Genomic DNA, 112,996 nt, shown 5'->3' with positions numbered 1-112,996 from the left:
ATGCGGGGCTGTCGATCCTCAAGATCCGAACCTTTCTCGAACATCAGGCGCATGAGCGCGCCCGCGGCCGCACCGTCATCATCGAGGATCGCGGGCCGCTGGCCTTCCTGTTTCTCAACAACAACCTGCATGTGGTCCATCACATGCACCCCAAACTGCCGTGGTACCGCCTGCCGCGCATCTACTGGAACAACCGCGAGGCCTATCTGGGCCGAAACGCGGGCTACAGCTATCCGGGCTATGGCGCGATCTTCCGCCAGCACCTCCTGCGCGCGAAAGACCCGGTGCCCCATCCCCTTTACCCTGAGAATTAGATTGCAGGCCGGGGGTTTGCGGCGCATGTGAGACGTCATGCCCGTCTGGATCACCGCCACAATCCTTGCCGCCTTCTTCCAGAACCTGCGGTTCTTGCTGCAGCGGCATCTGAAAGTGACGACCCTGTCCACCATGGGCGCGACATGGGCGCGCTTTGCCTTTTCCATGCCGCTGGTGGTGGTGGCATTGGGCCTCTGGCTATGGATCAGCGGGCAAAGCCTGCCCGCCGTAACGCCCGCCTTCTGGACCTATGCCTGTATCGGCGCGATGGGCCAGATGCTGGCGACGGCCTGTGTCGTGACCTTGTTCGGTCGGCGCAATTTCGCGGTCGGCGTGACATTGGCCAAGACCGATGTGGTGCTGAGCGCGGGGCTGGGCCTGATCGTGCTGGGCGAGGCGGTGTCGGTGCCTGTCATGGTTGCCATCTTCGTGGGCTTCGCCGGTGTCATGCTCCTGTCCGACCCGCCAAAGGGCGAGGTCGCGCTGACGATCTGGGCGCGGCTGTTCAATCCCGCCTCCGGCTATGGCCTGCTGTCCGGCTTGCTCTTCGGTCTGTCGGCGGTCTGCTATCGGGGCGCGACGCTGAACCTGACGGGCGGCGACGAGCTTTTGCGCGCCGCCGTCGCGCTTTTGGTGGCGACCGTGGTGCAGACCGCAACGCTGGGACTGTGGCTGGCCTGGCGCGAGGCGGGGCAGATCGGGCGTGTGCTGGCGTCTTGGCGGGTGTCGGGGCTGATGGGGCTGACCTCGATGCTGGGGTCACTGGCGTGGTTCACGGCCTTTGCGCTGCAGACGGCGGCCTATGTCAAGGCGCTGGGGCAGATCGAACTGGTCTTCACCTTTCTCGTCTCGGCGCTCTGGCTCAAGGAACGCTCCTCAAGCAAGGAGATCGCGGGGGCGGTCCTGCTGGTCGTCTCGGTCCTCATCATCTTTCTGGGCGCACTGGCCTGAAGGCAATGGTGGCGGTCTTGCAGGTCGCAGAGCAGCGCTGCGTCTGACGGCGCGGCCTATAGGCGCGAGAAGCGGCTGATGTCGGTCCGGTTGTCGAAGAAGGGCACGCCGGGGGCGGCGCGTCCGTCCAGCCGGGCGGCCAATTCCGCCAACACCACCTCGGTGATGAACGGCATGTCATAGCCCCGCACCTCGTCCAGCGGCACCCAGTGCAGATGCCCCAGTTCTTCCTCGGCACGGCTGAAATCGTCGGGGTCGTTCCTCAGCGCGCCGGCCTCGACCAGAAAGAACCGCGCATCAAAGCGGCGCGGGCGACCCGGCGGCGTGATCGCGCGAAACAAGAAGGTCAGGTCCGTACCGTCGGGCAGATGGCCGGTGCCAAGATAGCCGCGCCAGCCCTGCGGCTTGTCCATCGTGCCTGCGCGGACATCCGGCGCGCCGATCAAGAGACCGGTTTCCTCCCACAACTCGCGCGTGGCCGCTGCGACCAGCAGGGCCGGGGCAAGATCGCTGTCGCGCGCCAGCGCCGCAGCGCAGACAGGCGCGGGCTGCGTGGCCAGCGGGATGGCGGCATCGACCGCATCCACGGCCCCGCCCGGAAAGACGAATTTCGACGGCATGAAGGCCGCATCCTTGCCGCGCTGCCCCATCAGCACCCGCGGGCGGGTCGTGGCGTCGCGCAGCACGATCACCGTGGCGGCGTTCCGGAGGGCGGTCTTGTCCACTAGAAGCCGTGCATCCGCTTCGCCCACTGGATCCCCACGATCATGCCCTTGAACCGGGGCAGAAGGTAAAGGGCCATGGCGATGACGCCAACCGAAAACGTGCCCGCCATCACCCAAGGGCTCGGCTGGAACATCTCGTAGGTGAAAAGCTGCAAGGTTCCCATCACCTTGGCCGTCAAAAGGATCGACAGATAGGCTGGCCCGTCATCGGCGCGCGCGGGGCTCAGATCCTCGCCGCAGACGGTGCAGGCAGGTTGCAGCTTGAGGTATCCGTCGAACAGACCCGGCTCGCCGCAACAGGGGCAGCGGCGGCGCAGCCCGCGCAACACGGCGGGGCCGGTGGGCCGTTCGGGTGGGCCGGGCAGAAACTCGGGGCGCAGGCTGGCATCTTCGTGGGTCATGGGCCTCTAGATGCGCCGCCGCGCGCCCTGCGTCCAGAGACGTCTCGCCGCGCCCCCCTGAAAATAGATGCGACGGAACCGGGGCGCGGCTGCGTGGAACAGGTCAGACACAGCAAGCAACAGGAGATGTGCTCATGTCGATGTTCAAGGCAGGCGTTCTGGCCGCGATGATCCCCCTGGCTCTCGCAGCCCCCGCGGTGGCCCAGCAAGGTCCGGGCCGCGGAATGGCCCCCGAGATGCTGTTTTCCGAGATGGATCTGGACGGCGATGGCGCGGTGACGCTGGAAGAAATGCAATCCGCCCGCGAGGGCCGTTTCGCGCGGGCCGATGCCGATGGCGACGGGCTGGTGACGCGTGACGAGCTGCTCGCGCAGGCCATGACGCGGGCCGAGGTCGGGGTCGACCGTCTGCTCGAGGCGGCTGATGCCGATGGCGACGGCGCGCTCAGCGCAGCCGAGATCGAGGAGATGCGCGAGGCCCGCCGTACCGCCCGCATGGCCCGGATGTTCGAGCGGATGGATGCGGATGGCGATGGCGTTCTCTCGCAGGCCGAGTTCGACGCGATGGTCGACCGCATGGGCGAGCGCCGGGGCGACCGGGGCGAGCGTCGTGGCCATGGCCACGGCCATGGTTTCAGGCGCGGCTGAGACCTGCCGCCGGGATGCGCGCGAGATGTTCGGCGCGCATCTTGCTTTCACGGACCCGAGGGGAACGGTAGTCATACGGCATGTCGCAGCATCAGCCCGCGGATTCCCGGCTCTCCGATGGGGCGCTGATGGTTCTCTTCGCCAATGGCGATCCGGGGGCGGCGCGCGTCTTGACCGAACGGCTTTTGCCGCGCGCGCTCGGCCATGCCGCCCGGGTTCTGGGCGACCGCGCCGAGGCCGAGGATGTGGCGCAAGAGGCGATGATGCGCCTCTGGCGTGCGGCCCGCGATTGGCGGCAGGACGGCGAGGCAGCACCCGCGACATGGCTCTACCGCGTGGTGGCGAACCTGTGCGTCGACCGGCTGCGGCGCAGGGGTCGGACCGACCCGCTCGACGATCCCGATCTGGCTGCCGATGGCGCGCCGGGGGTGGTGTCGCAGATGGTGGAGGCCGACCGGATTGCGGCGCTGGATGCCGCGCTCGCCAGCCTGCCCGAACGGCAGCGTCAGGCGGTGGTGCTGCGCCATATCGAGGGGCTGTCGAACCCCGAGATCGCGGCGATACTGGATATTGGGGTGGAGGCCGTGGAAAGCCTGACCGCCCGGGGCAAGCGCGCGCTGGGTGCAGCACTTGCCGGCAGGAAGGAGGCCCTTGGCTATGACGATTGAGCGTGACGATGCCGCACTGGAGGCGGCCTTGGCGGCGGCGCGGGGTCGGACGATCCCGCCCGACGACCTTGTGGCGCGCGTGCTGGCCGATGCCGCCCGCGTGCAGGCCGAGCAGATGGCTGCAGCCCCGGCACCGCGCCGCGCGGGCTGGGTGCAGGGGCTGGTCGCGGGCATGGGCGGCTGGCGGGCGGTTTCGGGCGTGTCGCTGGCGGGCGTCGCCGGTCTGGCGATGGGCTTTGCCGCGCCCGACCTTGTGGATGCATGGTCGGGCGGGCAGATCTGGGCGCTGTCTGGCGGCGCGGGCACGATGCCCGAGATCGGCGCGCTTTGGGATGGTGCATGGGAGGAGTTTGGCGATGTCTGATCCGACCGAAGGGCAGGGGCGGCCCCGCACACCGGGGCGCGGCGTCAAGATCGCGCTGGGCCTGTCGCTGGCGGTGAACCTGTTGATCCTCGGGCTGGTCGGCGGTGCGCTGCTGGCAGTGGGGCCGGGGCGGTCGGGCGGGGATGATCCGCGTCTGCGCACGCTGGGCCTTGGACCTTTCGCCATCGCCCTGTCGCGCGAGGACCGCGCCGCCGTCACCGACCGGATCGACCGCGACGCGCTGCGCGCCGAGCGGCGCGCGCTGGGGCGCAGCCTTGTTCAGTTGCGCGACGCGATCGTGGCCGAGCCTTTCGACCGCGCGGCGGCCGAGGCGGCGCTGGAGGGGTCGCGGAGTGCGGCGGCGGGTTTGCAGGGTCTGGGCCATGCGGCGCTGCTCGATCAGGTCGAGACCATGAGCGCGGCGGAGCGGGCGGATCTGGCCGGGCGTCTGAGCCGGGCGTTGCGCCGGATGGGCGGGCGCGACCGCTAGGCGGCGGGAAGGGTCGAGAGGGTGACCTGATCGCGGCCATGTGCCTTGGCCCCGTAAAGGGCGGCATCGGCCCGGTCGATCAGGCTTTGGGCGGTTTCATCCGTATCCGTTCCCGCCAGCGCGATCCCGACGCTCAGCGTGACAGACAAGGGCGGGACACCCCCACCGATGGCAAAGGGCTGATCCGCGACCGCGGCGCGCAACCGTTCGGCGCAGTCAAGCGCCGTGGCGCGATCGCACTCGGGCAAGGCCACGAGGAATTCCTCGCCACCGATACGGGCCAGCAGGTCGCCACCACGCAACTGCGCGCGCAACCGTCGCGCGACAAGGTTCAAAACCTTGTCGCCAACCGAATGGCCATGGGTGTCGTTGACCTGCTTGAAATGGTCGATGTCGAGCAGCATGACCCCGACCCGCTGTCCTTGGCGCGCCAGCATCCGGTCAAGCTCGAACAGGCCGTAGCGGCGGTTGTGCAGCCCCGTCAGGCTGTCGGTCACCGCCATCTCCAGCCCTACCTGAAGCGAGGCGCGCAGCCGGTCGGCCTGCCTTTTGTGGCCAAGCTGGGCGCGGATGCGGATGGCCAGTTCCTGCGGGTCGAACGGGTCGTACAATATGTCATGCGCCCCCAGATCCAGCGCGATGGCGGCGCGTTCGCTGTCGCCGCCGGGCAGGATCATCACCGTTGCCGCATGGCGCGTGGCGGGGCGCGAGCGCAGGTCCGACAGCAGGCGCAACCCCTCGTTGCGGTGGCTGAGGTCGGCGGCGATGACGAAGACATCGGGCGCGTCCGCGTCATCGACGCCAAAGGAACTGAGCGCCGCGTCGCGCGGAAGGATCGACACCTCGCCCCCCACCCTGTCGTCAAGCGCCGTTTTCCACAGCACGGCCCCCTTGGGTCCCGGCGCGATCAGGGCGATCCGGCCAGGTTTTTCCTTGGCGCTGAACCCGGCGGCGGCCTCGGCAAATCCCAGCGCGGGGTCACCCCGATGCTTGAGCTCGCGCGCGGTCTCGCGTGCCCGCAATAGTGAGCGCACACGCGCCAGCAGCGTCACCTCGTCCACCGGCTTGGTCAGGAAATCATCGGCCCCGGCCTCCAGCCCGGCCATCTTCGACTCGCGGTCGGCGAGCGCGGTGATCAAGATCACCGGGATGTCGGCGGTTTCCGGATCGGCCTTGAGCTTGCGACACACCTCAAGGCCCGACATGTCGGGCATCACCACGTCGAGCAAGATCAGGTCGGGGGGATTGGCGCGTGCGGCGATCAGGGCGGCGGTGCCGCAATCGGCCTGGTCGACGGCATAGCAGGCGGCTGCCAGCTTGACCTTCATGACAATGCGGTTCGTCGCCACATCATCGACAACCAGAATTCGCCCTGTCATGCGCGCCTCTTGCCAACTACTCGCCTGTCCGTTGTCGACACCGGGTGCCACGGACTGTAGAATGGTTTTGGCCTTGAATGGTTAACAAAGTCTTTAGTCGGCGGGTGCTTCTTGGGGATGAATGAAGATTTGGCGGAAACCCGCGCACTTGGCGTGCTGGGCTGGATCGCGGCGGAGGAACGCCTTCTGCCGGTCTTTCTCGGGGCGACGGGCACCACCGAGTCCGATTTGCGCGCCCGCGCGGCCGAGCCTGTTTTCCTCGCCGCGGTCATGGATTTTCTCATGCTGGATGACGCTTGGGTGGTCGATTGCGCCGCAGCCCTCGGCTTCCGACCCGAGGAGGTCTTGCAGATCCGCGCTGCCCTGCCCGGTGGGGATCTTCCGCACTGGACCTGACCGGCCCAAGCAAAGCTCAGGGCAGTTCGTCCGCCGCCAGCTTGGCCAAGAGCGCCTTGAGCGTTTCCAGCTCGGCCTGCGTCAGCTTGTGGTGGAAATAGACCGATGCAGCGCGGCAAAACGGCAAGGCCGCCTCGAATTGCGTCTGTCCCAGCTCGGTCAGGCGCACCTCGGTGGTACGCCGGTCGTCGCGGCCCATCTCGCGCATGATCAGGCCGTCGGTTTCCAGCTGCCGCAGCGCGCGGGACGTTGCGGTCCGGTCGATGCCGACGAAATTGGCGATGTCGGAGGGGTTCTTCTTGCCCTCTTCGGCGACCGCGACCAGCACGCACCAGCCCACCCGCGTCAGGCCGAAGCGGCGCAAATCGTCCTCGACCCGCCGCTCCAGTATCCGGGCCGTGCGGGTGATCTGATGGCCCACACTGTCTTGCAGGCTGTATTTTTTACCGGTGCCGTCCATGCTGGCATTGGGCTATAGAGCGTCACACGCATCCTGTCACGCGTTATGAAAGACAGGTGAAATTTTGCCGCCAAAAACAACCTGGAGTTGTGAAATTGTCATCACAGACCGCGGGCCTGCTGTTCGACAAGGATGGCACCCTTTTCGATTTCCACCAAAGCTGGTCGGCATGGGTTCTCGAGCTGATCGACACCTTGTCGAAGGGGGATCCGGGGCATCGTGACCTGATCGCCGAATGTCTGGAATATGACTATCAAAACAAGGCATTCCACCCCGGTGCCCTGTCGATCGCAGGCACGGTCAAGGAACAGGCGACCGTCTTGGCGCCCGCGCTGCCCGACTGGTCGACGGTCGAGATCGAGGCCTATCTTGTGCGCGCGGCCGCCCATGCGCGGATGGTTCCCGCCACCCCTCTGGCGCCCTTGCTGGGCGGTTTGCGCGACGCCGGGTTGCGGCTTGGAGTGGCCACGAACGACGCCGAATCCTCGGCGCGACGTCACCTTGAAGTTGCTGAAATAATTGACAAATTCGACTATATTGCCGGATATGATTCGGGTCATGGCGCCAAACCTGCTCCGGGCATGTGCACGGGTTTCGCCGTGGCCATGGATCTCGATCCGGCAACTTGCGTGATGATCGGCGACAGCCATCACGATCTTGTGGCCGGCCGCGCGGCTGGCATGGTCACGGTTGCGGTGCTGACCGGAATGGCGGGTCATGACGATCTCGCACCGCTGGCCGATGCGGTCCTGCCCGACATAGGGGCCTTGCCCGCGTGGTTGGCCGCGCGCGACTGACGCGACGGGGCTGGCCAGGCAGGGTCGAGGGACCAGGGCGCGGAAATGCGACCTTTCGCGTCGGAGACGGGCATTCCGAGCCTCCGGCGATGGGGGAGGTTGAACCCCGACCCGCGCGCACGGACCCGTCCGCCGCCGCCCCCCACAAGGCCCATCCCATGACCGACGCTGCCGACCTCACCGCCCCCCGCCGCCGCCGCACCGGTGGACGGGCGGGCCATTCCGCCCGCGCCGGTCACGAGGTCATCGACCAGATGCCGTGGCGGGTGCCTCTCAACACCGATCGCCCCACCGAACCCCTGCCGCCCGAAGGCGTGCAGGCCATCCATGACGGCGCGATGCGGGTGCTCTCCGAGATCGGGATCGAGTTCCTCAACGACGAGGCGCTGGGCCACCTGCGCGACGCAGGCTGCAAGATCGAAGGGCAGACCGCACGCTTCGACCGCCAGTTCGTCGAGGAGATGGTGGCCAAGGCCCCACCCTCCTTCACGTTGACCCCCCGCAATCTTGCCCGCCAGATCACCATCGGCGAGGGGCATATCGTCTTTGGCAACGTCTCCTCGCCGCCCAACGCCTGGGACCTGGTGCGCGGCAAGCGCCCCGGCGACATGGAAACCTACCGCGAGTTCATCAAGCTGACGCAATATTTCAACTGCATGCATTTCGCGGGCGGCTATCCCGTTGAGCCCATCGACGTCCATGCCAGCGTCCGCCACCTCGATTGCCTGTATGACAAGCTCACGCTGACCGACAAGGTGGTGCACGCCTATTCGCTGGGCCCCGAACGGGTTGAGGATGTGATGGAGATGGTGCGCATCGCGGGTGGTCTCAGCCACGCCGAATTCGACGCGACGCCCCGGATGTACACCAACATAAATTCGGTCAGCCCGCTGAAACACGACTGGCCGATGCTCGATGGCGCGATGCGGCTGGCGCGGCGGGGCCAACCCGTGGTCGTCACCCCCTTCACGCTGGCGGGCGCGATGGCGCCGGTCACGCTGTCGGGCGCGGTCATGCTGTCGGTCGCCGAGGCGCTGGCGGCCATCGCGCTATTGCAATGGATCGCGCCGGGTTGCCCGGTGGCCATCGGCACCTTCACTTCCAATGTCGACATGAAATCCGGCGCGCCCGCCTTTGGCACGCCCGAATACATCCGCGCGACCCAGATGACCGGACAGATGGCGCGGTTCTATCGCTTGCCGCTCAGGTCCTCGGGCGTCTGTGCTGCCAATGTGCCCGATGCTCAGGCGATGTGGGAGACGATGAATTCGCTCTGGGCGGCCGTCCAGTCGGGCACCAACATGGTCTATCACGCGGCCGGCTGGCTGGAGGGCGGGCTGATCGCGTCCCCTGAGAAATTCGTGATGGATTGCGAGGTCTTGCAGCAGTTCCAGCGCTATTTCGAGCCGCAGATCCTTGGCACGTCCGAGGTTGATCTGGCCATCGACACCATCGCCGAGGTAGGCCCCGGCGGCCATTTCTTTGGCTGCCAGCATACCCAAGACCGCTATCAAGACGCCTTCTATGGTCCCTTCTTGTCGGATTGGCGCAATTACGAGGCGTGGCAGTTGGCGGGCAGCGTCGGGACCACCGAGCGCGCGCACGGCATCTACAAGCGCATCATTGCCGAGTTCGAGCCGCCGCCGATGGATGCGGGCACCCAAGATGAACTCACCGATTTCGTCGCGCGCCGCAAACGCGAGGGTGGCGCACCGACGGATTTCTGAGGCGCCCTCAGGCCCTGCAAATGCCTTGATATCGCCCCGGTTGCGAAAGGCTTCGTTTACGCTTGCACCGGTATCTCTGGCCCTGCGGGTGGCGTCATATGCCCGCGGTCAGCGATGAGGTTTTTGACATGCATGGCATGGTGAACCGCGCCTTGCAGGGGTTCTTGGTGGCGACATATGGCGCGGATGTCTGGGCCGAGGTGCGCGGTCAGGCGGGCCTGCCCTTTGCCGATTTCGAGGCGATGCTGGATTATCCCGACGAGATGACGCTGGCCTGTTTCGGGGCGGCCTGCCACGTGCTGCACAAGCACCCCAATGTCTTGCTGGAAGATTTGGGGACATGGCTGGTGACCGACACCCATCTGGAACCCCTGCGCCGACTGATGCGCTTTTCCGGCGCGAGTTTTCTCGATTTTCTCCACTCCCTCGAAGAGCTTGGGGATCGTGGCCGTCTGGCCGTGCCCGATCTGGACATGCCCCAGATCGAGCTGGACCAGATTGACCCCGCCAGTTTCCGCATCCGCGCGCGCTGGTCCCTTCCGGGTATCGCGCCGATCCTGATGGGCTGCCTGCGCGCCTTGGCCGATGACTACGGCGCGCTGGCCTTCTTGCGGCTGGACGGGATCGACCGGGGGGTGGAATGCCTGCATGTCCAACTGCTTGATACCGCGTTTTCCGAGGGGCGCAGTTTCGATCTGGGGCGGGTGGCGTCATGACAGGGCTTCCCCCCAGCCTTAGCCGGGTGATCGGCCTGTCGGGCGGCGCGCTCGACGTGCTGATGCCGATGCATGTCTGGGCCGATCCCGATGGGCGCGTGGTGCAGGCCGGGCCGACGCTCACCAAGATGGCGCGGCGGGGCGACCTGACGGGCCTGCCGCTGTTTCGCATTCTGGAATTTCGACGCCCTGCCCGGGTTGACGGGGTGCAGGCGCTGATGGCGCTGGCGGGACAACGGCTCGGCCTTGCGCTGCGCGATGCGCCCGATCTGCCGCTGAGGGGCGCGCTTACCACCCTGCCCGAGGGGACGGGGCTGATCCTCGACATTTCGCTGGGCCTGTCCTTTGCCCGCGCTGTCGCCGAATTCGGGCTTACCCTCAACGATTTCTCGCCTTGCGACCAGACTGTCGAACTTCTGTATCTACACGAGGCCAATACCTCGACCATGGCGCTGTCGCGGCATCTGTCCCGTCGGCTGGAGGCCGCACGCGCCGAGGCGGAGGCGCAGGCGCTCAGCGATCCCCTGACGGGTCTGGCCAACCGCCGCGCCATGGACGCAGAGATTGCGCGCTGCCTTGACGATCCGGGGCAGGATTTCGGTCTGCTCCACATCGACCTCGACCGGTTCAAGCAAGTCAATGACACGCTTGGCCATGCTGCGGGCGATGCGGTGCTGGCACGCGTGGGCGCGATCTTGCGCCACCAGTTGCGCCACACCGATGTGGCGGGCCGTGTGGGCGGGGATGAATTTTTGGTCTTGCTGCGCGACTGCCCCGACCGTGCGGAAATGGCCGCTGTTGCCGCCCGCCTGATTGCCGCAATCGAGGAACCTGTGCCCTTCGAGGGGCATCTGTGCCGCATCTCGGCCTCCATCGGCTTGGCGGCGAGTATCGATTACAACCAGCGGCCCGGCCTCGACCGGGTGTTGGCCGACACCGATGCAGCCCTTTATGCCGCGAAACGGGGCGGGCGCGGGCGCTATGCGGCCCATGGTGAGCCCGAGCCCGCGCCGCGCCGTCGGGCGGGGGACGCGGCCCCGGGCGGTTTCACGCGCCGCTGCCTCGATCCGCTGGTGTCGACGCCGAACACCGGCGGGGATTGAGGCTGGGCGCGGCGGCGCTACCTCTGTCGCCTTGACGCGACAAGGACACGCCCGGCATGGCCGATATCCCCGATCCCCGATCCTATCCCGTGCCCTCTGGCCGCTTTGCCCGCGCGCGCCGCATGGGCGGGCTTGCCACCGGCCTTGCGGGCGGGGTGGCGCTGGGTGGCGCGCAGGCGCTGTTGCGCGGCCAGCGTCCGCGCCTGTCCGATCTGGTGATGACGCCCGGCAACATCACCCGGCTTGCCGACCGGCTGTCCCAAATGCGCGGCGCGGCGATGAAGCTGGGCCAGCTTCTGTCGATGGAGGCGGGCGACATGCTGCCCCCCGAGATGGAGGCGATCTTGTCGCGCCTGCGCGCCGAGGCGCATGTGATGCCGCCCGCGCAGTTGAAACAGGTGCTTGCCGATGCCTATGGTGCCGATTTCCGCAAGCTTTTCCGCAGCTTCGACACAAGGCCCTTGGCCGCTGCCTCGATCGGGCAGGTGCACCGCGCGCTGACGCCCGAGGGGCAGGCGCTGGCCATCAAGCTGCAATACCCCGGCGTCAAGGATGCCATCGACAGCGATCTCGACAATGCCGCCGCGCTGATCCGCTGGTCGGGTCTGTGGCCCGCTGAGCTGGACATCCGCCCCCTGATGGCCGAGGCGCGCGCGCAATTGCATGAAGAGGCCGATTACGCCCGCGAAGGCGCGGCGCTGGCGCGCTTCGGCGCGCTTCTGGCGGGGGACGACCGTTTCGTCGTGCCGCGTCTGGATGAGGCCCGGACCCGTCCTTCGGCCTTGGCGATGAGTTTCGAGCCCGCCGAGCCGATCGAGCGGCTGGCCGACGCCCCGCCCGATATCCGCGACCGTGCCGTGAGCGCGCTGCTCGATCTGTGCTTGCGCGAGTTGTTCGAGTTTCGCCTGATGCAGACCGACCCGAATTTCGCCAATTACCGCTGGCGTCCCGACACGGGCCAAATCGTGCTGCTGGATTTCGGGGCCACGCGTGAGATTTCGCACACGATGTCCGAGGCCTACCGCGCCCTTTTGCGTGCGGGCCTCGAGCGCGATCAGCAAGGTGTCCTGACCGCGCTGGAAAGCATCGGCTTCATCAAGCCCGGCCTGTCCCTGGCCCACCGTCAGACGATCCTAGAGATGTCCGAGATGGGCTTTGCCCTGCTGCGTGGCCCCGAAGCCTTCGATTTCCGCGGCAATGATTTCGCCGACCGCATGCGGCAGCGCGGCGCGCAGATCGGCGGCGAGCGGGAGTTGTGGCATATCCCGCCCGCCGAAACCCTGTTTCTGCAGCGCAAGATCGGCGGGCTGTACCTGCTGGCCACCCGGCTGGGCGCCAAGGTGGATGTCGCGGCCATGGTCCGGTGCTACGTCTAGGCCAGTGCCGCGACGATGGCATCCAGCCCGTCGGTCAGCGCGGCGGGTCCCGGTTGCAAGATCAGGGGCGACTTGATCTCGGTGATGCGCCCGTCGCGCACGGCCGGGATGGCGTCCCAGCCGGGGCGGGCCGCGATCCGCTCGGGCCGCACCTTTTTCCCGCACCATGACGCCAAGATCACGTCGGGCGCGCGCGCCAACACGGCGTCCGGCGTCACGATCCGGTCCTTGGCGCCTTGGGCGCGGGACAATTCGGGAAAGGCATCTTGCCCGCCCGCGATGCCCACCAGTTCCGACACCCAGGCCAGCCCCGAGATCATCGGGTCGTCCCATTCCTCGAAATAGACAACAGGGCGTTTGCCCCCGCGCGCCTCGGCCCGTGCCGCGACCGTCGCAAGGCGGTGCGCATAGTCATCGGCCAGCCGCGCTGCGCGATCGGCAAGACCCACCGTCGCGCCCAGATGCCGGATCATCGCCAGAATCCCCGCGATGTCGCGTTGGTTGTAGGCCATCACCGTGATGCCCGCCCGGATCAGCCCTGCCGCGATCTCGGCCTGAAGGTCCGAGAAGGTCAGCACCAGATCGGGCTCCAGCGCGATGATCTTGGGCAGGTCGGCCGAGGTGAAGGCGCTGACCCGCGGTTTCTCGCGCCTGACGCGGGGCGGGCGCACGGCATAGCCCGAGACGCCCACGATCCGGTCCTCGGCGCCCAGCAGGTAAAGCGTTTCGACCGTCTCCTCGGTCAGGCAAACGATGCGCTCGGGCGGAAAGCGCCGCATCAGAGCGACAGCCGCCGCATCCGGGTCCCGCCGCGTCGTTTCGGGCGCGGCAGGGCGAGGTCGAGCGGGGACAGCGGCGTCATGAGCGAGGCGCGCAAGAGCCGGCAGAACTCCGCCACGGCGGGGCTTGCCACCTCGAAAGGTTGCGCCAGCGCCAGCGCGCGCGCCGCCTCGCGGCCATATGGCACCGCGGGCGGCAGGGCACCCAGCCATTGCATGTAGCCCAACTGCCCCAGTTCAACCGCGCGGGCGGGTGCGCTGCGGGGCGCCGGGTGGCTCAAAAGCTGGATCAGGGTCTTTTCGGTCTGCATTGCGCCCTCCGCGCAAAGGGGCGGGGGCCATGGCCGGCAGGTCCGAGGGGTCGCGGCGCGTCTTTGGTCGCATGTCTCGCACTCCGGCCCGGACGCCCCGCCCGGGTTTGGGGTTGATCTGCGATGGCAGGTCTCCTGACTTGCGGGTCTGGGCTTGCCCGATCCTTCCCGGGCTGCTCTTGCCCAGTGGGTTCATCGGGGTCGCTCGCCGCTCACAGTTGCGGGGGCAGTCGCGGGGTTGCACCGCGTTCCCTTTTCAGACCGGCGGGGGTGCCGCCGATCACCATCCCGAACATGAGACGCGCTTTGCCGCCGCCGGTCAAGGCCAGGTAGCGCAACATTTGCGAAGACGAAAGAAAAGGGGGCGGCCCATTGCGGTGCCGCCCCCCGCTTCCGGATGGCTTGCGATCATTCCGCCGGGCGGCGGCGCAGCACAAGGCGTTCGATCACATAAACAAGGATGGCACTTCCCACGGCCCCCATGGCGGCGATGCCGAGGAAGATGATCACATCGACCGGACCACCGATATCGGACAGGTGCGAGTTGGTGACGGCCATCACGAACCAGATCGCCAGCACGGCGCCGACCGGCATGAAGAGTTGCGCGACAAGGAACTGCCGCATCCCCAATGTGCGGTCACGGATCAGCACATAGATCCAACCCAGCGTGACCACCACGGCCGCCGCGACCAGTGCCCAGAACAGGCCTGCGCCAAACATTTCCTCGAAGACCGCGATCATGGTCTCAAGTGTAAGCTCTTCCATTTCTTTCTCCTCCGATCCGTCTCAGGCCTGGCCGCGCAGCATGGCATTGTAGGTCGCTTTCAGCGCGACCTCCTTCATCAGCCAGCTGATCCACAGCTCTTCCAGCGGCGCGATCAGGCCGGGGAAGGAGGGCACGAGGTTGTTGTGGTAATCGAACTCGATCAGCATCGCGCGACCGATCCGGGTGATCATCGGGCAGGAGGTGTAGCCGTCATAGGTGGCGGTCCCCTCGCGGCCTTCGATGGCGGCGATCAGGTGATCTTCGACCACCGGAACCTGCCATTTCACCGATGCCGCCGTCTTGCCCTTGGGCACGCCCGCCACATCGCCCAAGGCCCAGATATTGGCGTAGCGGTTGTGGCGCAGCGTGGCCATGTCGCAATCGACCCAGCCCTGATCGGTCCAGCGGTCGGCCCAGGCCAGCCCCGATTGCACCACGAATTCCGGCGCGCGCTGCGGCGGGATCAGGTGGAGGTAATCATAGGGTTCCTCATGGCTCAGGCCATCGGCATCGGTGAAGGTGGCGATCTTGCGGTCGGCATCCACCGCGCGCAGCGTGCGCTGGTATGTGTGGGCAATGCCCCGGTCGCCAAACAGCATCCGCACCCGTTCGGCCACGATCGGCACCCCGAAAAGCGCGGTCTGCGGCGCGAAATAGGCGATTTCCGCGTTGCCGCGATTGCCCGCGCGGCGCAGGCGGTCGTCGATCAGGAAGGCGTGTTTCAGCGGCGCGCCCGCGCATTTCATCTCGGTCTCGGGGCGGGTGAAGACGCCGCGCCCGCCTTCCTCGGCGAAACGCGCGGCGGCGGTCCAGGTGCGGGCGGCATATTCGGGCCCGGCATAGAGCGCGCCGATGCCGTTTTGCCCCACCATGTCGAGGCTGAACCCCTCGATCGCATCATGGTCGAGGATCAGGCCCGGCGCCACGATCAGGTAATCATACTCCAGCGTCTGGCCGCCTTCGGTCGATACGGTCTGCACCTCGGGATCGACGGCGGCGACGCGCTCAGTGATTAGCGTCACATCGCGCGGCAGCCAGTCGGTGGTTTGGCTCACGACATAGCTGGCGGGCTTCAGGCCGGCAGCCACCAGCGACAGGCCGGGCTGATAAAGGTGTTCGGCGCGCGGGTCGATGATTGTGATCTGTGCGCCTTCAAGCCGCCGGACCATCCGGTTGGCAAAGGCTGTGCCTGCCGCGCCCGCGCCGATGATGACGATGCGCGCATTGGTCGGCACCATCTGCGCCCGCGCCTCGGTGGCGGGCAAGGCGGCGGCGGCGCCCCCCGCCGCGGCCAGCGCCAGAAAGGCGCGGCGGCTGGTGGAAAAATCTTCGGTCATTCCGTGTGTCTCCCGTGACGGTCTGTTCGCTTGACCGCCGCTTTTATGATCGGGGTCAATCAACCTGTTTGATCTGGATCAAACTGGACCTGCGGCATGATTGCATGCCGCGGTGCACCAAACCGGGGACGTCACGCGCGGCTGTCGAGCAGCCGGGTCAGCCAATCGGGGTCCATTTCGGGCACCGAGGACAAAAGCAATTCGGTGTAGGGCTGGTGCGGCGGGGTGAAGATCTCTGTCTTGTGGCCCGCGTCCACCACACGGCCCCTTTGCATGACCACCACTTCGTCGGCGATGGCGCGCACGGTGGCGATGTCATGGGTGATGAACATGTAGGCCAGCCCGAATTCATCTTGCAGCCGGGTCAGCAGTTGCAAGATCCCTTCCTGCACGATCTGGTCGAGCGCCGATGTCACCTCGTCGCAGATGATCACCCTTGGCTCGGCCGCCAGCGCGCGCGCGATGCCGATGCGCTGTTTCTGGCCACCCGACAATTCGCCCGGCAGGCGGTCGATATAGGTGTCGGGGTCCAGTTCGATCAGATGCAGCAGGTCGCGCACGCGGGCGTCCAGCGCGCGGCCGTGCAGGCCCAGATACATCTGCGCCGGTCGTCCGATCAACTCACGCAGGCGCTGCTTGGGATTCAGGGCCGTGTCGGCCATCTGGTAGATCATCTGCACCTGCCGCAACTGGTTGCGGGTGCGCGCCTTGAGCGCCGGTGGCAAGGCGGCGCCGTCGAACACGATCTCGCCCGAGGTGGGCGGCAAGAGCCCGGTGATGACGCGCGCCGTCGTCGATTTTCCCGACCCGCTTTCGCCCACCACGGCGACAGTGCGCCCGGCATGTATGTCGAAACTCACATCCTCCAGCACCACGGTCTTGCCATAGGCCGCCGTCACGCCCCGCACCGACAAGACCGGCGCTGCGGTGGCGGGCGGCTGCACGGGACGGGCAAAGCTGCGCACGGCCCAGAGGCTTTTGGTATACTCCTCCCGCGGGGCATCGAGCATCTGGCGCGTAGGGGCCTCTTCCACCTCTTCCCCGCGCAAGAGAACCTTGATGCGGTCTGCGGCCTGCGCGACCACGGCAAGGTCATGGGTGATGTAGATCGCGGCCGTGTCGAATTGCCTGACGATGTCGCGGATCGCGGCCAGAACCTCGATCTGCGTGGTTACATCCAGCGCGGTCGTGGGCTCGTCAAAGATGATGAGGTCGGGCCGACAGGCCATCGCCATCGCCGTCATCGCGCGCTGCAATTGCCCGCCCGACACCTGATGGGGGTAGCGAAATCCGATCCCCTCGGGGTCGGGCAGCTGCATCTTGCGGTACAGGTCGACGGCGTCCTTCTCGGCCTTGTCGCGGGCCATTACGCCGTGGATCACCGGCGCCTCGGCGTATTGCTCGATCAGCCGGTGCGCGGGGTTGAAACTGGCCGCTGCCGATTGCGCCACATAGGCGATGCGCTTGCCCCGGAGCGCCCGGCGCTGCGCTTCGGTGGCCCGGCGCAGGTCGATCCCGTCGAACATTATGCTGCCGCCGGTGATCTTGCAGCCGTCACGGGCAAAGCCCATCGCGGCCAGACCCACGGTGGATTTCCCCGCGCCCGATTCCCCGATCAGACCCAGAACCTCGCCCTTGTGCAAGGTCAGGTCCACGCCCTTGACGATCTCGGACCATGTGTCGCCCGACCGCCCCTCGATCCGCAGCCCCTCGATCCTGAGCAGCACTTCGCGGGTCATTGCGTGGCCTCCCGCAGGCCCGAGGCGCGGTAGAGCTGCCAGTCGACCACGAAATTCACCGCCACCGTCAGCAGCGCGATGCAGCCCGCCGGCAACAGCGGCGTGACATCGCCAAAGGTGATGAGCGTGGCGTTGTCGCGCACCATGCTGCCCCAGTCGGCTGTCGGTGGCTTGATCCCCAGCCCCAGAAAGCTGAGCGAGGAAATCGACAAAAAGACAAAGCAAAAGCGCAGGCCGAACTCGGCCACCAGCGGCGCCATGGCATTGGGCAAGATCTCGCGCCGGATCAAGAACCACGCGCCTTCACCGCGCAGGCGCGCGGCCTCGATGTAATCCATCACCACGATGCCTTGGGCCACCGACCGGGCCAGACGAAAGACCCGCGTGGCGTCGACGGCGGCGATGACAAGGATCAGCGACAAGACGGACGTCCCGAAGATCGTGAGCAGCAAGAGCGAGAAGATCAGCGCCGGAATCGCCATCAGCGCATCGACGAAGCGCGACAGGATCTGGTCGAGCCAGCCGCCCGTCAGCGCCGCCCAGAGCCCCAGAAGCGAGCCCACCACAAAGGCCAGCGCGGTGGTGGCAAAGGCGATGCCCACGGTGTTGCGCGCACCGTAGATGAGGCGCGAGAGCATGTCGCGCCCGATCCGGTCGGTGCCAAGGGGATGGTCCGCCGACCACGCTTGGAACTGCGTGCCCACGATGTCGCGTTCGGGAAAGGGGGCGAGCAGGGGCGCGGCAATGGCGACGAAGGCATAGATCACGATCACCAGCAGGCCAAAGGCGGCGGTCAGCGGCATGTCACTGGCGATGCTGCGGGAGTGGCCGGTCAGCAGGGCCCGCGCGCCCGCACGCAACACCCACGCAAGGGCGAACAGGCCCGCGAGGCCCAGCGTCACGGAGGCGGCGAAACCCATCGCGCTACCTCCGGTGCATCAGGCGCGGGTTGGTGATGGTCGACAGCACATCCGCGATGAGGTTCAGGCCGATATAGGCGGCGGCAAAGATCAGCGCGATGGCCTGCACCACCGCGATGTCGCGGTTCGACACCGCATCCACCATCAATTGCCCAAGGCCGGGATAGACAAAGACCACCTCGACCACCACGACGCCGGTGATGAGGTAGGCCAGGTTGAGGGCCACCACGTTGATGATGGGCGCCAGCGCATTGGGCAGCGCGTGGCGCAGCACGATCCTGAGCGGCGACAGCCCCTTGAGGCGCGCCATCTCGATATAGGGGCTGGCCATCAGGTTGATGATCGCAGCCCGCGTCATCCGCATCATGTGGGCGGTCACCACCAGCGTCAGCGTCAGCGCGGGCAGAAAGGTCATGTAGAGCCTGTCCCCGAAGGTGGTCGTCGGATTGATCCGCACCATGGACGGGAAAAACCCCGTCTGCGCCAGCCACAGCACAAGGATATAGGCGATGAAGAACTCGGGCAGGGATATCGCCCCCAGTGCCCCTGCATTGGCCATCCGGTCGAAGATCGAATTGCGCCACAGCGCACTCAGGATGCCCAGCGTCAGCGCGATGGGCACGGAAAGCGCGGCGGCATAAAGCGCAAGGAACACGGTATTGCCCAGCCGCGCCCCGATCAGGTCGGCGATGGGGCGGTTGTTGGCCAGCGAGACGCCGAAATCGCCGGTCAAGGCACCGGTCAGCCAGGCCCAGTAGCGCACGGGTGCAGGGTCGTTCAGGCCCAGTTGCGCGCGCAACGCTGCCACCGTCTCGGGCGTGGCCGATTGGCCCAGAAGCTGCGTGGCAAGGTCGCCGGGCAATAGCTCGGTCGCCCAGAAGATCACCAGCGACACGACGAACAAAAGCCCGACGCCCAGCGCGATGCGCGTCAGGATCATCGTGATCAGATTGGCCAGAACCCCGCCCTCCGCCTTGTCGTCAGGGGAAATCCCGCCCGGCCCTTTTCAGGGGCCGGGCGGCGCGGATGGGTCAGGCCATCCACCAGCGTTCGACGCAGCGGAACCCGTCGAGGTTCCAGTTCGATCCGATCTGCTCGGGCGTGCCCACGCCATTGGCGACCGCCATGACGAAGTTGTTGTACATCGGGATGACGACCGAACCCTCATAGGACACGATCTGCTGCATCTCGTGATACATCTCACGGCGCAGGGACTCGTCCACCTCGGACCTTGCGGCGACCAACAATTCGTCGAAGCGTTCGTTCGACCAGAAACTGTCGTTCCAGTCCGCGCCCGAGGCATAGGCGGTGGTGAACATGTGGTCCTCCACCGCGCGGCCACCCCAGTAGCTGGCCACAAACGGTTCCTTCATCCACACATTGTCCCAGTAGCCATCGTTCGGCACCCGGTCGACGGTGATGTTGATGCCCGCCGCCCGCGCGTTCTCCGAGAACATGGAGGCCGCATCGACCGCGCCCGAGAACGCCGCATCCGCCGCCTTGAGCGTCACATCGAGGCTCTCGAGCCCAGCTTGCTGCAGGTGGTAGCGCGCGCGGTCGGGGTCGTAGCCCTTGGGCTCCATCTCGGCGAAGAAATAGCGGTTCGCCGGCCCGATCGGGTTGTCGTTCGACACCGCGCCATGGCCGCCAAGGATCGTGTCGACCATCGCCTGCCGGTCAAGCGCGTATTTCAGCGCCAGCCGCACGTTGTTGTCGTTGAACGGGGCCGCGCGCGCATCCATCGGGAAAACGTAATGCGCGTTGGCCGGGATCGACAAGATGCGCGCCACGTTGCGGCCTTCGAGCATGCCGATGGTCGCCGGATCGACCTGGTCGATCAGATGCACCTCGCCGGTGATCAGCGCGTTCAGGCGCGCGGCCGGGTCGAGGATCGACAGGATTTCCACCCGGTCGAACCACGCGCGGTTTTCCTTCCAGTAGTTGGAGTTTCGCGTGAGCGAGGCCTGCACGCCCGGCTCGTAGCTTTCGACGATGTAGGGGCCGACCCCGTCGGTCGAGGCCGGGTCGATCCGCCCATCCACCGCCGGCATGATCGGGATGTGATAGTCGGTCATCAGGTAGGGCAGGTCGGCGTTGGCCGCCTCCAGCGTGATGACGACATTCTGCCCGTCAGCGCGCACATCGGTGATGGCCGACAGCAGCGTCTTGATCGCGCTGGTCGCATCATCGCCCCGGTGATGGTTGATCGAGGCGACCACGTCATCGACCGTCACATCGCGCCCGGAATGAAAGCTCACGCCCTGCCGGATCGCAAAGACCCAGGTCACGCCATCGGCACTTTCCCAGCTTGTCGCCATTTCCGGCACAAGCTGGCCATCGGCGCCGACTTCGATCAGCTGGTTGTGGCGCGAGGCGGCAAAGACCTGAACATAGAGGTTGTCCCACAGGCCCGGATCGAGGCTGTCGGTGGTGGACCCATGGCCAAGGCCGATGCGGAAGGTGCCGCCGCGGGTCTGGGCCCGGGCGGCTTTCGCGCCATAGGGCAGGATCAGGCCCGCGGCGCCAAGCGCTGCGGCACCTTGCAAGATGCCACGGCGGGAAACGCCGCCGCGTGCGGGTGCGGAAAGAATGCGTGATGTCATGGTCTGTTCTCCCTGGTGCGTTGCGCGCAGATTGCACGTCGCCGGTCGCCGGGGACGACCCCCTGTGCGCCAGCTTCCGCGCGGATCATACATGGACCACCCTATAGGGGAACCCATGAAGTGGCCGTGACAGTGCGCGCCGGCTGTCAGAACCGGATCGCCACCTTTGCCCGCACCGCCCGGTCGATCTCGGGCGGGACCTGTAGGGGCGCCATCTGCAAGATGGTCTCCTTGCGGCGGCGGGCGCCGGTCAGAAGATCCGGCCGCCCCGCGCCATCCCAATCCTTGGGCGTCATGCGGTTGGCGATCTGTGGATAGAGGTATTCGGTCTGCATCAAGGCCAGCGTCTGGTCCGAGCCCAGATAATGGCCCGGCCCGCCATCAAGGCACACGGCCTTCATCACGTCGAGCGAGACCGCATCCTCGGTCACGTCGATGCCGCGCACGCAGCGCTGCGCCTGCCCGATCAGATCGTCGCCCAGCACCATCCCCTCGGGGCAGAACCCCATGAGCGAGGCATACATGCCGACCGATTCGTAGACGAGGTTCAGCCCCGAGAGCCCCGCCATCACATTGGTGATGCCCTGTTCCCAACCCGCCTGCATGTCGGGCAGCTTGGCATCCGTCATCCCCGCCGCAGCGCCCCCCGGCAGACCGTAGAACCGGTGCATCTGCGCGCAGCCCGCCGTCAGCAGACCCTGTTCCGCCGAGCCTCCCGACATCGCGCCCGACCGCAGGTCCGAGACGAAGGGCCACGTGCCGAAGACCGCCGGATGCCCCGGCGCGATGGCATTGACGTAGACGACGCCCGCGAGGCATTCCGCCACCGCCTGCACGATGGCCGCCGCGATGGGGGCGGGGGCTGTCGCGCCGGCTTGCCCCGCCGACAACAGCAGGATCGGCATGCCCGCGCGGATGCAGGCCTCCATCGTCTCGCAGCTTTCGGTGGCGAATTTCATCGGCGGAACGACGAAACAGTTGGACAGCGAGACGAAAGGCATCTCGCGCCATGCGGCCTCACCGCCCGCGACAAGGTGGATCAGCTCCATCCCCGGCGCCACGGCGGCGGGGTCCGAGAATGACGTGCCAACATGCTTGGTGGTGCCCGCAAGACAGGCGTAAAGCGTGTTGAGGTCCATTTCGATCAGGTCGGGCACATCGCAGCAGACCATCGTGCGTTGAAAGAAATGGATGTTGTCGAGGTGATGGGCCAGCCGCGCCGCGTCATAGAGATCGCGCGCGGTCGAGGGGCGGTAATCGCCCGTGACCGGATCGACATGGTTCACGGCCGCGCCCGCCGTGCCGTAATGCACCCGCGTGCCCGACAGGTCGAGGTGATGGCGCGGGTCGCGGCCAAAAAGCGTGATGCCGCGCGCGGCCTTGGCGAGCATGTCCTCGACCAGCGCGCGGGGAAAGCGCAGGCGGCCATCGTCGCCCTGCACCGCGCCCGCCGCGACCATGGCGGCGACGCCGGTCGCGGGCGCTTGGCTCAGCCCCACCTGTTCCAGCGCGTCGAGCGCCGCTTCGTGGATGCGCAGAACGCCGGCTTCCGTCAGCGGATTGTATTGCCCGCCCGATAGCCCCGCCCGCACCGGGCGCAAATCGTCGGCCAAGGGCGCCATGCGGGTTGCCACACGCGCCGCACGGCCCCCGCCGCGACGGTTTCCACGCTTGTCTTCGATCTCGACGCTCATTGGCGTACCCTTTGCGATTGCGGGTCATACATAGGCGCAAGGCTTGCCCGCGCCGCGTGCCGGACCCCGGCCACTTCGATCTCGTAGGTTGAGGAGAGCACGGCCTCGGGCGTCTCATCTGGGCAGGGGACATAGCCAAGCCCCACGGCCCCGCCGAGCGCATGGCCGTAATTGCCCGAGGTCAGGATCGACACGATCTTGCCCTCGCGCACCACGGCCTCGTTGTGAAACAGCATCGGCTCCGGGTTCTCCAGCCGGAACTGGACAAGGCGGCGCGAAAGCCCCGTCTCGCGCTTGCGCAACACCGCGTCGCGGCCCATGAAATCGGGCTTTTGCATGCGCACGGCAAAGCCCAACCCCGCCTCCAGCACATGATCCTCGTCGGTGATGTCATGGCCGAAATGGCGGTAGGCCTTTTCGATCCGGCACGAATCCAGCGCATGCAGCCCGCAGAGCCTCAGCCCTTGATCCGCACCCGCCTGCGTCAGCGTCTCGAAGACATGGGCGGCCATGTCGGTCGATACATAGAGTTCCCACCCCAATTCGCCGACGTAGGAGATGCGGTGCGCACGGGCGAGGCCGAGGCCGATCTCGATTTCCCGCGCGGTGGCAAAGGGGAAACCGGCGTTCGTCAGGTCATCGGGGCTGACCGCCTGCATCAGGTCTCGGGCTTTCGGTCCCATGACGCAAAACACCGCCTCGCCCGCCGTCATGTCGGTGATGGTGACGAAGCTTTCGCCTGCGTGTTTGCGTAGCCATGCCAGATCGCGCCTGAGCGTCGCGCCCGGCACGACCAGCAGAAAAGCGGTTTCCGACAGGCGCGTGACGGTCAGATCGCTTTCGATGCCGCCCCGGTCGTTCAGCATCTGGGTATACACGACGCGGCCCGCCTCCACATCCAACTCGTTCGCGCAAAGGTGGTTGAGAAAGGCGCAGGCATCCCGCCCCTCGACCCGGATCTTGCCAAAGGATGTCATGTCAAACAGGCCAACGCCCTGCCGCACCGCCAGATGCTCGGCGCGCTGGTTGTCCAACCAGTTTTGCCGGTGCCAGTCGTAGCGGTATGCGCGGCTCTGGCCGGGCAGGGCGAACCAGTTCGCGCGTTCCCATCCCGCGACCTCACCAAAGACCGCGCCCGCGGCTTTAAGGTGCTCATGCACGGGCGAGCGCCGCACCCCGCGCGCGGTTTCGACCTGCCGATAGGGCCAGTGATCGGCGTAGAGCAGGCCAAGTGTCTCGGTCACGCGCTCCTTCAGGTAACGCCGGTTGCGCTGGAAGGGCTGCGCGCGGCGGATATCGACCTCCCACAGGTCGAAGGGGGGCGCGCCTTCCGCGATCCAATGCGCCAGCGCCATGCCAGCCCCGCCCGAGGACACGATGCCGATGGAATTGTAGCCCGCCGCGACCCAGTAGCCGCCCAGTTCCGGCGCCTCGCCCAGATAGTAGCGGTCATCGGGGGTGAAGCTTTCGGGCCCGTTGAAGAAGGTGTGGATGCCCGCCGTCTGGAACAGCGGCATTCGTTGGGTCGCTTGTTCGAGGATGGGCGCGAAATGGTCGAAATCCTCGGGCAGCGCGTCGAAACAGAAATCCTCCGGAATGCCGCCCATGCCCCAGGGTTTGGCGCGGGGTTCAAACGCGCCCAGCATCATCTTGCCTGCGTCCGATTTGTAATAGGCGCATTCGTCGGGCACCCGCAACACAGGCAGATGCCCAAGCCCGTCAATGGGTTCCGTGACGAGGTAGAAGTGCTCGCAAGCATGCAGCGGCAGCGTGACGCCGGATTTTGCGGCCAGATCGCGACCCCACATGCCGCCGCAGTTGATGACGACATCGGCGGCGATATGGCCGGTATCGCTCTCGCTCTCCCAATCCACACCGGTGACGCGGCGGCCATCGTCGGTAACACGCGTCACCTTCACCCCTTCGACGATCCTTGCGCCCGCCATCCGCGCGCCCTTGGCCAGCGCCATGGCGATATTGGCCGGGTCGCATTGACCGTCGCCGGGCAGGTGGACCGCGCAGGTGACATCGCCCACCTCCACATGCGGATACATCGCGCGCACCTCGGCGGTGGTGATCTCGTGCACCTCGACCCCGAAGGCGCGCGCCAGCGTCGCCTGCCGCAGCAGTTCCTCGCGCCGGTCGGCGGTCAGCCCGAGTGAGATGGAGCCGACCTGCCGCATGCCGGTCGCAATGCCGGTTTCCGCTTCGAGCCGCAGGTAGAGGTCGGCGGAATATTTGGCCAGCCGCGTCATGTTCTGCGACCCGCGCAACTGCCCGACCAGCCCCGCCGCATGCCATGTGGTGCCGCAGGTAAGCTGCTTGCGTTCCAGCAGCACGATGTCGGTCCAGCCCAGCTTCGCCAGATGATAGGCGACCGAACAGCCCGAGACGCCGCCGCCGATGATCACCGCGCGGGCATGTGTTGGAAGGGTCATGCTCACGCCCTCAGCCGCGCGTTGGCGGGGTCCCAGAGGGGCGCGTCAGGCAGCACCACCGCGCGGTGACGCTGCCCGAAGATATCGACCTCCACCTCGGTCCCCGGCGCGGTCAGATCGGCGCGCAGCATCCCCAGCGCGATGGATGTTCCGACGCGGTAGCCCCAGGCGCCGCTGGTCGTCTCGCCGACCACCTGCCCCCCGTGCCAAAGCGTCGACATGTAGGGCGCGTCCGCCACGCCGGCATCGACCACCAGTGTGACGAAGCGTTTGGTCACGCCGGCCTGTTTCTCGGCCATAAGCGCCTGCTTGCCGGGGAAATCCTGTGGCTTGCCCCAGCGGATGAAGCGGTCAAGCCCGCCCTGCAACAGGCTGTAATCGGTCGACAGGTCACCCTTCCATGCGCGGTAGCCCTTTTCGATCCGCAAGCTGTTCAGTGCGAACATGCCGAAGGGTTTGGCGCCTGCTTTCAGGATCGCCTCGTAAACATCCGGGATCGCAGCGTTTTCGGCGTGTATTTCCCACCCCAGTTCGCCCGCGAAGGATACCCGCGCAAGCCAGCAGCGCCGCCCTGCCACGATGGCGTCTTGATGGCTGAGCCATGGCAGATGCAGGTCGCCCTCGGTGCCCACGGTCTCCATCAACCGCCGCGCCTCGGGGCCAGTGACGATCAGCGTCGAGATTTCGCGGCTCTGGTCGGTCAGCGACAGCCCCGGCGCAAGGTCGCGCCTCAGCCATTCCAGGTCATGCCATTGCGCCACGGCCGCCGTGATCAGCGTGAACTCGTCCGGCCCGTGGCAGGCGACCGACATCTCTGTCACGATCCGGCCCCTCGCGTCGGGGAAATAGGCCAGCGTCAATCGCCCCGGCGCGGGCAACCCGCCCGCGATCTTGCCCAAGAGCCAGTCGCCCGCACCTTTGCCCGTCAGCCTGAACCGGGAAAAGCCCGGCAGGTCCAGCACGCCGACACCATCCCGCACCGCCTCGCATTCCTCACGGATGCGCGCTTCCCATGGGCCCGCGCGGTTCCATGTCTGCGTCGCGGCCTCGGACACATCATCGCCAGCTTTTGCGAACCAGTTCGCCCGCTCCCACCCCGCATAGGCGCCCATCTGGCCGCCGAGTGCCTTCACCCGGTCATGGACCGGCGAGACCTTGCGATCGGGCGCGGCAGGCCAGCGCGCCCAAGGGAAATGCATCGCATATTCATGGCCGTAAACTTCCATCCCCTTGGCCACGCAATAGTCATGGTCGGTGTAATCCGTGAAGCGGCGCGGGTCGCATGACCACATGTCCCATTCGGTGGCCCCTTGCGTCACCCATTCGGCCAAAACCTTGCCCGCGCCGCCGCCCTGCGCGATGCCAAAGGTAAAGACGCAGGCCTCGAACGCGTTGGGCACGCCCGGCATTGGCCCGATCAGCGGGTTGCCGTCGGGCGTGTAGGGGATGGGGCCGTTGATGACGCGTGCCAGCCCCGCTTCGGCCAGTACGGGCACGCGGGCCATCGCATCCTCGATCTGGAAGGACAGCCGGTCGAGGTCGTCGGGATAGAGCTGAAAGCTGAAATCCTCAGGCAACGGATCGTCGGGCGTGGTCCAATGCGCCCGGCAGTTCCGCTCGTAGGGGCCAAGGTTGAAGCCGTTCTTCTCCTGCCGGAGGTAGTAGGAGGTATCGACATCGCGCAAAAGCGGCAGCTTGTGGCCCGCGGCCTTGGCCCAGTCGCGCACGGCGGGCACCTCGTCGAAGATCAGATATTGGTGGCTCATCACCATCATCGGCACCGTGCGCCCGCCGAAAGGCTTGAACCATTCTCCCACGCGCTGCGCATAATAGCCCGCCGCGTTCACCACGATTTCGCAGCGGATGTCGCCCTGATCGGTGTGCACGATCCAAAGGCCATTCTCGCGGCTGACGCCCGTGGCCGGGCAAAAGCGCACGATCTTGGCCCCCAGATCGCGCGCGCCCTTGGCCAGCGCCTGCGTCACCTGTGCCGGGTCGATATCGCCGTCGGCGGGATCGTAGAGCGCGCCTTTCAGGTCATGGGTCTCGATGAAAGGATGTTTCGCCTTGATCTCGGAGGGGCCGAGGATGTCGAGGGTCATGCCCTGATGCAGGCCCATGCCCCGCGCGCGCGCGAACTCCTGCATCCGCTCGTCGCTATGCGCCAGCCGGATCGAGCCCGTCACATGGTAGTTCAGCGGATAGTCCACCGCCGCGCCGAGGCCGCGATAGAGTTCCGTCGAATAGCGCTGCATGTTCATGATCGACCACGAGGTCGAGAAGGTCGGCACATTGCCTGCGGCATGCCATGTGGAGCCCGCCGTCAGCTCGTTCTTTTCCAAAAGCACGCAATCGGTCCAGCCCGCGCGCGAGAGGTGGTAGAGCGCCGAGACACCCACGACGCCGCCGCCGATGATGACCACGCGCGCCTGTGTCGGCAGTTCCGCCATGTGCTTGTCCCGGCCTGTGATGCCCCGAGTATTCGCCGCCCCAGACAACAGTTCAATTCGATTGCGGGATATGTTTTGATCAGGTTTACCGATCAGGGGCCACACATGACCTTCGACCAGCTGGAGACCTTCCTGGACCTGTGCGACACGCGCAGCTTCAACCGCACGGCGGTGCGGCTGGGGGTGACGCAATCGACCGTCTCGGGGCGGATCGGCGCGCTGGAACAGGCGCTGGGCTGCCGCTTGCTGGATCGCAGCCGGTCGGGCACCGCGCTGACCACCGAAGGGCTGCGGTTCGAACCCCATGCCCGCAGCCTGCGCCGCGGCTGGATGGCCGCGCGCCAATCGGTGCAAGCGGCGGGAAGTTCTGCGATGACCATGCGCATCGGCATTCAGCACGATCTGCTGGGCGACCGCGTCGCGGCCATGGTGGCCGCCCTGCAAGACGCGCTGCCCGGCACGGCCCTTTATGTCGAGGCGGATTATTCCGCGCAGATGTGCACGGACGTGATGGCGGGCGCTCTGGATGTGGCGGTGCATTACACGCCCAAACCCCACCCCGACCTGCATTTCGAGACGCTGGGCGCGGTCGCCTATGTCATGGTCTCGACCGAGGCCACGACGCTGGCCCAAGTCCGGTCCGATACCTACGTCTTGCCCAACTACGCCCCGGCCTTTTCCGCAACCCATGCCGAACGTCTGCCGATGCTGTCGGTGGGCGCGGTGTCGAGCGGGCAGAACGCCGTGATCCGTGGCCTTCTGACAGGCTTGGGCGGCAGCACCTATGTCACCCGCGACACCGCGCGGGAGCTTGCGGCCGCAGGGCAGGCCCAGCGCGTGGCGGATGCTCCGCAGATCGACCAGCCGGTTTATGGCGCGGTCCATCTGCGCAACCGTCATCGCGGCGCCTATCGCCGGGTGCTGTCCTTGATGCGGGGTCATCTGGATGCGCGCGTGGCCTGAGCGGGGATGGCGCGCGCCCCAAGGGCTTGGCGCGCGGCCTCTTGTTCATTAGAACAGCCGGACAACAAACCTTTCAGGGAGGTAAAAACCATGTCGTTCTTCAAGGCTCTCGCGGCCAGCACGCTTGTCGCCACGGCCGTTCCCGCCTTTGCGCAGGAACAGCTTTCGATCGCCACGGGCGGCACCGGCGGCGTCTATTATCCGATCGGCGGCGGTCTGGCCGAGATCATCAACGCACAGGTCGAGGGCTATTCGGCCACCGCCGAAGTCACCGGCGCCTCGGTCGAGAACATGGGCCTGATCGCCACGGGCGACGCCGACATGGCTCTGGCGCTCGCCGACACGGTCGCGCAGGCCTATAACGGCACGGGCCGGTTCGAGGGCCAGCAACTGCCTATGGTGCGTGGTCTGGCCTCGGTCTACGCCAACATGGTGCAGATCGTGGCGCTCGAAAGCAGCGGCATCACCTCGCTTGAGGATCTGCGCGGCAAGCGCGTGTCCGTCGGCGCACCAGGCTCGGGCACCGAGGTCAACGCGGATGCGATCTTGCAGGCCAACGGCATCACCTATGACGACATTGACGAACAGCGCCTCAACTTCAACGAGACCGCCGACGCGCTGGCCAATGGCGACATCGACGCGGGCTTCTGGTCTGTCGGCGCGCCCACCTCGTCGATCCTGAACCTTGCGACCACCCAGAGCATCGTCATGATCGAGTTGACCGAGGCCGAGCTGACCGCCGCGCGCGAGGCCGATGCCACCTTTGCCGTCACCACATTGCCCGGCGGCAGCTACACCGGGATCGACGGCGACACCACGGTTCTGGGCATCCCGAACGTTCTGGTCGTGTCCTCGGAGATGTCCGATGATCTGGCCTATGCGATCACCCGCGCCATGTTCGAGAACATCGCCGATCTGCAGGCGGTCCACCCGGCGGCCAACGAGACCACCGTCGAGTTCACGATGACAGCGACCCCCGTGCCGTTGCATCCCGGTGCCATCCGCTACTACGAGGAAATCGGCGCCGACATCCCGGACGCGCTGCGTCCGTGAGACCGGGGATCGGAGGGGGGCTTCTTGCCCTCCTCCTTCTCGCCGGCCCGAACGCCGCCACCGCGGGCGAGTTGGTCGCCACGCGGTCCGACGGCACCGAGATTGCGCGCCTGCCCGTCCCCGTCGGGGCGGGCTGGTGTGTGCTCTGGCATCATTCCGTGCAGGGGTTCGAAGTGTCGGACTGCTATGAGAACCGCGATGGCCGGATGGTGCTGGTCCGCACGCATCTGCCCGATTTCGCCGCGGGTCTCGACCATATCCCCGGTCGCGGGCGGCAGGTGTCGGACGGGCAGGGCGGATACTTCATTCTTGATATCGACGAACCCGTGCCCGGTGACGCCTATGTGCTGCGCCCCGGCGGGCCGGAGGTCGATCACCGTTTACAGGTCGGCGACACGGTCGTGTCGCTGTCTGCGCTGGCCCCCCGCGACCGGGTGCGGATCGCCCTGACAGGAGATGAGAACTGATGGTCACCGAGCCCGACGTCGACATGCGCCCCTATGAGGCCCCGCAGCCCGCCATCGTGCTGCGCGTCATCACCATCGTGGGCATCGCGCTGTCGCTGTTCCAGCTTTATGCGGCGGGCCTCCAACCGCTGGGCCTGTTCTTTCAGCGGCCCATCCATCTGGGCTTCATTCTTGTCCTGTGTTTCCTGATCTACCCGGTCTTTGGCCGCCACCGCCCGCGGGGCGCACTTGGCTGGGCCATCGACGCGGTGCTGATCGTGTGCGGCGTGGTGGTGGGGGCATGGGTGCCGCTCAACATCGACATCATCGCCAATCAGGTCTTTCCGCGCGACATCGATGTCTGGATGGGCGTGTTGACCATGATCGTGGTGCTGGAGGGCGCGCGGCGGGCCGTGGGCCTTGGCATGACGATCATCGGGGCGTGTTTCATCGCCTATGCTTTTGCGGGCAGCCGGGGCGAGTTGCCCTTCCTCGCCGACTGGATGCCCGGCATCCTCAACCACCGCGGATATTCGCTGGAACGCCTCGCCAGCCAGATGACGCTCGGGGCCGAAGGGATCTACGGCATCCCGCTGGGCGTGGCCGCGACCTTCATCTTCGTCTTCGTCCTCTTTGGCGCCTTTCTGGAAGTCACCGGTGCGGGCAAGTTCTTCATCGATCTCGCCTATGCCGCAACGGGCCGTCAGCGCGGCGGCCCGGCCAAGGCCGCCGTTATCGCCAGCGCCGGCATGGGCTCCATCTCGGGCTCGGCCATCGCCAATGTGGTCACCACCGGTGCCTTCACCATCCCGCTGATGAAGCGGCTTGGCTACCGTCCCGCGCAGGCGGGCGGGATCGAGGCTGCGGCCTCGACCGGCGGGCAGATCATGCCACCGCTGATGGGGGCGGGGGCCTTCCTGATGTCGGAATTCACCCGCGTGCCTTACGTCGACATCGTGCTTGTCTCGATCTTTCCCGCCATCCTCTATTTCGGGGCGGTCTATCTGCTCGTGCATATCGCCGCCGTGAAACAGGGCATGACCGGCATGTCCGCAGATGAATTGCCCAGCGTCCGCAAGGTCTTGGCTGAGGGCTGGCATTTCCTCTTGCCGCTGGTGGCGCTGGTGGCGCTGCTGGTCGCGGGCTATTCGCCCATGCGCGTGGGTTTTTACGCGATCCTGTCCATTCTTGCGGCGGCGGCAGCCAAGGCGCTGTGGACCTACGCCGCCAACGGACCCACGGCAGCGGGCTTTGTCGCCATGTGCCAGCGGGGCGTGGCGCTGACGCTTCAGGCGTTGGAACTGGGTGCGCGCAACGCTGTCGCCGTCTCCATGGCCTGCGCCGTGGCGGGCATCATCGTGGGCGTCGTCGGCCTGACGGGGCTCGGGCTCAAGTTCTCGTCGATGATGATCGCCTTTTCGGGCGGCAACCTGCTGCTGGCGCTGCTCTTGGTGCTGATCGCCAGCCTGATCCTTGGCATGGGGCTGCCGGTGACGGCGGCCTATATCGTGCTGATCATCCTTGTCGGTCCGGCGCTGACGCAGGAATTCGGCATCCCGATCCTGATCGCCCATCTGGTGGTGTTCTGGTATTCGCAAGACAGCAACGTCACGCCGCCCGTGGCGCTTGCGGGTTTTGCGGGCGCGGCCATCGCCGGGTCGAAACCGATGGAGACCAGCCTTCAGGCGTGGAAATACGCCAAGGGCCTCTATCTCATCCCGCTCTTCATGGTGTTCAACGAAGAGATCATTCTGGGCGGCCCCCTGCCGCTGGTGATCTGGAGCGGGGCGATCGCCATCATCGCGCTGGTCGCCTTCGCCGCCACGCTCGAGGGGTTCTTGTGGCGTTCCATGGCGCTGTGGCAGCGCGCGGCGCTTGTGCCCGGCGTGATCGCGGTGTTCTGGCCCGACCTGCGGGTCGAGGTTGCGGGGGTCGCGCTGATCCTCGTCATCCTTGGCCTGAACTGGTGGGGCAGCCGGGGGATGGCGCGCGCGCCCGCCTGAGCCGCTGTTCACGCGAAAGATTTCCTCTCATCGCTTAAACAAGTTGACGAACTATCGTTTTGAATCTTACCTACGGGTAAGGCGATCTCCGGCTGTGTAAAAAGTGCTATTTTGAAGGCATTTAGTTGAGAATCCGGCGATATAGATTCAATCTGAATATTCAAAACGGGGGAATCATGGCGGAGCCATTCATCGGCCAGATCTATCTGGTCGGCTTCAATTATGCGGCGCGGGGGTTCGCACTGTGCGACGGGGCGCTCACATCGATCGCGGCGAACAATGCGTTGTTCGCGCTGCTTGGGACGACTTATGGCGGCGATGGCGTGACGACGTTCGCGCGTCCCGACCTGCGCGGGCGGGTGCCGGTGGGCCAGGGCAACGCGCCCGGCGGCAGCGGATACACCTTGGGCGAGCGAGCGGGCAGCGAGACGACGACCCTGACCCCGCCCAATATGCCCGCCCACACGCATCCTGCATCGCTCATGGTTGAAAACGGTCCTCCCGCGGGCACCGACCCTGTCGGCAACATGTTCGCTCAGGCGAATATCTACGTCCCGCCCGGCCGGGCGCCCGATGTGGTGATGGCGGCCTCTTCGGTGCAGATTGGCGCTGTGGGCGGCAACATGCCCTTCAACAACATGCAGCCGTTCCTGGTATTGAATTACCAGATCGCGCTGGTGGGCATTTTCCCGACTCGGGATTGATCATGGGAATGCCGGTGACGCAGCAACAGGCGCCAAAGCCGGACAGTCGGCAGATCGCGTTCCGCGTGATCCATGCCACTGACACCGATTTCCTCTTCCGCGTCTATGCCAGCACGCGGGAGTGGGAGTTTCGCCTGACCCTCTGGAGCGAGGCGGAAAAGCAGGCTTTTCTGCGCCGCCAGTTCGACCTGCAAGATCGCCACTATCAGGTGACATTTCCCGACGCGATACGCCGGATCATCACGCAGGGCGCAGTGGATATCGGGCGGCTTTATGTCCAGCGGCAAGATGCTTGCCTGCGCATCATCGATTTCTCGCTGCTGCCCGAGGCGCGGGGGCGCGGCATTGGCACCGATATCTTGCGCAGCTTGATGAACGAGGCGCATGGCGGAAAAGTGCCCGTAAGGCTGAACGTGGAACGCGCCAGTCCGGCGCTGCGGCTCTACCTCAGGCACGGTTTCACACCAACCGGCCAAACGGGCCATCATGTCGCGCTGGAATGGCGGCCTGCCACCGGCCCGCGCGAGATCTGAGTAAGCTTAGTTGAATACCGCTTCGTACAAGGTGCAATCATGATCTTGCCGGAAGGGCGACACGAACAGCGTCAGCGGCCCGATATGCGGATAGCTCAGCGCCATCAGGCCCGGCCGCAGCACCGGCTCGCGCGGGCCGATCAGCGTCAGGGCAAACGCCTTTCGCGGCGGGTAAACCACGCCTCCGATCTCGAGATGATTGTCGCGCACCGTGGAGCCTTCGAAGATCTTGATGTTGTCCAGCCGCAAGACCAAGGGCCCCGCCACGCTGTTGACGGTGAAATCCTGCCCGATATGGGGGCGAAAACTGTCGGCGGTGGCGGTAACAAGGTCGATGGTCATGGCGGCGTCCTTTTTCGCGGTTTCATGCTTGTGGCGCGCCTGTGGTCCGCGATGCAAGGGCCCGAAGCCATGCGTTTCGTCTGTGTGAATTGGCACAGACAGCCCCGGGTGACGGCGCAGATGATCGCATCCAAGGCCGCGCGCAAGAGCGTGTCACGATGCGGCTGTTCCGGCGTTGGGACTTTTCTCCCAATTCTGATTGTCTTTTTTAGGAGGGCGCAATGCCTGTAACGACGAATGTCCTGGGTGGCGGTATTGCCTTCAACGAATGGCACGCGATCAGCTTCACCAGAGATTTTAATGGAGACGGCATCGGATCTGGTTCCCGCGATGGCTACTTTGAATTCATCAACGTTTCCGCAAACCCGATCGACATAGGTGGATACGAGCTTTGGGTCGCCAACTCGAGCGCGACCGCGATGGTGCTTGCCCATACCGTTCCTGTCGGCACCATCCTGGCACCGTCGGCCACCTATACCATCGTGTCCGCGCAACCTGGCGGTGGCGGGTCGCTCACAAATGTCGTGGGCCAAGGTGCTATAGCGGACGTGGAATTCCTTCAGCTTACATCGGTCAATACGTTTCTGGTCGATCCGGCCAATAATTTCATCGTCCTCACCGAAAGCGGTGGTGAGGCGTTCTTGACCGACGACATTCTCTCGGCCAGTCTCAATCCGGCCAATCTGCAGGGACAAGACATCGTCGATCTACCCGCCGCGGAATCATCCGTCGGTCGCTTCCCCGATGGCGAAGCGGATTCTTGGCAGAATACTCAAGGCCCCACACCCGGAGAGCCCAATTGCTTCCTTGCAGGCACGCGGATCGCAACACCTGACGGCCACGTCGCGGTCGAGGATCTGCGCGTCGGCGACACCATCCTGTCCGCCGATGGCGCGTCGGTCGCGGTCTTGTGGGTCGGGCGTCAGACCGTCGCCACCCGCTTTGCTCCCGCCGACCGCCTGATGCCCGTCTGCATCAGCGCCGGGGCGCTGGGCGATGGCCTGCCGCTGCGTGATCTGCGCCTGACCGCCGATCATGCGCTTATGATCGATGGTGTGCTGGTGAATGCCGGTGCTCTGGTCAACGGCACCACGATCCGCCCTGTGCCCCTGGACGAACTGGGCGGCAGCTACACCGTCTACCACATCGAGACCGAGGCCCATCAGGTCATTCTGGCCGAAGCTGTGCCCGCCGAGACCTATATCGACTATGTCGGGCGGCAGGCTTTCGATAATTACGGCGAATACCTCGCGCTCTACGGCGCGGATCGCGCCATCGCCGAGATGGGCGTGCCGCGCATCACCTCGGCCCGCCAGCTTCCGCCCGCGCTGCGCGCCCGGCTTGCCCGGGATATCGCTGCCTGAGACCGACAGACCTCGACCGGCACTTTGCCGCGCCGGTCGGGCCTGCCAAGACAGGGTCCACCACGCCCAGTGCGTGGTGGATCACTCAGCAATTGTTGTCCGCACCCTCGGGCCGAAGGACAGGGCAGCTTTCGTCCGCTGCCCAATCGGCGAAGCCAAGGTAGTAGACCCGGACATCCTTCTGCCCTGCGACCACGGCCGCAAGGGCCGCCAGCGCCCCGCGTCCGCCGCCATTGCAATGGGTGACGACGGGCTTGCCGGCCTCGATCCCGGCGCGCGCCATCAACTCGGTGATCTGGTCTGCTGGCTTCATCAAGCTGCCGTCCAGCAGGTCGGCATGGGCCAGCAGCGCCGCCCCCGGCAGATGGCCGCCCCGGGCATTGCCCCTCAGATCCTCGCCCCAATGTTCCGCTTGCGTGCGCGCATCCAGCACCTGCACGCCTGCCAGATCCCCCGCCAGCCCGCGCCGCTCGGCCAGACCCACAGGGCCGCTGCCTGCCTCCAGCCTGAGCGGTCCCTCGTGCCGCGCCTCCTGTGCCGGGGGATGGGTCAGGGCTGCGATCCCGCCATTCAGCACCACCGCCGGAAGGCCGAAATACTGCAAGATGAACCAAACCCGGGCGGCCTCGGTCATCCGCCCGTCATCCATCACCACACTGACGGCATCGTGCCCTACGCCAAGCGCCTCAATCGCGGCTTGCCAATGGCCAAGATCGTCGAACCCCGATGCGCTGCGCCGCGCGGCGGCGATCCAGTCCTCGATCGGCACATGGATCATGCTCTGGGGACCATCCTCTTTGGCCGCGACATGGACAAGCCTGATCGCCCCGAGCGTGGCAATCTCATCGGCGGTGACAAGAGGGGTGGTGGGCATGGCGGCTCCGAGGGGCTGAGGCACCCCCTTATCCCGCACCGCCGCGCCTTGGCCAAGCCCCGATCGGTCCGATGCCATCCCGCCGCGCCCAGTGGTTTTGGGCCTGCGGTCTTGCGGCGCGCGCCGAACCGCGATCAAGATGCGGTCGAGCGCCGTCGCCGGGTGCGGGGCGCCTGTCACAAAGGGTTCACATCATCGCGCCAAACGGGCGCAATGGTCAGGCAATGCTGCGCGCCGACCGGCACGATCCCATCCACAAGGGCAGAGGCACAATGATCGACAGCACCGACAGGGCTGACCCCACCCGCACGACCGGCACCCCGGCCGAGGTCTTCGTGACCTTCCTCAAGCTCGGCCTCACCTCTTTTGGCGGGCCCATCGCGCATCTGGGCTATTTCCGCGACGAGCTGGTGATGCGGCAGAAATGGCTGAGCGATGCGGCCTATGCCGATCTGGTGGCCCTGTGCCAGTTCCTGCCCGGTCCGGCCTCAAGCCAAGTGGGGTTTGCGTTGGGGCTGATGCGGGCTGGTTGGCTGGGGGCGCTGGCCGCCTTCACCGCCTTCACGCTGCCCTCGGCGCTGGTGTTGGTGATCTTTGCGCTGACGGCGACTGCCATTTCGGGGCCGATCGGCACCGGGGCGCTCGACGGTCTCAAGATCGTCGCGGTGGCCATCGTGGCGCAGGCGGTCTGGGGCATGGCGAAAAACCTCTGCCCCGACAAGGAACGGGCCGCCATTGCGGTGGGTGCGGTGGTCCTGTTGGCCTTTTTGCCGACCGCATGGGGCATGGTCGGTGCGATCGGACTGGGGGCGCTCGCTGGCCTTGCGCTGGGGCGCGGGGCGGGCACGCCGGGGGGCGGGCCCATCGCCATGCCGGTGTCGCGCGGGGTCGCGGTCGGCGCGCTGGCGGCCTTCTTCGGCTTGCTGGTGCTGTTGCCGCTGATGGCGGGTCTGGGGCAGGGCTGGGCCCTGATCGACAGTTTCTATCGGGCAGGCGCTCTGGTGTTCGGCGGCGGCCATGTCGTTTTGCCGCTGTTGCAGGCCGAGGTCGTGGCGCCGGGCTGGGTCACCCCCGAGGCGTTTTTGGCCGGCTATGGCGCGACGCAGGCGGTGCCGGGGCCGCTGTTCACCTTCGCGGCCTATCTGGGCGCGGTGCTGGGGCCTGACCCCAACGGGGTGGCGGGGGCCCTCCTCGCGCTGCTGGCCGTGTTCCTGCCCGGTTTCTTGATCTTGATCGGCGTGTTGCCCTTCTGGGACCGCTTCCGCACCATGGCCCCGGCGCAATCGCTGATGCAGGGTGCAAATGCCGCCGTCGTGGGGATATTGGGGGCCGCGCTCTATGCCCCCGTCTTCACCGGCGCCATCGGCGATCTGCGGGACTTTGCGCTGGCGCTCGCCTGTTTCGTCTTGCTGATGACATGGAAGCTGCCGCCTTGGGTCGTGGTCATCGTGGCGGCCGTGGGCGGCATCGGGCTGGCGCTGATCGCCTGAGCCGTGGTCAGCGTGTGGGTGCCGGTGCCGCGCAATGCGCGACGCCTGCGGCCTGACCCGATCCCAGCGCCAGCAGGGGCGGCGCGCGGAACGGGTTGGGTTGGGCACTGACCGACAGGTCGAACACGATCAGCCCGCCGATCAGGCTGGCCACGGCCAGCATGGTGACCCGCCGCGTCATCGGCCCGCCTCCAGCCCGAGGGCAGGGCGCAACCGGATGCCCACCCATGATCCGGCGAAGGCGCAGACAAACCACACCCAGCCATGCAGACTACCGGTCGAGACCCCGCTGAAAAACGCGCCCACATTGCAGCCGAAGGCCAGCCGCGAGGAATAGCCGAGCACGAGGCCCGCGACCACGACCGCCACCCAGGCCCGCAGCGGCAGGCGCGGCAGGGGTTGCGTGAAGCCGTGCCGCCATGCCGCCACCACAAACGCCCCGCCGATCAGACCCAGATTGGTCAGCGACGTGGTGTCGGTCAGCAGCGTCTGGCGCACCCGCTCCGCATTGCCCTCTGCCGCCCAAAAGGCCGAAGCCGCAAGATCGACGCCCACCGCCTGCGCTCCCTTGGCCGCCCAAAGCCCAAGGCCGTAGACCACCCCCCATGGCTGGCCCGACACGACCAGATTGCCCAAGGCAAGTGCCGCGACCAGCCCGGCCGCGATCCACAGGCGGCGCGGCACACGCCGCTGACCTGGTGCTGCCAGAACCAGAAGCAGTGCTGCCACGGCGGCAAGGCCGGCAAGGGTCGTCACAAGGCCGCCCGTGCCCTCCAGCACGATGACCGGCAAGCTTCCCAGCCCTGTCCACCAATCGAGGTGAAAGGCCCCTGCAAAGCTGCCGATGGCGAAAAAGGGCAGGGCGAGAAGACCGACGGGATTGCCGCTGCCCGCGTTCACAAGCGTGCCCGATCCGCAGCCCAGAACGACCTGCATGGCGATGCCGAAGGTGAAGGCCCCGCCGATCATGGCAAGGCCCACGGGGGCATGGGCGCCGATCAGCTCCGCGCTGTTGGCGGTGATCAGCGGGATCGCCACGACGGCCACGAGACCGATGGCGAACAACTGCGCCAAAATCCCAGCCGGATCGCGGTTCACGATCATCTGCCGCCACGGCCCGGCAAAGCCGAAGCGCAACGCTTCCAGCGTCACGCCAAGGCCGAGGCCGATCAGGAAGATGAGGCCAAAGCGCGCCCCGGTCGCCGCCGATATTGCAAAGGCGGCGACAAGGGCAAAGGCGATCAGAACCGCCCGCTCGGGCCAGCGGCCAAGACCCTGATCCGGGGCGGCCGCTGTCGGGTCAGAAGACATCGACGATCTGCATCCACACGCGGCGCAGCGGGCCGGGGACATTGTCCATCGGATGGCCCGCGTTCGACCAGCCCACCATCGACTCCGGGTAAAGGCGCACGTTCTCGATGCCTGCCAATTCGCTCAGTGCGAACCAGTTGGTCGCGGCCCAATGGCCAGTGTTGCAAAACGAGATCAGGGCGGGTTCATCGGAATAGCCCGCCTGTTCTGCCAACGCCCGGGCCGAGGCTGCATCGACGATCGCGGGGCCACGGTCGAACCAGTTGGAATGGGTGAAGAACTGCGATTGCGGCAAGGTGCCGGGGCGGGCGGCGGCGTCATGGAACTGGCGGCCCTGCCAGAACGCCTCGGGGCGGGCGTCGATCAAGGTGGCCTCCGTATCCCCCTCGACCACGGCCAGCACATCGGCCTCCGTGGCCAGCCAGCGGTCGGAGAAGCTGACCTCGATCGTGCTGGGCACGGGGGTCACGGGGGTGGTGTCGAGCGGCTGGTTCGCCGCCGACCACGCCACGATCCCGCCGTTGAGGATGGCGAGATTGCCAACGCCGCTCGAGTGCAGGGTCCAGTAGACGCGGGCGGCGGCGCCGAAATCGGTCTCGTCGCGGCCCTGATGCACGATGACGGTGGGCCGGTCGGCGGTGACGCCCAGCGATTGCAAAACGCGCGTCAGCTCCGCCTCGGGGGGAACCTGTCCGGGGTTCACGTCGGGGCCGCGGAACAGCGCGTAGGGCGCGCTGATGGCGCCCGCGATATGGCCTGCGGCATAGGTGCCGACCTCGCCCGGCGCACCGGGCGCGCGGATGTCGAGGATGAGCGGCGCCTGCGCTTCGATCACGGTGACAAGCTCGGCGGGCGCAAGAAGGGGGGGCAGCTCGACCTCGGCCCGGGCGAGGCCTGCGGCAAGGACGGCGGCGGCAAGGACGGGGACAAGGCGAGCGGTGGCGCGGAGGGTCATGGTCATCATCCGATCGGGGCTTTGTGGTTGTCCCTCGGATATGGAGCGCCGAAGCCGGGAGCAAGACGCGCTGCCGCTCCGCGTGGCCGAGGCCCGGAAACGGCCGTCTTGCAGGCGCGAACCGGGGCAGGCGCGGGTCTTGTCGGAGCTGGCCACGCCGAACAGGTGTTCGCGGCGGGTGTCACGGGGGCGATCCGGCGTTCTTTTCTTGCTTGCAAAAGGGCGGCCCACTGCAGGGTCACTGCGCCATCGCCGCGGCGGCGATGGCGGCAAAGCGGCGGTCCAGCTCGGCCGCGATCTCGGCCAGCTCCGCGCCGCCCTCATCCATGTAAGGGGCAAGGACAAAGCCCGGCTCCTTCCAACTCAGCGTGGCGGTGCCGTCGGCATCCTCCGTCACGTAGAAACGGATCGGCGCCTCGATCATCGCGGCAGTGCTGAGCGCGAGGATGCGAACCGCGAAATCGTTGTTGAACACACCGACCACCCGGTTTTCCGGGATCTCGATGCCGCGGGCCTGCGCCGCGGCGGTGGGACCGGCCTGCGTGACCACGGCCATGCCTTCCCCGGGCACGGCGGCAAGCAGACGGTCGAGCAAGACCGCATGGGTCATCTCGGTCTCGATCACCTGCCAGCCTTCGCGCGGGGCCATGTCGGCGAGGGCCGGGGCCCCGGCAAGGCCCGCAAGCAGGGTCAGGAAAATGGCGGGCAGCTGTCTCATGATCGATGACCTGCGGATGTTGCGCTTTTGACGCCGCCACGCCTAGCACAGGTGCGGCGTGGATCACCCCACATGGTCGTGATATCGCGGGACCGTGATGAGGCTGGCGCCAGCAGACCTCGCCGCATATCACGAATGCGAGACCTGCCGACCAGCGCCGTAACAAGCCCTGACACGCGCCCGAACCGGAATGTGCATGGCCGGCCCAAGCGCCGGCATCCCTCAACAAGGAAAGTCCACCGCATGTTCCGCAAGACCGCCTTCGCCCTCGCCCTTGCCGCGCTTACGGCCACCACCAGCCTTGCCATCGCGGGCGACCAGTATGTCGATGCCACGGGCTTTGCCGTCTCGGGTTATGATGTCGTGTCCTATTTCGACCTGCCGCAATCCCAGATCGGGCAACCGCAGCAAAGCCCGATCCCGGGCCTGTCCTCGATCACGGCGGACTACAACGGTGCGCAATTCGCCTTCTCCTCCGAAGCGAACCGCGACTGGTTCCTGTCCGATCCGGCCCGCTATGCGCCGCAGTATGACGGGCATTGCGCCTATGGCGTCGCGCAGGGCGGCAAGGTGCCGGGCAACCCGACGCTCTGGCGGATCGTCGATGACCGGCTTTACCTCAACATCACGCAAAACGTCGTGGGTTTCTGGGAGGCCGATATCCCCGGCAATCTCCAGACCTCCGAAGCGAACTGGGTGACACTGGAACCGCAGGAGGCATCAAGCATGGCGATCCCGCAATTCACCTCGGCAGCGCCGGTTTCGAACTGACACCGTGACCGCCGGTTCCTCCCCCACCACCATCCCCGCGCAGGCCCTTTGGGGTCTGCGCGTCGTCGATCTGTCGCGCATCCTTGCAGGGCCGACGGCGACGCAGCTTCTGGCCGATCTGGGCGCCGAGGTGATCAAGATCGAACGCCCCGGCAAGGGTGACGACACCCGCGGCTGGGGCCCCCCCTTCGTCACCGATGACGCGGGCACCGAGACCCGCGAAAGCGCCTATTACCTTTCGGCCAACCGCGGCAAGCATTCGGTGGCGGTAAACATCGCCGATCCGCGTGGGCAAGATATCGTCAAGGCGCTGGTGGCACGGGCCGACGTGCTGGTCGAGAATTTCAAACCCGGTGATCTGGCGCGCTACGGCCTTGATTACAAGACGCTGCACAAGATCAACCCGCGGCTCGTCTATTGCTCGATCACCGGCTTCGGTCAGACCGGTCCCAATCCCGAGCGCGCGGGCTATGATTTCCTCGTGCAGGGCGAGGGCGGCTTGATGAGCCTGACGGGTGAGGCGGGTGGACCGCCGATGAAGGCGGGCGTGGGCATCGCCGATCTGATATGCGGGATGTATGCCGCCGTGGGAATATTGGCTGCGATCCAGTCGCGCCATGAGACCGGCGAGGGGCAACATATCGACATCGCGCTGATGGATGCGCAAGTTGCCATGCTGATCAATCAGGGCGTGGGTTACCTGACCGACGGCCGCGTCCCGCCGCGGCGGGGCAACGATCATCCGACCATCGTGCCCTACGGCACATTCCCGGCCAGCGACGGCAGCTTCATCCTTGCGGTGGGCAATGACGCGCAATTCGCGCGCTTCGTGACGGCGGCGGGTGCGCCGGGCTTGGCCACGGACGCGCGCTTTGCCACCAATGCCGCCCGCGTACGCCACCGCGACAGACTGATCCCGCTGATCGCCGCCCTGACCGAGGGGCGCAGCGCCGCCGAATGGCTGGCGATCTGCGAGGCGGAAACGGTGCCCGCAGGCCCGGTCAACGATCTGGCGCAGGTGTTTGCCAGCCCGCAGGTGGCCGCGCGCGGCATGCGGATCAGTCTGCCCCATCCGGCGGCGGCGGGCGGCGCGGTCGATCTGATCGGGAACCCGTTGCAGCTGTCGCGCACCCCCGTCACCTATGCCAAGGCGCCCCCGATGCTGGGCGCGGACACCGGCGCGGTCCTGACGCGCCATCTGGGCCTTGAGCCGGGCGATCTTGCGACGCTCAAGGCCGCGGGCGTGATCGACGGAAACCTGAACCCATGACCAACGAGGCAGCGCGCAGCGGCGCGGACATCATCGGTGCAGCGCTGGCCCGCGCAGGCGCGACCCATGCCTTCGGCATTCCGGGCGGCGAGGTTCTGGCGCTGATGCAGGGGCTCGATGGCGCGGGGATCGGCTTTGTCCTGGTCAAGCACGAGAACGGCGGCGGCTTCATGGCCGAAGGGCTTTGGCACATGACCGGCGCGCTGCCGGTTCTGGTGGCCACCCTTGGCCCCGGCGTGGCCAACGCGGTCAATGTGGTGGCCAACGCCATGCAAGACCGGGTGCCGCTGATCTTCCTGACCGGCTGTGTCGATGCCGATCTGGCCGAGACCTACACCCATCAGGTGTTCGACCATCAGGCGATGCTGCGGCCCGTCGTCAAGGGCAGCTTTCGCCTCGCCCATGGCGCGATTGGCGCGGGCATGGCCAAGGCCATCGCGCTGGCCACCTCAGGCCAGCCCGGGCCGGTGCATGTCGATGTGCCGATCGGCGTGGCCGAGGCGGTGACGCGCGAGGCCGAGGCCCCCGCGCCGCAGGTCTTTTCCCCCGGCCTGCCGCCCCAGGCGGCACTTGATGCCGCGCGCGCGGCGCTGGCCGGGGCTCAACGCCCCATCGCCATCGCGGGCGTGGACGCGGTGAACGAGGGCGCGGACGCGGCTGTCGCCGCCTTTTGCCGCGATCACGCCATTCCGCTTGTCACCACCTACAAGGGCAAGGGCCTGATGCCCGAGGGCGATCCGCTCTGTCTTGGTGGCGCGGGGCTGTCTCCCAAGGCCGACCGCATCTTGATGCCGCTGATGGATCAGGCCGATTGCATCGTGCTTTTGGGCTACGATCCCATCGAGATGCGGGTGGGCTGGCGCAGCCCATGGACCCACGGCCAGACCGTGATCGAGGTCGCGCCGGTCCGACGCGACCATGGCATGCACAGCGCAGATCACCTGCTGCTGGGCGGGCTGGCCGAGACGCTGCCCGCGCTTGCCCATGACGCACCCCCCCGTTGGACGGGTGGCGCGCCTGCCACCGCCCGCGCGGCCCTTGCGCAAGCCTTCGCCGTCCCCGACCACTGGGGACCGCATCAGGTCTTTGCCACGCTGCGCGCGGTGATGCCCGCAGACACCATCGCCACCGCCGACAGCGGCGCACACCGCATCTTGTTCAGCCAGATGTGGGACTGTCCGACCCCGCGCGGGATGCTGCAATCCTCGGGGCTCTGCACCATGGCTTGCGCCGTGCCGCTGGCGGCGGGTGCGAAACTCGGGCGGCCCGACGCGCCGCTGCTGGCCGTGGTGGGTGATGCAGGGCTGGAGATGGGGGCGGGCGAGCTTGCGACGCTCTCCGCGCTGCGCCTGCCCGTGGTGATCTGTGTGCTGGTCGATGACAGCCTTGCGCTGATCGAGCTGAAACAGCGCGGCACGCAGCGCCCCAATCTGGGCGTCGATTTCGGCGGGCCGGGCGCTGGCACCGATTTCGCCGCTCTTGCGCGTGCTTTTGGCGGCCACGGGGTCGAGGTGTCCGACAGCGCGACACTGGCGCAGGAGGCGGGCGCGGCGCTGACCCGCGACCGCTTTACCCTGATCGCCGCGCGCATCCCCCGGCGCGCCTATGACGGGGCATTCTGACCGAACCGAGCGCCCCCCGGTCACGTCCGCGTGAGACACGGGCCAATCCGGCCTTTGCCCGTAACGACGGACCCTGAACCTGCGAACCGCACAGCATGGACGGCCTGCCGTCCCGTCAATCATGCGTTCCCAGAAAGGCCCGACCATGTCCCTGTCCGATGACCTGAGTGGTGTGCCGACCTCCTTGCCCGCTGACCGGATCGAGGGGTGGAACAAGGTCATCCGGGGCATCTTGACCCATGCGGCCTCGACCGGGCCTGACCTCAACGCGGTCTTGCAGGCCGCGCCCGATTTCGCGCTGGGCCAAGCGATCCGCGGGCTGTCGTGCCTGCTGCTGGGCCGGGCCGAGATGGTGAGCGTCGCCCATGAGGCGCATCAGGCCGCGCTGGCCGGTGCCCCCGCCACCCCGCGCGAGACGGCTTTCGTCGAGGCTTTGGGCGATTGGCTGGTGGGCCGTCCGAGTCAGACCGCCGCCCGGTTGCAAGCCGTGCTCGACCAGACGCCGCGCGACGCGCTGGCGATGAAGATGGTGCAGGCGATCCATTTCATCATGGGCCGACCGCAGGCGATGCGCGTCTCGGTCGAAGGTCTGATCGAGGCTTGGGGCGATCACCCCGCGCGCGGCTATCTGATGGGCTGCCATGCCTTCACGCTGGAGGAAACCGGCGAGTATGCCCGCGCCGAGCGGGTCGGGCGTGCGGGGGTCGCGCTTGCGCCTGACGACGCCTGGGGCCTGCATGCGGTGGCCCATGTCTATGACATGACCGGCCGCGCGCGGGCGGGGCTCGACTGGCTCACCGGGCGCGAGGGGTCATGGGCGCATTGCAACAACTTCCGCTATCACGTCTGGTGGCACCGCGCGCTGATGCATCTGGATCTGGGCGAGCATGACATCGCGCTGGCGCAGTACGACGCCGAAATCCGCAGCGACAAGACCGACGATTACCGCGACATTTCCAACGCGGCCTCGCTGCTCGCGCGGCTGGAGCTTGAGGGCGTGCCGGTCGGCAACCGCTGGGAAGAACTGGCCGCGCTGGCCGAGGCGCGGAGCGGTGACAGCTGTCTGGCCTTCGCTGATCTGCATTACATGCTGGCGATGTGCGGCGGTGCACTGGAGGCCGCGGCGGTCAAGATGATCGCCCGGATGCGCGCCACGCGCCCTGCAAATGACGAGGCGCAGGCCGTCATCGCCCATCCCGGCCTGCATGTCGCACAAGGCTTGCATGCCTTTGCCTGTGGCGAATATTCCAGCGCATGGGTGCATCTGCGCGCGGGCCGCGCCGATCTGCAGGCCATCGGCGGCAGCCATGCGCAGCGCGATGTCTTCGACCGCATCACCATTGAGGCAGCCCTGCGGAGCGGTTACATGGACACGGCCACCGGCCTGCTGCGCGACCGGCAGGCCCGGCGCGGCGGCGCGCTGGACGGCTATGCCGAGGCGCGGCTGGCCCTGATCGACGCGGCCCGTAGGGAAGTTGTCTGAGATGACTGCAGCAAGACGCGCCCGCGACCCCCGGCTGGATTTCTTCCGGGGCGTGGGCATGTTCATCATCTTGATCGCCCATATCACCAATAACCCCTGGACCTTGTGGATCCCGGCCCGCTTCGGCTTTTCGGATGCGACCGAGATCTTCGTCTTTTGCTCGGGCATGGCCTCGGCCTTGGCCTTTGGCGCGATCTTCGACCGCGCGGGCTGGCTGATGGGCAGCTTGCAGATCGCGTTCCGCGTCTGGCAGGTCTATTGGGTGCATATCGGCGTGTTCTTCGTCACGTTGTTCCTGATGCTGGTGCTGAACGCCACGCAGATCTTTCCGCGCAACGAGGTGGGCGCGCTGAACCTCACGCCCTTTCTCAACAATACCGGGCCCAACCTGATCGGGCTTTTGACGCTGACCTATGTGCCCAACTACTTCGACATCTTGCCGATGTATCTGGTCATATTGGTGCTGATCCCGGTGATGATGGCGCTGGCGCGGGTCGATGTGCGGCTGGCCTTCGTGTTCAGCGCGCTTTTGTGGATCGCGGCGTCCATGGGGGTGAACCTTCCGGCGGAACTGTGGTTCTCCAACGGGTCCGAGCGGATGTGGTTCTTCAACCCCTTTGCCTGGCAGCTTGTGTTCTTTACCGGTTTCGCGCTGATGGCGGGCTGGCTGCCCCCGCCACCGGTGCACCGCTGGCTGGTCGTGCTGGCGATCTTGGTCGTGGTGATCTCGGTTCCCTTTGCGTGGGGCAAGATCATCAGCGCCTCGGACTTCGTGCGCGAGTGGCGGCGCGACTGGTCGCTCCTGTTCAACAAGTCCGATTTCGGCATCCTGCGCTACCTCCATTTTCTCGCGCTGGCCTATCTGGCATGGGTCGCGGCGGGCGAGGGGGGCGTGCGCCTGATCCGGGGCGGCATCGCGGGCCGGGTCATCGCGGTGATCTCGCAGGTGGGCCAGCAGTCCTTGGCCGTCTTCGCGGCCTCGATGGTCATGGCGCGCGTTCTGGGCGCCTTCCTGAGCCTTGCGGGCGGCGGCGCGCTGGCGGCGCTGGTCGTGAACCTTGTGGGGTTTGCGCTGATTATCGCGGTCGCGCGGATGGCGGCGTTCTTCAAGGCAAAGCCGTGGAAACAGGCGGCGACCCGCCCGCGCCAGCCTGCAGAGGCAGCGCCCGCCGAAGGGGTCCGCACATGATCGCGGCGCGTCTCACCGCCCTTGCAATCGGCCTGTGCACTGCCGGGTCGGCGCAGGCCGCCTGCGGCGACGACCCCGCCGCCTGCACCGTGCCGGGTGGCAGCTATCACATCGTCTTGCCTGATGGCGCGCCCGCCGCAACGCCCGCGCTGGTCTTTCTCCACGGCTTCGGCAGCAGCGGCGAAGGCACCTTGCGCAACACCGGGATGGTCGAGGCGGCGGTTGACCGCGGCTATGCGGTCATCGCGCCCGACGGCCAGCCGCGCGAGGGCCGCGACGGGCTGAGCTGGGATTTCCACCCCGAACGCCCCGCCCGCCGCGACGAGGGCGCCTTTATCCGCGCGGTGGCCGATGACGCCGCCGCGCGCTTCGGCCTTGACCGGGACGTGATGCTCTTGTCGGGCTTTTCCATCGGCGGCTCGCTGACCAGCTATGTCGCTTGCGCCGTGCCCGGATCGTTCCGCGCCTATGCGCCGGTCGCGGGCAGTTTCTGGCGACCCCACCCCGCCGCTTGCGCGGGTGCTGTCAATCTCCATCATGTCCATGGCTGGCAAGACGGCACCGTGCCGCTCGAAGGCCGCGTTCTGGGCAGCGGCGTTGCGCAGGGCGATGTCTTTGTCGCGCTGCAGATCTGGCGCACGGCCAATGGTTGCCGCCTGCAACCTGACGCCCATGGCGCTCAAGGCGACTACCAGATCCGCAGTTGGACCGGATGCGACAGCGGCGCGCGGCTTGATTTCGCACTGCATCCCGGCGGCCATTCGGTGCCGCCCGGCTGGGCCGATCTTGCGCTCGACTGGTTCGAGGCGCTGCCCTGACGCCTACCAGCGCAAAAGCCGCGCGCCCACCAGCGTGGCGACGGCCGTCACGCCCAGCATCGCCAGCCCATACCATGTTACGTAGAACAGCGGGCTGTCCTCGGTGCAGTGCAGCGCATAGATCACCGCCGCAGCAGCGCTGCCGCACAGGCCCGCCGCGAAACCCGCCAGCGCCGGTGCCGTGGTCGCGCCGCGCCGCAGGGCGGTGAGGATCACGGCCACGGGCAGGATCGACAGGATCGGGATGGTGACAAGGCAGGTTTGAATCGTCTTGCCCGTCAGCGCCATCTGCCGGGCGTCGGGCGGCGTGACCAGCCAGGCCCAGGCCACCAGCCCTGCCGCAGCCATGCCGACCGCCGCCAGCGGCCAGAGCCGCACAAGCCCGCGCCCCTCGGGGCGGGCCAAGGTCAGCACCATCCGCAGCCCGATCAGCGCCAGCGCCGCGCTCAGGACAAAGCGCAGCGCCGATTGCGGCACGCCCAGCGAGGCGACAAGGTCGTCGCGCGGCCCCAGCACCAGCCACAGCCCGATCAGGGCCAGTCCAAGTGCGACAGGCCCCCCCGCCACCAGCAGGCGGGCGGGCCGTGGCGCTGGCTGCGTGTCCGCGGCAAGCGCACGGATCAAGGTGTCGGTCCTCATTTCACATGCCTTTCGCACAAGATGGCCAGCGTCTTGAGCGCCCGATGAAGGGCCACCCGCACCGCGCCCTCGCTCATGCTGAGCGCCTGCCCTGTTTCGGCCGCGCTGGCACCCTTCAGCCCGATCATCGTGACGATCTCGGCCGCGCGGGCATCCAGCATGCCGATCATCCGCGCCATGTCCGCGGCCTCGGTCGGGCAGGGCCCCGCATCGGCGGGCAGATCCTCGACGAAATCCTCGAGCGGCAGATGGACCCTCTGGCCGCGCGCGCGGAAGGCATCCGCGATCTTGTAGCGCGTGATGGCGTAAAGCCATGGGCGCACGGGCGCGTCTTGCTGCCAGGTGTGGCGCTTGAGGTGGACGGCGAGCAGGATTTCCTGAACCACATCCTCGCAGCCTGCCTCGCCCAGATTGGCCCCGCGGCTGCGCACGATCCCGCGCAGGACCGGCGCGATGGCGCGCAGGAACTGCTCATATGCGCGGGCGTCCCCGGCATTCGCCCGTGTCAGAAGCTTGCCCCAATCATCCATCCCGCGCGGCGTCCTTGCTTGCCTGTTCCTCGGTTCGGTCGCTCCATGCCAGTTAGGCCGGGCGCGGGGCAAAACACCCACTGTGCGCCCCTGCACGGGACGCAGCGCCTGTCTTTGCCTATATGTCAAGCCAAGCCGAAGGGAGAAAGCCATGTCCACCGCCCAAATCCGAAAGATCCAGACGCAAGGCGTGCATCACATCACGTTGAACGGCGCCGACCGCCAGAGCTCCATCGATTTCTGGGAAGGCGTGCTGGGCATGCCCTTCGTCTTCGATCAGCCAAACCTCGACAATCCGGGCGAGGGGCATCTCTATTTCGATCCGGGCGACGGGCGGCTGATCACCATCTTCACCAACGAGGCGCGGAAGCCCGATGCCACCCCCGTGCCCGAGGCCGTCGGCTCGCTCCACCATCTTGCCTTTGCCGTCAGTCAGGCAAGTTTCTGGCAGATCGCCGCGCGGCTGGATGCGCGGGGCGTGAAACATTCCGGGCCCAAGGATCGCGGTTTCATGGATTCGATCTATTTCCGCGACCCATTGGGCCTGCGCATCGAACTGGCCAGCTACCGCTTCGAGCCGCCCGAGGGGTGCCGCCACGCCGATGTGATGATCGAGGCGCACAAGATCCGGGTGGCGCGCGGCGATCACCACATCGACCGCGAACACCTTGCCGACGCGATCGAGGCGCTGGTCGAACGCGGCCAGCGGTCTTTGTCGGGCGACCGGACCGCGAAAAATCCCTACTGAGGCAAAAGCCGAGGTGACACTGTCCGCCGCAGGGTCCATCACCAGCGTGAAACCCTGCCGGAGGTGACGCGACATGGGCCTGTTCGAGCGGTATCTGACCTTGTGGGTGGCGCTGGCCATGGCGGCGGGCATCGCCATCGGCAGCCTTGCGCCGGGCCTTGTCGGCGCCATCGCCATGGCCGAGGTGGCGCAGGTCAATCTTGTCGTCGCGGTGCTGATCTGGGCAATGGTCTACCCGATGATGATCGGCATCGACGCCTTTGCGTTGAAGGGCGCGCTGCGCCAGCCCCGGGGGTTGGCCATCACGCTGGTGGTCAACTGGCTCATCAAGCCCTTCACCATGGCGGCGCTGGGCGTCTTGTTCTTCGAGGTGGTCTTTGCCGACCTGATCGCGCCCGAGGATGCGCAGCAGTATATCGCGGGGCTGATCTTGCTGGGGGCGGCACCCTGCACGGCGATGGTCTTTGTCTGGTCGCAGCTGACGCGCGGCGACGAGGGCTACACCTTGCTTCAGGTCAGCGTGAACGACGTGGTGATGGTGTTCGCTTTCGCGCCCCTTGTGGCCTTCCTGCTGGGGGTGACCGACATCGTGGTGCCTTGGGAAACCCTTCTGCTGTCGGTCGCCTTGTTCGTCGCCCTGCCGCTGGTCGCGGGCATGCTGACGCGCCTGCGTCTTGGCAGCGCCGCGCGCATCAGTGCGTTTCAGGCCCGCGCCAAGCCCTGGTCGATGATCGGCCTGATCGCCACGGTGGTGATCTTGTTCGGCCTGCAGGGGCAGGTGATCCTTGACCGCCCGCTGATCATCGCGCTGATCGCGGTGCCGATCCTGATCCAGTCCTATGGCATCTTTGCGCTGGCGTATGCGGCGGCCTATGCGCTGAAGGTCCCGCACAAGATCGCGGCGCCTTGCGCGCTGATCGGCACGTCGAATTTCTTTGAACTGGCCGTGGCGGTGGCGATCAGCCTCTTTGGCCTGAATTCCGGCGCTGCTCTGGCGACCGTGGTGGGCGTGCTGGTCGAGGTGCCGGTGATGCTGTCGCTGGTGGCCTTCGCCAACCGGACGCGGGCGCGGTTTTCTTAGGGCCGCGCCGGGGGCAGCGCACCGCTGGCCAAGGCCCGGCTCAAGGCGACGCCGCTTTGGCCTGAGGCGCGCATCGCGGCGATCAGTTGCGCGGCTTGACCCGCGGCCTCCGTCACCGGGAGCCCGGCCTCGCGGATGTTGGAGATGCAGTTGCGCCCGCTATCGGCCGTGTCGGGGCGGGGCAGGTGGGTGATGTAGACGCCCAGACTGTCGGCAGCCGACAGACCCGGCCGTTCGCCGAGCGCCATGACCACGGTCGTGGCTTGCAAGGCCAGCGCGATCTTGTCGCCCAGCGCCACGCGCGCCTGCCGCGCAAGGATGACGGGCGAGAGCCGCAGGCACATCCGGTCCAGCCGCGCCGCAAGATCCGCCACGAAGGCCGCGCCGTTCAGGGCCACTGCCGTCGCGGACAGCCCGTCACCCAGAACCAGCGCCACATCGACCGGCCCGAGGCCCGCCAGCGTCGCCGCCCCGTCCTCACGCAGGCGCCGGCCAAGGTCGGGTCGGCGGATGAACCCCGACCGGTCGCCTGCCGCACTGGTCACGACCCGGTGCGCAAGCCCCATCCGATCGAGCGCCGCCGCGAGCGTCGGCAGATCCAGTTCCGCCTCCACCGCGGCCCGCGCGCGGGCGTGATCCAGCGCGAAGGCCAGCGCGCCAGCAGTATCCACCGCACTGCCACGGCGGCCGAAGGTCAGACGCGCCTCGGTCAGGGCGCGGATCTCGGCAGGCGGGGTGGGGGGCTTGGCGCTCATGCCGCGGGCAGCCGCAACTGCCCGAGCGCGGCATCGAGCGTCGGCAGGGTCACGCCCGGCGTGCCGATGCCGTTTGCCGCAATCCATTCCGCGAATTCCGGCGCTGGCGGCTTTCCCAGTGTGCGGCGGATATAGCTGGCGTCGTGGAACGACAGGCTTTGGTAATTCAGCATTATGTCGTCGCCGCCCGGCACGGTGATGACGAAATTCACGCCAGCCGCCGCCAGTGCCGTCAGCAAGATGTCCAGGTCGTCCTGATCGGCCCAAGCGTGGTTGGTGTAGCAGACATCTACCCCCATCGGCAGGCCCAGCAACTTGCCGCAGAAATGGTCCTCAAGGCCTGCGCGGGTGATCTGCTTGCCATCGGCCAGATATTCCGGCCCGATGAAGCCCACGACCGTGTTGACCAGCAGGGGCCGGTAGCGGCGGGCGACCGCATAGGCGCGCGCCTCCATCGTCTGCTGGTCCATGCCGTGATGGGCGTCTGCCGACAGCGCGGCACCCTGTCCGGTCTCGAAATACATCAGGTTCGCGCCCTTTGGCGCCCGGCCCAGCGCCGCCACGGCCTCCGCCGCCTCGTCGAGCGTGGCGAGCGTCACGCCAAAGCCCGCGTTCGCCTTGTCCGAGCCCGCGACGGACTGGAACACCAGATCGACCGGCGCGCCCGCCTCCATCGCGGCCAGCGCGGTGGTCACATGACCAAGGCAACAGGTCTGCGTCGGGATCGCCAACTGGCTCCGGATCGCGTCCAGCACCTCGCAGATGCGGATGTAGTCGGGCAGGCTGTCGGTCGCGGGGTTGACCCCGATCACCGCATCGCCAGCGCCCATCAAGAGGCCATCCAGCGCCGATAGCGCGATGCCCTGGCTGTCGTCGGTCGGGTGGTTGGGCTGGTTGCGGGTCGACAGCCGCCCCTTGAGCCCGAGGGTGGAGCGGAAGCGCGTCACCACCTCGACCTTGGCCGCCACCGCGATCAGGTCTTGGGCGCGCATGATCTTTGAGACGGCGGCCACCATCTCGGGCGTCAGGCCCCACGCAAGGCCCGCGATATCCGCGCCCGTGGTCGCTGGATCCAGCAGCCAGTCGCGGAACCCGCCCACGGTCAACGCGGCCACAGGGGCAAAGGCCGTCCGGTCATGCTGCCCCGCGATCAGCGCGGTCACGCCATCGCCATCGACCTCCATCACATCGCTCAGGAAATCGCTGAGGGGCACATCGGCCAACACATGCTGCGCCGCGATCCGCCGCAGCGGGCCATCGGCGGCAAGCCCCGCCAGCGCGTCGCCACTGCGTTCGGGCGAGGCACGGGCGAGCAGCACCTTGAGCGAGGGGAAACTGTAGCGCGTGGCGTTCAGGTCGATCCGGTAGGGCATGGCGGCAAGATCAGCACGCAAGACGCCGTTCGGGCAAGCGCGATCTCGCTACGGCTTGCGCATGCGGGCAAGACCCATGGCCAGAAGCCCGACCGCCAGCCCCCAGAAAGGCGCGCCAACCGACCAGATCGAGACGCCCGAGGCAGTCACCGCAAAGGTCAGCGCGGGCGGGAAGGCGTCCGCGCTGCCGCCGAACGCCGCCCTGAGCGCGCCCATGAAAGGCCCAAGTAGCGCCAGACCGGCAAGGATCGTCACCAGTTCCGGCGGCAGGCTTGCTGCGATCACGACGACCGAAGCGCCGATCAGGGTCAGGCCCGCATAGCCTGCTGCGTAGACGATGCCCCCCTTCCAGCGCTGGGCCGGGTCGGGGTGGGCGTCGGCCCCGGTGCAGATCGCCGCCGTTATCGCGGCCAGACTGGTGGTGTGCCCGCCGAAAGGGGCCGTCAGCACAGACAGCGCGCCCGTGACGGTCAGGATCGCGGGCACCGGCGGCGCGTAGCCGTCGGCGCGCAGCACCGCGATGCCGGGCAGGTTCTGCGAGGCCATGGTGACGATATAGAGCGGCAGCGCGAGGCCCAGAGCCGTGCCCAGATCCAGCACAGGTACGATCAGCACCGGCGGTGAAAGGGCGACGGGTGGCAACGTGCCGTGCATGCCTGCGACAAGCACGATGGATGCGCCCGCCGCAATCGCTGCGATAACCGCCCAAGTGGCGGACCAGAGCCGCACCAGCAGGAAGGCTGCAACCATCGGCAGCCCCAGCGCGGGCAGGGCGACACTGTCCACCGCCGCGCCCGCGACGAAACTGAACAAGACACCGGCCAGAAGTGCGGTGGCCAGCGGCGCGGGGATGCGCGCGGCAAGCCGCCCCAGTGGCTGGATCACACCTGTCAGCACGATCAGCGCGGCAGCCACCAGAAAGGCGCCGACCGCCTGCTCCATGTCGATGCCCGACGAGGCCGCGATCAGCGCCGCGCCCGGCGTGGACCATGCCAGCACCACGGGCATCTTGCTGCGCCACGACAGCCAAGCGCTGCCCACCGCCATCGACAGGCACAGGACGGTGATCCAGGATGCCTTTTGCGCCTCGGTCGCGCCAAGGCTGTCAGCGGCGGCGATGACCACGGCGACCGAGCCGCCAAAGCCCACCACGACCGCCACCAGCGCCGATGTCACCAGCGAAGCCTTCACCCTGCGCTCCTGTCCCGTCGCCCCGCCTCCGACACGTCCCCCGGATCGGCGGCGGGGTCAAGCAGGCGCGCTCAGGTGGTCAGATCGGTGGCGAAGGAGCGGCTGACGCGACCCTCCGCTTTGCGCTTGGCCTCTTCGGCGGCGATGGCCGCGTCGATGCCGGTGCGGTCGGTGGTGCCGGAGAAATTGGCGCGGGTTGGCATGACCTCGGCCACATGGAGGAACCGTTCCTGCGCCACGTCATGCAGGCGGCGCAATTCCGCCAGAGGGTCGGGGTGGTCGTCGGCGCGGATTGACAGCCACGGGTAATCCTCGGTCCGGTGGATCACCAGCGCCGCCGATTGCGTGCCGCGCTTGTCGCCGCCTGCCGCAGCACCTGCCTCCATCGCCGTCATCAGACGTTCCGCGAGGCGCAAGTGCAGGTGCGTCTGATACGCGGCGAGGGTTTCGGCGATGACGGCGGGGCCCGCCAGCATGTTGCCCGCGACGGAGACCGCATCGCCCGCCACATGGCCGCACCAGTCGACGCAATTGGCGCCCGTGTGGGCGGCCACGGCGCCTGTGCTGTCGATCATGTGGATCTGGCGGATCGCCTGCCCCCCATCGCGCGCGACCATGTCGGCCAGAACCGTGGCCCCGGCCTCGCCTGCCGCCATCCGGTCCGCCGCCTCGATCCCCCAGATCGGCGAGACGAAGGCCTGCGTGGCGACGGCACATGTGCCGCCCCGGATGTGCGGGACAAGCGCACCTACGGCGAAAAACCGGCTGGCGACCGCGACGCCGTAGTGGCCGGTTTCCGGGTCACGCGCGACGATGGAATAGGTCATGCCACGCCCCCCTCAGCGGCCGATGGCATAGGCCTGCATCAGGCGCGGGGTTGCCGCGGCCTTCAGCATGCCTTCCGTCCCGCGTGAGGCGGCGGTCAGGCGGCCGACCGCCCAAGGCTCGGACACCTCGACCTCGTGGTCCTTGTCGCGGAGTTCCTGCAACACGGCCTCGCCAAAGGCGGGTTCGGCCATCAGGTGGCCGGGCCGCGTGCCGCGCGGGTAGAAGGAAGACTGGAAATGCCCGGTGTGGAAGAGTGGCGCATCGATCGCCTCTTGCAGGTTCATCTGGCCGTGCACAAGGCGCAGGAACAAGATCAGCTGCCACTGGTCCTGCTGGTCGCCGCCGGGCGTGCCGAAGGCCAGTTCCGTGCCGTCCGGCGCTTGCCCCATCGAGGGCGAGAGCGTCGTGCGCGGACGCCGACCCGGTGCGAGCGACGTGGGCAGACCATCTTCCAGCCAGAACATCTGCGCTCGGGAATTGAGCGGCACGCCAAGACCCGGAATGACTGGCGAGGATTGCAGCCAACCGCCCGAGGGCGTGGCCGAGACCGAATTGCCCCAACGGTCGATCACGTCGAAATGAACGGTATCGCCGCGCTTTTCCGTCAAATGTGCCATCGTGGGTTCGCCCCCGCCGACGCCGGGGCCCGCCGCCAAGTCGCGGCCCGCGCGGTCCACGGCAGCCTTGGCCCATGCTTCCAGCCCCGCGATATGGCCCGGGCGCTGGTCCAGCGAGGCGCGATCCCCGATCAGCGCGCGGCGCGTAGCGGCATAGTCGCGCGACAAAAGCGTGTCCACCGGCAGGTCGGTGTGATCGGGGTCGCCGTAATAGGCTTCACGGTCGGCGAAGGCGAGCTTGATGGTCTCGGTCACGGTGTGGACGAACTCCGCGCCGCGCAGGTCCATCGCGCCCAGGTCGATCCCTTCGAGCATGCGCAGAGATTGCAGCAGGGTCGGGCCTTGGGTCCACATGCCGCCCTTCCACACGGTCCAGCCGTGGTAATCGACGCTCAGCGGGTCTTCGTAGCTGGCCTGCCATGTCGCCATGTCTTGCCCCGTCAGCACGCCCTTGCGCCGTCCGCCTGCCGCATCCATCACGCAGGCGTCTTTCAGGTAGCTGTCGATGGCTTCGGCGATGAAGCCTTCGTAGAAGGTGCGGCGCGCGGCCTCGATCTGAGCCTCCCGGCCGGTGACGGCTTCGGCCTCGGTGACCAAGCGTTCCCACATGTCCGCGAGCTCCGGGTTGCAAAACAGGGCGCCGGCCTTGGGCGCCGTCCCGCCCGGCAACCATGTTGCATAGGAGGTCGGCCATTCCTCGCGGAAGAAATCGGTCAGCCCCGCGATGGTATTGGCCACGCGCGGCAGCATCGGGTGGCCGTGACGCGCATAGTAGATCGCGGGTTCCAGGATGTCGCGCAAGGGCAGGCTGCCATGGTCGCGCAGCATCAGCATGAAGGCCCCGAAGGCCCCGGGGATCACGGTGGCCAAAAGACCCGAACCGGGGATCAGCGTCAGTCCCTCGGATTTGTAATGCGCGATGGTGGCGCCTGCGGGCGTCGTGCCCTGACCGCAGATCATCTTGGGCGCAGCCGCGCCTGCCGGGCGGATCATCAGGGGCATGTCGCCCAAGGGGCCGTTCAGATGCGGCTCCACCACGTTCAGCACGAAGCCCATGGCGGCGGCGGCGTCAAAGGCGTTGCCGCCCTGTTCGAGGATCTTCATGCCCACGGCAGAGGCGATCCAGTGGGTCGAGGTGGCAACCCCGAAGGTGCCGGTGATTTCGGGGCGGGTGGTGAAGGTCATGGGTCAGGTCCGTCTCTCGTTGAAGTCAGTGATCGCGCGGGTCGAGCGCATCGCGCAGCCCGTCGCCCAGCAGGTTGAAGCCCAGCACCACGAGGAAAATGGCGGCACCGGGGTACAGCGCCATCCACGGCGCCTGTTCGAGGAAATTCTTGGCCACGTTCAGCATCGAGCCCCAGCTTGGCGCGGGCGGTTGCTGGCCAAGGCCCAGAAAGGACAACGACGCCTCGGCGATGATCGCGGTCGCAATGGTCAGCGTGCCTTGAACAAGGATGGGTGGGAAGATGTTGGGCACGATGTAGCGGGTGATCAGCGCCCAATGCGTCAGGCCAACGGCGCGCGCGCTTTCGACATAATCCTCGGTCATCACGCTCATCGTCTGGCCGCGTGCCAGCCGGATGAAGATGGGAACGGCGCTGATGCCGATGGCGATCATCGCATTGGTCAGCGAGGGCCCCAGAAAGGCCGCCAGCGCGATGGCGAGGATCAGGAAGGGCGCGGCCAAGAGCGCTTCGGTCACGCGGCTGATGGCGGCATCGGTCCAGCCGCGCAGATAGCCCGACAAGACGCCCAGCGGCACGCCGACCAAAACGGCGATGCCCACCGAGACGACGCCCGCCATCAGCGAGGCGCGCGCCCCCCAGATCATCCGCGACAGCACATCGCGCCCGATTTCGTCGGTGCCAAACGGATGGGCCGCCGACGGGCCCTGCCGCACCGCGCCCCAGTCGGTGACCGCTGGCCCCGGCACCGGCAAGAGCGGCGCCAGCAGCGCCACAATGACGAAGAAGGCAACGATGATGCCGCCCAGAAGGGCCGCCTTGTTCGAGCGGAACTTGCGCCAGACACGGCTTTGGCGGCGGGGCAGGGCCTCGGAGGTTGCGAGATTTGTGGCGAGGCTGGTCATTCGTCCCTCATGCGCGGGTTGAGGACGCGGTAGGCCGCATCGGCAAGGATGTTCATGAAGATGAAGGCGATGCCGGTGCACAGCACGATGCCCTGCACCACTGCGTAATCGCGGTTGAATACGGCATCGACCACCAGCTTGCCGAAACCGGGGATGTTGAAGATCTGTTCGGTCAGGACAGCGCCCGCCAACAATTCGCCAAAGAGCAGCGTGGTGACGGTGACGATGGGCACCAGGGCATTCCTGAGCGCGTGCTTGATCAGCACCACATGTTCGGCCAGCCCCTTGGCCCGCGCGGTTCGGATATAGTCGGATTTCAGCACGCTCAGCATGGCCGAGCGTGTGTGGCGCATCAGCGTGGCGGCCAGACCCGTGCCAAGCACGAAGGCGGGCATCAGCATCACACGGATGGAGTCGAGCGGGTCGTCGGCGAAGGGCCGATAGCCCGACGCGGGCAGCCAGCCCAGCTTCACCGAGATCAGCAAGATCAGCATGATCCCGAGCCAGAAATTCGGCACCGAAAGCCCCGACAGCGCCACGACATTGGCGACCCAGTCGATCCATGTGCCTTTCTTGTAGGCCGACAGAACGCCAGCGGGCACGCCGATGGCGATGGCGATGATCAGCGCCATGACGGCCAGTTGGATCGTCACCGGCAGTTTTTGCCCGATCAGGGCCAAGACGGGTTCTTGCGTGCGCAGCGAAATCCCCAGATCCCCCGTCAGCGCATTCCCGATCCAGGTGAAATACTGGACGATGATCGGATCGTTAAGCCGGTATTGCTCGCGCAGGTATTCCAGCACTGCCGGGTCGCGTTCCTCGCCCGCCAGAACCAGCACCGGGTCGCCCGGCAGCAGCTTTTGCAGCGTGAAGACGAAGATCGAGATCAAGATGATCGTCGGGATCGCGATCAGGAGGCGGCGGCCGAGAAAGGCAAGCATGGGACGTCTCCGGTTGGGGGAGCGTGGGCGCGCGGGCCGACATCGGCCGCGCGCCCGGTCAGCGTCTGATCACTCGGTCAGCGTCAAGCCGGCCAGACGGATCATCCCGTCGGGATAGGGCACGAAGCCGTCGATGCCCGTCTCCATCGCCCAGATCCACACGGGGTGGTACAGGTAGACGAGGGGCAGGTCCTCCATCAAGATCGCCGAGGCGCCATTATAGGCCGCACGGCGCGCGTCGATGTCGTTCGACACCCGCGCCCCGTTCAGGAAAGCATCGACCTCGGCGTTGGAATAGCCCGCGTCGTTGATGCCGCCGTCCGTGGTCACGAACTGGTGCAGGTTGCCATCGGGATCGACGCGACCCGACCAACCCACCTGGCTCGCCTCGTAGGCGCCTGCCGTCTGGTCGGAGAGCAGCGTGGCGAATTCCTTGGCTTCCAGCGAGATGCGGATGCCCGCCTCGCCTGCCATGGCCTGGATGACCTGCATCACCTGCTGCTGCACCGGGTTGTTGGCGACCTGCACGGTGATGTCGACCCCGTCGGGGTAGCCTGCTTCCGCCAGCAGCGCGCGGGCGGCTTCCACGTCGCGTTCCTGGATCGGGAAATCGGCGTTGTACCAGGGCGAGGTCGGCGGCCAGGGCTGGTTGCCGGGGGCGACAGCGCCCTCGAACACCACCTGCGCGATGACCGAACGGTCGATCGACAGCGACAGCGCCTGACGGACGCGCGCGTCTTGACCCAGCGGGCCACCCGAGCGCTCGCCATTGCCCACGTTGATCGTCATCGCCTGATAGCCGAGCGACGTCGCCTGCGCGGTTTCCAGCGACGCATCGGCAGAGGCCGAGGTGAGGTCGGTCGCGGCCAGCCGTTCCAGCATGTCCAGATCGCCGGCGCGCAGGTTGGCCAGTCGCACGGTCGTGTCGGGGATCGGCAGGAAGGTCACGGTGTCGAAATGGTAGTTCGCGGCATCCCAGTGGCCCTCGAAGCGTTCCAGCACGATACGGTCTTGCTGGATGCGTTCGACAAAGCTGTAGGGACCCGAACAGACTGGGGTCAGGCCGAAATCGAGGCCCATCGTCTCGGCGGCGGCGGGCGAGATCATCATGCCCGCACGGTCCGACAGCTGCGCCAGCAGCGTCGCGTCGGGCGCCGCCAGGGTGATGCGGATGGTGGTGGCATCCACGACCTCGACGCCCGAGATCGAGCTGACTTCGGAGGCGCGGCGGCTTTCGGGCAGGTTGCGGCTGCGGTCAAGGTTGTAGACGGCAGCTTCGGCGTTGAACGGCGTGCCGTCATGGAACACCACATCGTCGCGCAGCGTCATGGTCAGCGTCAGACCGTCCTCGGAAAATTCCCAGCCGGTGGCCAGCTGCGGGATAATCTCTAGATCGGGGGTGATGTCGACCAGCTTGTCGCACAGCGATTCAAAAACGATCCGGCCCACGAAGGTCCGTGCCTGATCGGGGTCAAGCACATCGGCGTCGTCTTGCAGGCCGATGCGCAGGTCCTGTGCCTGCACGGCGGTCGCGGCAAGCCCGAAGGCAAGCGCAAGCGCGAGGTTCTTTTTCAGTGCCATCAGTCAAGGTCCTCCAACTGTTGAGGGGGGTTAAATCGCCCTATTCCGGGCGGTTATGGGCTGTCTTGTCGGCCATGGCCTGTGCGTAGAGCGCAAAGCGGCCTCTTGCGGCGGGGGTGCGGGCCTGTTCCAGATCGGCAAGGCCCTGCAGCGACAGCTCGGTCGCGCGGTGGCAGGCCACGGTGCGGCCGCCACCCATGTCGGCCAAAACGGGCCGCTCGACGCGGCAGATGTCGGTCGCATAAGGGCAGCGCGGGTGGAACTTGCAGCCGGGTGGCGGCGCGATGGGGTTGGGCGGATCGCCTTCGACCATCGTGCGGGCAGGCCGAGCGCCGTAGCTGGCGACCGGGATCGCGGCCAAAAGCGCCTCGGCATAGGGATGCAGCGGGTGGGCATAAAGATCGCCCGCAGGCGCGCATTCCACCACCTCGCCCAGATACATCACCGCCACCCGGTCGGCCATGTGCCGGATCACGGCAAGGTCATGGGCGATGATGACCAGCGTCAGGCCGAAATCATCCTTGAGGTCCTCGAGCAGGTTCACCACCTGCGCCTGAATGGACACATCAAGCGCGCTGACAGGCTCATCCCCGATCAGCACCGTGGGGCCGGAGGCGAGCGCCCGGGCGATGCCGATGCGCTGGCGCTGGCCGCCTGAAAATTCATGCGGGTAGCGGTCGGCATGTTCCGGGCGCAGGCCCACGCGGGTCAGCAGGTCGGCGACCTTGGCCCGGCGCTCGGTCCGGGTGCCGATGCTGTGCACGCGCATCGGTTCCTCGATCAGGGCGCCGACGCTCATCTGCGGGTTGAGCGAGGAAAACGGGTCCTGAAAGATGAATTGCAGATCGCGGCGCAGCGCGCGCAGGCGGGCGGGCGGCAGGCTCGCCAGATCCTCGCCCTTGTACCAGACTTCGCCCGCGGTCGGGTCGATCAGGCGCAGCAGCAGGCGTGCCAGCGTGGACTTGCCGCACCCGCTTTCGCCCACGATGGCAAAGGTTTCACCCGCCGCGATGTCTAGCGACACACCCGCCACGGCCTGTACCACCGTAGCCTCGCCGAAGAGCGGCTTGGCGGTCACGAAATCCTTGCGCAGGCCGCGGGTGGACAGGATGGCGGTCATGTTCCGGTGCTCCTCATCGCCGGGGCCTCGGTGGCGGTCAGGGGGGCATGGGCGCAGGCGACGCGGTGGCCCGCGCCCAGATCTGTCAGCGGCGGAACCGTGGCGCAGGCTCCGGTGGCAAAGGGGCAGCGTGTCGAAAACCGGCAGCCGGGCGGCATCGCGGTAGGTTGCGGCACGGTGCCCGGAACCGTGACCAGCCGTCCGCTGCGGGCCCCCAGCGACGGCATCGAGGACATGAGGCCGATGGTGTAGGGATGCTGCGGGTCGGTGAAGACCTGTTCGGCCGTGCCCGTCTCGATGATGCGGCCACCATACATGACCGCGACCTTGTCGGCCATTTCCGCCACCACGCCCAGATCATGGGTGATCAGCACCATCGCCGCGCCGGTTTCCTGCTGCAGGCTTTTCATCAGTTTGAGGATCTGCGCCTGAATGGTCACGTCCAGTGCCGTGGTCGGTTCATCGGCGATCAGCAATTCGGGGTCATTGGCCAACGCCATGGCGATCATCGCGCGTTGCCGCATGCCGCCCGACAACTGATGGGGGTATTCGTCCAGCCGCTTTTCGGGGGCGGGGATGCGCACGCGCCTGAGCATCTCCAACGCGCGGGCGCGCGCCTCGGCCTGACCCACGCCTTTGTGGCGACGCACCGACTCCGCGATCTGTTCGCCAATGCGCAAGCCGGGGTTGAGCGAGGTCATCGGCTCCTGAAAGATCATCGCCATGCGCCCGCCCCGGATCTGGCGCAGGCGGGCGGCGGGCATGGCCAGCAAGTCCTCACCTGCGAAACGGGCCATGCCGCGCGTGACCGTCAGGGGCGGGGTCTGCAACAGACCCATCAGCGCCAGCGAGGTGAGGCTTTTGCCGCAGCCCGACTCGCCCACGATGCACAGGGTTTCCCCGCGTGCGAGCGTGAAGCCCACATTGTCGACGATGGGCTGATCCACGCCCTTAAGCGCGATGGTCAGGCCCTCAAGCTCCAGCAACGCGGTGGCGGTCATCCCTTGGCCTCCCTGCCGCGCACGCGCTCGAGGTTCGCTTTCAGCGCGCTCAGGTGGTCGCGCATGGCGGTGCGGGCGCCATCCTCGTCGCGGGCGTGGATCGCATCGATGATGCGCTCATGCTGGCGCCCGTATTCGGCGACAAGTGCAGGGGACCGCGCCTGTTGGCGTTCCTGTTGCCAGCGTTGTTCCTGCCGTACCTCGTTGATGATCGTGAAGGCGGTGTTGAGGATCGGATTGCCCGCGATCCGCGCGATGATCCGGTGCAGCGAGCCGTCCCACAATTCCGCGGCATCTGCATCTTGCGCTTGGCTGGCGCGGTCAGCGAGCGCGCGCATACGCGCCACATCCTCGCCCGTCGCGCGACGGGCGGCCAGTGCGGCCAGTTCGGGTTCCAGCACCAGACGCGCTTCCATCACACTCAAGGGGTCGGTGTCGGGGGCGATGATCGCGGCCAAGTGTCCGTTGGGGTCGGGCGGCTGGCCAACAAAGGTGCCCTTGCCCTGCCGCCGCCAGACCAGCCCCTCGGTCTCCAGCGCGTCCAGCGCACGGCGCACCGACCTGCGGCTGATCCCGAAGCGCGCGCAAAGCTCGCGTTCGGTCGGCAGCTTGCCATCGGCCTCGACCTCGCCTTGCCGGATCAGCTCGCGGATGCGTGTGCGCGCGACCGAAGCATTGTCGGGGGCCGTGTCGGTGTCGGGCAACTCGTCGCGCACGTTTCCACCTCGGGTTGAACCAAAGCCGCTAAGGAGCGAACCATTGAAACATTGGTTCACCACTTTGGTGCGTCAAGCGATTCCATCCGCTGCGAGGCTCAACCGCCATCCATTGGGGTGATGCGATGAAAAAACATGCATCTGCCCGCTAGAAAGGCACGTATGGGTTCTTGAAGGCCTCAGACGCCCACATGGCGCAGGCTGGTCTCATGGTCGAGCGCGGCCATTTCCCCCGACCATACCACCCGACCGCGAGCAAGGATCACAGCGCGGTCGGCGACCTGACGCAGCTCCTTGAGCGATTTGTCGATGACAAGGATCGACAGGCCCGTCTCGGCCTTGAGGCGCGCGACGACCGCCCATATTTCCGCCCGGATCAGGGGGGCCAGCCCTTCGGTTGCCTCGTCGAGGATCAGCAGGCGTGGGTTCGTCATCAGCGCCCGCCCGATCGCCAGCATCTGCTGTTCGCCCCCCGACAGCGTCGCGGCCCGCTGGCCCCGCCGCTCGGCCAGCCGGGGGAACAATGCGCCGACGCGGTCCATGTCCCACGGACCGGGGCGGGCCGCGACGATCAGGTTCTCGGCCACGGTCAGATCACGGAAACAGCGCCGTCCTTCGGGGACCAGACCGATACCCAGCCGGGCGGCCTGATGGCTGGGCAGGCGGCTGAGGTCATGGCCGTCAAAGATCAGCCGCCCCTCGGCGGGCAGCATCTTGCAGATCGTCTTTACCGTTGTGGACTTGCCCATGCCGTTGCGACCCATCAGCGCCACCACCTCGCCCTCGGCCAGATCGAGGTCGACGCCAAACAGCGCCTGCGCCGCCCCGTAACGGGCGGTGACGTTCTCCAGCCGCAGCAGGCTCATGCCTCGTCCCCCAGATAGGCCTCGCGCACGGCGGCATCCGCGCGGATTGCGTCAGGGGGGCCGGAGGCGATGACGCGGCCACCGGCCAGAACGCTGATCCGGTCGGCGAGCGCAAAGACCGCGTCCATGTCATGTTCCACCAGCAAGATCGGCGCTTCGTGCTTCAGCGTGCCCAGCAACGCGGTCATCCGCGCGCCACCCTCGGTCCCCAGCCCCGCCATCGGCTCGTCCATCACGAAGGCTGTGGGGGTGAGCGTCAGCGCCACCGCGACCTCAAGCTGCCGTCGCTCGCCATGGGACAATTCCGCGGTGCGGGCTGCCGCCTTATGCGATAGGCCGACCCGGTCGAGCGCCGCTTCGGCAACAACGCGCAGGCTGCGGTCGGACAGCACCGGGCGAAAGAACCGCCACGGACGGCCCGCCGCCCCCAGCGCGCCAAGCAGGGCGTTTTGCAAGACGGTATCCTCCATCGCCAGCGCCGAGATCTGGAAGGTCCGCGCCAGACCCATCTTGGCGCGGGCGCGGATGGGCAGGCCGGTGACATCGCGGCCGTTGAGGTGAACGCTGCCCGCATCGGGCGCAAGCCCCCCGCAGATCTCCGCGATCAACGTGGTCTTGCCTGCCCCGTTCGGGCCGATCACGGCATGGATCTCGCCCGCGCGCAGGCTCAGGTCGATGCCGTCCGACACGACCAGCGCGCCGAAACGCTTGCTCAGCCCGCGCACCTCGAGGACCGGCTTAGTCATGGTTGCGCGCCTTTCCGGCAAGCAACCCGATCAGCCCGCCCCGCGCGAAGAGCACGATGACAAGCAGCAGTGCGCCAAGCAAAATGTGCCAATGATCCCACAGATCGCCCAGCACGTGTTCCATGGCCACAAACAGCACCGCGCCCGCGACCGGGCCAAACAGCCGCGCGGCACCGCCAAGGATGATGAAGACGATCAATTCGCCCGACATGTGCCAGCTGAACATCGTGGGGCTGACAAAGCGGTTGAGATCGGCAAAGAGCGCGCCCGCAAGCCCCGTGATGGCACCGGAAATGACGAAGGCGACAAGCTTGGCTCGCTGCCCGTCGAGGCCCACGGTTTCCACCCGTCCCGGCACCTGCCGTGCGGCGTTGAGCACAAGGCCGAAGGACGATCGCGCGATTCGTGCCGAAAGCCACAACGCGGCGAGAAGCAGCGCGAAGCAAAGGCCATAGAACTGGATCGGGGCGAGCGTGTTGAGACCTGGGAAGTCGTTGCGTACCCAGATCGACAGCCCGTCCTCTCCGCCATAGGCCCGCCAGGAGATGGCGAAGTAGTAGAACATCTGCCCGAAGGCCAAGGTTATCATGATGAAATAGACGCCCGAGGTTCTGAGCGACAAAAGCCCGATCAAGAGCGCCGCAAGCGCCGAGACCACGATGGCCACCAACCAGATCACCGGCATGGATTTGGTGCCCTCGATCACGATCAGCCCGTCATAGAGCGGCAAGAAATTCTGCGCGTGATGGGCGAGAATTCCCATGGAATACCCGCCGAGGCCAAAGAACACCGCATGGCCGAAGCTGACCATGCCGCCAAGGCCAAGGGCGAGGTTCAGCCCCACGGCCGCCAGCGCGAAGATCACGGCGCGGGTTGCCAGCGTAATGGTAAAGGGCTCGCCCGCGACCCATGCCCATAGCGGCACGGCGACGAGCGCGGTCAGCAGCGCCAGATTGACGAAGCTTTCGCGGGTCATGCGGTGCGCGCCCCGAACAGCCCCGTGGGCCGCCAGATCAGCACGGCGGCCATCAGCAGGTAGATCGCCATGGACGACAGCGAGGCGCCGACCTGCGTGGCCGCCGCTGGCTCCATCGCCAGCTTGAACAGTTCGGGCAGGAAGATGCCGCCCAGCGTGTCGGTCAGCCCCACGATCAATGCGCCGACAAAGGCGCCCTTGATCGAGCCTATGCCGCCGATCACGATGACGACGAAGGCCAGGATCAGCACCGGCTCGCCCATGCCCACCTGCACCGACTGGATCGCGCCGACCAGCGCGCCCGCCAGCCCCGCAAGCGCCGCCCCCAGCGCGAAGACGAAGGTGTAGAGCGTGCGGATATCCACGCCCAAGGCCGCGATCATCTCGCGGTCATTCTCGCCCGCGCGGATCTGGATGCCGATGCGCGTCTTGGCGATGAGCAGCCACAGGCCCACCGCCACCGCCAGCCCCGCGCCGATCAGCGCCAGCCGGTAGAGCGGGTATTCGATGCCGAAGGGCAGGGTGACCGATCCCGCCAGCGCCTCGGGCCGCGACAGATACAGCGGGAAGGAGCCGAAGATCCACCGCGTGCCCTCCGAGAAGATCAAGATCAGCGCGAAGGTCGCCAATACCTGATCCAGATGGTCGGTGTGGTAGAGCCGCCTTATCACCGTCATCTCGATCAAAGCGCCCGCCATCGCGGCCGCGCCCATCGCGGCCACCAGCGCCAGCAAGAACGACCCCGTCGCCGCAGCCACCGTCGCCGCCACGAAGGCGCCCACCATGTAGAGCGAGCCATGGGCAAGATTGATCAGCCCCATCACGCCGAAGATCAGCGTCAGGCCGGCGGCCATCAAGAACAGCATCACGCCGAACTGCAGCCCGTTCAGCACCTGTTCTACGATCAAGATGGTCGACATCGCGCCCCCGTTTCATGCGAAGGGGCCGGCCCGTATGGGACCGGCCCCGACCTGTTGCGCTCCGTCAGATCACATGGAGCATTCTGCGGCGAAGGCGTCGCCGCGATCTTCCAAGGCCACGCCGACGATGCGGTTGGTGAAGATGTCGCCGTCTTGCACCACTTCACGGACATAGATGTCCTGGATCGGGTGGTGGTTGGGGCCGAAGGCGAAATCGCCGCGCGTGCTGGCGAAATCGGCGGCGCGCAGCGCCTCGCGGAAGGCATCGGGGCTGTCCGTGGGATGCCCCGCCTCGAGCGCGGAGAGGATCAGGTTGGCGGTGTCGAACCCCTGACTGGCGTAAAGCGACGGGATGCGCCCGTATTCAGTGCGGAACGCCTCGACAAAGGCCACGTTCGCCGCGTTGTCCAGATCGGGCGACCATTGCGCGGTGTTGCGCACACCCAGCGCCGCCGCGCCGACCGCCTGCAAGATCTGCTGGTCGAAGGAAAAGGCCGGCCCGATCACGGGAATATCCAGCCCGCTGTCGGCATATTGGCGCAGGAACGAAATCCCCATGCCGCCGGGTAGGAAGAAGAACACGCTGTCGGCACCAGACGCCCGGATCTGTGCGATCTCGGCGGCGTAATCGGTCTGGCCAAGCTGGGTGTAGATCTCGCCCGCAAGCCCGCCTTCGTAGAAGCGCTTGTAGCCCGCCAGCGCGTCCTGCCCCGCCGGGTAGTTGGGCGCGAGGATGAAGCTGTTGGTATAGCCCTCGGAATTGGCGTAGGCGCCCGCCGCCTCGTGCAGGTTGTCGTTTTGCCATGCCACGTTGAAATAGTTCTGGTGGCATCCCCGCCCGGCCAGCTGCGACGGCCCGGCGTTGGGCGACAGGTAGAACAGGCCCTGCGCCGTCACGGACGGGATCACCGCCATGGCAAGGTTCGACCAGATGATGCCGGTCATCAGGTCCACGTCATCGGATTGCACCATCCGGTCGGCCAGTTGCACCGCCACGTCCGGGGCCTGTTCGTCATCGGCCACGATCACCTCGATGTCGTCGCGGCCCGATTGCGCGATGGCAAGCAAGAAACCGTCGCGCACGTCGAGGCCCAGCGCCGCGCCGCCGCCCGACAGCGTCGTGATCATGCCGATCCGTGTCTCGGCCCCAGCCGCACCCGCCAATGCCAGCACCGAGGCCGACAGGATCAATCCCTTGAGTGTCATCCGACAAGTCCCTCCCTTCTGGGTTCTGTTCGTGCTTGCCGCAGTTCGTCCCCGGAATCGCGCCGGGGTCAAGCCCGCCTTGCCGGTTTGACCCGCGGCGATGTCGCCTCAGGGCCCGTTGCGGTCGCCTTGAGGCATCGACCCCTCCCCGCTGTCTGCGACGCTGGACATGGGTGGACCCATGCCATGCCTGCGTCCGCAGCCCGTCCGACCCAACCAGAAAGGGCCGCGCACATGACAGCCCCCGTCTTGCGTTTCACGCCCGCCGAGTTCGCCGCGCGCCTTGCCAAGACCCGCGCGGCGATGGAGGCGCGGGGCTGCGAGCTTTTGATCGTCACCGACCCGTCGAACATGAACTGGCTGACCGGCTACGATGGCTGGTCCTTCTATGTCCATCAATGCGTGATCGTGCCGCCGCATGGCGACCCGATCTGGTTCGGGCGCGGGCAGGACGCAAATGGCGCAAGGCTGACCGCGTGGATCCGGGAGGCCAATATACTAGGCTACCCTGACGATCATGTGCAGAACCCCGACAAGCATCCGATGGATTACCTGTCCGGCATTTTGCGCGACCGGGGCTGGGGCGGCCTCAGGATCGGGGTCGAGATGGACAATTACTATTTCACCGCCGCGGCCTTCGTCAGCCTGACGCGCAACCTGCCCAATGCGCGGATCATGGATGCCACAGCGCTGGTGAACTGGCAGCGCGCGGTGAAATCGGACACGGAAATCGCCTACATGCGGCAGGCCGCCACCATCGTGGAACGCATGCATGCGCGCATCTTCGACGCGGTCGAGGTCGGCATGCGCAAATCCGATCTGGTGGCCGAGATCTATGACGCGGGCATCCGGGGCGGCAACGGGCCTGCGGGGGATTATCCGGCCATCGTGCCGCTGCTGCCCTCGGGCCGCGACGCGAGCGCGCCGCACCTGACATGGGACGACCGGCCGCTCAAGGCGGGCGAGGGCACGTTTTTCGAGATCGCGGGCTGCTACCGCCGCTACCATTGCCCGCTGTCGCGCACGATCTTTCTGGGCAAGCCCACGCGCGCGTTCCTCGATGCCGAGGCCGCGACGCTCGAAGGGATGGAGGCGGGGCTTGCTGCCGCCAGACCCGGCAACACCTGCGAGGATATCGCGCTGGCCTTTTTCGGCGTTCTTGCGCGCCATGGCATCCGCAAGGACAACCGCACGGGCTATGGCATCGGCGTCAGCTACCCCCCCGACTGGGGCGAGCGGACGATGAGCCTGCGGATTGGCGACCGCACTGTGCTGGAACCGGGCATGACCTTTCACTTCATGACAGGCCTGTGGCTCGAGGACATGGGTCTGGAGATCACCGAGGCGATCTTGATCACCGACACGGGCGTCGAATGCCTTGCCTCGGTGCCGCGCAAGCTGCTGATCAAGGACTGATCCGCCCGCGCAGTGTCGGACGCGATGTCGTTTTTCGACAGTCCTCTGCCGCTTGGGTGCGCCTAAAAATGTCGTTTTCAGGCCATATCTTCCCTTGATATCTGTTGATGTCGGCGCAATCGGCATGCCGATATTGAGTTTTTTTGTAATTAAAACAAATACAAAAAGCTGATCTGGACGATCAATGCACCTTGCCCTGTTGCGCAATGGGCCCATTCTTGGTCTAAAAGCGACATATTCAAAAGCGACATTCAGTCGATGAACGGGGAGTGGGGTTTGCCCTCAGACACGCAAGACACGTTCGTTTCCTTCGACCGGGTCCAGAAAAGCTACGACGGCGAAACGCTCGTGGTGAAGGACCTGAACCTCGACATCGGCAAGGGCGAGTTTCTGACCATGCTCGGCCCGTCGGGCTCGGGCAAGACGACCTGCCTGATGATGCTGGCAGGCTTCGAGACCGCGACGCATGGCGAGATCTTGCTCGACAGCCGCCCGATCAACAACATCCCGCCGCACAAGCGCGGGATCGGCATGGTGTTCCAGAATTATGCCCTGTTCCCGCATATGACGGTGGCCGAAAACCTGTCTTTCCCCTTGGAAGTCCGCAAGATCGGCAAGTCCGAGCGCGAGGCCAAGGTGATGCGTGCGCTCGACATGGTGCAGATGGGTGATTTCGGGGGTCGGCGCCCCGCGCAGCTTTCGGGTGGCCAGCAGCAGCGCATCGCATTGGCGCGTGCGCTGGTGTTCGAACCCGAGCTGGTCTTGATGGACGAGCCGCTGGGTGCGCTCGACAAGCAGTTGCGCGAAACCCTGCAGTTCGAGATCACCAAACTGGCGCATCGGCTGGGCATCACGGTCGTCTACGTCACCCATGACCAGACCGAGGCGCTGACCATGTCGGACCGCGTGGCCGTGTTCGACGACGGGCGCATCCAGCAGCTTGATGCGCCTGATGTGCTCTATGAACAACCGCAGAACAGTTTCGTGGCGCAGTTCATCGGCGAGAACAACACCCTGACGGGCAGGGTCGCCGAGATGCACGCGGATATGTGCGTGGTCCGGCTCGACGACGGCGAGCTGATCGATGCCGTGCCCGTCAATGTCTCGGCGGTGGGCGACAGGACGCAGGTCTCAATCCGCCCCGAACGGGTCGAGATGAACAAGGACCGCCTCGCCCCCGACGCCCATACGCTGAAGGCCGAGGTGCTCGAATTCATCTACATGGGTGACATCTACCGCACCCGCCTGCGCGTCGCGGGCCATGAGAATTTCGTGGTCAAGACCCGCAACGCCCCCGACCAGCCCCGCCTGAAACCCGGCGAGCGGATCGAGATCGGCTGGCATCCCCAAGATTGCCGCGCGCTCGACGCTTGAGCCGTGGCCCGCGCGGGCCATGTCCGCGCCCCCCGACCATCACAACCCCGAAGTCCAACCAAGGAGAGTGAGACCCATGAAACTGAAAACCATGCTCATGATGGGCGCGGCCGCGTCGCTGGCAGCACCCATGGCAACTGCACAGGACATGGCCAATACCGTCACCTTCGTCAGTTGGGGCGGCGCCTATCAGGCAAGCCAGATCAACGCCTACACGATCCCCTACCGGGACGCCAATCCCGACGTGACCATCGTCTGGGATGAGAGCAGCCCCGAGGCCGTGGCCCGCATGCGCGCCATGTTCGAGGCCGACAACGTGACCTGGGATCTGGTCGATGTGGTGGCCGCCGACGCCATCCGCCTGTGCGACGAGGGACTGGCGATGGAGATCGATCACGACGCGATCCTTGCCGCCGGTGACGACGGCACGCCCGCAACCGAGGATTTCGGCGACCTGATCGTGTCGGACTGTTTCATCCCGCAGATCGTCTATTCCACGACCAACGGCTACCGCACCGATGTGGCCGCGTGGGAAGGCCGCGTGCCGGAGGATGTCTGCGCGCTCTTCGACACCGAAGCTTTCCCCGGCACCCGCACGCTGGAACGCCGCCCGATCAACAACCTCGAATGGGCGCTTTTGTGCGACGGCGTGGCGATGGAAGATATCTACGACACCCTCGAAACCGAGGACGGCATCAACCGCGCCTTCGCCATGCTCGACACCATCAAGGACGACACGCTGTGGTGGACCTCGGCCGCCGAGGCGATCCAGTTCATGGCCGATGGCGAGGCGGTGATGGGATCGTCCTACAACGGCCGACTGTTCTCGGCCATCGTGGAACAGGACCAGCCGATCGAAATGCTGTGGGATGCGCAGGTGTTCGACCTTGACGGCTGGATCATTCCCGAAGGTCTGCCCGAGGATCGCCTGAGCCGGGTCGAGGATTTCCTTTTCTTCGCCACCGATACGCAGCGGCTGGCCGATCAGGCTGCCTATATCTCCTACGGTCCGGCGCGCATATCCTCGGCGCCTCTGGTCGGCACCCATGCCGAACTGGGCGTGGAAATGGCGCCGCACATGCCGACGAACCCGGCAAATTCCGAGCGTGTGATCGTGTTCAACTACCTCTGGTGGGCTGATTACCGCGACGATCTGGACGCGCGGTTCCAGGCTTGGCTATCGCGATAAACCACATCTGACCCGACCCCGACCGGGGCGGCGGCGCTGCCGCCCCGGTTCCCCTTTGCTCCAACCGCCAAGGACCCGACCGCATGAGCGATGCCACCGCAGGCAACCTGAGCCAGGCCGCCGCCGAGGCCCGGCGCGAGGATGCGGCCCAGACGGGCCCGATGCTGGCCGCCGATGGCCGCCCGCTCAAGCGCAGCCTGAACCGCGCGCTCCGGGCGCAGAAACTCAGGGCGCTGGCGCTGATCGCGCCTTTGCTGATCTTTTTGTTGGTGACCTTCGTCGCGCCGATCCTCGACATGCTGTTCCGCTCTGTCGAGAACCAGATCGTGTCGGAAACCCTGCCGCGCACCGTCATCGCGCTGGACGGCTGGGATGCGACCGACCTGCCGGATGACGCCACCTATGCGGCGCTCGCCCATGATTTCAAGGAAGCCGCAGAGCGGCGCATCCACACCCGCCTTGGCTCGCGGCTGAATTACGAAGCGACGGGGCTGAGTTCGATCTTCCGCCGCTCGGGGCGCGGGATCGATGGCGTGGGCGAACCCTACGCCGACCAGTTCGCAGCCCTCGATCCTGCCTGGGAAGAGCCCGCGACCTGGATTGCGCTGATGGCCGACCCCGACTGGATCTCCGAACAGGCGGACTGGCTTGAGGCTGCACAGGACACGCCCGAGCCTGCCTTTCGGCTTGTTCCCGGCATTGCGGATGTGTTGCCCGAGACAACGGATGCCTACCGGTCCTTTGCCCGCACCATCCAGACCACGGGTCGCACCCCCGAAAGCCCGCTGACCAAAGAGCCTTGGGCGACCGTCTACCTCGCGCTGTACCGCGATCTGTCGGGCGCCACGGGCGCCGATATCGGCGCCTATTCCGGCCCCGGCGCCACCCGTTTGCAGACCGCCGCCGATGCCGTGGCGGGGTTCGAGACGATCCCCCTGCGCGATGCCTTTGCCGAGGTTGCCGATGGCTGGGTGCAGATGCCGGTCTGGACCACGATCCAGACCTTTTCCGACCCCTATACCGCCGGCTATTTCCTGGCCGCCGTCGATCTGCAACTGACACCGCAGGGTATCGAGCAGGTGGAGGACAACCAGCGCATTTACCTGACGCTCTTCAAGCGCACGATGGTCTTGTCGCTCACGATCATGGGGCTTTGCGTCATCCTCGGCTACCCGATCGCCTACCTTCTGTCGAACCTGCCGATGCGTACGTCGAACATGCTCTTGATCCTTGTCTTGCTGCCGTTCTGGACCTCGCTTCTGGTGCGCACCAGCGCGTGGAAGGTGCTTCTCCAGCAACAAGGTGTCATCAACGACCTGCTGGTCTGGATCGGGCTGGTCGGCGATGATGCGCGGCTGACGATGATCAACAACCAGACGGGCACCGTGGTGGCGATGACCCACATCTTGCTGCCCTTCATGATCTTGCCGCTCTATTCGGTGATGAAGACGATCCCGCCCAGTTATGTGCGGGCGGCAAAATCGCTCGGTGCCACCAACTGGACCGCCTTCTGGCGGGTCTATTTCCCGCAATCGGTGCCGGGCATCGGGGCGGGTTGCATCCTCGTGTTCATCTTGTCGATCGGCTATTACATCACGCCCGAGATCGTGGGGGGCCGCACCGGCATCTTCATCTCGAACCGCATCGCCTTCCACATCTCGGACAGCTTGAACTGGGGTCTGGCCGCGGCGCTCGGCTCGATCCTGCTCGCGCTCGTGCTGGTGCTGTACTGGCTCTACGACAAGATCGTGGGCATCGACAACGTCAAGCTGGGGTAAGCAGACATGGATCACAGACTTCCGCCCTATGCGACCACCGGCCAGCGTGTCTGGTTCTACGCGTTCCGCGTGATCTGCGGGCTGATCTTCTTTTTCCTGATGGCGCCGATCCTTGTCGTGATCCCGCTCAGCTTCAACGCCCAGAACTTTTTCACCTTCACACCCGGCATGCTGGCCTTTGATCCGGACGCCTACAGCCTGCGCCATTACCGCGATTTCTTCACCAACCCGGATTGGCAGCAGGCCCTGAGCAATTCGCTCAAGATCGCGCCGGTGGCGACGCTTTTGTCGGTCAGCCTTGGCACGCTGGCGGCAATCGGGCTGTCGCAAAGCCATGTGCCCTTCAAGGGCGCGATCATGGCCGTCATGATCTCGCCGATGATCGTGCCGTTGATCATCTCGGCGGCAGGGATGTATTTCTTCTATTCGCGCGTCGGCTTGCAGGGCACCTATTGGGGCGTGGTGCTGGCCCATGCGGCGCTGGGCATCCCCTTTGTCATCATCACGGTCACGGCGACGATGGTGGGCTTCGACAAATCGCTGACCCGGGCCGCCGCCAGCCTTGGCGCGAACCCCGTTACCACCTTTTTCCGGGTGCAGATGCCGCTGATCCTGCCCGGTGTGATCTCGGGCGGGCTCTTCGCCTTCATCACCTCCTTCGACGAAGTGGTGGTGGTGATCTTCGTCGGATCGGCTGGTCAGCAGACCTTGCCCTGGCAGATGTTCACGGGCCTGCGCGAACAGATCAGCCCGACCATTCTGGCGGTCGCCACAATTCTTGTCGTGGTCTCCATCGCCTTGCTTACCGTGGTCGAAGTTCTGCGCCGACGGTCCGAGCGGTTGCGGGGCATGTCGCCCGGCTAACGGCCCGCTGCGCGCATCGCGTCGGCCACATTGGTCAGGCGCGCGTCACCGCCAAGGGCTTCGCCCGCCACTGGCAGCTTGCGCCGCCAGTTGGGATATTCATCCACGGTGCCGGGCAGATTGGTCTGCTCTGCCATCTCCAGTACATCCTCGATCTGCACCGCGACGAGCGCCGATCCCGCGCGGGCCAAAGCGGCGTGCATCGCGCCTGCATCGTTCCCCCCCGCCATCGCGGCAAAGGCGCGCGCGTCATCCGCCCGTCCGGCAAGGCCATGGTGCAGCGTGTCATCCCCGATCCGGCCGATGGCGTTGCGCGCGCGGATGTCGCCACCATCAGCCCAACCGGCGAGTGTCGGCAAGTCATGGGTTCCAAAGGCCGCAAGCGTGGGCGCAGGGTAGGTCTCGGGCGGTGTGTCCCGCTCGAACTGCAACAGGCGACAGCCCAGAATGCCCGTTTCGGCCAGCGCGCCCTGAAGCCCGTCGGGGATATTGCCCAGATCCTCGCCGATCACGGTGGCACCGGCGCGCGCGGCCTCGATCCGGACCACGGCCAGCATTGCGTCGCGCGGCATCGCCACATAGGCGCCCGGCAGGCCGACCTGATCGGGCACCCAGAAGGCCCGGTCAAAGCCAAGAATATGATCGATCCTGAGCAGTTTCGCATAGCGCAACTGCTGGCGCAGCGTGTCGGCCAGCGGGGCGAAATGGCCGCGCATGATCGCCTGCGGATCAAATGGCGCAAGGCTCCAGCGTTGGCCGTCGGGCGCGAAAGGATCGGGCGGCGCACCCAGCGAGACGCCTCGCGCAAAGGAGGTGCGGTCGGCCCATGTCTCGGCCCCGGCGGGATGGGTGCCCACGGCAAGGTCGAGGTAGAGACCGTGGCGCATACCCGCACCGGTCAACGCGGCTTGTGTCTCGGTCAATTGGCGATGCGCCATCCATTGCAGCCACTGGTGGTGGCGGACCCGGTCCGGGGGGACGCTCCGCACGGCGCTGGCCGGATCGTGCAGGGTGGCGGGCCAATCGGTCCAGAGCGCGCCATGAACCTCGGAGAGCGCCTGATGGGCGGCGAATTGGGTCAGCGGCGCGCCCTCGGCTGCGCGGAAGGCGTCAAAATCGCTGTGGCCGGTGAAGGTTTCGAAGGCGGCCCGCAACGCTGCGCGCTTGGCGGGGATCTCGGACGCGTAGTCAACCAGCGGGCCGGTCGCCACGCCCGCGCCATTGGCGATGTACAGCGCGTTCAGCCGCCGCCGGTGTGACGGTGAATAGGGGCTGGCCCATCCGGGTTCGGTCGGGAAACAGGCATGGATCGGGTTGATGCCGAAAAACCCCGCACCCGCGCGCGCCAACGACAGGCCGCTGCGTTTCAAGTCCTCGAAGTCGGCGAATCCAGCCCGTTCGGGTGGGCGCAGGCCCCAGAGCGGCGCGGTCACGCCCCAACCGCGCGGCGGCAGCGGCAGATGCGCGGGCGCGGCAAGCAAAGTGGTCTCGCAATCGCCCGCGTGCAACACATGCAAGCCAAGCGGCAGGGGCGGCAGATCGGGCCCGCGCCCTTCAGTCTGCTGTCCGTCCTCATGGTCGATGACCCATGCCCCGGGGTCTGCGGAAAGCCGTGCTGGCGCATCGGGTGTCAAGATCACGTAGCGGGGCAGGGCGCGCGCTGCCTCTTCGGCCCGACGGGCGGCCAGATGCGCCCCGGCCTCGGTCTCGGTCGAGACCATCACCCCCATCGCGGCCATAAGCGCCCGCGCAGTCTCGCGCCCGGTCTCGCGGATGCCGCCCATCTGGTCGGTGTAGCGCGGCAAGATGCCAAGCGCCGTGGCCAGATCGGCGATGGGATCGGTCATGGGGCAGGCTCCAGAACGAGGGCCAGAACGGCCTCGGCGGGGCAGGCAATGCGCCCCTCCAGCGGCGTCGCGGTCGCCGCTGGCGTGGCTGTGGTGTCGATGCGCAAGATCCAGCGCTTGCCACCGGGCGCGGGCGGCAGAGCGACCTGCGTGTCCCGGCCTGCGTTGAAGATCAGAAACATGCCCCCCGCCTCGGTGGCATAGCGCGGGGTGCCTGCCGCCATGCGCTTTTCCACGCACAGGATGCGGCGGTCTTGATCGGCCCAATCGTCATCGGTCATCTCGCGCCCGTCCTCGTGCCACCAAAACAGGTCGGGCAGACCGTCCACCGTCCGTTCGCTTGCATGCAAGAAGCGCTTTTGCCGAAGGATCGGATGGGCACGGCGGAAGGCGATCAGCGCCGCGGCAAAGGCCAGAAAATCCGCGTCGGGCGCGGTCCAGTCGATCCAGCCGATTTCGTTGTCCTGCGCATAGGCGTTGTTGTTGCCCGACTGGGAATTGCCGATCTCGTCGCCCGCCAGCAGCATGGGTGTGCCTTGCGACAGCATCAGCGTGGCGAGCATCGCGCGCTTGCGCCGGTCGCGCGCGGCGATGATGGCGGCATCCGCCGTCGGCCCCTCCACCCCCATGTTGTCCGACCAGTTGGCGGCATGCCCGTCGCGCCCTGCCTCGCCATTCGCCTCGTTGTGGCGCTCGGTGTAGCTGACCACATCTGTCAGCGTGAACCCGTCATGCGCCGTCAGCAGGTTGACCGAAGATGTCGCGGGCCGCCCGGAATGGTCGAACTGCCGCGCCGATCCGGTGATGCGGTCGGCAAGCCTTGGTGTCAGCCCCGGATCGCCACGCCAGAACTGGCGCACCGTGTCGCGGAAGCGGTCGTTCCATTCAAGGAAGGGCGGCGGAAAGGCCCCCAGCTGGTAGCCGCCCGGCCCGATGTCCCATGGCTCGGCAATCAGTTTCACGCGGGTCAGCACCGGGTCCTGCCGGATCGCGTCGAAAAAGCTGGCGCCCGGATCGAAGCCCGTGGGCGTGCGCCCCAAAGTGGCGCAGAGGTCGAAACGGAAGCCGTCGACATGGCCGACTTCGACCCAGTAGCGCAGGCTGTCCATGATCATCCGCAGAACCATCGGATGATCCACGTTCACCGTGTTCCCGGTGCCGGTGTCGTTGATGTAGTGCCGTTTGTCGGGGGCCAGCCGGTAGTAGCTGGCATTGTCGATGCCCCGCAAAGACAGCGTTGGGCCGTTCTCGTCGCCCTCGCAGGTGTGGTTGTAGACCACGTCGAGGATCACTTCGATCCCTGCGCCATGCAGGCGGGCCACCATCTGCTGGAATTCGGCGATGTCACCGCCTGTCAGGTAGCGCGGATCGGGCGCGAAGAAGCCAAGGCTCTGGTAGCCCCAGTAGTTCGTCAGTCCCTTGTCATGCAGGAACTTGTCATCGACGAAGGCATGGATGGGCAGCAATTCCACCGCCGTCACGCCAAGCTTGGTCAGATGATCCAGCATTGGCTCGGACGCGAGGCCGAGAAATTTGCCCTTGGGCGCGGCACCCGGATGCAGGCGGGTCAGGCCTTTGACATGGGCCTCGTAGATCACGCTGTCCTCGATTGGCACCTCGGGCGGGCGGTCGTCGCCCCAGCTGAAGGCCGGGTCCACCACGACCGAGCGCGGCATGTAGGGCGCGCTGTCGAGCGTGGAAAAGCTGTCAGGCCCCTTGACGGGATCGTAGCCATACAGCGCGTCATGCCATACCGGATGGCCGGTCAGGGCCCGCGCATATGGATCGACCAGCAGCTTGTTGGCGTTGAATCGGTGCCCGTCCTGCGGTGCATAGGGGCCATGGGCGCGGTAGCCGTAGCAGTGGCCGGGGCGCAGGCCCGCAATATGGCCGTGCCAGACATCGCCGTCGCGCTCAGGCAGGTCGATGCGGCCGATCTCACGCCCGTCATCCGTGAACAGGCACAGCACCATACGCGTGGCATGGGCGGAAAAGACGGCGAAATTCACGCCTGCGCCATCGAATGTCGCGCCCAGCGGCGCAGGGCGGCCAGCTGTGATCGGGTATGGCATGCTCACTCCTGACGGATCAGGCCCTGATAGAGCGCCAGATACTCCGCCGCCGACTGGTCCCAGCCGACGGGGTGGCGCATCGCGTTTCGCTGCATCCCAAGCCACAGTTCCGGGGTCGCGTAAAGATCGCACAGCCGGTCGAGCGCGCGCGACAGGGCATCGGCGCTGGCCGGGTGGAACTGGAGGCCGGTGGCCACACCCGCGCGCAGGCCCGCGGGTGTCGCGTCGATGACGGTATCGACCAGCCCGCCGGTATAGGCCACAAGCGGCAGGGTGCCGAAGCGCAGGCCATACATCTGCGTCAGCCCGCACGGCTCGAACCGCGAGGGCACGAGGATCGCATCGCCGCCTTCGATCAAGAGCCGCGCCAGCGCCTCGTCATAGCCAAGCCGCACGGCGACATGGGGGTGATCGGCGGCCGCCAGATAGGCCTGTTCCAGCCCCGCCTCGCCCGATCCCAGCAGCGCCAGTTGCCCGCCCCGTTCAAGCAGCCGGGGCAGGGCCGCCAGCAACAGGTCGAGCCCCTTTTGATACGTCAGCCGCGAGACGACGACGCAAAGCGGACCAGCCGCCTCGGGCAGACCCATCGCGGACCGCAGCGCCTCCTTGTGGCGCTTCTTGCCGGCGGTCGTCTTGTAGGTGGGCGCCCAAGCGGCCAGATCGACCCCGTTCAGGATGCCCGACAGCACACCCGCGCGCGCCCGCAACAGCCCGTCCATCCCCATCCCGAACTCGGGCGTCAGCAACTCGTCCGCATAGGTCGGGCTGACGGTGGTGATGCGGTCGGCGGCAACCAGCCCGGCCTTCAGCGTGCTGATGTCGCCCCAGAATTCCACTCCGTCTTGCGTCATGTCGTTGAGCGAGAGGCGCATACCGGCCAGCTTGCCCGGTGCCGCCTTGCCTTGAAAGGCAATGTTGTGGATCGTGATCACCGATCCGACGCCAGCCTGAGGATGGCGTCGCCGCAGATACCATGGCGCAAGGCCCGCCTGCCAGTCATGCCCGTGCAAGATGTCGGGTCGCCAGCCCGCCAGCGCGCCAGCCGCGATTTCGGCGGCACTCCACGACAGCGCCGCGAAACGTTCGGGGTTGTCGGGCCAATCCCGTCCGCCCGCATCGGTGTAGGGGCCGCCGTCGCGCTGAAACAGGTGAGGGGCGTCCAGTACCATGAGATCGAGCCCCGCCGTCTTGGCTGCGATCACGCGCGCCGGGCCGCCGAACAGGTCGGCATCCTCGAGCACCACCTTGCCGCCGGTCTCTCCGGTGCCGATGGCAGCCATTACTGCCGGATATCCCGGAAGCAGCGTCCGCATCTGAACGCCCAAGGGCTCCAGAGCGCCGGGCAGAGCCCCGGCCACATCCGCCAGCCCCCCGGTTTTCACCAGCGGCGCGGCCTCGGAGGTGACGGAAAGAACCTTGATCATTGCGCGGCGGCCCGCCTGTCGACCATGTCTTGCGTGATCAGCGTCACGCCGCCGGGGCTGACGTGGAACCAGCGCGCGTCCTCCTCGGGGTCCTCGCCCACCACGAGGCCGCGCGGGATGACCACGCCGCGGTCGATCACCACGTTCTTGAGCCGCGCGTGGCGTTCGACCACCACATCGGGCAGCACCACGGCACGCAGAAGCTGCGAATAGGAATTGGTGTAGACCCTTGTGAACAAGAGCGATTCCCGCACTTCCGTGCCCGAGATGATGCACCCGCCCGACACCATCGAAGAGATCGCACTGCCGCGCCGGTCGGCCTCGTCATGGATGAATTTCGCGGGCGGCACGGATTCCGAATAGGTCCAGATCGGCCAGTTGGTGTCCCACAGGTCCAGTTCGGGCACGAAACTGGTCAGGTCGATATTGGCCTTCCAATAGGCATCGACCGTGCCCACGTCCCGCCAATAGGCGGGCGCCTCGGGGGTGGTGCGGACACAAGACGACTCGAACCGGTGCGCCATCGCCTTGCCGCCCGCCACGATTTGCGGGATCAGGTCGCCGCCGAAATCGCGGCTTGAATTGGGGTCTCCCGCGTCGCGGCTCAGTAGGTCGCGCAAGAAGGGCCATGAAAAGACGTAGATACCCATCGAGGCCAGCGTGATGTCGGGATTGTCCGGCGTTCCGGGCGGGTCCTTGGGCTTTTCGAGAAAACTGGTGATCCGGTCGTTCGCGTCTATGGCCATGACACCAAACGCGGATGCCTCGGCGCGCGGCACGGTCAGGCATCCGATGGTCACGTCCGCCCCGGTGTCGACGTGTTGGCGCAGCATCACCTCGTAATCCATCTTGTAGATATGGTCGCCCGCAAGGATGACGACATAATCCACGACATAGCTGTCGATGATGTCGATATTCTGAAACACCGCATCCGCCGTACCCTGATACCAGTGCACCTCGTCCACGCGCTGGGAAGCGGGCAAGATGTCGAGGTATTCGTTGCGTTCGGCGCGGAAAAAGTTCCAGCCGCGCTGGCAGTGGCGGATCAGGCTGTGCGCCTTGTATTGCGTGGCGATGGCCATCTTGCGGATGCCGGAATTGAGTGCGTTGGACAGCGCGAAATCGATGATCCGCGTCTTGCCGCCGAAATAGACCGCCGGCTTCGCGCGCTTGTCGGTCAGTTGCATCAGGCGGCTGCCGCGCCCGCCCGCCAGCACGAAGGCCATCGAGCGGGAAACAAGTCTTTGGGATGGTCCGGCCATGTCGTCTAGTCCTCCCTGTCTGGTGCGCCGCCTCCCCGCGGCGCTGGGTCAGTCGTCGGGTATCAGGAAAAGTGTGGCGAGCGGTGGCAGGTAAAGCCGCGCGCTGGCGGGCTGGCCGTGACTTTCGCCCGCGCGCGCGTCGATCCGGCCCATGTTGCCGCGATTGGCCCCGCCATAAAGGCCCGCTTCGGTGTTCAGCGCCTCGCGCCACGGCCCCACATGGGGCAGGCCGATCCGGTAGCCGGGACGTTCCACGGGAGTGAAGTTCGTCAGCATGACCACCGGCTTGTCAGCGGCGTCGCCACGCCGGATCCACGCGATGACCGATTGGTCGGCATCGCCGCCTTCGAGCCACTCGAAGCCGTCGGGCTCCGCATCCTTGACGTGCAAGGCGGGCGTGCCGCGGTAGAGCGTGTTGAGGTCGCGGACAAGACGCTGCAAGCCCTTGTGGCCGGGGTCGTCGAGGTGATGCCAGCCGATCTCCGCGTCATGGTTCCATTCGAGGACCTGTCCGAATTCTTGCCCCATGAACAAGAGCTTCTTTCCCGGATGCCCCCACATGAAGCCGTAATAGGCGCGCAGATTGGCCAGCTTGGTCGCGTGATCGCCCGGCATGCGGGTGTACATCGATCCTTTGCCATGGACGACCTCGTCATGGCTGATCGGCAGGACGTAGTTTTCCGAAAAGGCGTAATGCAGTCCAAAGGTCACCTTGTCATGGTGGTGTTTCCGGTTCAACGGATCCTCGGCCATGTAGCTCAGCGTGTCGTTCATCCAGCCCATGTTCCACTTGAACCCGAAGCCAAGGCCCCCCTCGTGGACTGGGGCCGAGACCTTGGGGAAGGATGTGCTTTCCTCGGCCACCGTCAGGATGCCGGGATGCGCGCCATAGGCCGCCACGTTCATCGCGCGCAGGAACTCGATCGCCTCATAATTGTGGTTGCCGCCGTCCTTGTTGGGCACCCATTGCCCCGGCTCGCGGGAATAGTCGCGGTAGAGCATGGAGGCGACCGCATCCACGCGCAGCCCGTCGATGTGGTATTCCTCCAGCCAATAGAGCGCGTTGGCGATCAGGAAATTCTTCACCTCGCGCCGCCCGTAATTGTAGATCAGCGTGTTCCAGTCCTTGTGGAACCCTTCCTTGGGGTCGGCGTGCTCGTAGAGCGCTGTGCCATCGAATTGCGCGAGCCCATGGGCGTCGGAGGGGAAATGCCCCGGCACCCAGTCAAGGATCACGCCCAGCCCCGCCAGATGCGCGGCATCGACCAGATCGCGGAATTCATGGGGCGGCCCGTGGCGGACGGTCGGCGCATACAGCCCCACGGGCTGATATCCCCATGACCCGTCGAACGGGTATTCGCTGACCGGCAAAAGCTCCAGATGGGTGAAGCCCATTTCGGTGGCATAGCCCACCAATTCTTTGGCGGCCTCCCTGTAGGATATGCGCCGTCCCTTTGCCTTGCGCCGCCACGATCCCAGATGGACCTCATAGATCGAGATCGGCGCGCCGCGCGCGTTCCGGCCCGCCCGCGTCTTCATCCAGCCGCCGTCGCGCCAGCCGTAACCGCCGATGTCGCGCACGACGGAGGCGTTCTCGGGCGGGTGTTGCGACCCGAAGCCGAGAGGGTCGGCCTTGAGCGGCAGGGGTGCGCCATCTGCACCGGTGATCTGGTATTTGTAGGCGACACCTTCGCCGACGCCGGGCAAAAAGATCTCCCACACGCCGGTGGCACCTCGACGGCGCATGACATGGCGCCGCCCGTCCCAGCCGTTGAAGTCCCCCACGACGGCCACGCGCCGCGCATCCGGGGCCCAGACCGCGAAATGGGTGCCGCGAACAGCCTGATGATCGCAGACATGCGCGCCGAGCGCGCGCCAGAGCGCGTGATGGGTGCCCTCGCCGATCAGGTACTCGTCGATCTCGCCCAGAACTGGGGCGAAACGGTAGGGGTCTTCCATCTGCCAGACCGCGCCATCCGGTCCGGTCCCTTGCAGGGTGTAAGGTGCCTCGCCCGGCATCGCACCCGCGAAAAGACCGCCGCCTGCCACGGGAACAAGGCCTATGGTCTGGCCGTCGCACAGGGCCGCCATCGCCACCGCGCCGGGGTCGAAGGCGATCACACGGCGCAGGCCGCCCAGCAAGTGCGGGCCCAGCACCGCAAAGAGGTTGTCATGGGTGCCGCTGCGGATCGCCTCCGCGACCTCGGGGGTGAGGTGATCGGTCAACGCGCTGTCGGGTCCCGTCGCCATGCCCATGACGCTACAGCACGGCCATCAGAGGTCAAGCGCCGGGCCGGAGCGAGGTCGCCCCCCAGATATCCGCCATATAGCCCCGGATCGTGCGATCCGACGAAAACCACCCCGACCGCGCCGTGTTCAGCGCCGCCATCCGCGTCCAGTGCGCGCCATCGCGGTAGGCGGCATCGACCGCGCGCTGGGCGCGCCAGTAATCGGTGAAGTCGGAACAGACGAGGAAGTAATCCGGTCCCCGCAGGTTGCCGGTGATGTCATGGTAGCGGTTCGGGTCGTCGCTGGAAAACGCGCCCTGATGGATCGCCTCGAGCGCCGCCGCCAGCCTCGGATCAGCCGCGATGGCCTGGCCCGCGTGATCGGGGACGGCGCGGCGGGCCACCACCTCGGGCGCGGTCATGCCGAAGAGAAAGAAGTTCTCCGCCCCCACATGGTCGCGGATCTCCACGTTCGCCCCGTCCAGCGTGCCGACCGTGAGCGCGCCGTTCAGCGCGAATTTCATGTTGCCGGTGCCCGACGCCTCTTTGCCAGCCGTTGAAACCTGCTCGGACAGGTCGGAGGCGGGGATCAGCCGCTCGGCCAGCGTGACGTTGTAGTTGGGCAAGAACACGACCTTCAGGAACGGGCTGGTTACCGGGTCCGCGTTCAGCACACGCGCTACGTCATTGATCAGGTGTATGATCTTCTTTGCAAAGACATAGCCCGGCGCCGCCTTGCCGCCGAAGATCTTGACCCGCGGCGTCCAGCCCGCGTTCGGATTGGCGCGGATCGCCTGCCACAGAGCCACGGCCTCGAGGATGTTGAGGTGCTGGCGCTTGTATTCATGGATGCGTTTGATCTGCACATCGAACATCGCGTCCGGGTCCAGGCTGACGCCATGCGTCGCCGAGACCCAGTTGGACAGATCGACCTTGTTTGCGCGCTTGGCCCCGGCGATGGCGTCTTGCAGACCCGCATCATCCAGATGCGGCTCCAGCCCGGACAGCTGTTCCAGATCGCCCACCCAGCCCTCGCCGATGGCGCCCGTTATGATGCCCGACAGCCGTGGGTTGCACGCATGCAGCCAGCGCCGCGGCGTCACGCCATTGGTCTGGTTCACGATCCTCTCGGGATGCAGCGCGTGCAGGTCGGCGAAGACCGTCTGCTTTACCAATTCGGTGTGCAGCGCCGAAACCCCGTTGACCCGGTTGGCCATCACGAAGCTCAGCGTGCCCATGTTCACCTCGCCATCCGCCACGATCGGCGTGGGGCGGGCGGGGAAATGCGCGGCGTGATCGGCGTCGATCCGGTCGATCAACATCATGTGGCGCGGCAGCAAGTGCCGCATCAGGTCGACCGGCCATTTCTCCAGCGCCTCGGGCAGAAGCGTGTGGTTGGTGTAGTTCAGCGTGCGCCGCGCCAGATCGACCGCCTCGTCGAAGGGCAACCCGCGCTCGTCATGCAAGAGCCGCACCAGCTCCGGCCCGGCAATCGCGGGGTGCGTGTCGTTGAGTTGGATCGCCACCTTGTCGGGCAGGGCGCGGATATCGCCATGTTCACTGTCAAAGCGGCGCAAGATGTCGTGAAGGCTGGCGGCGGTGAAGAAATATTCCTGCTTCAGCCGCAGTTCCTTGCCCGCGGGCGTGGTGTCGTCGGGATAAAGCACCCGGCTGATCGAGCGGGCCAGCATCTCGGCCGCGGCCGCACCGACATAGTCGCCATGGTTGAAGCGTTTCAGGTCGAGCGGGTCGCCCGCCCGCGCCCCCCAAAGCCGCAACGTGTTGGTCCAGCGCGCCTGCCAGCCGACGACGGGCGTGTCATGGGCCTCGGCCAGCACGGCCTCGGCGGGGGTCCAGACGGCGCGGTCGTCTTGGTCGGCGACATGGCCGCCGAACCCCACGCGATACATCGCCTCTGGGCGCTCGAATTCCCAGGCATGGCGTTGTTGCAACCAGGTCTCGGGCTGTTCGATCTGCCGCCCGTCCTCGAAGCTCTGGCGGAACAACCCGTGCTCATAGCGGATGCCGTAGCCCATGGCGGGGCAGGCGAGCGTGGACAGCGATTCAAGGAAACAGGCCGCAAGCCGCCCAAGCCCGCCGTTGCCCAGCGCCGCGTCGGGCTCATCATGCAAGACCGCGTCGAAAGACAGGCCCAAGCCCTCGACCGCCGCCTTCGCCTCGGCGTCGAACCGCAGATTGACCAGCGCATCGCCCAGCAATCGCCCGATCAGGAATTCCATCGACAGGTAATAGACGCGCTTGGCCCCGGCCTCATAGGCTGTCCGGGTCGAGACAAACCAGCTGTCCACGATCTTGTCGCGAACGGCATAAGACAGCGCCATCCGCCAGTCATGCAAGGTCGCATGTGCGGTATCCTTGCCGATGGTGTAGGTCAGATGGCGCAGGATCGCATCCTGCAGGCCCGTCGCAGGGCGGGCGTCCTGATAGGTCATGGTCCTGCCTCGACGGCACTTGGCGTTAGCGCTAACTACGCCAGTGAAGGAAAATTTGAAAGCGCTTTGGAGATTTTTTACACCCTCTGTGTCCGACGCGGCGCGACCTGCGTCAAGGCCCTTGCATCGCGCGTGCGGGCGCGATTTTGCTGGCCGCCATGACAATGACCCGCGAATCCGTTTCCGCCTCCGTCAGCGATGCCGACCTGTTCGAGCTGCGCCACCAGCGCAGCCACGACGACCTTTGGCCAATGCTGGCGCGTCTTTATGGCGCGCATCCCGAATACGCCCGGTTCCGCGCCGGTCTTGATGACGCAATGCGCCGCGCCTGGGCGGACCGACCGACAACGCTGAAAAAGCTGGACATAAGGCGCGATCTGGAACCCGACTGGTTCCAGCGCCCCGGCATGGTCGGCTATGTCTTCTACATCGATCGCTTCGCAGGCGACCTGACGGGGGTGCGGGCAAAGCTCGACTATCTTGCCGATCTGGGCGTGACCTACATACACTTCATGCCCTGCCTCAAGCCGCGCGACGGCGACAATGACGGCGGCTATTCGGTGGCCGATTACCGCGCGATCAACCCCGCGCTTGGCAGCATGGCGGATTTCGAGGAGACTGTCGCCGCCGCCCGCGCCCGAGGCATGAGCGTGTGCATCGACATGGTCCTGAACCACACCGCCAAGGAACATGCCTGGGCGCAGGCGGCGCGCAAGGGCGATCTTGACTACCTCGAATACTACCTGACCTTTTCCGACGTGACGCTGCCTCAGGACTTCGAGAAAACCGCGCACGAGGTGTTTCCAGCCCATTCGCCTGGCAATTTCACCTATTACGACGACATGGGCCGTTGGGTCTGGACCTCGTTCAACGAACACCAGTGGGATCTGAACTGGGCCAATCCGCAGGTCTTTCTCGAAATGGCCGAGGTGATGCTGTTCCTCGCCAATCGCGGTGTCGAGGTGCTGCGCCTCGATGCGGTGGCGTTCCTATGGAAACGCATGGGCACGCGCTGCCAGTCCGAGCCTGAATGCCACATGATCTTGCAGGCGCTGCGCGCCGTCACCCGGATCGTCGCGCCTGCGCTGATCCATCTGGAGGAAGCCATCGTCGGCCCGGCCGAAATGCTGCCCTATCTGGGCCGCGGCGAGCATGACGGCAAGGAGGGCAATCTCGCCTACCACAATTCCCTGATGGTGCAGGTCTGGTCGGCCTTGGCTGCGCGCGACACGCGGATGATGACCCATGTGATGGGCACCCATTTCCCGCCTGTCCTCAACAACGCGACCTATGCCAATTACCTGCGCTGCCACGATGACATCGGCTGGGCGGTGACGGATGAAGATGCAAGCGCGGTGGGCCTGTCAGGGCCGCTCCACCGCGCCTTCCTGTCGGATTTCTACGAGGGCGTCTTTCCCGGCAGCTTTTCCAAGGGCGAGTTGTTCCAGCATGATCCCGAGACCGGCGACAAGCGCATCAGCGGCACCTGCGCCTCGCTGGCCGGCGTCGAACGCGCGCTGGAGGCGGGCGATCCGGTCGCGCTCGACCGCGCCATCGACCGGGTGCTGATGGGTCATGCGCTGATCGCAAGCTTTGGCGGTATCCCCTTGATCTACATGGGCGACGAATTGGGGATGCTGAACGACTACAGCTACACGACCAACCCTGCGCACGCCCATGACAGCCGCTGGCTGCATCGCCCTGTGATGGATTGGGACCGCGCGGCGCAGGCGCTGTCCGAGCCTGCGTCTGTCCCCGGACGCCTGCATGCGGGCCTGCGCCACATCACGGCGCGCCGCGCCGCCACGCCCGAGATCCACGCCCGAAACGCGACCGAGATCCTCGACACCGGCAACCGCAGCCTCTTCGCCTTCGCGCGGCGCGCGCCGACAGGGCCTCTGCTGTGCATCTTCAACTTTTCCGAGGACTGGAAGGTGCTGCCCCGCGACTGGGTGGAGGGGCAGGGTGCTGGCCTGTTCGACCTGCTCTCCGGCGCGCCGGTGGGCGACGGCAACGGCAAGGTGCCGCTGCCGCCCTATGCGCGGGTCTGGCTGCGGTAGCGCGACATCACGCCAGCGGTGGTGCTGATGGCGCACGGCTGGTCACGATGTCGCCCACCTGCGGCAGCCCCGTCGGGGTGCCATCAGCGCGGCGGTTGACCTTGACGCGCACCGCGCAGGATCGGGCCTCGGGTGCCGAGCACCAGCCGATCAGGTGCCGCTCCGCACCGGCGGGGGCCGCAAACGGCATGTTGTGTCGCACCCCGTCCTTGCGGCCCTTGTCGATCACGACCATGACCGGTGCCGTCGTGTCCGGGTCATCGGCACCGGGTGGATCAAACACCTGCATGATGCGCCCAACGATCGGGTCCCGCAGAACAAGACCCCGGATCGATTTCGGCAAATCCGCCAATGGCGGGGCCTGCCGCCCGACATGGCGGTAGTCCGGCACGGCCTTCAGGTCGCGGTAGCGTGAAAAATAGCGCTCGCTTTCGCCCAGAGTGCTGTTCCAGCCGATGCTCACTGCCAGATCGTGCATCGAGCGCTTGCGCAACAGCAAGCTGTCGCACCCTGTCCCGACAAGATAGAGCGCCGCATCCCATCGCACTGCCGGTGGCGCGTTTTCTAGGTCAAGGTCAAGCCGCCGGTCGCCATCCCCGAACCGAACGATCCGCGCGGCCCCTTCGTGCCTGCTCTGGCGCCTGGCCTCGGGCAGCCCGTTGCGGTCTGTGCGCCACAAGAACAGCGTGAATCGGCCCTCGCCGTCCAGATGCAGCACCCTGTGCGTCCCGACATAGGTCGAAAAATAGAGGCCCCGTTCAGCGCAGGGATCAACCGGTTCCGACTGGGCCAGCCCGAGGGCGGGCCAGTCCTCGGGCCAGAAGGCTGCGATGGGCTTTCCGGCAAGTGCTGTCGACATCAGCCCCCTCAGGCGCCGTAAAGCCCCGCTACCCGCGCCCTGAGCGTCACCAGCCCCAGCACTGTGTCGATGGTCGGCGTCGCCGTTCCCGTCACCCGGCCCAATTCCTGCACCGAGCCCAACAGCGCGTCGATTTCCATCGGGCGCCCGGCATCCAGATCCTGCAGCATCGAGGTGCGATGCGCCCCGACGGCGGCCCCGCCATCGATGCGGCGGTCAACGTCGATGGGGAATTTCACGCCCAGCGCCTCGGCGATCTCCTGCGCCTCGAGCATCATGTTGCGCGCGACGGCCCGCGTGCCCGGATCGGTGCAGAGCACGTCGAGCGTGGCATGGGTCAGCGCCGAGATCGGATTGAACGACAGGTTGCCCCAGAGCTTCACCCAGATCTCGTCGCGCAGGCGCGGGCGGACGGGGGCCTTGAGCCCCGCCTTGCCAAGTGCCTCGGACAGCCGGACCGCGCGGTCGGATTTTGACCCGTCAGGCTCGCCCAAGGAGAAACGGTTGCCCTCGATATGCTTGACCACGCCCGGACTGGTCACTTCGGCGGCCGGATAGACCACGCAGCCCAGAACCCGGTCGGGGCCAAAGCCGTTCCATTGCGCGTCGCCCGGATCGACCGAGGCCAGCCGCGTCCCCTCCAAGGGTCCGCCGACCTTGTGGAAATACCACCACGGCACGCCGTTCACGCCCGAGACAATGGTGGTCTCCGGCCCGATCAGGGGTGCCATCTTGCCCACTACGGGGGGCACGGAATGCGCCTTGAGAGTGACGATGACGTAATCCTGAGGCCCGAGCGCTGCCGGATCATCCGAGGCGTTGACGGCAAAGGTCCGCGTCTCGCCCTCCTCGATCAGGGTCAGGCCCTTGTCCTTCATCGCGGCCAGATGCGGGCCGCGTGCCACCAGACTGACTTCGGCCCCCGCCTCGGCCAGTTTCGCGCCCATGTAGCCACCGATGGCGCCCGCGCCGAAAATGCAGATCTTCATACCTTGTCCCTCCGACCGCGAACGGCCCCTTATTCATCTTTCCGGAAATATGCCGGGGGGTGTGGGGGGCCGAGCCCCCCACCTCCGACGCGTCACGCTTGCTCGACCAGCCCCAGCTTTTCGGCCAACCCGATGCGCTGCAGCTTGCCGGTCGCGCCCTTGGGGATCTCGGACAGTATCACCACCTTGCGCGGCACCTTGAAGGCGGCGAGCCGTTCGCCCGCGAAGTCGCGGATCTGTGCCTCGGTCGCCTCTGCGCCTTCCTTGAGCACCACCGCTGCGCCGACCTCTTCGCCCAGCTTGGGGTGGGGGATGGCAAAGGTCACGACCTGCGCCACCGCCGGATGCGCCGACAAGACGCCATCCACCTCCAGCGGCGAAACCTTCTCGCCGCCCCGGTTGATGATTTCCTTGAGCCGCCCCGTCAGCGACAGATAGCCCTCGTCGTCGAACTGGCCCTGATCGCCCGTGCGGAACCAGCGGCGGCCATCCGCCTCGAAGAAATTCTTGGCGTTGGCCTCGGGATTGCCCTCGTAGCCGGGTGTGACATTGGGGCCGGAGATGACGATCTCGCCCACGCCCTCGACCAGCCGGTTCTCGATCTCGTGCGCGATGCGCACCAGCGGTCCTGCCTCCACGCCAACCGATCCGGGCTTTTGCGCGCGCGGCGGCAGCGGGTTCGAGGCCATCTGATGCGCGGCCTCGGTCATGCCATAGCCTTCGATGACCGGTGCGCCGAAGGTGGCGGCCAGTTGCTCCATCACCGGCCCCGGCAGCGAGGCGGACGACGAGCGGAGGAAGCGCAAGGGCACGTTCTTGATCGTTTCTGCGTTGCGCGAGGCGCGGGCGAGGATCGTCTGGTGCATGGTCGGCACGGCAGTGTACCAGCTCGGCCGCGCCTCTTCCATCCAGCCGAAGAACTTCATCGCGTCGAAACCCGGCGCGCACCAGACCGATCCACCCGCCGCCAGCGATGACGACACGGCCGCGATCAGCCCGTGGATGTGGAACAAGGGCATCACGTTCAGGCAGCGGTCGGCGGGCGTCAGCGCCAGCGACGCACCGATGTGGCGGGCCGAGGCCGCGACGTTGGATTGCAAGAGCGGCACGATCTTGGGCCGCGAGGTGGTGCCCGAGGTGTGCAAGATGAGCGCGACATCCTCCGCGCCGGGCGCTGCGGTATCGGCGGTTCCGGCGTTGCCTTCAGCGGTCAGGGCAAAGCTGCCGGCCGGGGTCTGCGCCTCGACGGACAGGCGGATGATGGCAAGGCCAAGCCGCGTGGCCGCCGCATGGGCCGGGCCGCTCTCACCTTCGGCCAGGATGATCGCCTTGGCCTTGAGATCCTCGAGGTAGAAGACAAACTCGTCTTCCTTGTAGGCGGGGTTGAGCGGGCAGGTGGTCGCCACGCCCGCGACGGTGACGAAGGCCACGGCCATTTCCGGCCCGTTGGGCAGCACGATGGCGACGCGGTCCCCGCGTCCGACACCGGCACCGTGCAGTGCTGCGGCCACGCGCGCGGCCTGGTCTGCCAGACCACCATAGCTGAGCCAGTCGCGTCCCGGCGCGCCGATCGCGGGCGCGGATGTGTCCTGTGCGCCGATCAGCGCGGCCAAAGTATCGGTCATGGTGTCCCCTCCGGTTTCGTATCCACGTCTCCCGCGCGGACACGGTGCATATAGTCCCGCGCTGCGCAAGAGCGAGGGCAAGACCCGTCTCGTCGCGCGTCTGCCCCGGGCCGAGGCTGATTGTCAATTGCCGACAAAAAAGGCATGACTACCCGCGACAACCACCGTCCGGAGCCAAGCCCATGCATCTCGCCCGTTTTCCCCGTGTCCATCTTGCCCATCTGCCGACGCCGCTGGAGCGGATGGACCGCCTGTCCGAGGCGCTGGGCGGACCCGAGATCTGGATCAAGCGCGATGATTGCACCGGCATGTCGACGGGCGGCAACAAGACCCGCAAGCTCGAATTCCTGATGGCCGAGGCCATCGCGCAGGGTGCCGACATGGTGATGACGCAAGGGGCGACGCAATCGAACCATGCGCGCCAGACCGCCGCCTTTGCCGCCAAGCTCGGCATGGGTTGCCACATTCTTCTGGAAGATCGCACCGGCTATCAGGACCCCGATTATACCCAGAACGGCAACGTGCTGCTCGACCACCTGCATGGCGCCACGACCGAGGTGCATCCGGGCGGCACCGACATGCCCGCCGCGATGGAACGCGCGGCGGAAGCCGAGCGCGCCAAGGGGCGGGCGGTCTATGTCATCCCCGGCGGTGGCTCGAACCCTACAGGGGCACTGGGCTATGTGAATTGCGCGCTGGAACTGCTGGGGCAGGCCAATGACCGCGGGCTGGTGATCGACCGGCTGGTGCATGCGACAGGGTCGTCGGGCACGCAGGCGGGGTTGGTGGCGGGCATGTGCGCGCTGAACGCCGGCATCCCCGTGCTGGGCTTCGGCACCCGCGCGCCCAAGGAACGGCAAGAACAGATGGTCTATGATCTGGCCTGCAAGACCGCCGAGAAACTGGGCTGCCCCGGCGTGGTCAAGCGCGAGGACGTTGTGGCAGACACCAATTACGTCGGCGCGGGCTACGGCTTGCCGCGCGAGGATACGCTGGAGGCGATCCGCCTTTTTGCGGAACTCGAAGGCATTTTGCTCGACCCGGTCTATTCCGGGAAAGGTGCCGCGGGCCTGATCGACTGGTGCCGCAAGGGGCACTTCAAGGCAGGCGAGCGGATTGTGTTCCTGCACACAGGCGGTGCGGTCGGCCTTTTCGCCTACAAGGGCGCGCTGGCGCGCGGATGATGCGCACGGTCGGCATCCTTGGCGGCATGGGGCCGGAGGCCACGGTCCTGCTGATGCAGAAGGTCATCGCCGCCGTGCCCGCGCGGGACGATGCCGACCACATCCCGCTGATCGTGGATCAAAACAGCCAGGTGCCATCCCGCATCGCACGCCTGATCGAGGGAACGGGGCCGGACCCCGCGCCGGTGCTGGTCGCCATGGCCCGGCGGCTGGAGGCGGCGGGGGCGCAGGCGCTGGCCATGCCCTGCAACACCGCGCACCACTATGCGGATGATGTCAGGACGGCGGTCGCCATCCCGTTTCTCGACATGGTCGCGGCCTCGGCGCGGCTGGCGCGCGAGGTTGCGGGGGAGGGAGCGAGTGTCGGTCTTCTGGCCTCGCCCGCCGTGGCGAAGGTCGGGCTGTTCGACCGGGCGCTGGCCGCACAGGGCTTGCAGGTGGTCCACCCCGAGGATGGCGCGGCCCTGCTGGTGGCGATCCGGTCGATCAAGGCGCGGGGGCCTGACGCCGCGTCGCGGGCCGTGTTGCGGGCGGCTTCCGCGGCGCTGCTGGCCAAGGGGGCGAGCCTGCAGCTGATCGCCTGCACCGAGTTCTCGCTGATCGCCGAGGCACTTGCCCCGGATGTCCGGGGCATCGACACGTTGGACGTTCTGGTGGCCGAGATCGTCGGGTTTTCCCGCACCTCAGCCTGACATGGCCGCGTCATACATCGCTTCGGCCGATTGACGCACCACCTCGGCCACCTCGCGCAGGTCGGTCGCCAAGGGGCTGGTGCGGCGCCAGATCATGCCGACCGTCCGCGCGGGCCGGTCGGCGGCAAAGCGCTGGATCGCCACCGGCGCGCCGCGCGTTTCGACCGCCACCGCCATCTCGGGGATCAACGTGACGCCGATGCCCGCGCCGACCATCTGGACCAGCGTCGACAGCGACGAGCCGTCGAACCCCGCCCGCCGCGCGCCGCCGCGCAAGCCGCAGACCTCCAGCGCCTGATCGCGGAAGCAATGCCCTTCCTCCAGCAGCAGCAACTGCATGTCGGGCAGGGCAGCGGGCGAGGGGACGGGGCGGCTGGCATGGGCCGCGGGGCGGACCAGCACGAAACTTTCGGAAAACAGCGCCACCTCGTCGAGCGAGGGCTCGGACACGGGCAGCGCCACCAGCGCGGTATCGAGCCGCCCCTCGATCAGCTCTGCGATCAGGCGGTCGGTCTGGGTCTCGCGCACCTGAAGATCGACGCCGGGGTAGCGTGTTGCAAGGTCGCGGATCAGGCGCGGCAGAAGATAGGGCGCGATCGTGGGGATCACGCCGAGCCGCAGACGCCCGCCCGGACCGTCACGGCGCGCACGCGCCACCTCGGCCAGTTCATCGACGGCGCGCAGGATGTCGCGGGCACGGGCCGCGAATTCCTCGCCCAGTCCGGTCAGGCGCACCTGCCGCGCGCCGCGCTCGAACAGACGCGCGCCCAAGCCTTCCTCCAACTCCTTGATCTGCATCGACAAGGCGGGTTGGGTGACGGCGCAGGCCTCGGCGGCCTGTCCGAAATGGCCGTGGCGGGCAAGGGCCTCGACATAGCGCAATTGCTTGAGGGTGATGTTCGTCATAAGTTATGATTATCACAAAGATCAGAAAATACAACTTATCCTGATCCATAAACTTTGCTAGAACCATTCCAGACAGGGTGGGGATTCGGCCCTCGGCCACCTCCGCACGAAACGCACCCCTATCAGTTGCAGCTTGCACGGGAGACAGAGCATGATGGACGGCGACGACAAGAGCATGGGCAAATGCCCGGTGATGCATGGCGCGATCACCACGACAGAAACCGATGTGATGGATTGGTGGCCCAAGGCGCTGAACCTCGACATCTTGCACCAGCACGACAGCAAGGTGACCCCGCTCAAGGGCTTCGACTACCGTGAAGCACTGAAAGGTCTGGACGTCGAGGCGCTCAAGGCCGACGTCAAGGCGCTGATGACCGAGAGCCAGGATTGGTGGCCGGCGGATTGGGGCCATTACGGCGGCCTGATGATCCGGCTGGCATGGCATTCTGCGGGCTCCTACCGTCTGCAAGACGGGCGTGGCGGCGGCGGTGCCGGCAACATCCGTTTCGCGCCGCTCAACAGCTGGCCCGACAACGGCAACCTCGACAAGGCGCGCCGCATCTTGTGGCCGGTCAAGAAGAAATACGGCAACAGGGTATCCTGGGCCGACCTGATCTTGCTCGCGGGCAACATGGCCTACGAGTCAATGGGCCTGAAGACCTTCGGCTTTTCGTTTGGCCGCGAAGACATCTGGCACCCCGAGAAAGACACCTATTGGGGCGCGGAAAAGGAATGGCTGGCGCCGTCCGACACCCGGTATGCCGATGTCGGCAAGCCCGACACGATGGAAAACCCGCTGGCCGCCGTGCAGATGGGCCTGATCTACGTGAACCCCGAGGGCGTGAACGGTCAGCCCGACCCGCTGGCGACCGCCGGTCAGGTGCGCGAGACCTTCGCCCGCATGGCGATGAACGACGAGGAAACCGCGGCGCTGACCGCTGGTGGCCACACCGTCGGCAAGGCGCATGGCAATGGCGATGCAGCGACGCTGGGGGCCGAGCCCGAGGCGTCCGACATCGAGAACCAAGGCCTGGGCTGGATGAACCCCAACCTCGGCGGCAAGGCCACCAATGCCATCACCTCCGGCATCGAGGGCGCGTGGACGACCCATCCGACCAAGTGGGACATGGGCTATTTCAAGCTGCTGTTCGGCTATGAGTGGGAACTGGTGAAATCCCCGGCAGGCGCGTGGCAGTGGCAGCCCGTCGACATCGCGGAAGAGGACATGCCGGTCGATGCGACCGACCCGACCAAGCGCGTGATGCCGATGATGACCGACGCCGACATGGCGATGAAGATGGACCCGGCCTATCGGGCGATCTGCGAGAAGTTCATGGCCGATCCGGCCTATTTCGACGATTGCTTTGCCCGCGCGTGGTTCAAGCTGACCCACCGCGACCTCGGGCCCCGGACCCGCTACATCGGGCCGGACGCGCCGCAAGAAGACCTGATCTGGCAAGACCCGATCCCGGCGGGCCAGACCGGCTACGACGTGGCCGCCGTCAAGGCCAAGATCGCGGCTTCGGGTCTGTCCTTGGCCGACATGGTTGCCACCGCATGGGACAGCGCGCGGACCTTCCGCCAGTCCGACCTGCGGGGCGGGGCCAATGGCGCGCGCATCCGTCTGGCGCCGCAAAAGGACTGGGCGGGCAACGAGCCCGAGCGTCTGGCCCGCGTTCTGTCGGTGCTGGAACCCATCGCGGCCGCAACCGGCGCCTCGGTCGCTGACGTGATCGTGCTGGCGGGCAATGTCGGCGTGGAACAGGCGGCCAAGGCCGCGGGCTTCGACGTCACCGTGCCGTTCAAGGCGGGTCGTGGCGATGCGACGGCCGAGATGACGGATGCCGAAAGCTTCTCGGTTCTCGAACCGCTGGCCGATGGCTACCGCAACTGGATGAAGGCCGATTACGTCGTCGCCGCCGAGGAGCTGATGCTCGATCGCACGCAGCTTCTGGGCCTCACGGGGCCGGAAATGACCGTGCTGATGGGCGGCATGCGGGCGATGGGCGCCAATTACGGCGGGTCCAAGCACGGTGTCTTCACCGACCGCGAGGGCGCGCTGACCACCGACTTCTTCGTCAACCTGACGGATATGTCCTACAAGTGGGTGCCCAAGGCCTCGAACCTCTACGAGATCGTCGACCGCAAGACCGGCGAGACCAAGTGGACGGCAACGCGTGTGGACCTCGTGTTCGGCTCGAACTCGATCCTGCGCGCCTATGCCGAGGTCTACGCCCAGGACGACGCGGCCGAAAAGTTCGTGCAGGACTTCGTCGCCGCATGGGCCAAGGTCATGCACAACGACATGTTCTGACGCGCATCCGAACAGACGCCCGTGGCCTTGGCCGCGGGCGAGGAAACGCGGAAGGGAGCGGCCCGGGAGAAACTCCGGGCCGTTTTCGTTTGGAGGGCAGGGGGATTGCCCGGCAGGTTTGCCCACCCTGCATGGCGGACGACACAGCCGATGGATCGTCAGAGGTCGATGACCCGCCCGGTCCTGATGCTCTCATCGGCCGCAAGACAGATGGCGAGCGAGCGCACCGCATCCGCCATGTGCCGGGTCAGGTCGAGATTCTCGGCAATTGCCCGAAGGACAAACGTCTGTTCCGCATCGCAAAGCGCCTGATGCCCCGGCTCGTCGGGCAGGTCGATCATCTGATCGCCTTCGGGCAGGTGCACCAGAAGGCCACCGACCTTCGTATGCCCGTCGATATCCGCACTCGCCCCCTTGTCCGCGTCGGTGATCGACACCGAGCCGCGGGGCGTCACGATGTCCTTCACGAAGAACGCCGTCTCCGACATCATCGGGCCCCAGCCTGCCTCGTACCAGCCGACGGAGCCATCGGCGAAGACGACCTGAAGCTGGCCGTAGTTGTACATCTCCGGCGCGATCTCGTCGGACAGGCGCAGGCCGATCCCCTGCACCCGCAGGGGCGGCGCGTCGGTTACCTGGCACATGACATCGACGTAATGCACGCCGCAATCGACAAGCGGCGAGGTCTCGCGCATCAGCGCCTTGTGGGTCGCCCACTGTTCGCCGGTCGATTGCTGGTTGAGGTTCATGCGAAAGACGTAAGGCCCGCCAAGCGCCCGCGCCTCGGCGATCAGGCGGATCCAGCTGGGGTGGTGGCGCAAGATGTAGCCGACCACGAGCTTGCGGTTCAGACGGCGCGCGGTATCGACCACGGCCTGCGCATCGGCCACGGTGGTGGCCAGCGGTTTCTCGACGAAGATATGGGCGCCCGCCTCCATCGCTGCGATAGTGAGCGGGGCGTGGCTGTCGGAATAGGTGGCGATGACGACGAGGTCGGGGCGGGTCTGCATGCCCTCCTCGAATGTGCGGAAGAAGGGGTAGGGGGCCAGCGCCTCGGGCAAGGGGCGGGGCGAGCGGTTGACGAGGCCGACGATCCGGCTGTGCGGGTTCATGTGATGGGCCAACGCATGGCTGACCCCCATGTTGCCCAGTCCCACGATCAAGACGCGCATCATCCATCCCCCTTTGATTTGCGCCACGATGACGGGGGTGGGCGCGGGGTGCAAGCGGTGGACATTCCGACGCCGCGCGGGCAGGTTCCGCGCGAAGGAGACCGCCCATGACCGATACGCTGATGGCCCAGGAAATCGCCGAGATCCCGCAGGCCGCCGCCCGCCTGCTGGAGCGGGGCGCAGGCCCCATTGCAGCCACGGCACAAGCGGTGCGCGCCGCCGATCCGAGGTTTGTCATGACGGTGGCGCGGGGCTCCTCGGATCATGCCTGCACCTATCTCAAATATGCCTCGGAACTTCTGCTGGGGCTGCCTGTCGCTTCGGTCGGGCCGTCGGTGGCGTCGATCTACGGGGCGCGGCTGAGGGTGGCGGGGGCGCTGTGCCTGTCGGTGTCGCAATCGGGCCAAAGCCCGGACATCATGGAGATGACCCGCTCGGCGCGCGCAGGCGGCGCGCTGACGGTCGCGCTCACCAATGATGCGGGATCAAGGCTGGCAGGGACGGCAGAGCGCGTGATCGACATCTGTGCCGGGCCGGAGCTGTCGGTGGCGGCGACCAAGACCTTCGTGACCTCGGCGCTCGCGGGCCTGTGGCTGATGGCGGAGGTCAAGGGGGATGCGGCGCTGCTGGCCGCGATCCGGGCGCTGCCCGAGGCGCTGGACCGGGCGCGGCATGTCGACTGGTCGCCGGTGTCCGAGGCGCTCAGGGCAGGGTCGATCTACACGTTGGGGCGGGGACCGTCCTGGGCGATGTCGAACGAGGCGGCGCTGAAGTTCAAGGAAGTCTGCCAGGTGCATGCCGAGAGCTATTCCTCGGCCGAGGTGCTGCACGGGCCGGTGTCGATCGTGGAGCGCGGGTTCCCGGTGCTGGCCTTCGCTGCCGCCGACGCGGCCGAGGGGGCGCTGGCAGAGGTGGCCGATGCTCTGGCGGGCAAGGGCGCGGCGGTTTTCGCCACCACGTCGCGGGTGACATCGGCCCGGGCGCTGCCGGTTGTGCGCACGGGGCATCCGCTGTGCGACCCGCTGGCGCTGATCGTCAGTTTCTACGCGATGATCGAAGGACTGGCGGTGGCGCGCGGGCTGAACCCGGATGTGCCGCGGCACCTGAAAAAGGTGACGGAGACGACCTGAGGCCTGGGGCGATCCTGTCCGAGGGTGTGCGGGTTGGGCCGTGGGATGCCTCCGGCGGCCATACTTGGAGGATGAAGATGGCCATGTTGCGCGACATCCTCCCCGGCTATCCCTTTGGGCTTCACCGGGGAGGATGTGCATCTCCATCCACGGTCATCGGCATGGCTGCCTGTACCGTGGGCTCACCATGGAACGTTAACCTTAATGATCGGTGAACGGCGGCAGCATCTTCATCCCGAAAAATATGGCCGCCGGAGGCATCCGAGCCCGCCATCCGCGCAGGTCCGAAATGAATGCGCATCGGCCACCACAGGCGCGCGAAACGCATGTTTCGCGCCCGGGCGACGGCGGAGCCGGCGCAAGACCAAAGCGTCGACGGCGGAGCCGGCGCAAACCCCGCGTCGCTCAGCTTTCCAGCCGCCTTGCCGCGCCGACCGCGACCTCCTGCCCCGTGATGCGGGATCTGACGGCGGCAAAGGCCATGGCAAGCGAGTGAAGGTTGCCGCGTGCGCTGTTGGACGGCGCGCGGCCTTCCTCGATCGCGCAGAGCAACTCGCCCATCGTGCCGCGGAAACCGTCGTTGAACCATTGGCCTTCGAGTTGGGGCCGGCCGATCCCTTGGGCCGTGGTGAGTGTCACCGTCTGCGCGCCAAGGTCCGGGCCGTCCGACAAAAGGCTGCCCGAGGTGCCGCCGATGAAGCTCGTGTCGCGGGGCCCGTGAGCCGCACCGCCGTCGAAGACGAGGCTCGCCTGCCCGCCCTCGAGCCGCACCATTGCCTGGGCCAGCAGCGGCACCTTGTTGGCCTGACCACGAGCCGGGGCCGAAGTGGCGAAGACGCTTTGCGCCCGGTCGCCGGTGACAGAGGCGATGAAGTCGAACCAGTGGACGCCGAAATCGTAGAGGATCAGGTCCTCGATCGCATCGAAAGGCGTGCCTGCGGTCCAGCCGTGGTTCCAGTGGATGCGGACATGGGCGGATATCACGTCGCCGATCAGCCCCGCCGAGACCGCCGCGCGCATCCAGGCCTTGTGGGGGGCCCAACGACCGTTTTGGTTGACGGCGAGGTGGAGGCCCCGATCCTCGGCCAGTTTGACGAGGTCGAGCCCCACGTCGAGGTCGGTGACGAAGGGTTTCTGGCTCAGCACATGCTTGCCCGCGTGGAGGGCAGCGCGGATGATCGGGGCGCGGTGTTCGGGGTGCAGCGTCACGTCGATCACGTCGATTTCGCTGTCGGCGAGCATGTCGTGCCAGTCATCCTCGATCCGGGCGGCGGGGCAAAACTCTGCCGCCTTTGCCTCGGCCTTGGGCCGGGTGCGGTTCCACAGGGCCGCCACCTCCCACCCGGCGGTGCGGTAGGCGTCGAGGTGGCTGGCGGAGATGCCGCCTGTGCCGATCATCCCGATACGGGGGCGGTAGCTGCGCGGCATCGGCGGGCGGTAGGGGAGGTCGGGGGCGGTGATCTCGGGCAGGGTGGCGGATTTCAGGGCATAGGTGTCGGTGTTGCCCGCGTCCTTGGTGACGTCGCTCATGGGATCAGCTCCAGCGTGCGCCTCTTTGCGGCAGACAGGGCGGCGGTGTCGACGATGCGCTGGGCGGTGAGGCAGAGCGCGGGGGCGAGCGGGCCGGTGACAGGTTCCCCTCGTGCGAGACAGCCCAGCACGTAATCGATGGCGTTGCCTTCGCCCACGGGCAGGGCATCAACCGCGATCTCGTGCCGTTCAGGCCGCGCGCGGGTCTGGACCGTGACCGCGCGCGCATAATCGGGCGAGGCGATGGTGCCGCCCGTGCCGACAAAGGTGAAGCCGCAGGTGGGTTGGGGCTGGTGCGTCCAGGGGTCGGTAAAGGTGCCCCAGCGGGTTTCCAATTTGCTCAGGCCCCGGGCGTAGCGGCAGATTGCGATGGCGTGCTGGTCGACCTCGATGCCGGGGGCCTCGTCCACGACGCAAGTGACCTCCAGCGGCGCTTCTCCGTTCATGAACCAGGTGCCGAGCGTGGCGCCATAGCCCATGTAATCGAGGAGCGAGCCGCCGCCAGAGGCGCGTTTGTACCACCAGCTGTCGGGCTTCTGGCGCTCGACCTCCTCCGGGCTGACCTCGACCTTGTCGGCGAGATGATACAGAGGCCCGCGATTGCCGTCGTAGAAATGGACCTCACGCAATTCGCCGATCATCCCCTCGTCGATCAGGCGCTTTGCGGTGACATGGCTTTCGACCCAGCGGAGCGGCCAGTTGATCGCCATCTGTTTGCCGGTGCCGTCCATCGCCTTGATCATGCGGCGGGCATCCCCGACGCTGGCGGCGAAGGGTTTTTCCACAAAGACATGGACCCCGTGGGGCGCGAGGCGTTCGACGTAATCGGCGTGGTCGGCGGTGGCGGCGCACAGGATCGCCATGTCATAGGGGCCGGCCGCCATGCAGGCGTCGAAATCGGTGAAGAAGCGGTCGGGGGGAAGGTCGAAGGGGGCGGCCACGGTGCGCATCTTGGCGAGGTCGGGGTCGAAAAGGCCCGCGATTTCGGCGTCGGGGTGGGCATGGACCAGCCGCAACAGATCGCCCATGTGCATGTGGTCAAAGCTGATGCCGACGATGCGCACCATGGAATGTCCTTTCTATTTCGTGCCGGTGATCCGGACGTAAAGCGCCGTGACGGCGAGGATGATGAGGCCGAACATGGCCGTGCGTGCGCCCTCGGGCATCTGCAACAACGTCAGCATCGTGTCGATCACGCGCAAGATCAGTGCGCCGATGATGGCGCCTGCGAAACTGCCGCGCCCGCCGAAGATCGAGGTGCCGCCGATGACGGCCGCGGCGACCGAGGGCAACAGGAGCGGGTTGGCGAGGTTGAGCGACGGCGTGCGGATCATGCCGAGATAGAGAAGCCCCGCCAGTGCCGCGATCAGGCCCGAAAGCGCATAAAGCGCCATGAGAACCTGCCAGGATTTCACGCCCGAGAGTTTCGCGGCTTTCTCGTTCGAGCCGAGCGCGAACAAGAGCCGACCGAAGCCGGTGGAGCGCATCAGCCAGATGATGAAGATCGCAAACGGCACAAACAGGAACAACCCGTTGGGCATGCCCCATGTGCGGCCCGTGCCCAGCCATTCGAGGAAGGGAGGGATGAGCGTGCCGGTGTTGATGGTGAAGCGCTGGTAGACCTGCAGGCAGCCGGTGGCGATCAGCCCGGTTCCCAGCGTCATGATCAGCGGATGCACCCGCACGATGCCCACGCCAAAGCCGTTGACCAGCCCCACGACAAAGCCCGTGGCCAGCGCGATCATCACCGCTTGCGGCACGCCCAGCGTGGACGACAGCGTGGCACAGACGAAGGCCGCGACGGTGGCGACGACGCCGACGGACAGGTCGATCCCCGCCGTCAGCATGGTCAGCACCTGACAGGCAGCCAGCATGGCGAGCGGGATGGCGAACTTGATCAGATTGCCCAGCCAGAAGCTCGAAATCAGCCCCTCGCGCCCCGCCCGGATCGGCATGACGATGCCGGGGCGCATGAATTCCAGCGCCACGACGAGCAGCAGCAAAAATGCGATCAGCGGAATGATCGGATTGTCGCGCAGAATGCGGCCGAGGCGGGCGAGCGGCGGAGTCGTGTCGGTGTCGGTCGGGCTCATCGGCGCGCTCCCCTCAGGGTCAGGGCGGTGCCGAGCATCACCACGCCCACCATGATGACTCCCTCCACGATGGTGGTGACATTGGGGTCGATCGCCATCAGGGTCAGGATGGTGCGGATGATGCGCAGGATGAACACGGCGATGATGGAGCCGAGAAGCCCCCCCTTGCCGCCGCCCAGCACCACGCCGCCCAGCACCACGGCGGCGACGGAGGCCATCAGATAGGGGCCGGGCACGGGTTCGCCAATGCCGGTGAGCGCCGCAAGACTGAGGCCGCCCATGGCGCAGAAGAGGCCGCAAATGCCGTAGGCGATGATCTTGGTACGGTCGACGGCCACGCCCGAGCGGAAAGCGGCCAGCGGGTCGGAGCCGGTGGCGTAGATCGCGAGACCGAGTTTCGAGCGGCGGATGGGAAGCCAGACGATTGCGATGGCGAGTGCCATGATGACCAGCGCCATCGGCAACCCGTCGATCAGGAATGGGCCACGGGTCGCGCCGCTGAGCCATGGCGCGACCGACCCGCCCGGCGAGGACAGGATCAGCAGCGCCATGCCCTCCCAGACGAATAGCATGGCGAGCGTCACCACGATGTCGGGCACGCGGGTCAACACGATGAGCGCGCCGTTGACGAGTCCCATGGCGAGCCCGACGGCCAGCACGATCATCAGGGCGGGGACGCCCGCCATGCGTTCCATCAGGACGGCGGCGGTGACGGCGCAGACGGCCATCATGGAGGCGACGGAGAGGTCGATGCCGCCGACGATGACGACGACGGCCATGGCGGCGGTGGCGAAGGCGAAGGGCAGGGCGGAGCGCGCGAGGCTTTCCAGCCCCGGCGCGCCGAAATTGGGCTGGATCAGCTTGGTCAGGGCCAGCAGCAGCGCGAGCAGCACCGCGAGGCCGATGACCCAGGCATGCTTGCGGATCAGCGCGGTCATGCGGCGCCCTTTGCCGCGGTGAGGCCATAGGCGGCGCGCATCAGCGTTGGCTCGTCCGCTCGCGCGGCGTCGATGATGTCTACCACGCGACCATTGAAGATGACGATGGCGCGGTCGCAGGCGAGCCTCACCTCGGCCAGTTCGGAGGTGTAGAAGAGGACGGCAGCGCCTTGTTCGGCCAACTCGCGCACCAACGGGTAGATCTGGCGCTTGGTGCGCACGTCGATGCCGCGGGTGGGGTCGAACAGGAGCAGGGTCTGCACACCGGTTGCCAGCCAGCGGCCGATGGTGACCTTTTGCTGGTTGCCCCCCGACAGGCGCTGCACCTCGCCCTGCGCGCGGGTGTCGATCTGCAACCGCGCGATGGCGTCATCGGTGCGGGCGCGTTCCATCTTGCGCTTGATCGGGCCCCAATTGCGGGGCCGGGCGGAGAAGGGGAGCGCGATGTTCTCGCGCACCGACCGCCCGGCCATCAGCGCATCGGCCCGGTTGCCCGGCACATATGTAAGGCCCGCGGCGATGGCCTCGGACGGGTGGGCAAAGCGGGCGGGCTGGCCGTCGATTTCGAGCGTGCCGGCGGTGGATTTGCGGAAGCCTGCGAGGACGTCGAACAGTTCGTCCTGGCCCTGACCCTCCAGCGCGACTACGCCCAGCACCTCGCCCGCGTGCAGGTCGAAGGACACATCGGCGAGCTTGGGCGCAGCGGCGAGGTTTCGGATGGCAAGGCGCGGGGTGCCGGTGCGGGCGCTGATAGCGGCGCCTTCGCGCGCGCCGAGGGCGATCTTTTCGCCCAGCATGAGTTCCACAGCGCGATCTTCCACACCCGGTTCGATCCGGAGGTCGCCCACGGTGCGTCCGTCGCGCAGCACGGTGGCGCGGTCGCAGAGCGCCGAAATCTCCGTAAAACGGTGCGAGACGTAGATGACGCCCATGCCCAGATCGGCGCGGGCACGCACCACGCGCAGGACGTTCTCGACAAGGTCGGTCGGCAGGGCGGCGGTCATTTCGTCCAGCAGCAGCACATCTGGGTCCGAGGCCAGCGCGCGGGCAAGGTCGAGGATGCGGAGCGTCGCAAGTGGCAGGTCTGCGATGAGATCGGTCAGACGCAGGCCGGTGATGCCGAGATCCGCCACCCACCCCACGAAAGCGGCGACGGGCGTGTCGCAAAGGCGCAGGTTGGCGGCGACGTCGAGGTCGGGGATCAACGAGGGTTCCTGATAGACCGGCACCAGCCCGGCGCGCCGTGCCTGGGCCGGGCTGCCCATGCGCGCGCTGCGGCCCGCGATGGTGATGATGCCGGTGTCGGGCCTGACCGCACCGGTCAGGATCTTGACGAAGGTGGATTTGCCCGCCCCGTTGGCCCCCATCAGCGCCACGATCTCACCTCGCGCGACGGTCAGCCGCGCGCCGGTCAGGGCCTTCACGGCGCCATAGCTTTTCGCAACGCCGCGCGCGTCCAGAAGGGGGGTATCGGTCATCTTGTCCGTGTCATGCTCTGACTAAAAGGTGCTCCGGCCCCTGCGGGAGGGGCGGGGCCGGAGCGGTCGCGATAGCCCTTATGCGGGGCCTTCGCAGGCGATGATCTGTTCCAGCGTATAGTCGGTCCAGCCCGGGATCTGGGTGGAGACCGGCCATTCCGGGTCAAGATCGGGGTTCTGCGCGGCGGCGATGGTGGCGCGGCCGTCCTCGGTGGTGTTGTCCCACAGGACCGGGTCGACCAGCACTACGTTGCTGGCCGGAGCATTGCCGTTCAGGATGTCGACGGCCAGCGCGATGCCTGCGCCACCCACCGATCCCGGGTTGGTGACGGCGGCGCCCGCCAGACCTTCGACCGATTGCAGCTGGCCCACGAAGCCCGCGTTGTCGGCGCCCACGATCGGCACCAACGGCGCGCCGCTTTCCACGAAGGCATCCACGATCACGTTGTCGATGCCGCTCGTCCAGACCCCGTCGAAGGGGATGCCGGTGGCCAGGAAGTCGAACATCTGCTGCTTGCCCTGATCTTGCTGCCAGCCGGTGAAGACCTCGTGGACCACGTTGACGTTCGGAAACTCCGCCAGCGCGCGGCGGAAGCCGTTGTGGCGGTCAGTGTCGGCGGAAACACCCGCGATGCCGCGCATGTAGACCACGTCGCCCGCGCCGCCGATCTGCTCGAAGAGCCAGCGCGCGCCGAGATAGGCGTATTCTTCCTGGTTGTTGGACAGGATATAGGCCCCTTCCGCCGTCACGCCCGCGTCAACCGCCACCACGACGATGCCCGCCGCCATGGCAGCCTCGAGCGCAGAATTGAGCGCGTCGGGGTTCGACGGGTTCAGGACGATGGCATCGACGCCCGCCTCGATCAGGTTGTTGAGGTCTTCGAGCTGGCCTGCGCTGTCGGTGTTGCGGTGGGCCACGATCAGGCCGGTGACGTCGGGTTCGACAAGGGCCTGCGCGCGCATCGCGCAGATCATTTCCTCGCGCCAGCCGTTGCCCTGCACGGTGTTGGAGACGCCGATGGTGTAGTCTGCGAAGGCTGCGGGCGCGAAGGCCACGCTCATTGCAAGCGCGGCGGCGCCGGTCAGAATTCTGGTCATTTTCAGTCCTCCCAAGTGGGTTTCAGCACGGGTAAGTTTTCGGGGCCTTTGCGCCCTTCTCATTTGATGAACGGGGACAGCACGTCGCGTGCGAGGCAGAAGCCGCGCTTGATCTTGTCTTCGGTGCCTTCGAACAGGCGGTCTTCGTGCTCGATGATGACGGGCCCGTCATAGCCTGCGCGGTAAAGGCCGGAGAAGAAGTCGCCCCAGTCCACATCGCCAAGCCCGCACAGACGCGGGATCTGCCAGCCCATGCCGACCGACATGATGCCGTTGTCGTAAAGCCCATCGCGGTCGATCATCACGTCCTTGGCGTGGACATGGGCCATGTGGGGGCCAAACTCCTTGATGAAGCGGGTCTGGTCGATCATCTGCCAGATCAGGTGGCTGGGGTCGAAATTCATGCCGACCGCATTGCCCCATTCGTTGAAGATCCGGCGCCAGATCTTGGGCGAATAGGCGATGTTGTGCCCCCCCGGCCATTCGTCTTTGGAAAAGATCATCGGGCAGTTCTCGAAGCAGAGCGTGACGCCGCTGTCCTTCGCGTGGGCCACGATGGGGGCAAAGATGGTCTGCGCGCGGGTCCAGTTGTCGTCGAGGTTGAGGCTGCGGTCGCCGCCGAGAAAGGTGTTGACGACCTTGACCCCCATCGTGCCCGCCGCCGTGATGACCTTTTTCAGATGGCCGATGACCTCGTCGCGGTGGTCGGCGTCGGCGTGCAGCGGGTTGGGGTAATAGCCGAGGCCCGAGATCTCGATGCCGCGTGTCGCAAGCCCGCCGATGATGTCGTCGGCTTGGGTTTTTGTCAGACCGTCGACGTCGATGTGGGTGGTCCCGGCATAGCGGCGCTTTTCGCCGCCCGAGGCAGGCCAGCAGGCAACTTCGAAGGCCGAAAAGCCGTTGGCACCGGCCCAATCGGCGACCTCCATCAAGGGGGTCGTCTCGAAGGGGGCTGTGAGCAGGCCAAGTTTCATGTGCGTCCCTTCCCTGGATTTTCGTCAAGCCGCGCCCAGCGGCCCTCGCGCGCGGAGATCAGGACCGCGTCGCAGAGTTGCATCTCGTAATGGCCATCCTCGAACGTCGCCCATGTGCTGGCGGGCTGGCGTGCGCCGGCGTGAACATCGGCGTAAACCGCGCGGAAAAAGTTGAAGAAACTGTCCGCAAAGCCTTCGACATGGCCGGGCGGCAGGCTGGCGGCAGCGGTGCCTTGGGCGTTCATCAAGGTGAAGTCGCGCATGAGCATCTGGTTGGGAGCGTCGCGGTGGCCGAGGAACAGGTGATCGGGCGTCTCGCTGTCCCATGCGGCGGAGGCCTTGGCGCCTGCGATGTCCCACTGCAGCGAGTTCTTGCGGCCGGTGTTGATCTGGCTCGTGCTCATGACGCCGCGCGCGCCGCCCTCGTAGCGCAGAACGATCATGGCGGCGTCGTCGGTGTCGACGGTGACGGGCTCAGTTGTGCCCGCTGCGCTGGAGAAGGTCTCGACCGGGCCGGTGGGGCGCTGGCGTTCGGGCAGGAAGGTCGCAAGCTCAGCCATCACCGCCTCGGCCTTCAGCCCGGTGATGAAGCTGGTGAGGTCGATCCAGTGGGTGCCGATATCGCCGACGGAGCGCAGCGCGCCGCCCATCTCGGATTGCAGGCGCCAATTCCAGTCGGTCGGCTTGGCCAGCCAATCCTGATGGTAATGGCCGGTGACAAAGCGGATCTCGCCCAGCTCACCCGCCGCGACCATGCCATGCGCCTGCTGGTTCAGCGGGTAGAAGCGGATGTTGTAGCAAACCGCCGCCACCTTGCCCGAGGCGCGGGCGATCTCGACCATCTCGGCTGACTCCGTGCTGGTCATGGCCAGCGGCTTTTCGCAGATCACATGCTTGCCCGCGCCAAGGATCGCCTTGACCTGCGCGTAATGCGCGTGATTGGGCGAGGTGACGTGGACCACATCAACAGACGGATCGGCGAGCAGCTCGTCGAGGTCGGTATAGGCATGGGCGACACCGATCTGCGCCGCCCGCGCCGCGCCGCGTTCCGCCGACGATCCCAGCACGCCGCGCACCTGCACGCCGAGGCGGCGGAGCGCCTGCACATGGACCGTGCCGATGAAGCCGGTGCCGATGACCGCAGCGCCGATGCTTGCGAAATCCGTGGTGCGCCCTGCGTCAGACAACGGAATACCCCCCGTCGACGGGCAGGCAGGCGCCCGTGATGAACCCCGCCGCGTCCGAGGCGAGGAAGAGGGCCGCGCCCGCGATATCGGTGGGCTGTCCCCAGCGGCCTGCGGGTGTGCGCGCCTCGACGCCCGCGACAAAGGCTGGGTCTTGCCGCGCGCGGGCCGATTGCTCGGTCACGATGAAACCCGGTGCAATGGCATTCACGCGGATGCCGTCGCTCGCCCATGCGATGGCGAGGGATTTGGTCAGCTGCTCGACGCCTGCCTTGGACGCGCCATAGGCGGGGTTCCGGGGGCTGCCGAAGCGGGCATACATCGAGGCGATGTTGATGACGGTGCCACCCGCGGCCTTGAGCGCCGGATGCAGCGCCTCGGCGGTGCGCAGCGACCCGGTCAGGTTCACGTCGAGGACATGGGCGAAGAAATCGGGGGCCATTTCCTCGCCTCGGCGGGTGATGGCGGCGCAGTTGACCAGAACGTCGAGGCTGGGGATGGTGGCGGCGAAGGCGCGGACCGCGGCGCTGTCGGTGACGTTCAGCTGCGTGTAGGGGAAATGCGCGTCTTCGGGGGCGGGCGCATCCTCGGCCCCGGTGATGGCGACATGGGCGCCCGCCGCCTCAAAGGCGCGCGCGATGGACGCGCCGATGCCGCCACGGCTGGCCCCGATCACCGCGACGCGCGCGCCGGTGAAGTCGAAACCGGCCCCCGTCATGCGCGGGACCCGGGGCCGATGCGGGCCGGTGTTGCGATCACGTTATCCCCCCATCCTGCGGTTCTGGCCGCATCTGTAATCGTTTACATGACCTTCCAAAGAGCTTTTCGGATCATGAAATCGATTACATACTCCTGTCAGGGACAGATTCGTGTCAAGCGGGGAATCGCGACCGCAAACGAGAAACCGATGAGCAGAAGAACCGCCCAGAAAAGCGCCACGATCCTCGATGTGGCCCGCGCCGCTTGCGTGTCTACGGCAACGGTCAGCCGCGCGCTGTCCGCGCCCGACAAGGTGTCCGAGCGCACGCGGGAGGCTGTGCTGGAGGCGGTCCGGGCCACCGGCTACCGGGTCAATCAGGCAGCGCGCAACCTTCGCATGCAGCGGGCGGGGGCGGTGCTGGTGCTGGTGCCGAACCTTGGGAAACCGTTCTATTCCGGCATTCTGGCCGGTATTTCGGACGGGTTCGCGGGCAGCGATTACGCGGTGCTGATCACCGATACGGAGAACAACCCGCTGCAAGATGGCGCGCTGGCGGGCTATTTCCTCGATGGCCGGATCGACGGTGCGATCTGCCTCGACGGGGCCTTGCCGAGGGGCGCGTTGGCGCAATGTCGGGCCGAGGGGGTGGGCGAGCGGATCGTGTTCTTGTGCGAATGGGTCGAGGGCGAGGATTTCCCCGTGATCGCCGCCGACAATGCCGAAGGCGCGCGGCTTGCCATCCGGCATCTGCATGCGTTGGGCCATCGCAAGATCGCCCATGTGACGGGGCCGGAGGGAAATGTTCTGACCGCCGCGCGGCGCGCGGGGATGCTGGCGGAGCGGGCGCGGCTTGGCCTGCCCGCGCGAGAGGATTGGATCATCCGCGGCGATTTCTCGCTGGAATCGGGGCATGAGGCGGCGCGGCGCATTTTGGCCATGCAAGACCGGCCCACGGCGGTGTTCTGTTCCGCCGACATGGTGGCCTTCGGCCTGATCGCGGGGTTGAAGGCGGGGGGGATGGACGTGCCGTGCGACATCTCGGTCGTGGGGTTCGACGATATCGAGATGTCGGGGTCCTTTGTGCCCGCACTGACCACGATCCGGCAAGACCGGCCGCGGTTGGGGCGGCGCGCGGCCGAGGTGCTTCTGGCGCGGTTGCGGGGCTTGGCCGGGCCGGAGGCGGAGGCGCTGGTGCCGGTGGAACTGGTGGCGCGCGCCTCGACCGGGGCGGTCCACGCCTAGCACGGCGCGCCCGTGACGGCCTGTTCCAGATCGAGCGACATGCCCGTCATCGGCGCCGAGGCCTCGGAGAGGAGCCAGACTGCATGGCGGGCCGCCTCTTCTGCCGTGACGTGACGCCCGAGGGGGAGTTTCGCGCCCTGCGCCGCCAGCCAGCCCGCGCCCTTGCCCAATGTGACCTCGTGCAGATGGCGTTCTGTATCCGTCGCGACCCAGCCCAGGTTGATGCCGTTGACCCGGATGCGGTCGCGCAGATGGGCATGGGCGGCGTTTTTCGTAAGCACCTGAAGGGCGGCCTTGGTCGCGGAATAGACCGTCAGGTCGGGGGCGCCTGCGTGGACGTTCATGGACTGGATGTTGACGATGCTGCCGGGGGCGTTGCGCGCGGTCATGTCGGCGATGACGCCGGCCATCAGGAAGAAGGGCGCGCGGGTGTTGACCGAGAACATGCGGTTCCAGAACGGCACATCGGCATCGGCGAAACTGCCCCGCGCGGTCAGGCCCGCGGCGTTCACCAGCCCGTCGATGCGGCCAAAGCGGGCAAGGGCGGTGGAGATGATCGCAGACGGACCCTCGGGCGTGGCGAGGTCGGCCTGCACGGTCTCGACCGGGCAGGTCCAGTCGCCGGTGAACGGGTCGAGATCGGTCAGCACAAGCGCGGCGGCCCCGCTTTCGGCGGCCTGATGGGCGATGGCCGCACCGATGCCGCGGGCGGCGCCGGTGATGAGGAACACCTTGTCTTTGAGCGTAACCTGCATGGTCAGACCTGCACCTCGACCCGGCCCGCGTTCAGGCGGGCGGGGTAGGTGGCCAGCGCCACGCAGGCGGGCGTGCGGAGCGCCGCGCCGGTCTTGTAGTTGAAACGCCCGTTGTGGCGGGGGCATTCGATGGTGTCGTCCATCACGAGGCCGTCGGCGAGGTGGACATGCTCATGGCTGCAAAGCCCGTCGGTGCAGAAGACCGCGCCGTCCGCGTCGCGGTAGATGGCAAAGGTGCGGCCCGCATGGTCGAAGCGGATCACATCTTCGTTTTCGATCGCGTCTTCGGGGCAGACATCGACCCAATCGGACATGGGTTTTCCTTTCAGGTGGCAGGTCGCTGCGGCACGGCATCGGCGTCGTGCAGGTCTTCGCGGTAGGGGCGCGCGGTCGGCGGCAGGATGCGGCGCAGGTAGTGGCCGGGCTCGCGCTGTTGACGGATGAGGGTGCGAATCATCTCGGCATAGGCGTGGCGGATCGAGGGGTTGGGCGGCGGCAGGTCGTGCTGGATGAGCGCATGCAGACGGGGCAGCGCGTGGTAGGGCACCATCGGGAACATGTGGTGTTCGACGTGGTAATTCATGTTGAGGTAGATCCAGCGGTTGACCGGGTCCATCACAACGGTGCGCGTGTTCAGGCGGTGATCCAGCACATCTTCGGCCAGCCCGCCGTGCTGCAACAGGCCCGTCATCACCATCTGCCAGCAGCCGTAGATGCGGGGGCCGCCGATCAGCAAGACAGGGATGAGCGACCATGACACAAGCGCCCAGACCCATGCGGCGAGGTGTAAGGCGACGAAAGCGCGAGCCCAGCGGGTTGCGCGGGGGATGTCGGCCTCGGGGATGTAGTCGCGCTCTGCCGGACCGAACTGGCCCATCGCGTTGCGGATCAGGATGCCGAAATGGACGAAAGCGTCGGGAATGCCGACAAAGGCCAGCGCCTTGCGCGCGAAATCCACCGGGCGCATGACCGAGATTTCGGGGTCGCGCCCCACGATGATCGTGTCGGTGTGGTGGCGCGCATGGCTCCAGCGCCAGCTGACCGGGTTGCGCATCGCAAGGAAGCTGGCAAAGACATAGACGGCGTCGTTCATCCAGGCTGTCCGGAACGCCGTGCCATGGCCGCATTCGTGCCAGCGCGCGTCGCAGGCCGAGCCGTAAAGGACGCCATAGGCGAGCCAGAAGGGCAGCGCCCACCAGCTTCCCCACAGCGCGATTCCGCCCGCGGCGGTTGCGGCGAGAAGCACGATCCACAGCAAAGTGTCGCGGATGGCAGGCTGGTCGCTGCGCGCCATCAGCGCCTTCATCTCCTTGCGGGGGATGTCGGAGTGATACCACTCGGCCGCGGCCAGTCCGCGCGCAAGGGCGCGGTCGCGCTCCGGCCCTGTCAGGGAATAGTCGCGGGGCACCGAAATGGTCTGGTCCAAGGCCATGTCTGTCGCGCCTCCCGTCGCGGTGCTGCTACCTGTGGGAAGAGGTGCGGGAATGTGGCGGACTGTCAAGAAAGCCGGGTAGGGGGCTGAGGCGTTTTGCGCAAAATGCTTGCCATGGGGCAACCAAAGACATCAAATCACCTCAGAAACCCTCAAAGGCCTGCCGATGCGCCCAACCCTGACCGATATCGCCACGGCGGCCGGCGTCTCGCCCGCCACGGTCGACCGGGTCCTGCACGGGCGGCCGGGGGTGGCGGGGCGAACGCGGGCGCAGGTGCTGCAGGCGGCGCGGCGGCTGGGCTATCTGGCCGATCTGCCCGAGGCGCCTGCGCCGATGGTCTTTCACCTTGTCTTGCCGCAGACGCGCAACGCCTATTTCCGCGAGGTGATCGGCCATGCCCGCGCCTTGACCCCGCCCCATGTGACGCTGGAAGTGCTGCGCGCCCCCGCGCTTGACCCCGCGGCCTTCGCGCGGGTGCTGCGCGACCTTGGGCCAAGCGACGGCATCGCCGTGCTGGCGCTGGGCCATCCGCAGGTGGCCGAGGCGATCCGGGCGCGGGTCGAGGGTGGCACGCCGGTCGTGACGCTGGCCACCGACATCCCGGAGGCGCCGCGGACGGGGTTTGTCGGGCTCGACAACCTGCGGGCCGGTCGTTTGGCGGGCTACACGCTGGCCCGGTTTCTGGGGCCTGCGCCGGAGGGAAAGGTGGCCCTGATCGCGGGGCATCTGGGGTTTCGCGGTCATATGGAGCGCGAGATGGGCTTTCGCGCGGTGCTGGCGCAGGAGTTTGCGGGGCTGAGCCTGCTGGCCTTGCGCGAAACGCGGGAGGACCGGGCGCGGGCAAGGCTTGAAACCCTGTCGCTGCTGGCGGCGCACCCCGATCTGGTCGGCATCTACAACGCGGGTGGCGGCACGGTGGGCATCGGCGCCGCGCTCACCGAGGCCGGACGGACAGGCGTTGTCTTCGTCGCCCATGAGGCGACGGAGGAGAACCGGGCGCTGCTGCTTGACGGCACACTGGACGCGGTCATCGACCAATCCGCGCGCGAGGAGATGCAGGAGGTCTTTGCCCTGCTTATGGCGGCGGCCCGGGGGCAGGGGCGTGACGCGCCCCCGCTCTGCCCGGTGCTGATCACGCGCGAGAACCTGCCTTAGGCAAGTGCTGCCAGCCGGGCGTCCTGCCGGGCGATCAGCGTCTCGACCTCGGCGATGGTGGCGGGGCTGAGGACCGTGCCGGGGCGGCGCACGGTGGCATGCGCGATGGCGCCCCGCTTGGCGAGAATATGCTTGCGGATGGCAAGGCCCAGACCGGGTTGTTGCTCGTAGCGCATCAGCGGCAGGTAGGCGT

At 66.7% G+C, this 112,996-nt stretch carries 103 protein-coding genes, 1 pseudogene and 1 riboswitch (2 of these 105 only partly in view); of the genes and pseudogenes, 40 read left to right on the top strand and 64 right to left on the bottom strand.

Annotated elements, in window-relative coordinates:
- Together C7455_RS10785 and C7455_RS10780 are read left to right on the top strand one after the other, a co-directional pair.
- On the top strand, positions 1 to 314 hold the 3' portion of the coding sequence (locus C7455_RS10785; protein WP_109668056.1) for a fatty acid desaturase. It extends 568 nt beyond the left edge of the window; the window shows 314 of its 882 coding nt (coding positions 569–882); its start codon lies off the left edge, out of view; it ends in the stop codon at positions 312 to 314.
- 37 nt (positions 315 to 351) lie between these two features.
- Positions 352 to 1,266: an EamA family transporter gene (locus C7455_RS10780; RefSeq protein WP_109668054.1), complete on the top strand. Its 915-nt coding sequence runs from the start codon at positions 352 to 354 to the stop codon at positions 1,264 to 1,266.
- 56 nt (positions 1,267 to 1,322) lie between these two features.
- Here C7455_RS10780 and C7455_RS10775 read toward each other — a convergent pair whose 3' ends face one another.
- Complete coding sequence (locus C7455_RS10775; protein ID WP_109668052.1) at positions 1,323 to 2,018, bottom strand: NUDIX hydrolase; 696 nt, start codon at positions 2,016 to 2,018, stop codon at positions 1,323 to 1,325.
- Positions 1,991 to 2,392 carry a DUF983 domain-containing protein gene (locus tag C7455_RS10770; protein WP_109668050.1) on the bottom strand — a complete coding sequence of 134 codons (402 nt, stop codon included), beginning with the start codon at positions 2,390 to 2,392 and terminating at the stop codon, positions 1,991 to 1,993. The genes C7455_RS10775 and C7455_RS10770 overlap by 28 nt, the downstream gene beginning before the upstream one ends.
- Positions 2,393 to 2,526: 134 nt before the next feature.
- Between C7455_RS10770 and C7455_RS10765 the strand changes: the two genes are divergently transcribed.
- The 4 genes from C7455_RS10765 (at position 2,527) to C7455_RS20140 (ending at position 4,561) form a co-directional block, all read left to right on the top strand.
- On the top strand, positions 2,527 to 3,039 hold the full coding sequence (locus tag C7455_RS10765; protein WP_109668048.1) for an EF-hand domain-containing protein: 513 nt from the start codon (positions 2,527 to 2,529) through the stop codon (positions 3,037 to 3,039).
- A gap of 80 nt (positions 3,040 to 3,119) precedes the next feature.
- Positions 3,120 to 3,707 carry an RNA polymerase sigma factor gene (locus tag C7455_RS10760; protein WP_109668046.1) on the top strand — a complete coding sequence of 196 codons (588 nt, stop codon included), beginning with the start codon at positions 3,120 to 3,122 and terminating at the stop codon, positions 3,705 to 3,707.
- On the top strand, positions 3,697 to 4,071 hold the full coding sequence (locus tag C7455_RS20145) for a hypothetical protein (RefSeq protein WP_170119058.1): 375 nt from the start codon (positions 3,697 to 3,699) through the stop codon (positions 4,069 to 4,071). The genes C7455_RS10760 and C7455_RS20145 overlap by 11 nt, the downstream gene beginning before the upstream one ends.
- Positions 4,064 to 4,561: a periplasmic heavy metal sensor gene (locus tag C7455_RS20140; RefSeq protein WP_170119057.1), complete on the top strand. Its 498-nt coding sequence runs from the start codon at positions 4,064 to 4,066 to the stop codon at positions 4,559 to 4,561. The genes C7455_RS20145 and C7455_RS20140 overlap by 8 nt, the downstream gene beginning before the upstream one ends.
- Here C7455_RS20140 and C7455_RS10750 read toward each other — a convergent pair.
- On the bottom strand, positions 4,558 to 5,940 hold the full coding sequence (locus C7455_RS10750; RefSeq protein ID WP_109668043.1) for a diguanylate cyclase domain-containing protein: 1,383 nt from the start codon (positions 5,938 to 5,940) through the stop codon (positions 4,558 to 4,560). The genes C7455_RS20140 and C7455_RS10750 overlap by 4 nt on opposite strands.
- 117 nt (positions 5,941 to 6,057) lie before the next feature.
- On the opposite strand from C7455_RS10750, the gene C7455_RS10745 reads away from it, so the two are divergent.
- Positions 6,058 to 6,336: a DUF3572 domain-containing protein gene (locus C7455_RS10745; RefSeq protein WP_342767633.1), complete on the top strand. Its 279-nt coding sequence runs from the start codon at positions 6,058 to 6,060 to the stop codon at positions 6,334 to 6,336.
- Positions 6,337 to 6,352: 16 nt separating this feature from the next.
- On the opposite strand, the gene C7455_RS10740 is transcribed toward C7455_RS10745, so the two are convergent.
- Complete coding sequence (locus C7455_RS10740; protein WP_109668039.1) at positions 6,353 to 6,796, bottom strand: MarR family winged helix-turn-helix transcriptional regulator; 444 nt, start codon at positions 6,794 to 6,796, stop codon at positions 6,353 to 6,355.
- Between the two features lie 95 nt (positions 6,797 to 6,891).
- On the opposite strand from C7455_RS10740, the gene C7455_RS10735 reads away from it, so the two are divergent.
- The 5 genes from C7455_RS10735 to C7455_RS10715 all read left to right on the top strand — a co-directional run bounded on the left by C7455_RS10735 (position 6,892) and on the right by C7455_RS10715 (position 12,515).
- Complete coding sequence (locus C7455_RS10735) at positions 6,892 to 7,593, top strand: HAD family hydrolase (RefSeq protein WP_109668213.1); 702 nt, start codon at positions 6,892 to 6,894, stop codon at positions 7,591 to 7,593.
- A 158-nt stretch (positions 7,594 to 7,751) separates the two neighbouring features.
- Positions 7,752 to 9,320 (top strand): trimethylamine methyltransferase family protein, encoded by a 1,569-nt coding sequence (locus C7455_RS10730; RefSeq protein WP_109668211.1) that lies wholly within the window; start codon positions 7,752 to 7,754, stop codon positions 9,318 to 9,320.
- Between the two features lie 98 nt (positions 9,321 to 9,418).
- Positions 9,419 to 10,036, top strand: coding sequence for a heme NO-binding domain-containing protein (locus tag C7455_RS10725; protein WP_109668037.1), 618 nt, complete (start codon positions 9,419 to 9,421; stop codon positions 10,034 to 10,036).
- Positions 10,033 to 11,139 carry a GGDEF domain-containing protein gene (locus C7455_RS10720; RefSeq protein WP_109668035.1) on the top strand — a complete coding sequence of 369 codons (1,107 nt, stop codon included), beginning with the start codon at positions 10,033 to 10,035 and terminating at the stop codon, positions 11,137 to 11,139. The genes C7455_RS10725 and C7455_RS10720 overlap by 4 nt, the downstream gene beginning before the upstream one ends.
- Positions 11,140 to 11,195: 56 nt before the next feature.
- Positions 11,196 to 12,515 carry an ABC1 kinase family protein gene (locus C7455_RS10715; protein ID WP_109668033.1) on the top strand — a complete coding sequence of 440 codons (1,320 nt, stop codon included), beginning with the start codon at positions 11,196 to 11,198 and terminating at the stop codon, positions 12,513 to 12,515.
- On the opposite strand, the gene C7455_RS10710 is transcribed toward C7455_RS10715, so the two are convergent.
- The 11 genes from C7455_RS10710 to C7455_RS10660 form a co-directional block, all read right to left on the bottom strand.
- Positions 12,512 to 13,294, bottom strand: a complete 783-nt coding sequence (locus C7455_RS10710; protein ID WP_109668031.1) for a cobalamin-binding protein — start codon at positions 13,292 to 13,294, stop codon at positions 12,512 to 12,514. The genes C7455_RS10715 and C7455_RS10710 overlap by 4 nt on opposite strands.
- A complete protein-coding gene (locus C7455_RS10705; protein ID WP_109668029.1) occupies positions 13,294 to 13,605 on the bottom strand; it encodes a hypothetical protein in 312 nt (103 codons plus the stop codon). Before C7455_RS10705 ends, C7455_RS10710 begins: the two co-directional genes overlap by 1 nt.
- Before the next feature lie 108 nt (positions 13,606 to 13,713).
- Positions 13,714 to 13,908: riboswitch (cobalamin riboswitch) on the bottom strand.
- A 105-nt stretch (positions 13,909 to 14,013) separates the two neighbouring features.
- Positions 14,014 to 14,370, bottom strand: coding sequence for a DUF5368 domain-containing protein (locus tag C7455_RS10700; protein WP_109668028.1), 357 nt, complete (start codon positions 14,368 to 14,370; stop codon positions 14,014 to 14,016).
- Between the two features lie 21 nt (positions 14,371 to 14,391).
- Entirely contained in the window at positions 14,392 to 15,708 is a 1,317-nt protein-coding gene (locus tag C7455_RS10695) for an NAD(P)/FAD-dependent oxidoreductase (protein ID WP_109668026.1), read from the bottom strand.
- A gap of 131 nt (positions 15,709 to 15,839) precedes the next feature.
- Positions 15,840 to 17,447 carry an ABC transporter ATP-binding protein gene (locus tag C7455_RS10690; RefSeq protein WP_109668024.1) on the bottom strand — a complete coding sequence of 536 codons (1,608 nt, stop codon included), beginning with the start codon at positions 17,445 to 17,447 and terminating at the stop codon, positions 15,840 to 15,842.
- Complete coding sequence (locus C7455_RS10685) at positions 17,444 to 18,367, bottom strand: ABC transporter permease (RefSeq protein WP_109668022.1); 924 nt, start codon at positions 18,365 to 18,367, stop codon at positions 17,444 to 17,446. Before C7455_RS10685 ends, C7455_RS10690 begins: the two co-directional genes overlap by 4 nt.
- A 4-nt stretch (positions 18,368 to 18,371) precedes the next feature.
- Entirely contained in the window at positions 18,372 to 19,325 is a 954-nt protein-coding gene (locus C7455_RS10680; protein WP_211315481.1) for an ABC transporter permease, read from the bottom strand.
- 73 nt (positions 19,326 to 19,398) lie between these two features.
- Positions 19,399 to 20,970: an ABC transporter substrate-binding protein gene (locus tag C7455_RS10675; protein WP_109668019.1), complete on the bottom strand. Its 1,572-nt coding sequence runs from the start codon at positions 20,968 to 20,970 to the stop codon at positions 19,399 to 19,401.
- Between the two features lie 146 nt (positions 20,971 to 21,116).
- Positions 21,117 to 22,664, bottom strand: coding sequence for a trimethylamine methyltransferase family protein (locus tag C7455_RS10670; RefSeq protein ID WP_109668017.1), 1,548 nt, complete (start codon positions 22,662 to 22,664; stop codon positions 21,117 to 21,119).
- On the bottom strand, positions 22,661 to 25,102 hold the full coding sequence (locus C7455_RS10665) for a GcvT family protein (RefSeq protein WP_170119056.1): 2,442 nt from the start codon (positions 25,100 to 25,102) through the stop codon (positions 22,661 to 22,663). Before C7455_RS10665 ends, C7455_RS10670 begins: the two co-directional genes overlap by 4 nt.
- Positions 25,103 to 25,104: 2 nt before the next feature.
- Positions 25,105 to 27,552 (bottom strand): GcvT family protein, encoded by a 2,448-nt coding sequence (locus C7455_RS10660; RefSeq protein WP_109668013.1) that lies wholly within the window; start codon positions 27,550 to 27,552, stop codon positions 25,105 to 25,107.
- Between the two features lie 105 nt (positions 27,553 to 27,657).
- On the opposite strand from C7455_RS10660, the gene C7455_RS10655 reads away from it, so the two are divergent.
- From C7455_RS10655 to C7455_RS10630, 6 genes are all read left to right on the top strand, one after another.
- Entirely contained in the window at positions 27,658 to 28,515 is an 858-nt protein-coding gene (locus C7455_RS10655) for a LysR family transcriptional regulator (RefSeq protein ID WP_109668012.1), read from the top strand.
- Between the two features lie 90 nt (positions 28,516 to 28,605).
- Complete coding sequence (locus C7455_RS10650) at positions 28,606 to 29,568, top strand: TAXI family TRAP transporter solute-binding subunit (protein WP_109668010.1); 963 nt, start codon at positions 28,606 to 28,608, stop codon at positions 29,566 to 29,568.
- Complete coding sequence (locus C7455_RS10645; protein ID WP_245904296.1) at positions 29,565 to 30,035, top strand: DUF1850 domain-containing protein; 471 nt, start codon at positions 29,565 to 29,567, stop codon at positions 30,033 to 30,035. The genes C7455_RS10650 and C7455_RS10645 overlap by 4 nt, the downstream gene beginning before the upstream one ends.
- Positions 30,035 to 32,017 (top strand): TRAP transporter permease, encoded by a 1,983-nt coding sequence (locus C7455_RS10640; RefSeq protein WP_109668009.1) that lies wholly within the window; start codon positions 30,035 to 30,037, stop codon positions 32,015 to 32,017. Before C7455_RS10645 ends, C7455_RS10640 begins: the two co-directional genes overlap by 1 nt.
- A gap of 176 nt (positions 32,018 to 32,193) precedes the next feature.
- Positions 32,194 to 32,721: a phage tail protein gene (locus C7455_RS10635; RefSeq protein ID WP_109668008.1), complete on the top strand. Its 528-nt coding sequence runs from the start codon at positions 32,194 to 32,196 to the stop codon at positions 32,719 to 32,721.
- 2 nt (positions 32,722 to 32,723) lie between these two features.
- Complete coding sequence (locus C7455_RS10630; protein WP_109668007.1) at positions 32,724 to 33,254, top strand: GNAT family N-acetyltransferase; 531 nt, start codon at positions 32,724 to 32,726, stop codon at positions 33,252 to 33,254.
- Positions 33,255 to 33,260: 6 nt separating this feature from the next.
- Here the strand turns inward: C7455_RS10630 and C7455_RS10625 are convergent, their stop codons facing one another.
- Positions 33,261 to 33,596: a DUF6916 family protein gene (locus C7455_RS10625; protein ID WP_146199984.1), complete on the bottom strand. Its 336-nt coding sequence runs from the start codon at positions 33,594 to 33,596 to the stop codon at positions 33,261 to 33,263.
- A gap of 221 nt (positions 33,597 to 33,817) precedes the next feature.
- Here C7455_RS10625 and C7455_RS10620 point away from each other — a divergent pair, with 221 nt between their 5' ends.
- Positions 33,818 to 34,960 carry a Hint domain-containing protein gene (locus tag C7455_RS10620; protein ID WP_245904295.1) on the top strand — a complete coding sequence of 381 codons (1,143 nt, stop codon included), beginning with the start codon at positions 33,818 to 33,820 and terminating at the stop codon, positions 34,958 to 34,960.
- 85 nt (positions 34,961 to 35,045) lie between these two features.
- Here the strand turns inward: C7455_RS10620 and C7455_RS10615 are convergent, their stop codons facing one another.
- Complete coding sequence (locus C7455_RS10615; protein WP_211315478.1) at positions 35,046 to 35,834, bottom strand: sulfurtransferase; 789 nt, start codon at positions 35,832 to 35,834, stop codon at positions 35,046 to 35,048.
- Positions 35,835 to 36,106: 272 nt separating this feature from the next.
- Here C7455_RS10615 and chrA point away from each other — a divergent pair, with 272 nt between their 5' ends.
- Positions 36,107 to 37,324, top strand: a complete 1,218-nt coding sequence (gene chrA / locus C7455_RS10610) for a chromate efflux transporter (RefSeq protein ID WP_109668203.1) — start codon at positions 36,107 to 36,109, stop codon at positions 37,322 to 37,324.
- Positions 37,325 to 37,331: 7 nt separating this feature from the next.
- On the opposite strand, the gene C7455_RS20135 is transcribed toward chrA, so the two are convergent.
- The 4 genes from C7455_RS20135 to C7455_RS10595 form a co-directional block, all read right to left on the bottom strand.
- Entirely contained in the window at positions 37,332 to 37,505 is a 174-nt protein-coding gene (locus C7455_RS20135) for a hypothetical protein (protein ID WP_170119055.1), read from the bottom strand.
- Positions 37,502 to 38,635: a YeeE/YedE thiosulfate transporter family protein gene (locus C7455_RS10605; protein ID WP_109668003.1), complete on the bottom strand. Its 1,134-nt coding sequence runs from the start codon at positions 38,633 to 38,635 to the stop codon at positions 37,502 to 37,504. The genes C7455_RS20135 and C7455_RS10605 overlap by 4 nt, the downstream gene beginning before the upstream one ends.
- Positions 38,625 to 39,596, bottom strand: a complete 972-nt coding sequence (locus C7455_RS10600; RefSeq protein WP_245904294.1) for a sulfurtransferase — start codon at positions 39,594 to 39,596, stop codon at positions 38,625 to 38,627. The genes C7455_RS10605 and C7455_RS10600 overlap by 11 nt, the downstream gene beginning before the upstream one ends.
- Before the next feature lie 232 nt (positions 39,597 to 39,828).
- Positions 39,829 to 40,308, bottom strand: coding sequence for a DUF302 domain-containing protein (locus C7455_RS10595; protein WP_109668001.1), 480 nt, complete (start codon positions 40,306 to 40,308; stop codon positions 39,829 to 39,831).
- Between the two features lie 243 nt (positions 40,309 to 40,551).
- Between C7455_RS10595 and C7455_RS10590 the strand changes: the two genes are divergently transcribed.
- From C7455_RS10590 to C7455_RS10565, 6 genes are all read left to right on the top strand, one after another.
- Positions 40,552 to 41,079: a YHS domain-containing (seleno)protein gene (locus tag C7455_RS10590; RefSeq protein WP_109668000.1), complete on the top strand. Its 528-nt coding sequence runs from the start codon at positions 40,552 to 40,554 to the stop codon at positions 41,077 to 41,079.
- A 4-nt stretch (positions 41,080 to 41,083) separates the two neighbouring features.
- Positions 41,084 to 42,349, top strand: coding sequence for a CaiB/BaiF CoA transferase family protein (locus tag C7455_RS10585; RefSeq protein WP_245904293.1), 1,266 nt, complete (start codon positions 41,084 to 41,086; stop codon positions 42,347 to 42,349).
- On the top strand, positions 42,346 to 43,971 hold the full coding sequence (locus C7455_RS10580) for a thiamine pyrophosphate-binding protein (protein WP_109667998.1): 1,626 nt from the start codon (positions 42,346 to 42,348) through the stop codon (positions 43,969 to 43,971). The genes C7455_RS10585 and C7455_RS10580 overlap by 4 nt, the downstream gene beginning before the upstream one ends.
- Before the next feature lie 151 nt (positions 43,972 to 44,122).
- Positions 44,123 to 45,454, top strand: a complete 1,332-nt coding sequence (locus C7455_RS10575) for a tetratricopeptide repeat protein (protein WP_109668197.1) — start codon at positions 44,123 to 44,125, stop codon at positions 45,452 to 45,454.
- 1 nt (position 45,455) lies between these two features.
- A complete protein-coding gene (locus tag C7455_RS10570) occupies positions 45,456 to 46,643 on the top strand; it encodes an OpgC family protein (protein WP_109667996.1) in 1,188 nt (395 codons plus the stop codon).
- The gene (locus C7455_RS10565) at positions 46,640 to 47,461 is read left to right on the top strand and encodes a CE1 family esterase (RefSeq protein ID WP_109667994.1); all 822 of its coding nucleotides are present in this window, start codon (positions 46,640 to 46,642) and stop codon (positions 47,459 to 47,461) included. Before C7455_RS10570 ends, C7455_RS10565 begins: the two co-directional genes overlap by 4 nt.
- A 3-nt stretch (positions 47,462 to 47,464) precedes the next feature.
- Here C7455_RS10565 and C7455_RS10560 read toward each other — a convergent pair whose 3' ends face one another.
- Complete coding sequence (locus tag C7455_RS10560; protein WP_109667992.1) at positions 47,465 to 48,100, bottom strand: NrsF family protein; 636 nt, start codon at positions 48,098 to 48,100, stop codon at positions 47,465 to 47,467.
- Positions 48,097 to 48,630, bottom strand: a complete 534-nt coding sequence (locus C7455_RS10555; protein ID WP_109667990.1) for a sigma-70 family RNA polymerase sigma factor — start codon at positions 48,628 to 48,630, stop codon at positions 48,097 to 48,099. The genes C7455_RS10560 and C7455_RS10555 overlap by 4 nt, the downstream gene beginning before the upstream one ends.
- Positions 48,631 to 48,796: 166 nt before the next feature.
- Between C7455_RS10555 and C7455_RS10550 the strand changes: the two genes are divergently transcribed.
- Both C7455_RS10550 and arsB read left to right on the top strand, forming a co-directional pair.
- Positions 48,797 to 49,378 (top strand): VOC family protein, encoded by a 582-nt coding sequence (locus tag C7455_RS10550; RefSeq protein WP_109668195.1) that lies wholly within the window; start codon positions 48,797 to 48,799, stop codon positions 49,376 to 49,378.
- A gap of 73 nt (positions 49,379 to 49,451) precedes the next feature.
- Positions 49,452 to 50,459 carry an ACR3 family arsenite efflux transporter gene (arsB, locus tag C7455_RS10545; protein ID WP_109667988.1) on the top strand — a complete coding sequence of 336 codons (1,008 nt, stop codon included), beginning with the start codon at positions 49,452 to 49,454 and terminating at the stop codon, positions 50,457 to 50,459.
- On the opposite strand, the gene eutC is transcribed toward arsB, so the two are convergent.
- From eutC to C7455_RS10465, 16 genes are all read right to left on the bottom strand, one after another.
- Complete coding sequence (gene eutC / locus C7455_RS10540; protein WP_109667986.1) at positions 50,456 to 51,214, bottom strand: ethanolamine ammonia-lyase subunit EutC; 759 nt, start codon at positions 51,212 to 51,214, stop codon at positions 50,456 to 50,458. The two genes, arsB and eutC, sit on opposite strands and share 4 nt — an antisense overlap.
- The gene (locus tag C7455_RS10535) at positions 51,211 to 52,587 is read right to left on the bottom strand and encodes an ethanolamine ammonia-lyase subunit EutB (protein ID WP_109667983.1); all 1,377 of its coding nucleotides are present in this window, start codon (positions 52,585 to 52,587) and stop codon (positions 51,211 to 51,213) included. Before C7455_RS10535 ends, eutC begins: the two co-directional genes overlap by 4 nt.
- Before the next feature lie 48 nt (positions 52,588 to 52,635).
- A complete protein-coding gene (locus C7455_RS10530) occupies positions 52,636 to 53,778 on the bottom strand; it encodes a benzoate/H(+) symporter BenE family transporter (RefSeq protein WP_109667981.1) in 1,143 nt (380 codons plus the stop codon).
- Positions 53,779 to 53,849: 71 nt separating this feature from the next.
- Complete coding sequence (locus C7455_RS10525; RefSeq protein WP_109667980.1) at positions 53,850 to 54,605, bottom strand: DUF1028 domain-containing protein; 756 nt, start codon at positions 54,603 to 54,605, stop codon at positions 53,850 to 53,852.
- Positions 54,606 to 54,617: 12 nt separating this feature from the next.
- Positions 54,618 to 56,408 carry a gamma-glutamyltransferase family protein gene (locus C7455_RS10520; RefSeq protein ID WP_109667978.1) on the bottom strand — a complete coding sequence of 597 codons (1,791 nt, stop codon included), beginning with the start codon at positions 56,406 to 56,408 and terminating at the stop codon, positions 54,618 to 54,620.
- Between the two features lie 25 nt (positions 56,409 to 56,433).
- Positions 56,434 to 57,312 carry an ABC transporter permease gene (locus C7455_RS10515; protein ID WP_109667976.1) on the bottom strand — a complete coding sequence of 293 codons (879 nt, stop codon included), beginning with the start codon at positions 57,310 to 57,312 and terminating at the stop codon, positions 56,434 to 56,436.
- Complete coding sequence (locus C7455_RS10510) at positions 57,309 to 58,253, bottom strand: ABC transporter permease (RefSeq protein ID WP_109667974.1); 945 nt, start codon at positions 58,251 to 58,253, stop codon at positions 57,309 to 57,311. Before C7455_RS10510 ends, C7455_RS10515 begins: the two co-directional genes overlap by 4 nt.
- 69 nt (positions 58,254 to 58,322) lie before the next feature.
- On the bottom strand, positions 58,323 to 59,834 hold the full coding sequence (locus tag C7455_RS10505) for an ABC transporter substrate-binding protein (RefSeq protein ID WP_109667972.1): 1,512 nt from the start codon (positions 59,832 to 59,834) through the stop codon (positions 58,323 to 58,325).
- A 40-nt stretch (positions 59,835 to 59,874) separates the two neighbouring features.
- Entirely contained in the window at positions 59,875 to 60,954 is a 1,080-nt protein-coding gene (locus C7455_RS10500) for an ABC transporter ATP-binding protein (RefSeq protein ID WP_109667970.1), read from the bottom strand.
- Positions 60,951 to 61,955 (bottom strand): ABC transporter ATP-binding protein, encoded by a 1,005-nt coding sequence (locus C7455_RS10495; RefSeq protein WP_109667969.1) that lies wholly within the window; start codon positions 61,953 to 61,955, stop codon positions 60,951 to 60,953. Before C7455_RS10495 ends, C7455_RS10500 begins: the two co-directional genes overlap by 4 nt.
- Positions 61,952 to 62,671: a FadR/GntR family transcriptional regulator gene (locus C7455_RS10490; protein WP_211315477.1), complete on the bottom strand. Its 720-nt coding sequence runs from the start codon at positions 62,669 to 62,671 to the stop codon at positions 61,952 to 61,954. The genes C7455_RS10495 and C7455_RS10490 overlap by 4 nt, the downstream gene beginning before the upstream one ends.
- 179 nt (positions 62,672 to 62,850) lie before the next feature.
- Positions 62,851 to 63,537 carry an ABC transporter ATP-binding protein gene (locus C7455_RS10485; RefSeq protein ID WP_109667967.1) on the bottom strand — a complete coding sequence of 229 codons (687 nt, stop codon included), beginning with the start codon at positions 63,535 to 63,537 and terminating at the stop codon, positions 62,851 to 62,853.
- A complete protein-coding gene (locus C7455_RS10480) occupies positions 63,534 to 64,283 on the bottom strand; it encodes an ABC transporter ATP-binding protein (RefSeq protein WP_109667965.1) in 750 nt (249 codons plus the stop codon). Before C7455_RS10480 ends, C7455_RS10485 begins: the two co-directional genes overlap by 4 nt.
- The gene (locus C7455_RS10475; RefSeq protein ID WP_109667964.1) at positions 64,276 to 65,259 is read right to left on the bottom strand and encodes a branched-chain amino acid ABC transporter permease; all 984 of its coding nucleotides are present in this window, start codon (positions 65,257 to 65,259) and stop codon (positions 64,276 to 64,278) included. The genes C7455_RS10480 and C7455_RS10475 overlap by 8 nt, the downstream gene beginning before the upstream one ends.
- Entirely contained in the window at positions 65,256 to 66,179 is a 924-nt protein-coding gene (locus tag C7455_RS10470; RefSeq protein ID WP_109667962.1) for a branched-chain amino acid ABC transporter permease, read from the bottom strand. The genes C7455_RS10475 and C7455_RS10470 overlap by 4 nt, the downstream gene beginning before the upstream one ends.
- Before the next feature lie 69 nt (positions 66,180 to 66,248).
- A complete protein-coding gene (locus C7455_RS10465; RefSeq protein WP_109667960.1) occupies positions 66,249 to 67,385 on the bottom strand; it encodes an ABC transporter substrate-binding protein in 1,137 nt (378 codons plus the stop codon).
- Positions 67,386 to 67,619: 234 nt separating this feature from the next.
- Between C7455_RS10465 and doeA the strand changes: the two genes are divergently transcribed.
- The 5 genes and pseudogenes from doeA to C7455_RS10440 all read left to right on the top strand — a co-directional run.
- On the top strand, positions 67,620 to 68,801 hold the full coding sequence (doeA, locus tag C7455_RS10460; protein WP_109668191.1) for an ectoine hydrolase DoeA: 1,182 nt from the start codon (positions 67,620 to 67,622) through the stop codon (positions 68,799 to 68,801).
- 258 nt (positions 68,802 to 69,059) lie between these two features.
- Positions 69,060 to 70,175, top strand: coding sequence for an ABC transporter ATP-binding protein (locus C7455_RS10455; protein ID WP_109667958.1), 1,116 nt, complete (start codon positions 69,060 to 69,062; stop codon positions 70,173 to 70,175).
- 76 nt (positions 70,176 to 70,251) lie between these two features.
- On the top strand, positions 70,252 to 71,364 hold the full coding sequence (locus C7455_RS10450) for an extracellular solute-binding protein (RefSeq protein WP_109667956.1): 1,113 nt from the start codon (positions 70,252 to 70,254) through the stop codon (positions 71,362 to 71,364).
- An 83-nt stretch (positions 71,365 to 71,447) separates the two neighbouring features.
- Positions 71,448 to 73,142, top strand: coding sequence for an ABC transporter permease (locus C7455_RS10445; RefSeq protein ID WP_109667954.1), 1,695 nt, complete (start codon positions 71,448 to 71,450; stop codon positions 73,140 to 73,142).
- Positions 73,143 to 73,160: 18 nt separating this feature from the next.
- Positions 73,161 to 74,006: pseudogene (locus tag C7455_RS10440) on the top strand (ABC transporter permease); the annotation flags it as partial.
- Here C7455_RS10440 and malQ read toward each other — a convergent pair.
- The 6 genes from malQ to C7455_RS10410 are packed head-to-tail and all read right to left on the bottom strand — an operon-like array spanning position 74,003 to position 85,292.
- Positions 74,003 to 75,853 (bottom strand): 4-alpha-glucanotransferase, encoded by a 1,851-nt coding sequence (gene malQ, locus C7455_RS10435; RefSeq protein ID WP_109667951.1) that lies wholly within the window; start codon positions 75,851 to 75,853, stop codon positions 74,003 to 74,005. The pseudogene C7455_RS10440 and the gene malQ sit on opposite strands and share 4 nt — an antisense overlap.
- A complete protein-coding gene (gene glgX, locus C7455_RS10430) occupies positions 75,850 to 77,925 on the bottom strand; it encodes a glycogen debranching protein GlgX (protein WP_109667949.1) in 2,076 nt (691 codons plus the stop codon). The genes malQ and glgX overlap by 4 nt, the downstream gene beginning before the upstream one ends.
- A gap of 2 nt (positions 77,926 to 77,927) precedes the next feature.
- On the bottom strand, positions 77,928 to 79,349 hold the full coding sequence (glgA, locus tag C7455_RS10425) for a glycogen synthase GlgA (RefSeq protein WP_109667947.1): 1,422 nt from the start codon (positions 79,347 to 79,349) through the stop codon (positions 77,928 to 77,930).
- On the bottom strand, positions 79,346 to 80,611 hold the full coding sequence (gene glgC, locus C7455_RS10420; RefSeq protein ID WP_109667945.1) for a glucose-1-phosphate adenylyltransferase: 1,266 nt from the start codon (positions 80,609 to 80,611) through the stop codon (positions 79,346 to 79,348). Before glgC ends, glgA begins: the two co-directional genes overlap by 4 nt.
- Positions 80,612 to 80,659: 48 nt before the next feature.
- The gene (gene glgB, locus C7455_RS10415; protein WP_109668190.1) at positions 80,660 to 82,861 is read right to left on the bottom strand and encodes a 1,4-alpha-glucan branching protein GlgB; all 2,202 of its coding nucleotides are present in this window, start codon (positions 82,859 to 82,861) and stop codon (positions 80,660 to 80,662) included.
- Between the two features lie 31 nt (positions 82,862 to 82,892).
- Entirely contained in the window at positions 82,893 to 85,292 is a 2,400-nt protein-coding gene (locus C7455_RS10410) for a glycogen/starch/alpha-glucan phosphorylase (protein ID WP_109667943.1), read from the bottom strand.
- A gap of 158 nt (positions 85,293 to 85,450) precedes the next feature.
- Here C7455_RS10410 and C7455_RS10405 point away from each other — a divergent pair, with 158 nt between their 5' ends.
- Positions 85,451 to 87,352, top strand: a complete 1,902-nt coding sequence (locus C7455_RS10405) for an amylosucrase (RefSeq protein ID WP_245904290.1) — start codon at positions 85,451 to 85,453, stop codon at positions 87,350 to 87,352.
- A gap of 7 nt (positions 87,353 to 87,359) precedes the next feature.
- Here the strand turns inward: C7455_RS10405 and C7455_RS10400 are convergent, their stop codons facing one another.
- The 3 genes from C7455_RS10400 to C7455_RS10390 form a co-directional block, all read right to left on the bottom strand.
- Positions 87,360 to 88,211 (bottom strand): hypothetical protein, encoded by an 852-nt coding sequence (locus C7455_RS10400; RefSeq protein WP_109667939.1) that lies wholly within the window; start codon positions 88,209 to 88,211, stop codon positions 87,360 to 87,362.
- A gap of 8 nt (positions 88,212 to 88,219) precedes the next feature.
- Positions 88,220 to 89,200, bottom strand: coding sequence for a 2-dehydropantoate 2-reductase (locus tag C7455_RS10395; RefSeq protein ID WP_109667937.1), 981 nt, complete (start codon positions 89,198 to 89,200; stop codon positions 88,220 to 88,222).
- Between the two features lie 92 nt (positions 89,201 to 89,292).
- Positions 89,293 to 90,825 carry an acyl--CoA ligase gene (locus C7455_RS10390; RefSeq protein WP_109667935.1) on the bottom strand — a complete coding sequence of 511 codons (1,533 nt, stop codon included), beginning with the start codon at positions 90,823 to 90,825 and terminating at the stop codon, positions 89,293 to 89,295.
- A gap of 182 nt (positions 90,826 to 91,007) precedes the next feature.
- Between C7455_RS10390 and cuyA the strand changes: the two genes are divergently transcribed.
- A complete protein-coding gene (cuyA, locus tag C7455_RS10385) occupies positions 91,008 to 92,009 on the top strand; it encodes a D-cysteate sulfo-lyase (RefSeq protein WP_109667933.1) in 1,002 nt (333 codons plus the stop codon).
- Positions 92,006 to 92,701, top strand: a complete 696-nt coding sequence (cuyB, locus tag C7455_RS10380; RefSeq protein ID WP_109667932.1) for a cysteate racemase — start codon at positions 92,006 to 92,008, stop codon at positions 92,699 to 92,701. Before cuyA ends, cuyB begins: the two co-directional genes overlap by 4 nt.
- Here cuyB and C7455_RS10375 read toward each other — a convergent pair.
- A complete protein-coding gene (locus C7455_RS10375) occupies positions 92,693 to 93,607 on the bottom strand; it encodes a hydrogen peroxide-inducible genes activator (protein ID WP_109667930.1) in 915 nt (304 codons plus the stop codon). The genes cuyB and C7455_RS10375 overlap by 9 nt on opposite strands.
- A gap of 154 nt (positions 93,608 to 93,761) precedes the next feature.
- Between C7455_RS10375 and katG the strand changes: the two genes are divergently transcribed.
- The gene (katG, locus tag C7455_RS10370) at positions 93,762 to 95,921 is read left to right on the top strand and encodes a catalase/peroxidase HPI (protein ID WP_109668188.1); all 2,160 of its coding nucleotides are present in this window, start codon (positions 93,762 to 93,764) and stop codon (positions 95,919 to 95,921) included.
- A gap of 158 nt (positions 95,922 to 96,079) precedes the next feature.
- Here the strand turns inward: katG and C7455_RS10365 are convergent, their stop codons facing one another.
- Entirely contained in the window at positions 96,080 to 97,096 is a 1,017-nt protein-coding gene (locus C7455_RS10365) for a Gfo/Idh/MocA family protein (protein ID WP_211315476.1), read from the bottom strand.
- Positions 97,097 to 97,200: 104 nt separating this feature from the next.
- Here C7455_RS10365 and C7455_RS10360 point away from each other — a divergent pair, with 104 nt between their 5' ends.
- Positions 97,201 to 98,223, top strand: a complete 1,023-nt coding sequence (locus tag C7455_RS10360; protein ID WP_109667928.1) for an SIS domain-containing protein — start codon at positions 97,201 to 97,203, stop codon at positions 98,221 to 98,223.
- Between the two features lie 121 nt (positions 98,224 to 98,344).
- Here C7455_RS10360 and C7455_RS19915 read toward each other — a convergent pair whose 3' ends face one another.
- The 10 genes from C7455_RS19915 to C7455_RS10315 form a co-directional block, all read right to left on the bottom strand.
- On the bottom strand, positions 98,345 to 98,551 hold the full coding sequence (locus C7455_RS19915; protein ID WP_146199983.1) for a hypothetical protein: 207 nt from the start codon (positions 98,549 to 98,551) through the stop codon (positions 98,345 to 98,347).
- Positions 98,552 to 98,628: 77 nt separating this feature from the next.
- Entirely contained in the window at positions 98,629 to 99,753 is a 1,125-nt protein-coding gene (locus tag C7455_RS10355; protein ID WP_109667926.1) for a Gfo/Idh/MocA family protein, read from the bottom strand.
- Positions 99,750 to 100,820 carry a Gfo/Idh/MocA family protein gene (locus tag C7455_RS10350; protein WP_109667924.1) on the bottom strand — a complete coding sequence of 357 codons (1,071 nt, stop codon included), beginning with the start codon at positions 100,818 to 100,820 and terminating at the stop codon, positions 99,750 to 99,752. Before C7455_RS10350 ends, C7455_RS10355 begins: the two co-directional genes overlap by 4 nt.
- Before the next feature lie 12 nt (positions 100,821 to 100,832).
- Positions 100,833 to 101,846 carry an ABC transporter permease gene (locus C7455_RS10345; RefSeq protein ID WP_109667922.1) on the bottom strand — a complete coding sequence of 338 codons (1,014 nt, stop codon included), beginning with the start codon at positions 101,844 to 101,846 and terminating at the stop codon, positions 100,833 to 100,835.
- Positions 101,843 to 102,784, bottom strand: coding sequence for an ABC transporter permease (locus tag C7455_RS10340; protein WP_109667920.1), 942 nt, complete (start codon positions 102,782 to 102,784; stop codon positions 101,843 to 101,845). The genes C7455_RS10345 and C7455_RS10340 overlap by 4 nt, the downstream gene beginning before the upstream one ends.
- The gene (locus C7455_RS10335; protein WP_109667918.1) at positions 102,781 to 104,262 is read right to left on the bottom strand and encodes a sugar ABC transporter ATP-binding protein; all 1,482 of its coding nucleotides are present in this window, start codon (positions 104,260 to 104,262) and stop codon (positions 102,781 to 102,783) included. Before C7455_RS10335 ends, C7455_RS10340 begins: the two co-directional genes overlap by 4 nt.
- A 78-nt stretch (positions 104,263 to 104,340) precedes the next feature.
- A complete protein-coding gene (locus C7455_RS10330; protein WP_109667916.1) occupies positions 104,341 to 105,360 on the bottom strand; it encodes an ABC transporter substrate-binding protein in 1,020 nt (339 codons plus the stop codon).
- Between the two features lie 59 nt (positions 105,361 to 105,419).
- Positions 105,420 to 106,334 carry a sugar phosphate isomerase/epimerase family protein gene (locus C7455_RS10325; protein ID WP_109667915.1) on the bottom strand — a complete coding sequence of 305 codons (915 nt, stop codon included), beginning with the start codon at positions 106,332 to 106,334 and terminating at the stop codon, positions 105,420 to 105,422.
- Complete coding sequence (locus tag C7455_RS10320) at positions 106,331 to 107,521, bottom strand: Gfo/Idh/MocA family protein (RefSeq protein ID WP_109667913.1); 1,191 nt, start codon at positions 107,519 to 107,521, stop codon at positions 106,331 to 106,333. The genes C7455_RS10325 and C7455_RS10320 overlap by 4 nt, the downstream gene beginning before the upstream one ends.
- The gene (locus tag C7455_RS10315) at positions 107,514 to 108,236 is read right to left on the bottom strand and encodes an SDR family NAD(P)-dependent oxidoreductase (RefSeq protein ID WP_109667911.1); all 723 of its coding nucleotides are present in this window, start codon (positions 108,234 to 108,236) and stop codon (positions 107,514 to 107,516) included. Before C7455_RS10315 ends, C7455_RS10320 begins: the two co-directional genes overlap by 8 nt.
- Positions 108,237 to 108,425: 189 nt before the next feature.
- Here C7455_RS10315 and C7455_RS10310 point away from each other — a divergent pair, with 189 nt between their 5' ends.
- Entirely contained in the window at positions 108,426 to 109,460 is a 1,035-nt protein-coding gene (locus C7455_RS10310; protein WP_109667909.1) for a LacI family DNA-binding transcriptional regulator, read from the top strand.
- Here C7455_RS10310 and C7455_RS10305 read toward each other — a convergent pair.
- From C7455_RS10305 to C7455_RS10295, 3 genes are read right to left on the bottom strand one after another with little or no spacing between them, the layout of a single operon-like run.
- A complete protein-coding gene (locus C7455_RS10305; protein ID WP_109667907.1) occupies positions 109,457 to 110,215 on the bottom strand; it encodes an oxidoreductase in 759 nt (252 codons plus the stop codon). The genes C7455_RS10310 and C7455_RS10305 overlap by 4 nt on opposite strands.
- Before the next feature lie 2 nt (positions 110,216 to 110,217).
- Complete coding sequence (locus C7455_RS10300) at positions 110,218 to 110,529, bottom strand: MocE family 2Fe-2S type ferredoxin (protein ID WP_109667905.1); 312 nt, start codon at positions 110,527 to 110,529, stop codon at positions 110,218 to 110,220.
- An 11-nt stretch (positions 110,530 to 110,540) separates the two neighbouring features.
- Positions 110,541 to 111,647 carry a fatty acid desaturase family protein gene (locus C7455_RS10295; protein WP_109667903.1) on the bottom strand — a complete coding sequence of 369 codons (1,107 nt, stop codon included), beginning with the start codon at positions 111,645 to 111,647 and terminating at the stop codon, positions 110,541 to 110,543.
- Positions 111,648 to 111,813: 166 nt separating this feature from the next.
- Between C7455_RS10295 and C7455_RS10290 the strand changes: the two genes are divergently transcribed.
- Positions 111,814 to 112,803, top strand: coding sequence for a LacI family DNA-binding transcriptional regulator (locus C7455_RS10290; RefSeq protein WP_109667901.1), 990 nt, complete (start codon positions 111,814 to 111,816; stop codon positions 112,801 to 112,803).
- Here C7455_RS10290 and C7455_RS10285 read toward each other — a convergent pair.
- Positions 112,800 to 112,996 carry the 3' end of a dihydrodipicolinate synthase family protein gene (locus C7455_RS10285; RefSeq protein WP_245904289.1) on the bottom strand. It continues 754 nt past the right edge of the window, so 197 of the gene's 951 nt are visible here — the last part of the coding sequence; its start codon lies beyond the right edge, outside the window — the gene reads right to left on this strand; its stop codon occupies positions 112,800 to 112,802. The two genes, C7455_RS10290 and C7455_RS10285, sit on opposite strands and share 4 nt — an antisense overlap.

The organism is Roseicyclus mahoneyensis (assembly GCF_003148775.1).
Classification (GTDB): domain Bacteria; phylum Pseudomonadota; class Alphaproteobacteria; order Rhodobacterales; family Rhodobacteraceae; genus Roseicyclus; species Roseicyclus mahoneyensis.
This window is presented reverse-complemented; position numbering and strand designations above follow the sequence as displayed.

Coding starts and splice junctions, on each gene's coding strand:
- C7455_RS10695 (WP_109668026.1), bottom strand. CDS start 15,708: ATGACCGAAGATTTTTCCACCAGCCGCCGCGCCTTTCTGGCGCTGGCC.
- C7455_RS10745 (WP_342767633.1), top strand. CDS start 6,058: ATGAATGAAGATTTGGCGGAAACCCGCGCACTTGGCGTGCTGGGCTGG.
- C7455_RS10635 (WP_109668008.1), top strand. CDS start 32,194: ATGGCGGAGCCATTCATCGGCCAGATCTATCTGGTCGGCTTCAATTAT.
- chrA (WP_109668203.1), top strand. CDS start 36,107: ATGATCGACAGCACCGACAGGGCTGACCCCACCCGCACGACCGGCACC.
- eutC (WP_109667986.1), bottom strand. CDS start 51,214: ATGAGCGCCAAGCCCCCCACCCCGCCTGCCGAGATCCGCGCCCTGACC.
- C7455_RS10690 (WP_109668024.1), bottom strand. CDS start 17,447: ATGACCCGCGAAGTGCTGCTCAGGATCGAGGGGCTGCGGATCGAGGGG.
- C7455_RS10730 (WP_109668211.1), top strand. CDS start 7,752: ATGACCGACGCTGCCGACCTCACCGCCCCCCGCCGCCGCCGCACCGGT.
- C7455_RS10515 (WP_109667976.1), bottom strand. CDS start 57,312: ATGACCAGCCTCGCCACAAATCTCGCAACCTCCGAGGCCCTGCCCCGC.
- C7455_RS10510 (WP_109667974.1), bottom strand. CDS start 58,253: ATGCTTGCCTTTCTCGGCCGCCGCCTCCTGATCGCGATCCCGACGATC.
- arsB (WP_109667988.1), top strand. CDS start 49,452: ATGGGCCTGTTCGAGCGGTATCTGACCTTGTGGGTGGCGCTGGCCATG.
- C7455_RS10340 (WP_109667920.1), bottom strand. CDS start 102,784: ATGACCGCGCTGATCCGCAAGCATGCCTGGGTCATCGGCCTCGCGGTG.
- C7455_RS10655 (WP_109668012.1), top strand. CDS start 27,658: ATGACCTTCGACCAGCTGGAGACCTTCCTGGACCTGTGCGACACGCGC.
- C7455_RS10715 (WP_109668033.1), top strand. CDS start 11,196: ATGGCCGATATCCCCGATCCCCGATCCTATCCCGTGCCCTCTGGCCGC.
- C7455_RS10290 (WP_109667901.1), top strand. CDS start 111,814: ATGCGCCCAACCCTGACCGATATCGCCACGGCGGCCGGCGTCTCGCCC.
- C7455_RS10750 (WP_109668043.1), bottom strand. CDS start 5,940: ATGACAGGGCGAATTCTGGTTGTCGATGATGTGGCGACGAACCGCATT.
- C7455_RS10495 (WP_109667969.1), bottom strand. CDS start 61,955: ATGACCGCCACCGCGTTGCTGGAGCTTGAGGGCCTGACCATCGCGCTT.
- C7455_RS10780 (WP_109668054.1), top strand. CDS start 352: ATGCCCGTCTGGATCACCGCCACAATCCTTGCCGCCTTCTTCCAGAAC.
- C7455_RS10560 (WP_109667992.1), bottom strand. CDS start 48,100: ATGAGGACCGACACCTTGATCCGTGCGCTTGCCGCGGACACGCAGCCA.
- C7455_RS10615 (WP_211315478.1), bottom strand. CDS start 35,834: ATGCCCACCACCCCTCTTGTCACCGCCGATGAGATTGCCACGCTCGGG.
- C7455_RS10300 (WP_109667905.1), bottom strand. CDS start 110,529: ATGTCCGATTGGGTCGATGTCTGCCCCGAAGACGCGATCGAAAACGAA.
- C7455_RS10520 (WP_109667978.1), bottom strand. CDS start 56,408: ATGACCTTCACCACCCGCCCCGAAATCACCGGCACCTTCGGGGTTGCC.
- C7455_RS10700 (WP_109668028.1), bottom strand. CDS start 14,370: ATGGAAGAGCTTACACTTGAGACCATGATCGCGGTCTTCGAGGAAATG.
- C7455_RS10305 (WP_109667907.1), bottom strand. CDS start 110,215: ATGCAGGTTACGCTCAAAGACAAGGTGTTCCTCATCACCGGCGCCGCC.
- glgX (WP_109667949.1), bottom strand. CDS start 77,925: ATGCCATACCCGATCACAGCTGGCCGCCCTGCGCCGCTGGGCGCGACA.
- C7455_RS20135 (WP_170119055.1), bottom strand. CDS start 37,505: ATGACGCGGCGGGTCACCATGCTGGCCGTGGCCAGCCTGATCGGCGGG.
- glgB (WP_109668190.1), bottom strand. CDS start 82,861: ATGGCGACGGGACCCGACAGCGCGTTGACCGATCACCTCACCCCCGAG.
- doeA (WP_109668191.1), top strand. CDS start 67,620: ATGACAGCCCCCGTCTTGCGTTTCACGCCCGCCGAGTTCGCCGCGCGC.
- C7455_RS10675 (WP_109668019.1), bottom strand. CDS start 20,970: ATGACATCACGCATTCTTTCCGCACCCGCACGCGGCGGCGTTTCCCGC.
- C7455_RS10650 (WP_109668010.1), top strand. CDS start 28,606: ATGTCGTTCTTCAAGGCTCTCGCGGCCAGCACGCTTGTCGCCACGGCC.
- C7455_RS10685 (WP_109668022.1), bottom strand. CDS start 18,367: ATGGGTTTCGCCGCCTCCGTGACGCTGGGCCTCGCGGGCCTGTTCGCC.
- C7455_RS10620 (WP_245904295.1), top strand. CDS start 33,818: ATGCCTGTAACGACGAATGTCCTGGGTGGCGGTATTGCCTTCAACGAA.
- cuyA (WP_109667933.1), top strand. CDS start 91,008: ATGCATCTCGCCCGTTTTCCCCGTGTCCATCTTGCCCATCTGCCGACG.
- C7455_RS10345 (WP_109667922.1), bottom strand. CDS start 101,846: ATGAGCCCGACCGACACCGACACGACTCCGCCGCTCGCCCGCCTCGGC.
- C7455_RS10375 (WP_109667930.1), bottom strand. CDS start 93,607: ATGACGAACATCACCCTCAAGCAATTGCGCTATGTCGAGGCCCTTGCC.
- C7455_RS10710 (WP_109668031.1), bottom strand. CDS start 13,294: ATGCGGCGCTTTCCGCCCGAGCGCATCGTTTGCCTGACCGAGGAGACG.
- C7455_RS10670 (WP_109668017.1), bottom strand. CDS start 22,664: ATGAGCGTCGAGATCGAAGACAAGCGTGGAAACCGTCGCGGCGGGGGC.
- C7455_RS10600 (WP_245904294.1), bottom strand. CDS start 39,596: ATGACCATGACCCTCCGCGCCACCGCTCGCCTTGTCCCCGTCCTTGCC.
- C7455_RS10310 (WP_109667909.1), top strand. CDS start 108,426: ATGAGCAGAAGAACCGCCCAGAAAAGCGCCACGATCCTCGATGTGGCC.
- C7455_RS10765 (WP_109668048.1), top strand. CDS start 2,527: ATGTCGATGTTCAAGGCAGGCGTTCTGGCCGCGATGATCCCCCTGGCT.
- katG (WP_109668188.1), top strand. CDS start 93,762: ATGGACGGCGACGACAAGAGCATGGGCAAATGCCCGGTGATGCATGGC.
- C7455_RS10555 (WP_109667990.1), bottom strand. CDS start 48,630: ATGGATGATTGGGGCAAGCTTCTGACACGGGCGAATGCCGGGGACGCC.
- malQ (WP_109667951.1), bottom strand. CDS start 75,853: ATGACCGATCCCATCGCCGATCTGGCCACGGCGCTTGGCATCTTGCCG.
- C7455_RS10705 (WP_109668029.1), bottom strand. CDS start 13,605: ATGCAGACCGAAAAGACCCTGATCCAGCTTTTGAGCCACCCGGCGCCC.
- C7455_RS10465 (WP_109667960.1), bottom strand. CDS start 67,385: ATGACACTCAAGGGATTGATCCTGTCGGCCTCGGTGCTGGCATTGGCG.
- C7455_RS10720 (WP_109668035.1), top strand. CDS start 10,033: ATGACAGGGCTTCCCCCCAGCCTTAGCCGGGTGATCGGCCTGTCGGGC.
- C7455_RS10455 (WP_109667958.1), top strand. CDS start 69,060: ATGAACGGGGAGTGGGGTTTGCCCTCAGACACGCAAGACACGTTCGTT.
- C7455_RS20145 (WP_170119058.1), top strand. CDS start 3,697: ATGACGATTGAGCGTGACGATGCCGCACTGGAGGCGGCCTTGGCGGCG.
- C7455_RS10625 (WP_146199984.1), bottom strand. CDS start 33,596: ATGACCATCGACCTTGTTACCGCCACCGCCGACAGTTTTCGCCCCCAT.
- C7455_RS10665 (WP_170119056.1), bottom strand. CDS start 25,102: ATGACCCTTCCAACACATGCCCGCGCGGTGATCATCGGCGGCGGCGTC.
- C7455_RS19915 (WP_146199983.1), bottom strand. CDS start 98,551: ATGCGTTTCGCGCGCCTGTGGTGGCCGATGCGCATTCATTTCGGACCT.
- C7455_RS10485 (WP_109667967.1), bottom strand. CDS start 63,537: ATGAGCCTGCTGCGGCTGGAGAACGTCACCGCCCGTTACGGGGCGGCG.
- C7455_RS10360 (WP_109667928.1), top strand. CDS start 97,201: ATGACCGATACGCTGATGGCCCAGGAAATCGCCGAGATCCCGCAGGCC.
- C7455_RS10350 (WP_109667924.1), bottom strand. CDS start 100,820: ATGGTGCGCATCGTCGGCATCAGCTTTGACCACATGCACATGGGCGAT.
- C7455_RS10390 (WP_109667935.1), bottom strand. CDS start 90,825: ATGACCGATACTTTGGCCGCGCTGATCGGCGCACAGGACACATCCGCG.
- C7455_RS10525 (WP_109667980.1), bottom strand. CDS start 54,605: ATGACCTATTCCATCGTCGCGCGTGACCCGGAAACCGGCCACTACGGC.
- C7455_RS10470 (WP_109667962.1), bottom strand. CDS start 66,179: ATGTCGACCATCTTGATCGTAGAACAGGTGCTGAACGGGCTGCAGTTC.
- C7455_RS20140 (WP_170119057.1), top strand. CDS start 4,064: ATGTCTGATCCGACCGAAGGGCAGGGGCGGCCCCGCACACCGGGGCGC.
- C7455_RS10565 (WP_109667994.1), top strand. CDS start 46,640: ATGATCGCGGCGCGTCTCACCGCCCTTGCAATCGGCCTGTGCACTGCC.
- C7455_RS10295 (WP_109667903.1), bottom strand. CDS start 111,647: ATGGCCTTGGACCAGACCATTTCGGTGCCCCGCGACTATTCCCTGACA.
- C7455_RS10395 (WP_109667937.1), bottom strand. CDS start 89,200: ATGAAGATCTGCATTTTCGGCGCGGGCGCCATCGGTGGCTACATGGGC.
- C7455_RS10480 (WP_109667965.1), bottom strand. CDS start 64,283: ATGACTAAGCCGGTCCTCGAGGTGCGCGGGCTGAGCAAGCGTTTCGGC.
- C7455_RS10505 (WP_109667972.1), bottom strand. CDS start 59,834: ATGGCACTGAAAAAGAACCTCGCGCTTGCGCTTGCCTTCGGGCTTGCC.
- C7455_RS10330 (WP_109667916.1), bottom strand. CDS start 105,360: ATGACCAGAATTCTGACCGGCGCCGCCGCGCTTGCAATGAGCGTGGCC.
- C7455_RS10760 (WP_109668046.1), top strand. CDS start 3,120: ATGTCGCAGCATCAGCCCGCGGATTCCCGGCTCTCCGATGGGGCGCTG.
- C7455_RS10580 (WP_109667998.1), top strand. CDS start 42,346: ATGACCAACGAGGCAGCGCGCAGCGGCGCGGACATCATCGGTGCAGCG.
- glgC (WP_109667945.1), bottom strand. CDS start 80,611: ATGGCCGGACCATCCCAAAGACTTGTTTCCCGCTCGATGGCCTTCGTG.
- C7455_RS10590 (WP_109668000.1), top strand. CDS start 40,552: ATGTTCCGCAAGACCGCCTTCGCCCTCGCCCTTGCCGCGCTTACGGCC.
- C7455_RS10315 (WP_109667911.1), bottom strand. CDS start 108,236: ATGACGGGGGCCGGTTTCGACTTCACCGGCGCGCGCGTCGCGGTGATC.
- C7455_RS10400 (WP_109667939.1), bottom strand. CDS start 88,211: ATGTCGACAGCACTTGCCGGAAAGCCCATCGCAGCCTTCTGGCCCGAG.
- C7455_RS10740 (WP_109668039.1), bottom strand. CDS start 6,796: ATGGACGGCACCGGTAAAAAATACAGCCTGCAAGACAGTGTGGGCCAT.
- C7455_RS10335 (WP_109667918.1), bottom strand. CDS start 104,262: ATGACCGATACCCCCCTTCTGGACGCGCGCGGCGTTGCGAAAAGCTAT.
- C7455_RS10450 (WP_109667956.1), top strand. CDS start 70,252: ATGAAACTGAAAACCATGCTCATGATGGGCGCGGCCGCGTCGCTGGCA.
- C7455_RS10660 (WP_109668013.1), bottom strand. CDS start 27,552: ATGGCGGAACTGCCGACACAGGCGCGCGTGGTCATCATCGGCGGCGGC.
- C7455_RS10475 (WP_109667964.1), bottom strand. CDS start 65,259: ATGACCCGCGAAAGCTTCGTCAATCTGGCGCTGCTGACCGCGCTCGTC.
- cuyB (WP_109667932.1), top strand. CDS start 92,006: ATGATGCGCACGGTCGGCATCCTTGGCGGCATGGGGCCGGAGGCCACG.
- C7455_RS10640 (WP_109668009.1), top strand. CDS start 30,035: ATGGTCACCGAGCCCGACGTCGACATGCGCCCCTATGAGGCCCCGCAG.
- C7455_RS10725 (WP_109668037.1), top strand. CDS start 9,419: ATGCCCGCGGTCAGCGATGAGGTTTTTGACATGCATGGCATGGTGAAC.
- C7455_RS10405 (WP_245904290.1), top strand. CDS start 85,451: ATGACAATGACCCGCGAATCCGTTTCCGCCTCCGTCAGCGATGCCGAC.
- C7455_RS10325 (WP_109667915.1), bottom strand. CDS start 106,334: ATGAAACTTGGCCTGCTCACAGCCCCCTTCGAGACGACCCCCTTGATG.
- C7455_RS10570 (WP_109667996.1), top strand. CDS start 45,456: ATGACTGCAGCAAGACGCGCCCGCGACCCCCGGCTGGATTTCTTCCGG.
- C7455_RS10445 (WP_109667954.1), top strand. CDS start 71,448: ATGAGCGATGCCACCGCAGGCAACCTGAGCCAGGCCGCCGCCGAGGCC.
- C7455_RS10355 (WP_109667926.1), bottom strand. CDS start 99,753: ATGAGCGACGTCACCAAGGACGCGGGCAACACCGACACCTATGCCCTG.
- glgA (WP_109667947.1), bottom strand. CDS start 79,349: ATGATCAAGGTTCTTTCCGTCACCTCCGAGGCCGCGCCGCTGGTGAAA.
- C7455_RS10770 (WP_109668050.1), bottom strand. CDS start 2,392: ATGACCCACGAAGATGCCAGCCTGCGCCCCGAGTTTCTGCCCGGCCCA.
- C7455_RS10365 (WP_211315476.1), bottom strand. CDS start 97,096: ATGATGCGCGTCTTGATCGTGGGACTGGGCAACATGGGGGTCAGCCAT.
- C7455_RS10410 (WP_109667943.1), bottom strand. CDS start 85,292: ATGACCTATCAGGACGCCCGCCCTGCGACGGGCCTGCAGGATGCGATC.
- C7455_RS10605 (WP_109668003.1), bottom strand. CDS start 38,635: ATGTCTTCTGACCCGACAGCGGCCGCCCCGGATCAGGGTCTTGGCCGC.
- C7455_RS10595 (WP_109668001.1), bottom strand. CDS start 40,308: ATGAGACAGCTGCCCGCCATTTTCCTGACCCTGCTTGCGGGCCTTGCC.
- C7455_RS10500 (WP_109667970.1), bottom strand. CDS start 60,954: ATGACCGCCATCCTGTCCACCCGCGGCCTGCGCAAGGATTTCGTGACC.
- C7455_RS10630 (WP_109668007.1), top strand. CDS start 32,724: ATGGGAATGCCGGTGACGCAGCAACAGGCGCCAAAGCCGGACAGTCGG.
- C7455_RS10535 (WP_109667983.1), bottom strand. CDS start 52,587: ATGCCCTACCGGATCGACCTGAACGCCACGCGCTACAGTTTCCCCTCG.